Origin of the sequence: Paenibacillus herberti (assembly GCF_002233675.1) — a bacterium.
GTDB classification, from domain to species: domain Bacteria; phylum Bacillota; class Bacilli; order Paenibacillales; family Paenibacillaceae; genus Paenibacillus_O; species Paenibacillus_O herberti.
Genome location: NZ_NMUQ01000002.1, coordinates 905,404 through 1,001,359 on the forward strand (window position 1 = coordinate 905,404; position 95,956 = coordinate 1,001,359).

Annotated in this window: 91 protein-coding genes, 1 rRNA gene and 1 riboswitch; of the genes, 84 read left to right on the forward strand and 8 right to left on the reverse strand. The window is 52.3% G+C overall.

Annotated features, from left to right (window positions below):
• Positions 1-153: 153 nt before the first annotated feature.
• Positions 154-270, forward strand: a 5S ribosomal RNA gene (gene rrf, locus CGZ75_RS16425).
• A gap of 169 nt (positions 271-439) precedes the next feature.
• On the opposite strand, the gene CGZ75_RS16430 is transcribed toward rrf, so the two are convergent.
• Positions 440-982, reverse strand: coding sequence for a hypothetical protein (locus tag CGZ75_RS16430; protein WP_089525343.1), 543 nt, complete (start codon positions 980-982; stop codon positions 440-442).
• 206 nt (positions 983-1,188) lie between these two features.
• On the opposite strand from CGZ75_RS16430, the gene CGZ75_RS16435 reads away from it, so the two are divergent.
• From CGZ75_RS16435 to rsmI, 10 genes are all read left to right on the forward strand, one after another.
• The gene (locus tag CGZ75_RS16435) at positions 1,189-1,380 is read left to right on the forward strand and encodes a sigma factor G inhibitor Gin (RefSeq protein ID WP_089525344.1); all 192 of its coding nucleotides are present in this window, start codon (positions 1,189-1,191) and stop codon (positions 1,378-1,380) included.
• Positions 1,381-1,474: 94 nt separating this feature from the next.
• A complete protein-coding gene (locus tag CGZ75_RS16440; protein ID WP_089525345.1) occupies positions 1,475-3,046 on the forward strand; it encodes an aminotransferase class I/II-fold pyridoxal phosphate-dependent enzyme in 1,572 nt (523 codons plus the stop codon).
• 113 nt (positions 3,047-3,159) lie between these two features.
• Positions 3,160-3,810 (forward strand): dTMP kinase, encoded by a 651-nt coding sequence (tmk, locus tag CGZ75_RS16445; protein WP_089525925.1) that lies wholly within the window; start codon positions 3,160-3,162, stop codon positions 3,808-3,810.
• Positions 3,811-3,839: 29 nt separating this feature from the next.
• Positions 3,840-4,169: a cyclic-di-AMP receptor gene (locus tag CGZ75_RS16450; RefSeq protein WP_089525346.1), complete on the forward strand. Its 330-nt coding sequence runs from the start codon at positions 3,840-3,842 to the stop codon at positions 4,167-4,169.
• A gap of 16 nt (positions 4,170-4,185) precedes the next feature.
• Positions 4,186-4,629 carry a YaaR family protein gene (locus CGZ75_RS16455; RefSeq protein ID WP_089525347.1) on the forward strand — a complete coding sequence of 148 codons (444 nt, stop codon included), beginning with the start codon at positions 4,186-4,188 and terminating at the stop codon, positions 4,627-4,629.
• Positions 4,630-4,640: 11 nt separating this feature from the next.
• The gene (holB, locus tag CGZ75_RS16460; protein WP_089525348.1) at positions 4,641-5,621 is read left to right on the forward strand and encodes a DNA polymerase III subunit delta'; all 981 of its coding nucleotides are present in this window, start codon (positions 4,641-4,643) and stop codon (positions 5,619-5,621) included.
• 4 nt (positions 5,622-5,625) lie between these two features.
• Entirely contained in the window at positions 5,626-6,429 is an 804-nt protein-coding gene (locus CGZ75_RS16465) for a PSP1 domain-containing protein (RefSeq protein ID WP_089525349.1), read from the forward strand.
• 57 nt (positions 6,430-6,486) lie between these two features.
• Positions 6,487-6,885 carry an initiation-control protein YabA gene (locus CGZ75_RS16470; RefSeq protein WP_089525350.1) on the forward strand — a complete coding sequence of 133 codons (399 nt, stop codon included), beginning with the start codon at positions 6,487-6,489 and terminating at the stop codon, positions 6,883-6,885.
• Between the two features lie 95 nt (positions 6,886-6,980).
• Positions 6,981-7,769 carry a tRNA1(Val) (adenine(37)-N6)-methyltransferase gene (locus tag CGZ75_RS16475; RefSeq protein WP_425436501.1) on the forward strand — a complete coding sequence of 263 codons (789 nt, stop codon included), beginning with the start codon at positions 6,981-6,983 and terminating at the stop codon, positions 7,767-7,769.
• Positions 7,735-8,604, forward strand: coding sequence for a 16S rRNA (cytidine(1402)-2'-O)-methyltransferase (gene rsmI / locus CGZ75_RS16480; protein ID WP_089525352.1), 870 nt, complete (start codon positions 7,735-7,737; stop codon positions 8,602-8,604). The genes CGZ75_RS16475 and rsmI overlap by 35 nt, the downstream gene beginning before the upstream one ends.
• A gap of 170 nt (positions 8,605-8,774) precedes the next feature.
• Here the strand turns inward: rsmI and CGZ75_RS16485 are convergent, their stop codons facing one another.
• Positions 8,775-9,029 carry an AbrB/MazE/SpoVT family DNA-binding domain-containing protein gene (locus CGZ75_RS16485; protein WP_089525353.1) on the reverse strand — a complete coding sequence of 85 codons (255 nt, stop codon included), beginning with the start codon at positions 9,027-9,029 and terminating at the stop codon, positions 8,775-8,777.
• 268 nt (positions 9,030-9,297) lie between these two features.
• On the opposite strand from CGZ75_RS16485, the gene CGZ75_RS16490 reads away from it, so the two are divergent.
• From CGZ75_RS16490 to CGZ75_RS16555, 14 genes are all read left to right on the forward strand, one after another.
• The gene (locus CGZ75_RS16490; protein WP_089525354.1) at positions 9,298-10,602 is read left to right on the forward strand and encodes an HD domain-containing protein; all 1,305 of its coding nucleotides are present in this window, start codon (positions 9,298-9,300) and stop codon (positions 10,600-10,602) included.
• Between the two features lie 18 nt (positions 10,603-10,620).
• Positions 10,621-11,394, forward strand: coding sequence for a TatD family hydrolase (locus CGZ75_RS16495; RefSeq protein WP_089525355.1), 774 nt, complete (start codon positions 10,621-10,623; stop codon positions 11,392-11,394).
• 180 nt (positions 11,395-11,574) lie between these two features.
• Positions 11,575-11,796: riboswitch (cyclic di-AMP (ydaO/yuaA leader) on the forward strand.
• Positions 11,797-12,032: 236 nt separating this feature from the next.
• Positions 12,033-13,187, forward strand: coding sequence for a resuscitation-promoting factor (locus CGZ75_RS16500; protein ID WP_089525356.1), 1,155 nt, complete (start codon positions 12,033-12,035; stop codon positions 13,185-13,187).
• Positions 13,188-13,341: 154 nt separating this feature from the next.
• Positions 13,342-13,890: a ribonuclease M5 gene (rnmV, locus tag CGZ75_RS16505; protein ID WP_089525357.1), complete on the forward strand. Its 549-nt coding sequence runs from the start codon at positions 13,342-13,344 to the stop codon at positions 13,888-13,890.
• Entirely contained in the window at positions 13,887-14,762 is an 876-nt protein-coding gene (gene rsmA, locus CGZ75_RS16510) for a 16S rRNA (adenine(1518)-N(6)/adenine(1519)-N(6))-dimethyltransferase RsmA (RefSeq protein ID WP_089525358.1), read from the forward strand. Before rnmV ends, rsmA begins: the two co-directional genes overlap by 4 nt.
• A 189-nt stretch (positions 14,763-14,951) precedes the next feature.
• Positions 14,952-15,836 (forward strand): sporulation peptidase YabG, encoded by an 885-nt coding sequence (yabG, locus tag CGZ75_RS16515; RefSeq protein WP_089525926.1) that lies wholly within the window; start codon positions 14,952-14,954, stop codon positions 15,834-15,836.
• Positions 15,837-15,980: 144 nt separating this feature from the next.
• Complete coding sequence (veg, locus tag CGZ75_RS16520) at positions 15,981-16,253, forward strand: biofilm formation stimulator Veg (protein WP_028598266.1); 273 nt, start codon at positions 15,981-15,983, stop codon at positions 16,251-16,253.
• A gap of 208 nt (positions 16,254-16,461) precedes the next feature.
• Positions 16,462-16,644, forward strand: a complete 183-nt coding sequence (locus tag CGZ75_RS16525; RefSeq protein ID WP_089525359.1) for a small, acid-soluble spore protein, alpha/beta type — start codon at positions 16,462-16,464, stop codon at positions 16,642-16,644.
• A gap of 113 nt (positions 16,645-16,757) precedes the next feature.
• Entirely contained in the window at positions 16,758-17,612 is an 855-nt protein-coding gene (gene ispE / locus CGZ75_RS16530) for a 4-(cytidine 5'-diphospho)-2-C-methyl-D-erythritol kinase (RefSeq protein WP_089525360.1), read from the forward strand.
• Between the two features lie 82 nt (positions 17,613-17,694).
• Positions 17,695-18,522, forward strand: a complete 828-nt coding sequence (gene purR / locus CGZ75_RS16535; RefSeq protein ID WP_089525361.1) for a pur operon repressor — start codon at positions 17,695-17,697, stop codon at positions 18,520-18,522.
• Between the two features lie 17 nt (positions 18,523-18,539).
• Entirely contained in the window at positions 18,540-18,932 is a 393-nt protein-coding gene (locus tag CGZ75_RS16540; RefSeq protein WP_089525362.1) for a RidA family protein, read from the forward strand.
• Positions 18,933-19,058: 126 nt separating this feature from the next.
• Positions 19,059-19,346, forward strand: coding sequence for a septation regulator SpoVG (gene spoVG, locus CGZ75_RS16545; RefSeq protein WP_020620824.1), 288 nt, complete (start codon positions 19,059-19,061; stop codon positions 19,344-19,346).
• A gap of 223 nt (positions 19,347-19,569) precedes the next feature.
• Positions 19,570-20,967, forward strand: a complete 1,398-nt coding sequence (gene glmU, locus CGZ75_RS16550; protein WP_089525363.1) for a bifunctional UDP-N-acetylglucosamine diphosphorylase/glucosamine-1-phosphate N-acetyltransferase GlmU — start codon at positions 19,570-19,572, stop codon at positions 20,965-20,967.
• Between the two features lie 230 nt (positions 20,968-21,197).
• On the forward strand, positions 21,198-21,842 hold the full coding sequence (locus tag CGZ75_RS16555; RefSeq protein ID WP_089525364.1) for a 50S ribosomal protein L25/general stress protein Ctc: 645 nt from the start codon (positions 21,198-21,200) through the stop codon (positions 21,840-21,842).
• A 106-nt stretch (positions 21,843-21,948) separates the two neighbouring features.
• Here the strand turns inward: CGZ75_RS16555 and CGZ75_RS16560 are convergent, their stop codons facing one another.
• Positions 21,949-22,389 (reverse strand): hypothetical protein, encoded by a 441-nt coding sequence (locus CGZ75_RS16560; RefSeq protein WP_089525365.1) that lies wholly within the window; start codon positions 22,387-22,389, stop codon positions 21,949-21,951.
• A 221-nt stretch (positions 22,390-22,610) separates the two neighbouring features.
• On the opposite strand from CGZ75_RS16560, the gene pth reads away from it, so the two are divergent.
• The 4 genes from pth to CGZ75_RS16580 all read left to right on the forward strand — a co-directional run bounded on the left by pth (position 22,611) and on the right by CGZ75_RS16580 (position 28,584).
• Positions 22,611-23,171 (forward strand): aminoacyl-tRNA hydrolase, encoded by a 561-nt coding sequence (pth, locus tag CGZ75_RS16565; RefSeq protein WP_089525366.1) that lies wholly within the window; start codon positions 22,611-22,613, stop codon positions 23,169-23,171.
• 73 nt (positions 23,172-23,244) lie between these two features.
• Positions 23,245-23,478 (forward strand): anti-sigma-F factor Fin family protein, encoded by a 234-nt coding sequence (locus CGZ75_RS16570; protein ID WP_089525367.1) that lies wholly within the window; start codon positions 23,245-23,247, stop codon positions 23,476-23,478.
• A 293-nt stretch (positions 23,479-23,771) separates the two neighbouring features.
• Positions 23,772-27,311, forward strand: a complete 3,540-nt coding sequence (mfd, locus tag CGZ75_RS16575; protein WP_245850884.1) for a transcription-repair coupling factor — start codon at positions 23,772-23,774, stop codon at positions 27,309-27,311.
• Positions 27,312-27,528: 217 nt separating this feature from the next.
• Complete coding sequence (locus CGZ75_RS16580) at positions 27,529-28,584, forward strand: peptidylprolyl isomerase (protein WP_089525368.1); 1,056 nt, start codon at positions 27,529-27,531, stop codon at positions 28,582-28,584.
• 216 nt (positions 28,585-28,800) lie between these two features.
• On the opposite strand, the gene CGZ75_RS16585 is transcribed toward CGZ75_RS16580, so the two are convergent.
• Complete coding sequence (locus CGZ75_RS16585; RefSeq protein WP_089525369.1) at positions 28,801-29,277, reverse strand: hypothetical protein; 477 nt, start codon at positions 29,275-29,277, stop codon at positions 28,801-28,803.
• A 451-nt stretch (positions 29,278-29,728) separates the two neighbouring features.
• Here CGZ75_RS16585 and urtA point away from each other — a divergent pair, with 451 nt between their 5' ends.
• The 6 genes from urtA to spoVT all read left to right on the forward strand — a co-directional run bounded on the left by urtA (position 29,729) and on the right by spoVT (position 35,535).
• A complete protein-coding gene (gene urtA, locus CGZ75_RS16590; RefSeq protein WP_089525370.1) occupies positions 29,729-31,009 on the forward strand; it encodes an urea ABC transporter substrate-binding protein in 1,281 nt (426 codons plus the stop codon).
• A 104-nt stretch (positions 31,010-31,113) separates the two neighbouring features.
• Positions 31,114-32,019 (forward strand): urea ABC transporter permease subunit UrtB, encoded by a 906-nt coding sequence (gene urtB, locus CGZ75_RS16595; protein WP_089525371.1) that lies wholly within the window; start codon positions 31,114-31,116, stop codon positions 32,017-32,019.
• 14 nt (positions 32,020-32,033) lie between these two features.
• On the forward strand, positions 32,034-33,137 hold the full coding sequence (gene urtC / locus CGZ75_RS16600) for an urea ABC transporter permease subunit UrtC (RefSeq protein ID WP_089525372.1): 1,104 nt from the start codon (positions 32,034-32,036) through the stop codon (positions 33,135-33,137).
• Positions 33,109-33,870: an urea ABC transporter ATP-binding protein UrtD gene (gene urtD, locus CGZ75_RS16605; RefSeq protein ID WP_089525373.1), complete on the forward strand. Its 762-nt coding sequence runs from the start codon at positions 33,109-33,111 to the stop codon at positions 33,868-33,870. The genes urtC and urtD overlap by 29 nt, the downstream gene beginning before the upstream one ends.
• The gene (locus CGZ75_RS16610; RefSeq protein WP_089525374.1) at positions 33,864-34,700 is read left to right on the forward strand and encodes an ATP-binding cassette domain-containing protein; all 837 of its coding nucleotides are present in this window, start codon (positions 33,864-33,866) and stop codon (positions 34,698-34,700) included. Before urtD ends, CGZ75_RS16610 begins: the two co-directional genes overlap by 7 nt.
• A gap of 292 nt (positions 34,701-34,992) precedes the next feature.
• A complete protein-coding gene (gene spoVT, locus CGZ75_RS16615) occupies positions 34,993-35,535 on the forward strand; it encodes a stage V sporulation protein T (protein ID WP_089525928.1) in 543 nt (180 codons plus the stop codon).
• A 205-nt stretch (positions 35,536-35,740) separates the two neighbouring features.
• On the opposite strand, the gene CGZ75_RS16620 is transcribed toward spoVT, so the two are convergent.
• Complete coding sequence (locus tag CGZ75_RS16620; protein ID WP_089525375.1) at positions 35,741-36,793, reverse strand: DUF4397 domain-containing protein; 1,053 nt, start codon at positions 36,791-36,793, stop codon at positions 35,741-35,743.
• A gap of 219 nt (positions 36,794-37,012) precedes the next feature.
• Between CGZ75_RS16620 and CGZ75_RS16625 the strand changes: the two genes are divergently transcribed.
• From CGZ75_RS16625 to CGZ75_RS16640, 4 genes are all read left to right on the forward strand, one after another.
• Positions 37,013-38,881, forward strand: a complete 1,869-nt coding sequence (locus CGZ75_RS16625; RefSeq protein ID WP_176444887.1) for an oligosaccharide flippase family protein — start codon at positions 37,013-37,015, stop codon at positions 38,879-38,881.
• Positions 38,882-39,181: 300 nt separating this feature from the next.
• Complete coding sequence (yabN, locus tag CGZ75_RS16630; RefSeq protein WP_089525377.1) at positions 39,182-40,822, forward strand: bifunctional methyltransferase/pyrophosphohydrolase YabN; 1,641 nt, start codon at positions 39,182-39,184, stop codon at positions 40,820-40,822.
• Between the two features lie 452 nt (positions 40,823-41,274).
• Entirely contained in the window at positions 41,275-41,547 is a 273-nt protein-coding gene (locus CGZ75_RS16635) for an HU family DNA-binding protein (RefSeq protein WP_028598247.1), read from the forward strand.
• Entirely contained in the window at positions 41,548-41,829 is a 282-nt protein-coding gene (locus tag CGZ75_RS16640) for an RNA-binding S4 domain-containing protein (protein WP_089525378.1), read from the forward strand.
• Positions 41,830-42,254: 425 nt separating this feature from the next.
• Here the strand turns inward: CGZ75_RS16640 and CGZ75_RS16645 are convergent, their stop codons facing one another.
• A complete protein-coding gene (locus CGZ75_RS16645) occupies positions 42,255-43,280 on the reverse strand; it encodes a LacI family DNA-binding transcriptional regulator (protein ID WP_089525379.1) in 1,026 nt (341 codons plus the stop codon).
• Positions 43,281-43,542: 262 nt separating this feature from the next.
• Between CGZ75_RS16645 and CGZ75_RS16650 the strand changes: the two genes are divergently transcribed.
• The 13 genes from CGZ75_RS16650 to CGZ75_RS16710 all read left to right on the forward strand — a co-directional run bounded on the left by CGZ75_RS16650 (position 43,543) and on the right by CGZ75_RS16710 (position 57,263).
• Positions 43,543-44,844: an alpha-amylase family protein gene (locus CGZ75_RS16650; protein WP_089525380.1), complete on the forward strand. Its 1,302-nt coding sequence runs from the start codon at positions 43,543-43,545 to the stop codon at positions 44,842-44,844.
• A 94-nt stretch (positions 44,845-44,938) separates the two neighbouring features.
• Positions 44,939-46,258, forward strand: coding sequence for an ABC transporter substrate-binding protein (locus CGZ75_RS16655; RefSeq protein WP_176444888.1), 1,320 nt, complete (start codon positions 44,939-44,941; stop codon positions 46,256-46,258).
• 18 nt (positions 46,259-46,276) lie between these two features.
• On the forward strand, positions 46,277-47,167 hold the full coding sequence (locus CGZ75_RS16660) for a carbohydrate ABC transporter permease (RefSeq protein ID WP_245850885.1): 891 nt from the start codon (positions 46,277-46,279) through the stop codon (positions 47,165-47,167).
• The gene (locus tag CGZ75_RS16665; protein WP_425436518.1) at positions 47,167-48,006 is read left to right on the forward strand and encodes a carbohydrate ABC transporter permease; all 840 of its coding nucleotides are present in this window, start codon (positions 47,167-47,169) and stop codon (positions 48,004-48,006) included. Before CGZ75_RS16660 ends, CGZ75_RS16665 begins: the two co-directional genes overlap by 1 nt.
• Positions 48,007-48,039: 33 nt before the next feature.
• Positions 48,040-49,836 carry a hypothetical protein gene (locus tag CGZ75_RS16670; protein WP_089525382.1) on the forward strand — a complete coding sequence of 599 codons (1,797 nt, stop codon included), beginning with the start codon at positions 48,040-48,042 and terminating at the stop codon, positions 49,834-49,836.
• Between the two features lie 78 nt (positions 49,837-49,914).
• Positions 49,915-51,708: a hypothetical protein gene (locus CGZ75_RS16675; RefSeq protein ID WP_089525383.1), complete on the forward strand. Its 1,794-nt coding sequence runs from the start codon at positions 49,915-49,917 to the stop codon at positions 51,706-51,708.
• Positions 51,695-52,564 (forward strand): NAD(P)-dependent oxidoreductase, encoded by an 870-nt coding sequence (locus tag CGZ75_RS16680; protein WP_089525384.1) that lies wholly within the window; start codon positions 51,695-51,697, stop codon positions 52,562-52,564. Before CGZ75_RS16675 ends, CGZ75_RS16680 begins: the two co-directional genes overlap by 14 nt.
• 36 nt (positions 52,565-52,600) lie before the next feature.
• On the forward strand, positions 52,601-53,377 hold the full coding sequence (locus CGZ75_RS16685; RefSeq protein ID WP_089525385.1) for a fumarylacetoacetate hydrolase family protein: 777 nt from the start codon (positions 52,601-52,603) through the stop codon (positions 53,375-53,377).
• 22 nt (positions 53,378-53,399) lie between these two features.
• Complete coding sequence (gene aceB / locus CGZ75_RS16690) at positions 53,400-54,998, forward strand: malate synthase A (RefSeq protein ID WP_089525386.1); 1,599 nt, start codon at positions 53,400-53,402, stop codon at positions 54,996-54,998.
• 292 nt (positions 54,999-55,290) lie between these two features.
• The gene (gene yabP, locus CGZ75_RS16695; protein WP_089525387.1) at positions 55,291-55,575 is read left to right on the forward strand and encodes a sporulation protein YabP; all 285 of its coding nucleotides are present in this window, start codon (positions 55,291-55,293) and stop codon (positions 55,573-55,575) included.
• Positions 55,572-56,180: a spore cortex biosynthesis protein YabQ gene (yabQ, locus tag CGZ75_RS16700; protein WP_245850887.1), complete on the forward strand. Its 609-nt coding sequence runs from the start codon at positions 55,572-55,574 to the stop codon at positions 56,178-56,180. The genes yabP and yabQ overlap by 4 nt, the downstream gene beginning before the upstream one ends.
• 57 nt (positions 56,181-56,237) lie before the next feature.
• On the forward strand, positions 56,238-56,531 hold the full coding sequence (locus CGZ75_RS16705; RefSeq protein ID WP_089525388.1) for an FtsB family cell division protein: 294 nt from the start codon (positions 56,238-56,240) through the stop codon (positions 56,529-56,531).
• Positions 56,532-56,684: 153 nt separating this feature from the next.
• Entirely contained in the window at positions 56,685-57,263 is a 579-nt protein-coding gene (locus CGZ75_RS16710) for a S1 domain-containing RNA-binding protein (protein ID WP_089525389.1), read from the forward strand.
• Between the two features lie 546 nt (positions 57,264-57,809).
• Here CGZ75_RS16710 and CGZ75_RS24675 read toward each other — a convergent pair.
• Positions 57,810-58,589 carry a hypothetical protein gene (locus tag CGZ75_RS24675; protein WP_141136802.1) on the reverse strand — a complete coding sequence of 260 codons (780 nt, stop codon included), beginning with the start codon at positions 58,587-58,589 and terminating at the stop codon, positions 57,810-57,812.
• 594 nt (positions 58,590-59,183) lie between these two features.
• On the opposite strand from CGZ75_RS24675, the gene spoIIE reads away from it, so the two are divergent.
• Both spoIIE and CGZ75_RS16720 read left to right on the forward strand, forming a co-directional pair.
• Complete coding sequence (gene spoIIE, locus CGZ75_RS16715) at positions 59,184-61,679, forward strand: stage II sporulation protein E (protein ID WP_089525390.1); 2,496 nt, start codon at positions 59,184-59,186, stop codon at positions 61,677-61,679.
• Between the two features lie 801 nt (positions 61,680-62,480).
• Positions 62,481-63,254: a hypothetical protein gene (locus CGZ75_RS16720; RefSeq protein WP_089525391.1), complete on the forward strand. Its 774-nt coding sequence runs from the start codon at positions 62,481-62,483 to the stop codon at positions 63,252-63,254.
• Positions 63,255-63,524: 270 nt separating this feature from the next.
• Here the strand turns inward: CGZ75_RS16720 and CGZ75_RS16725 are convergent, their stop codons facing one another.
• On the reverse strand, positions 63,525-64,379 hold the full coding sequence (locus CGZ75_RS16725) for a manganese catalase family protein (protein WP_089525392.1): 855 nt from the start codon (positions 64,377-64,379) through the stop codon (positions 63,525-63,527).
• Between the two features lie 279 nt (positions 64,380-64,658).
• Here CGZ75_RS16725 and CGZ75_RS16730 point away from each other — a divergent pair, with 279 nt between their 5' ends.
• From CGZ75_RS16730 to lysS, 30 genes are all read left to right on the forward strand, one after another.
• A complete protein-coding gene (locus tag CGZ75_RS16730; RefSeq protein ID WP_089525393.1) occupies positions 64,659-65,027 on the forward strand; it encodes a GntR family transcriptional regulator in 369 nt (122 codons plus the stop codon).
• A gap of 44 nt (positions 65,028-65,071) precedes the next feature.
• A complete protein-coding gene (locus CGZ75_RS16735; RefSeq protein WP_089525932.1) occupies positions 65,072-65,980 on the forward strand; it encodes an ABC transporter ATP-binding protein in 909 nt (302 codons plus the stop codon).
• Complete coding sequence (locus CGZ75_RS16740) at positions 65,977-66,669, forward strand: hypothetical protein (RefSeq protein ID WP_089525394.1); 693 nt, start codon at positions 65,977-65,979, stop codon at positions 66,667-66,669. Before CGZ75_RS16735 ends, CGZ75_RS16740 begins: the two co-directional genes overlap by 4 nt.
• Positions 66,670-66,866: 197 nt before the next feature.
• Positions 66,867-67,901, forward strand: coding sequence for an NADH:flavin oxidoreductase/NADH oxidase (locus CGZ75_RS16745; RefSeq protein ID WP_089525395.1), 1,035 nt, complete (start codon positions 66,867-66,869; stop codon positions 67,899-67,901).
• A 147-nt stretch (positions 67,902-68,048) separates the two neighbouring features.
• Positions 68,049-68,777 (forward strand): vWA domain-containing protein, encoded by a 729-nt coding sequence (locus tag CGZ75_RS16750; RefSeq protein ID WP_089525396.1) that lies wholly within the window; start codon positions 68,049-68,051, stop codon positions 68,775-68,777.
• Positions 68,761-69,687, forward strand: coding sequence for a protein kinase domain-containing protein (locus CGZ75_RS16755; RefSeq protein ID WP_089525397.1), 927 nt, complete (start codon positions 68,761-68,763; stop codon positions 69,685-69,687). The genes CGZ75_RS16750 and CGZ75_RS16755 overlap by 17 nt, the downstream gene beginning before the upstream one ends.
• A gap of 80 nt (positions 69,688-69,767) precedes the next feature.
• Positions 69,768-71,255 (forward strand): tRNA lysidine(34) synthetase TilS, encoded by a 1,488-nt coding sequence (gene tilS / locus CGZ75_RS16760; protein ID WP_089525398.1) that lies wholly within the window; start codon positions 69,768-69,770, stop codon positions 71,253-71,255.
• Between the two features lie 69 nt (positions 71,256-71,324).
• Positions 71,325-71,864 carry a hypoxanthine phosphoribosyltransferase gene (hpt, locus tag CGZ75_RS16765; RefSeq protein ID WP_089525399.1) on the forward strand — a complete coding sequence of 180 codons (540 nt, stop codon included), beginning with the start codon at positions 71,325-71,327 and terminating at the stop codon, positions 71,862-71,864.
• Between the two features lie 202 nt (positions 71,865-72,066).
• A complete protein-coding gene (gene ftsH / locus CGZ75_RS16770; protein ID WP_089525400.1) occupies positions 72,067-74,127 on the forward strand; it encodes an ATP-dependent zinc metalloprotease FtsH in 2,061 nt (686 codons plus the stop codon).
• Between the two features lie 373 nt (positions 74,128-74,500).
• On the forward strand, positions 74,501-75,565 hold the full coding sequence (locus CGZ75_RS16775) for a BMP family lipoprotein (protein WP_089525401.1): 1,065 nt from the start codon (positions 74,501-74,503) through the stop codon (positions 75,563-75,565).
• Positions 75,566-75,642: 77 nt separating this feature from the next.
• Positions 75,643-77,184 carry an ABC transporter ATP-binding protein gene (locus tag CGZ75_RS16780; RefSeq protein WP_089525402.1) on the forward strand — a complete coding sequence of 514 codons (1,542 nt, stop codon included), beginning with the start codon at positions 75,643-75,645 and terminating at the stop codon, positions 77,182-77,184.
• Positions 77,185-77,200: 16 nt separating this feature from the next.
• Complete coding sequence (locus CGZ75_RS16785; RefSeq protein WP_089525403.1) at positions 77,201-78,283, forward strand: ABC transporter permease; 1,083 nt, start codon at positions 77,201-77,203, stop codon at positions 78,281-78,283.
• Positions 78,284-79,243 (forward strand): ABC transporter permease, encoded by a 960-nt coding sequence (locus CGZ75_RS16790; protein ID WP_089525404.1) that lies wholly within the window; start codon positions 78,284-78,286, stop codon positions 79,241-79,243.
• 404 nt (positions 79,244-79,647) lie between these two features.
• Positions 79,648-80,586: a quinolinate synthase NadA gene (gene nadA, locus CGZ75_RS16795; protein ID WP_089525405.1), complete on the forward strand. Its 939-nt coding sequence runs from the start codon at positions 79,648-79,650 to the stop codon at positions 80,584-80,586.
• Between the two features lie 36 nt (positions 80,587-80,622).
• Positions 80,623-82,248, forward strand: a complete 1,626-nt coding sequence (gene nadB / locus CGZ75_RS16800; RefSeq protein WP_089525406.1) for an L-aspartate oxidase — start codon at positions 80,623-80,625, stop codon at positions 82,246-82,248.
• On the forward strand, positions 82,232-83,125 hold the full coding sequence (gene nadC, locus CGZ75_RS16805) for a carboxylating nicotinate-nucleotide diphosphorylase (protein ID WP_089525407.1): 894 nt from the start codon (positions 82,232-82,234) through the stop codon (positions 83,123-83,125). Before nadB ends, nadC begins: the two co-directional genes overlap by 17 nt.
• 3 nt (positions 83,126-83,128) lie before the next feature.
• The gene (locus tag CGZ75_RS16810; RefSeq protein WP_089525408.1) at positions 83,129-83,899 is read left to right on the forward strand and encodes a type III pantothenate kinase; all 771 of its coding nucleotides are present in this window, start codon (positions 83,129-83,131) and stop codon (positions 83,897-83,899) included.
• Between the two features lie 50 nt (positions 83,900-83,949).
• The gene (gene hslO, locus CGZ75_RS16815; RefSeq protein WP_089525409.1) at positions 83,950-84,852 is read left to right on the forward strand and encodes an Hsp33 family molecular chaperone HslO; all 903 of its coding nucleotides are present in this window, start codon (positions 83,950-83,952) and stop codon (positions 84,850-84,852) included.
• 14 nt (positions 84,853-84,866) lie between these two features.
• Positions 84,867-85,844, forward strand: a complete 978-nt coding sequence (locus tag CGZ75_RS16820; RefSeq protein ID WP_089525410.1) for a peptidylprolyl isomerase — start codon at positions 84,867-84,869, stop codon at positions 85,842-85,844.
• Positions 85,845-85,983: 139 nt separating this feature from the next.
• Positions 85,984-86,925 (forward strand): cysteine synthase A, encoded by a 942-nt coding sequence (gene cysK, locus CGZ75_RS16825; protein ID WP_089525411.1) that lies wholly within the window; start codon positions 85,984-85,986, stop codon positions 86,923-86,925.
• A 149-nt stretch (positions 86,926-87,074) separates the two neighbouring features.
• On the forward strand, positions 87,075-88,841 hold the full coding sequence (locus CGZ75_RS16830) for an anthranilate synthase component I family protein (protein ID WP_089525412.1): 1,767 nt from the start codon (positions 87,075-87,077) through the stop codon (positions 88,839-88,841).
• Positions 88,816-89,397, forward strand: a complete 582-nt coding sequence (gene pabA, locus CGZ75_RS16835) for an aminodeoxychorismate/anthranilate synthase component II (protein WP_089525413.1) — start codon at positions 88,816-88,818, stop codon at positions 89,395-89,397. The genes CGZ75_RS16830 and pabA overlap by 26 nt, the downstream gene beginning before the upstream one ends.
• Positions 89,394-90,281, forward strand: a complete 888-nt coding sequence (locus CGZ75_RS16840) for an aminotransferase class IV (RefSeq protein ID WP_089525414.1) — start codon at positions 89,394-89,396, stop codon at positions 90,279-90,281. Before pabA ends, CGZ75_RS16840 begins: the two co-directional genes overlap by 4 nt.
• 74 nt (positions 90,282-90,355) lie before the next feature.
• Positions 90,356-91,228 carry a dihydropteroate synthase gene (gene folP / locus CGZ75_RS16845; protein ID WP_089525415.1) on the forward strand — a complete coding sequence of 291 codons (873 nt, stop codon included), beginning with the start codon at positions 90,356-90,358 and terminating at the stop codon, positions 91,226-91,228.
• Positions 91,228-91,614 (forward strand): dihydroneopterin aldolase, encoded by a 387-nt coding sequence (folB, locus tag CGZ75_RS16850; protein WP_089525416.1) that lies wholly within the window; start codon positions 91,228-91,230, stop codon positions 91,612-91,614. The genes folP and folB overlap by 1 nt, the downstream gene beginning before the upstream one ends.
• The gene (gene folK / locus CGZ75_RS16855) at positions 91,592-92,164 is read left to right on the forward strand and encodes a 2-amino-4-hydroxy-6-hydroxymethyldihydropteridine diphosphokinase (protein ID WP_089525417.1); all 573 of its coding nucleotides are present in this window, start codon (positions 91,592-91,594) and stop codon (positions 92,162-92,164) included. Before folB ends, folK begins: the two co-directional genes overlap by 23 nt.
• Positions 92,116-92,337 (forward strand): helix-turn-helix domain-containing protein, encoded by a 222-nt coding sequence (locus CGZ75_RS16860; RefSeq protein WP_089525418.1) that lies wholly within the window; start codon positions 92,116-92,118, stop codon positions 92,335-92,337. Before folK ends, CGZ75_RS16860 begins: the two co-directional genes overlap by 49 nt.
• Before the next feature lie 17 nt (positions 92,338-92,354).
• A complete protein-coding gene (dusB, locus tag CGZ75_RS16865; RefSeq protein WP_089525419.1) occupies positions 92,355-93,350 on the forward strand; it encodes a tRNA dihydrouridine synthase DusB in 996 nt (331 codons plus the stop codon).
• 281 nt (positions 93,351-93,631) lie between these two features.
• Positions 93,632-94,108, forward strand: coding sequence for a transcription elongation factor GreA (greA, locus tag CGZ75_RS16870; RefSeq protein ID WP_089525420.1), 477 nt, complete (start codon positions 93,632-93,634; stop codon positions 94,106-94,108).
• A 92-nt stretch (positions 94,109-94,200) separates the two neighbouring features.
• Positions 94,201-95,712: a lysine--tRNA ligase gene (gene lysS, locus CGZ75_RS16875; RefSeq protein ID WP_176444889.1), complete on the forward strand. Its 1,512-nt coding sequence runs from the start codon at positions 94,201-94,203 to the stop codon at positions 95,710-95,712.
• Positions 95,713-95,956: the final 244 nt, after the last annotated feature.

Genomic DNA, 95,956 nt, shown 5'->3' on the forward strand with positions numbered 1-95,956 from the left:
AGGTTCGAGGTGGAAGCGCAGCAATGCGTGCAGCTGACGAATACTAATCGGTCGAGGGCTTATCCAAATCAGTGAAGCAACAGCCGGTCAGCACGGCGTATCGTTCGATCCAGTTTTCAGGGCGCAAGCCTACGCCTTGAGTAATGCAGCACGTTTGGTGGCGATGGCGGAAGGGAACCACGCGTACCCATCCCGAACACGACCGTTAAGCCTTCCAGCGCCGATGGTACTTGGACCGCAGGGTCCTGGGAGAGTAGGACGTCGCCAAGCACAATGCAAACCGTACCGCCACATCTTCGGATGTGGCGGTTTTTTGTTGTAATGCTGTTCTAAATTGGATTACTTTTCTAATTGGAACCCAGTCTTACATTCACTTTATACAAATAAAGGCCGTTAAATTCCCTTGAAAGAAGGGTAATGAAGACTGGGGTAAGGCAGATTAGCGATGATAATAAGAAAAGAATGGTTCTTCAAATGGTAGCTTTAGAACACCGTCTCTTTTTTCGTTGTGCAAGCGGATAAGAGCATAAACAAGTGGAGCCTGAAGCCATAGGTGAATTATTAAGTATCCAATTAAAAATGTGATTTCAGTCCAAGGGTATAGAGCTGCAATGGAGCAGATTCCAATCCAAAGTGTATGCAGCTGTAATCTTTGGAATACGGAGAGCTCTATGGGTAGGACAGGCATGTAACCAGGAAAAGGCAAGTCCCTTCTCCACTGCCAGCGACTTGAGATAGACTCTAGTGAACGGCGGCGCAGCAGCGCCATGCGAATGACAACTGCATGCAGAAACGGAATTAGAAATACACCTGTTACTAGGCTGATCACTGCTGGCAAAGGATCTGCTATGAGCAAGGAAATAGCAAGCAGCACTCCTGAGCTATAATAATAGCGAATAAAGCCAGCCGTAAAAGGAATCTTGCGGACAAGACGGTATTGATAGATCGTAGCTTCCTTTTGTTCAGAAAGAGGCTGGAACATGGGCATCTCCTTGGTAACCACAATGGAATGAGGCGGAAAACCCACCATTTAGGGGGATAATCACCAGTCGGGAACTGGAGCATAAGATGTATCAGTCCAGCAAGCAAAACCGACTCTTGCTTATTATACTGAAGATAAGGTATAAATTGCTAGAATTGAGGACATGATGATAATATCATTTTACTTGAAAGAAAGGCGGATGACTGATGCATGATGAAACATTATGCAAATGCATCGTGTGCGGCGAACTAAAGCCCCATGATCAGGGACTTCGAATTGTAACTGAATTTATTTGTGGCAGCTGCGAGAATGAAATGGTTCAAACTGATGTGTTGGATGAAAAATATCCCTTCTACGTTCACCAGATGAAGCAGATCTGGATCCATAAAAACGCCTAAGTTTTCACCGCTAGCCGGTGAAAGCTTTTTTTTGTGGCTATGTCTCTTTACAATTAAGAATAGCAATAGCCAATGAGAGAATGTGAGGATATAGATGAAGATGAAAATAATTACGATGCCCATTGTGGAGATGCTGCAAAGGCATGCAGAGAAGGACCCGCTTTCCTTTCACGTTCCAGGACATAAAGGCAAAATTCCGCTGAGCAATGTTGGTGAGATGTCTGCCGAGGAGCAACTGTCCATAAGCCAGTCAGACTCCTGGTCTCTGTTTGAGGCCATTTTCCCAATCGATGTGACGGAGCTAAGTGATACCGATGATCTGCATGATGCTGGTGGTGCCATTGCGGAAGCTCAGCAGTTGGCGGCAAATTTTTTTGGCGCTGAGGAAACGTCTTTTCTGGTTGGGGGAAGTACGGCTGGCAATCTATCGCTTGTATTGGGCTGCTTTGAGCGGGGGGATGTGATTCTCGTACAGCGAAATGTACATAAATCGGTACTGAACGGGCTTAAGTTAGCTGGAGCATCCGTTGTGTTTCTGGACACAGAGCATGATTCCACAAGTGGGCTTCCAGATCTACCGATGATAGGAACCGTGGAAAAAGCTCTTAACCGTTGGCCGCATGCTAAAGCGGTATTCCTTAGTAATCCCAGCTATTATGGCTGGTCGCGCAATTTACATCCTTATGCCGAATTGGTCCATCAGTGGGATCGGCTGCTGCTTATTGATGAGGCTCACGGAGCTCATTACGGACTGCATCCGCGGTTCCCATCCAGCGCTCTTCAGGCAGGGGCCGATGCGGTTGTCCAATCTACTCATAAAACACTTCCAGCAATGACGATGGCAGCAATGCTGCATATGCAAGGGGACAGATTGAACCGCGATAGGGTCAAGCAAATGCTTGCGGCGTTACAAAGCTCTTCTCCTTCGTATCCCTTGATGGCTTCATTGGATATGGCTAGAGGAATGCTTTCACAGTATGGTGCAAAATGGTTTGAGCCTGGCCTGCATGCAGCTGATGCCATAAGGGGTTGGTTAAGAGAGCGGAGTAGCCGGTATGGATTGGCCGAGGATTTGCTGCATAACGAGGACATCCGTACGGATCCGTTGAGGATTGTTTTTTATGACCAAGAGGGAAGTGAAACGGGGATCGAGCTGCAGAAGCAGCTGGAGCGTAGAGGATGCTGGGCGGAAATGGCGGATGACCGCTATGTCGTACTTCTCGTTGGTGCGCAGAGTTCAAGCGAGGAGACAGAGCGGCTGCTGGAAGCGCTGATCGATATGGAGAAAGAAGATAACGGATCTGCAAGCTCGCCAAGTGTTAGGATAAAAATGGCTGATGAAGCTCATGGAATTCCGGCAATTGAGGGAGGCAGCTCGGTTATAAAGCCAATAACACGCGAGCTGGCAGAGCCGATCGTGTTGGAGCGATTTCCTCTGGAGCCGCATAGGCTAGAGCAGATACCCCTTTTACAAGCCGTTGGAAGGAAAAGTGGCGAGACGATCGTGCCGTATCCACCGGGAATCCCGATTTTAATGGAGGGGGAAACGATCCGGAAGGAAACGGTAGAGCTGATGAGTCGGCTTCAGGCAAGTGGTGTGCGTTTCCAGGGAATGAAGCTGTCTGAAAAAGGGCTTGTAAGGGTAATGTGTATTGAAAGTGTGTAATACTTTGCATGACCTGGCTTAGGGTCAGATTGTAATGCATCACAGGTTTCATTCTAGGTTCAAGCCCATTGTCATGGTATGATAGGAGAAACCATCACGCAGGGAGTATGAATGTGAGCAAAGGATTGTTTATTACGATAGAAGGCGGCGAGGGAGCCGGAAAAACGACCCTCATAAAGCTGCTGGAAGCTGAACTTCAAGCAAAAGGGTTGCCCGTGCTGATTACTCGTGAGCCAGGTGGGATTCCCATCGCAGAGAAAATTCGCGAGGTCATCCTTGATCGTTCGCATACGAGCATGGATGGACGTACTGAGGCGTTGTTATATGCGGCGGCGCGCAGGCAGCATCTCGTCGAGAAGGTTGTGCCTGCGCTGGAAGCCGGCCACTGGGTCATATGCGACCGCTTTATAGACAGCAGTTTGGCTTACCAAGGCTACGCCAGAGGGCTAGGCATGGAAACAGTGCGGGAAATCAATCGTTATGCGATTGAACAATGGATGCCGGATGTGACGCTTTATCTGGATCTGCCTCCCGAGCTTGGGTTAGCCCGCATCGCGGCAGCCAGTCAGCGTGAGGTGAATCGGCTTGATTTGGAAGCAGAATCGTTTCACCGCAAAGTTCGGGAAGGTTATTTGCTGCTACAGGAGCAAGAGCCAAAACGGATCGTTAAACTGGATGCAAGCGGAACACCGGAGGATATTTTCAAGGAAGCAAGTCGGATCATCTTAAGCCTACAAGCAGGAATTAAGGCGGAAAATGTCTAATTTTTACTTATAGAATAGGAGGGGTGAGGATGAAGCTAGTCATCGCCGTTGTTCAAGACAAAGACAGCAATCGGCTCTCGAATGCACTGGTTCGTGAAGGGTTTCGAGCTACTAAGCTTGCCAGCACGGGGGGCTTTCTTAAGGCGGGCAACACCACATTCATGATCGGGATTGAGGATGAGCGGGTTCATGAAGTGTTGCATTGCATCCGCTCCAACTGCAAGGTGCGTGACCAACTGGTGACGCCGGTGTCGCCAATGGGCGGAACGACAGACTCCTACATCCCATTCCCGGTAGAGGTTCAAGTAGGCGGCGCAGCTGTATTCGTGCTTCCAGTTGAACGTTTCGAACACTTCTAATAGGAGCCGATAACCGATGAAAATTGATCCCGGGTACCGGCCAGTTGGCCAGGACCGATTACGCGACAATACTGCCGGCCGCCCGGTGCAAGCTAAGTCTTTCGCCGATGCTATGCTCCAGCAGAACGGCAATCGCACCAGAGAAGAGCTAGCACAGAAGCTGCAAGACATCCAAGCGCAGGGAGAACGGCTAGCCCGTTCCATGACGGTGCGCGAGCTTAAGGCTTACAAGGCGATGGTCAAGCAGTTCCTGGAGCTGACGGTCCGCCGCGGCGTCGGCATTAAGGATGTGCGCAGCATGGATCGCAGAGGGCGGATCAAGCGGCACAAACTGCTCGATGAGGTTGATGAGAGCCTGCTGGCCATGGCCGAGGAGCTGCTGCAGAGCGAGCAGGGCAGGATGCAGTTGCTGCAGAGCGTCGGTGACATCCGCGGCATGCTGATTAATTTGCTATTCTGAAAGGAACACCGATGAAACTTGCAGCTATTCCCGGCCAAGAAAAGGCCAAACAAATTCTGCAGCATGCGCTTCGCAGCGGCAGGGTATCCCATGCTTACCTGTTTGCCGGGCCAAGCGGAACCGGCAAGCTTCAGGCGGCGCTTGCATTCGCGCAGGCGCTTTTTTGCCTATGCGGCGGCGATGATGCCTGCGGGGAGTGTCTGGAATGCCGCAAGTTCGAACACGGCAATCAGCCTGACTTGCATCGCATCGCGCCGGACGGGCAGTCCGTCAAGCTCGGCCAGATTCAAGAGCTGCAGCGAGAGATGTCCTATCGGACATCCGATAGCAGCAGCCGAAAGGTATATGTCATCGAGAAGGCAGATTCGATGACGCTGCAGGCGGGCAATAGCCTGCTAAAATTCCTCGAGGAGCCAGTTTCGCCGACGGTGGCGATTTTGCTTGCGACGCATACAGGTGCAGTACTGCCGACAATCGCCTCGAGGTCACAACCGGTTCCATTTCTTCCTTATTCCGCCGAACAAATGCTAGAGCAGCTAATTGCCGAGGAGCATCCTCCGGTGTTGGCTCGAGCGGCGGTGCATTTGGCCTCGGGATTAGACGGAAGCCGCGCTATTATTGAACAGATTGGGTTTGCAGAAATCCGAAATGTAGTGATACAATTAGGTAAGGAGAGCTTGTCTCGATTTACTGCGGCTTTGGTGACCATCCAGCAGCGTCTGTCGAAGACAGACCTGGGCGCCGATTCGCAGCTGCTTTTGTCCTTATTGGTATTGTGGTTTAGAGATATGATTCATTATCAGGCCGGACGGTCGGATAAGATGGTTTTTATAGATCAGTTGGAATGGATTAGTGCCCATGCCTTCACGAAGCCGGTATCTTACTGGGTGTCGTGCATGGAGCTTACGCTGCAGGCAGCGGGGATGATCAAGGCGAATGTCGCTCCCCAGCTGGCATTAGAGCAATTAATGGTACGTCTACAGGAGGGCTAAATCCTTGTATAATGTCGTCGGTGTCCGCTTCAAAAAAGCGGGCAAGATCTATTACTTTGATCCCGTCGAGCATCCCGTAGGCACGGACCATTACGTTATTGTGGAAACGGCTAGGGGTGTGGAATACGGCAAAGTCGTAGTCGGACAGAAACAGGTAGAAGAATCGGACGTAGTTCTCCCTCTCAAGAAAGTCATCCGCATCGCCAGCGACCAGGACGCCAAGGTAGTTGATGAGAACCGTGCCGCTGCCCAGGGAGCTTTTACAACCTGCTTGGACAAGATTCGGGCACATGGACTCAAAATGAAGCTGGTGGATGTAGAGTTTACGTTTGACCGCAACAAAATTATTTTTTATTTTACGGCAGAAGGTCGTATTGATTTCCGTGAACTGGTCAAGGATCTGGCCAGCGTGTTCCGTACCCGGATTGAGCTGAGACAAATCGGCGTACGGGATGAAGCCAAGATGCTGGGAGGTATCGGCCCTTGCGGGCGGGTTCTCTGCTGCTCCTCCTGGCTGGGTGATTTTGAACCTGTGTCGATCAAGATGGCGAAGGATCAGAGTCTTTCCCTCAACCCTACGAAAATCTCTGGATTATGCGGCAGACTTATGTGTTGCCTGAAATTTGAGCATGATAACTATGAGAGCGTGCGGGAAGAGATGCCTTCTGTCGGCAAGACGGTTGTCACCTCGCTCGGGGAAGGCCGCGTCACAGGTATCAATGCATCGTCCAAGACGGTATATGTCCAGCTCTATGATGTGAGTGGACGGCCGAAGGAACTGCCGATTGATGAAGTTGTAATCAAGTAAGGCCGGCTCTTAAGCCGGGCTTGGACGTCATGCAACAAAGCTCTGGGGTGTGAGTTCTTGGACAATAAAGATCTTTTCCTGCATTTGGATGAGCTTGAAACAAAGCTTGGGGGATTTCACAAAGAGCTGAGAGAGCTGAAACTTAGCGTCAAGCAATTGCTTGAGGCGAACAAACAGCTTTCTATAGAGAATCGGCAGCTCCGAAAGGTGCTCAAAAGAGAAACCAACCCTCATCTTGATCCGGCCCGGCAGCCGGCAAAGGCCGGAAGTGTTGCTTCCGCGTCGAACTCCCTGCCTGAGGATCCATCAAGAGAAGCTGATGTTTCAGCCGTTGGAGAAGGGCATGATAATTTGGCCCGTTTATATTATGAAGGTTTTCATATTTGCAATGTAAATTACGGTCATTTGAGAACAGAAGGGGATTGCTTGTTCTGTCTCTCGTTTTTGAACAAATAGTTCTTACAAGGACCCGCTTGCGGGTCCTCTTTGTCGTAATGGGGCGTTTCAGCTTATCCCACATGACTATTGTTCATGTCCGCAGGAAGGAGTTAATGATGGAGTTTGATTTACTGCCCAGCGAAAGGCTGGATGATCTGCTATCCCATAATCTGCGTATCATCCAAAGCCGGGAGGTATTCAGCTTTTCGATGGATGCGGTGCTGTTGGCACGATTCGCAGGCATCCCTAAACGCGGGAGGATTATTGATTTATGTACCGGCAACGGAGTTGTCCCTTTGTTATTGTCGACCCGGACTTCGGCCTCTATCGATGCGGTTGAAATTCAGCCGCGACTTGCCGACATGGCGCGCAGAAGCGTGGAGCTGAACGGACTGCAAAATCGCATCCAAGTGGTCGAGGGTGATCTTAGGGAACAAGCCAAGCTGCTTGGATACGGGAAGTATGACGCTGTGACGGTTAATCCACCGTATTTGCCGCCATCCAGTGGGGATCGCAACGAAAACGAGCATTATGCGGCAGCAAGGCATGAGATGAACGGTACGCTGGAAGAAATTGTGGAGCAGTGTGCCAGGCTTTTGCGGACGGGCGGGAAAGCTACGATGGTACATCGCCCAGCAAGGCTTGTTGAGATTATCGCGGCTATGACCCGTTGGAAGCTGGAGCCGAAACGGATTCGTTTTGTGCATCCTCATGCTGGCGCGGAAGCGAATATGGTGCTGATCGAGGCGATGCGCGATGCCAAGCCTTCGGTGAGGCTGTTGCCACCGCTTATCGTTTACAGGGATCAGCAGCAGTACAGCGAGGAAATTATGGAGATTTATTTTGGACAAGAAAGGGGGAAGATGGATGCAACTGCAGAAGAGCTTCGCGCAGACGGATAAAGGCACGCTGTATCTCGTAGCAACGCCGATCGGGAATCTCGAGGATATGACGATGCGCGCGATTCGAATTCTCAAGGAGGTCTCGCTTATCGCAGCGGAGGATACCCGTCAGACTCGCAAGCTGTTGAGCCGATTCGAGATCGAGAATCGATTGGTCAGCTATCATGAGCATAACAAGGCGGCGAGCGGCCCCGAGTTGTTGCGGTTGATGGATGAGGGCAGCAGTATTGCGCTCGTCAGCGATGCTGGAATGCCGGCTATCTCCGATCCGGGAGCGGATCTCGTGCGTGAAGCGGCACAGCGAGGAATTCCTGTCGTGCCTGTGCCGGGAGCCAATGCAGCGTTGTCTGCGCTTATTATGTCCGGTCTTCCGACAGAGCGATTCACTTTTGCTGGCTTCCCTCCACGGGATAAGAAACATTTGGATAAGTGGCTACAGGAGCTGAAGTTGCTCCCGGGAACGCTTTTGCTATATGAGTCGCCCCATCGGATCAGCAAAACGCTGCCTATCCTGCTGCAGGTTCTCGGTGATCGGGATGCGGCTATGATTCGTGAGCTGACAAAGCGTCATGAGGAGGCTGTGCGCGGCACAATCTCGGAGTGTATCACTCATTTGGAGGAGCATCCACCACTAGGAGAGTATTGTCTCGTTATTGCGGCGGGTGAGCCGGAGGAGGCTCTTCCTGGCTCTATCTGGTGGGAGCAGCTCGACTTGGAGCAACATGTGGAGCATTATGAACAGCAAGGTAGCGACCGTAAGGAAGCGGTCAAGCAGGCTGCTGCTGACCGGGGGCTCTCTAAGAGAGACGTATATAATGAGGTTATGCGCAAATAATTCATAGAGTCAGCTGTAGCTACATGGGCTGCTCAATGGATGGATTTCACGTAGAGGAGTAAAAAAAGACCTTCCTGGGCTACAAAGAGCTCAGGAAGGCAAGTAAGGAGTATAAAAAGGTTAGAAATACCTTGGGTTAAGTTGCTAAAAACAATTATAACTGATTTTTTCTATTTTGTCACAGGGGTAGGCATTTCAGAAAGACAAGCATTGCAGACAATTTTTCCTTTGAAGTACGAAACGTTTTCAGCGTTGCCGCAGAAGATACAAGCAGGCTCATATTTCTTGAGCATGATGCGCTCCCCATCAACATAAATTTCAAGCGCGTCCTTCTCACCAATACCCAGCGTACGGCGAAGTTCAATCGGAATAACGACACGTCCAAGCTCGTCCACTTTACGGACAATACCGGTAGATTTCATCATTAGCAAATTAACCCCTTTCATATATCGTCATTGTTCGACATAATACTACTTTTTATGATTTCAATAATACCAACGATTCCCAAAACAGTCAACCTGTCTTTTCTTGCGCGAATTGCATAAGAATGGAGCATTACAAGCCATGTAAGGGAATGGAATCTTAGATAATCTTACTACAAGCTGAATTCATTTGGAAATGAAAATGCGACAACATTCGACAAACAACCTATGATTTTGTCGAAAATATGAACAGAAAGCCGGGTGGGAGTAAATGACGAGACTAGAAGAGGAAAAAGTTTTCAAAGATCCTGTCCACAAATACATCTATGTTCAGGATCAATTAATCTGGGATTTAATCAATACGCCAGAGTTTCAGCGGCTGAGAAGAATTCGGCAACTCGGTACGACTTATTTAACTTTTCATGGTGCTGAGCACAGCCGATTTAGCCATTCCTTGGGCGTTTACGAAATAACTCGCCGCATCATATCGCAATTCGAAAGAAGCGAGTATCGGGACTGGCCGCGAGAGGAAAAGTTGGTCTGCCTTTGTGCGGCGTTGCTGCATGATCTGGGACATGGTCCCTTCTCCCATTCCATTGAGGAAGTCATGGAGTTCGACCATGAGGAGTGGAGCTGCCATATAATAGAAGGTAATACAGAAGTGAATCGCTTACTCAGCGCTGTAGAGCCTGATTTTCCAACTAAAGTTGCCTCGATTATCCGCAAGACTTATGAGCAGCCGATCGTTGTCAATTTGGTTTCCAGCCAGATGGATGCGGACCGGATGGACTATTTGCTCAGGGATGCATATTTCACTGGAGCTAACTACGGAACCTTCGATCTGGATCGAGTTCTACGGGTATTGAGACCTCATCAAGGGCGAATTGTGGTGAAGGAAAGTGGCATGCATGCGGTAGAGGATTATTTGATGAGCCGATACCAAATGTACTGGCAAGTTTATTTTCACCCTGTTACTCGCAGTTCCGAGATTATTTTGCGCAAAATTCTTCTCCGAGCCCAAGAGCTTTGCCACTCCGGCTACTCCTTCCGCTGGATTCCCGAGCCAATCATGCGGTTGTTCCGACAAGAGCTTGATGTCCCTACTTATTTGAAGTTAGATGAAGCACTTGTGCAAACGGCTTTTGCTGCGTGGACCGAGGAGGAGGACAAGTTGCTGGCAGGGTTATGCTCTAGATTTCTTCATCGCAAATTGTACAAGTATATAACCTTTGATCGGGAGCATGAATCAGAAGCACAGCTCTGTTTAGAGGAGTTGGTTGCTGCAGGAATGAATCCAAATTACGAGTTGGAAATTGATTTTCCGTACGATCTTCCCTATCATGTGTACCGTTCCCCTGTGGAGGGGCAGAGCGAGGGTGGACGAGGTAAACCTCCGATTCTGCTGCTTGAGCCACATGGCGGATTGACGGAAATTTCGCGGCGCTCCGATGTGGTGCAATCGATTACGGGTATGCATCGAGGGCAGTACCGTCTTTACTATGATGAGGAAGCGGCTAAGCTGATTTCACATCGCCTAAAACCCGGCGTTCTGACCAGACTTGGACTGGACGCGTAACGAGAAAGGAGTCGAACGATGACTGGATTAATCGACACACATACACATTTGGACTCAACTAAATTCGACAATGACCGCGATGAGGTTATTGCGCGCGCCAGGGAAGCTGGCGTGGAGCTGCTTTTTAATGTCGGCTTTAATCGGGAGACGATTCCGACAACGATGGAGCTTGTCGAAAAGTATCCTTTCATCTATGGCATCATCGGCTGGCATCCGACAGATAGCGTGGACCTCAAGGAAGGTGATCTCGATTGGATCGAGTCGTTGATGACTCATCCGAAGGTCATTGCTTTGGGCGAAATCGGCCTGGATTATTATTGGGATACCTCACCGAAGGATGTTCAGCAACGGGTGTTCCGCGAACAGATTGCGATTGCGAAGCGCACTCGCAAGCCGATTGTCATTCATAATCGCGATGCGCACGAAGATGTAGTTCGTATTTTGCGTGAGGAGAATGCGGCAGAGGTTGGAGGCGTCATGCACTGTTACTCGGGAAGCTGGGAAACAGCTAAAAAATGCCTGGATATGAATTTTTATATCTCGTTTGGTGGACCTGTAACGTTTAAAAATGCCAGGGTACCAAAAGAGGTGCTTGCGCAGGTTCCGCTCGACCGTCTGTTGCTCGAAACGGACTCTCCATATTTGGCTCCACACCCCCATCGTGGGAAGCGGAATGAGTCCTCATTTGTGACCCTTGTTGCCGAGACAGCAGCGGAAATAAAAGGTAGAACTGTCGATGAAATCGTTTCCATTACCTCGGCGAATGCAAGAAAATGTTTCCACATTTCTTGAAAATAAGCGATAAAGGGTGAAAAAAGGGCCTGTGGGCTAGATAAATTGACCTTTCCTTGGCTAAAAAGCGGGAAACCGTTGAAATAACCTTCATTTTGGCTAATAGAGCATTTTATCGCGTCTTTACAATCGCTTGACGGAAACGGTATGATTCAACACAGAGCTTTGAGTGATGCAGTTTTTCATCATTCGCTTAATCTCCTCATTTGGGGAGAGCGGGGGAACCAATACAGTCCATATTGGCAAGCTATACATATCCGTTTTCGGGTGTCACTTGTCAGGGCAAGCTGTACTTTTCCAGGGGTGAATTCGCCGGGACCACGAGCAGGGTCCGCAGGCCGATAGGGCAGCTCTCTTGTCCGAACCCGTCAGCTAACCTCGTCAGCGTAAATAAGAGAGATCAACCTCGTGTTTTACTTCCATTATTCGTGATCAACCCGGGAAGCCACGAAACAGATCCTCTGTCGACGGCTTCTTTTTGTTTGAATATTGCGATAAACGTCGACATAGGGTTAACCGTGGAGGTGAAGCGAGGTTGTCAGCGGCGTGCTGCTCAGCACGTACAAAATCTAAATAGTCGCGTCTTGAATTATCATGCGTAACACGAGGCGGCGGGGCTATGAAGGAGGACCGAAGAAGTGGGCGCTATCCCTTTAAAGGAAACCCATGTACAACGATCATCCAGCAAGTCTTTCCAATGGCGATGGAAGCATGACAACCTGCGTTTGATTTTACTTAGTGCAACAATCTCAATCGCTATGACTTTCATGTTTTTGGTGTTGCTGAACGGGACGTCAGAGAAGAATGTCTCCCTAGTGCTGAATGGACAGGAGAAAATCGTAAGCACGAATCACTCCTCCCTTGAGCAACTGCTGGATGAGCAAGCGATAGCTGTCGGACCGAATGATCAATTGTCCGTACCGCTTAGCTCGGCACTGCAGGAAGGTGACCGTATTGTGATTGAACAAGCGGTACCGGTTACGATTCTAGCTGATGGAAAAACCAAGAAGGTATACACGACCGAAAAGACCGTGAAAGCAGCAATTGGAGAATCCAATATTGCAGTGCGTGAGCAAGACAAAGTATTTCCGGCTTCCAACAGCAAGCTTAAAGCCGATATGACGATCCGCATCATGAGGATCGACAAACATCAGATGACCACGAAGCACAATATTCCTTTCACCATTGTCCGTAAACAGGATGCTACCTTGGAAAAGGGTAAGCTCAAAATGGTGAAGGCTGGCCAGGATGGTCAGCTCGTTAAAACCTTCGAAAAGGTGTACCAGGATGGCAAACTGGTATTGACCACGCTGCTCGCCAAATCTATGGAAAAACCCGCTGTCGACAAAGTGATAGCTGTAGGAACTAAGGAAAAACCAAAGCCTAAAGCGACTACTTTAAGTGCGGGAACCTCATCGCCAACTTCAGCAACTACAAAATCAGGCATGAATTTCAAAGCGAAAAAAATATTGACCAACGTAACTCTGACCGCGTATACGGCCGGATTTGCATCTACGGGCAAATCTAAAGGTGATGCCGGTTATGGAATTACGGCTTCCGGAGCAACAGTATCCGAGGGGCGCACAATTGCAGTTGACCCTGATGTCATCCCTATGGGATGGTGGGTGTATATAGAAGGAATCGGATTCCGTCGTGCTGAAGACACTGGTGGTGCGATCAATGGTAAGAAAATCGATGTGTTTTATGAAAGTGAATCCTACGTAAAAAAATTCGGTAAAAAGCGCGGTTACACGGTCTACGTTTTAGGACCGACGAAGCCGAAGCTTAGCTGATCCTTTTGCGAGCGGGCCCGCTGTTTCCAGCGGCCCGTTTTGGGCGTTTTTAGGGATATTCGAGGTTAGCCCCCCATGTTCGAGCGCAAGCTAGCGATATGGCTTACTTATTCATACCCGCTCTGCAGGGACTGGAATCAAAGGAGACAAACTGGTGATCAAGGAAATTATCGTGGTGGAAGGCAAGGACGATACGGCCGCCATCAAACGTGCGGTAGAGGCGGATACGATCGAGACAAACGGCTCTGCCATCGGTGAAGAGGTGCTGCGCCGCATCGAGCTCGCGATGGAGCGGCGTGGCGTCATTATTTTTACTGATCCCGACCACGCAGGTGAACGAATTCGTAAAATCGTCTCGCAGCGCGTGCCAGGCTGCAAACATGCCTTTCTCCCTCAGGAGGATGCACTCTATCGCGGCGATGTAGGCGTAGAGAACGCCTCTCCTGAGGCTGTTCGCCGGGCGCTGGCTTCTGTTCGTACAGAAGGCATGGAGGGACAAGCCGAGATTACGCACGGCGACCTGATGGAGGCTGGGCTGCTCGTGCATCCTGACGCAGCGCGTCGTAGGCTGATCATGGGCAATGGGCTCGGCATCGGCTATTGCAACGGCAAGCAGTTCATGAAGCGCTGCACCAGCTTTCAGATTACCCGCGAGGAGTTTCACCAGGCACTGGCACAGATGAAGGAGGAGATCGGCTCATGATGGATGTAGCGACACCGAGAAGAACGAAGGATATCATTGAAAAGTATGGCTTCTCCTTCAAGAAGAGTCTGGGACAGAACTTCCTGATCGATTCCAATATCCTAAACAAGATCGTCGCCGCGGCGGGTCTGGATAAAACGAAAGGTGCGCTCGAGATCGGTCCCGGCATCGGGGCGCTGACCGAGCAGCTCGCCAGAGAAGCGAAAACGGTTGCTGCTGTTGAGATTGACCAGCGGCTTATACCGATTCTGCAGGAAGTGCTGGGATCCCAGGAGCATGTGTCCATCGTCCATGGCGATGTGTTGGAGTTGGATCTGCAGGCGCTATTCCAGGACAAGTTCCAAGACGTTAGCTCAGTTAGCGTAGTTGCGAACCTGCCTTATTATGTGACGACTCCAATCCTTATGAAGTTGCTGGAACAGCGTCTGCCGCTGGAAAATATCGTTGTGATGATCCAGAAGGAAGTAGCGGAGCGGATGGCGGCGAAGCCGGGAACGAAGGCTTACGGCAGCCTCAGCGTAGCTGTGCAATATTATACGGTGCCAGAGCTAGTCTGCATCGTGCCGCATACCGTTTTCATCCCACAGCCGAATGTTGATTCGGCAGTTATCAAGCTGGCCATGAGAGATAAGCCTGCGGTAGAGGTAGCGGATGAGGACTTCTTTTTCCGCACGGTACAAGCATGCTTCGCGCAGAGGCGCAAAACGATCCATAACAATCTGTCGTCCTGGCTCGGCAAAAACCGTCGCGAGGAGCTGACTAACTTGCTCCAGGCAAACGGCATCGATCCGGTGCGGCGCGGCGAGACGCTGTCACTCCAGGAATACGCCAAGCTGACCGCTGCTCTGGAGGCCGAGGGCCTCAAAGCTTAATCCAATTAATTGCTGGCTTCCGTCCCGTTCAGGAGGTCATTTTAAAGCTTTTCATGAGATCATCCCTCGGGTGATTCATGAAAGGCTTTTTCATTTGCTGGATACCTGAAGCTGGGCGGCTATACGATAAAGCTGTTGTCACCATTCCTGCCGCTTGCCCATAGGCTAGAGCTAGAGGTGATGGGCACAGTGGTAACAGGGGACTTTGTCGTTCGACGTTCGTATGGCGGAGATGTTTTATTCCGCGTGGAAGCGGTTCTTGGTCAAACGGCCATTCTAAAAGGTGCGGATTATCGTCTGCTGGCCGATGCGCCGGTTGAAGACCTGACTAAGGTCAGCAATCCAGAGGAGCTTAGTGTGACCCAATCCTTGCGTAGCAAGGTGAAAGCATCCAATCAGCGGATGAGTGCAGAGCTGATGGATCATTCCTTTTTAAACGAGTTGGAATATCGTCCTGAGGAAACTCATTCTTATTTCGATCTGCCGGGTAAAGTGCTGCATCTCGACGGAGATGCCAACTATATGCGCAAAAGCATGCAGCTCTACAATCAGATGAAGGTTCCTGCTCAAGGACTTCATGTCACGGAAACACAGATGGCGGATCTGCTGTATCATCTGCTTCCTCAGGTAAAGCCGGATATCGTCGTCATTACCGGCCATGACGGCCTGCTCAAAACGCGTGAGCGGAGCGAGCTCTATAGTATCTCCAGCTATAAGAACTCCCAGAACTTCGTAAATGCGGTGCATATAGTCCGGGAGTACGATAAGAACCGCGATAATCTCGTCGTTGTCGCTGGCGCTTGCCAGTCGTATTACGAGGCGCTGCTGCAGGCTGGAGCGAACTTTGCCAGCTCTCCAGGGAGAATTCTCATTCATGCGTTGGATCCCGTCTACGTGGCGATTAAGGCGAGCTACACGTCGATCCGGGAATGTGTCAATCTACCCGACATTATCCATGGCACGATTTCCGGCATAGATGGCGTCGGAGGCATCGAGACGATGGGACGTTACCGGGTAGGACTTCCTAAGCCGATTGAGATTAAAAAGGTAAATCCAAACCCCTATTATGCGTAGCAAAATAAACATTATTCACCTTGCAAGGAAAGTCGAAAAATATTCATTGACACTAAACTTAGTGCAGTGATATAATTTTTTGTTTATTTGACATTACCTCTTTACTTGGGCTATAATGGACAAGGAAAGAGGTGGTAGTTACCAATGGCTAGAAATGCTTTGTCTGAGATCAAGCGCAGCATGGAAGCTCATATTGGAGCCAAAATTATGCTGCGGGCTAACGGAGGCCGCCGCAAGACGGTTGAACGTTCTGGTGTTTTGGAAGAAACCTACCCATCTGTTTTCATCGTTAAACTTGACCAGGACCAGCATGCTTTCAAGCGTGTCTCCTACAGCTATGCGGATATCCTGACGGATTCAGTGGAGGTCACCGTCTGCAATGACGAAGGCCAAGTCCGCATCAATCCGCTTCACTGAGACATTATGACTGGTTACAACGGGGAACCTTTGCGCGCGCGGCCGCTGGCCAGCGTGCTTTTTTTTATGTATATGGAAAATAAGGGGCAGATATGGCTCCGCACGGCTCATGGTTCGAATATCTAAAGCTCATGACCCTCATACTACAGGGGTACGGTTGCCCGAGCGGCTTCTGTACCGGTAATGAAGAGTAGAGGAGGCGATCCCAATGAGTCGCAGAAGACGCAGCATGATGTCGGAGCAGTTGAAGGTTGAGCTGGCCAAGGATTTGGGCTTCTACGATACTGTCCAGCAAGAGGGCTGGGGCGGCATCAAAGCGAAGGACGCCGGGAATATGGTAAAACGGGCGATCCAGATAGCTGAAGAGACGGCCTCACGCCAGCAACGTTAGACAATAAAAGCAGCCCTGTGCGCAGTTGATGCGCACAGGGCTGCTTTTCGCTTTTCTCCCGGACCGATGCTATAATGGATGCAGTTTATCTACGAACGGGTGAATAGGGATCGATGAAAATCTACGAGAAAGCACCGGCCAAAATCAATTTGCTGCTGGATGTACTGCGTAAGCGCGAAGACGGTTTCCATGAGGTCGAGATGATCATGACGATGGTCGATCTATCCGATCGCCTGGAGATGGAAGAGCTGCAGCGTGATGCCATCATTATTTCCAGCCAAGCCGGCTACATACCGCTTGATGAGAAAAACCTTGCCTTCCAGGCAGCACGCCTGATCAAGGAGCGTTACGACGTCAAAAAGGGCGTTTATATCCATCTCGACAAAAAGATTCCGGTTGCTGCCGGTTTGGCCGGTGGCAGCAGCGACGCCGCTGCGGCGCTTCGCGGATTGAATCGGTTATGGAAGCTCGGCATTCCAGAGGAGGAGTTATGCCTACTCGGAGCCGAGCTTGGATCAGATGTGCCTTTCTGCGTAACTGGCGGTACAGCGCTCGCTACTGGACGCGGCGAGAAGCTGGAACCAATCGAAAACCCGCCTTCCTGTTGGGTCGTACTGGCTAAACCGCCAATCAATGTGTCCACGGCTGATGTGTATGGCCGATTCCGCGTTGATGCCGTCAAGCAGCATCCTTCGCTGGATGGGATGATGAGCGCGATCCGCAGCGGCTCGTTCAATGGAGTATGCGATGAGCTTGGCAATGTGCTGGAGGATGTGACGCTGCAACTCTACCCGGAGGTTAGTATGCTCAAAGAGAGCATGCTGAAGCTTGGTGCGGATGGAGTGCTCATGTCCGGCAGTGGACCGACTGTATTCGGCCTTGTCTCCAAGGAAGCCAAGCTGGCTCGGATATACAATGGGCTGCGCGGTTTTTGCAAAGAAGTGTATGTGGTAAGAATGCTTACATGACAAGGTCACCAAACTTGATTAAATCCGTATAAAGATGATATATTGTCTATACAATATTCGGATTTAGCCAGGGGGATTCAGGGTGAAAAAGCTCAAACGCAGTGCTCGATTGGTCGAGATGACCCAATATTTACTTAATCGTCCCCATACGTTAATTTCTTTGACCGCATTCGCGGATCGATATCAATCAGCCAAATCCTCCATCAGCGAGGATCTGGCGATTATCAAGGAAGTATTCGAGGAGGAAGGCATCGGCCAGCTCCAGACGCTCGCAGGAGCAGCCGGTGGAGTCAGGTTCATCCCGAGACTACCTAACGATAAAGCCCTAGAGATCATTCTAAAGGTATGTCGGGAGCTGGAGCAGCCGGAGCGGGTACTTCCAGGTGGTTACTTGTATATGACGGACATGCTTGGCATGCCGAGTCTGCTGGGCGATGTTGGCCGGATTTTTGCGACCGCTTTCGCTGATCGACAGATCGATGTCATTATGACGGTGGAGACCAAAGGAATCCCGCTTGCCTATGCGGCAGCAGCTTGCCTCAACCTGCCGGTTGTCATTGTGCGTCGCGACAACAAGGTGACGGAGGGTTCGGCCGTAAGCATCAATTACGTGTCCGGGTCTAACAAGCGCATTCAGACGATGTCGCTGGCCCGCCGTGCGCTCAAGGAACAATCCCGCGTGCTCATCATTGACGACTTCATGAAGGCGGGCGGTACGGTGCAAGGCATGATGGACCTGCTGCATGAATTCAATGCAACTGTCGCAGGTGTAGGTGTGTTCGTTGAGTCCGGTGAGATCGGCACCGAGGATCGCTTGCTGGAGGACTATGTGTCGCTGGCTAAGCTGACCGCGGTTGATCTTAAGACGAAGCAGACTACGATCGTCCCGGGCAACTATTTTCAATCCTGATGAGGAGGCTACATGCCATGTCTAAGCTTGAAACGATTACAGCCAGCGGAGCACCAGCCGCGATCGGTCCTTATTCCCACGCAGTGAAGCTAGGAGATCTGTTGTTTACCTCGGGTCAGATTCCACTGCTGCCTGATGGCACGCTTGTTGAAGGTGATATCCAGGAGCAAACGGCTCAAGTATTCCGTAATCTTGAGGCTGTGTTGGCAGCAGGAGGTTCTTCGTTGTCCCAGGTCGTCAAGGCGACGGTATTCCTGAAGGATATGAACCAGTTCGTCGCGGTTAATGAGGTGTACGCTTCCTTCTTCGGAGACCATAAACCGGCTCGTTCAGCTGTTGAAGTGGCAAGGCTTCCAAAGGATGTGCTTGTCGAAATTGAGGTTATTGCATCGACTACTGTCGAACCGTAAGGAATAATCTTATTTTCCAAAATTTATTTTATAAAATGCCAGTCAAGTGGCGAATTTAAGAAGGAATCTGTACGAAAATGTGGAATTAAACACCAAGTCTTCGAGAGGCAAAGGTGGTGAACACAAGTGCAGATTACTGATGTCAGACTCCGCCGCGTTAATTCCGAGGGGCGTATGAAAGCAATAGCTTCCATCACCATTGATAATGAATTTGTCGTTCATGATATTCGCGTCATTGACGGGAACAATGGGATGTTTGTCGCTATGCCAAGCAAGCGTACGCCTGATGGGGAATTCCGGGATATTGCCCACCCGATCTCTTCCACCACCCGGGAGAAAATTCAAGCAGCTGTGCTCGCCGAATACGAGCGCGCGGCAACGGAAGAGGAAGTTGCAATCGAAGAAGGCGCCTGATTCAACAGGGCCGGAACAATCCAGCTTTACTTAGGAGGGAGCCTCAGGGCTCCCTTTCTTTTTATGCCGATATGGATACCCATCCTCATCATTTCTCGTTTTTTCATCGCATCCCTATGCCGTCTTTGGACGGGTAGGCTGTGTTGCTTGTTTGGCAGGAATGGGATATATATAGGATTACGGGTTAATCGATGATATTGAAATACAGGGAGGAATGTCAGCGGTGAAACGGATGGCAGTAGTGCTTGCGGCAGGACAGGGCAAGCGGATGAAATCGAAGTTATACAAAGTGCTTCACCCGGTATGCGGCAAGCCGATGGTTGGGCATGTGATGGATACAGCGGAAAAGGCGGCCTGTGAGGAAATCGTCGTTGTGACGGGACATGGAGCTGCGCAGGTTCAAAGCTACTTGGATGGACGCGCTCAGTTCGTGCTGCAAGAGCAGCAGCTCGGTACGGGCCATGCTGTGCTCCAGGCGGAAGCAATGCTTGGCGGCAAGGAAGGCGTAACGATCGTCATCTGCGGCGACACGCCGCTCGTTACAGCGGAGACAATCGAGGCGATGCTGGAACTGCATGAGAGCAGCGATTCAGCTGCGACCGTGCTGACGGCCGAATTCGCTGATCCGACTGGCTATGGGCGCGTTATCAGAGACCCTGAGGGAGCAGTAGAGCGCATTGTAGAGCAGAAGGACTGCTCTCCGGCGGAAGCGGCTGTGCAGGAGATTAACACCGGCACGTATTGCTTTGACAACCGCAAGCTGTTCGAGGCGCTTGCTCGCGTGACCAACGATAACACACAGGGCGAATATTATCTGACGGATGTTATCGGCATCTTCGTCTCCGAGGGCCAGATGGTGCAGGCTTACTGCACCTCCGATCTTGGCGAGGCGATTGGCGTCAACGACCGCATTGCGCTCGGTGAAGCAGAGCGCCTCATGCGCGAGCGCATCGTGCGCCGCCATCAGGTGAACGGTGTGACCTTCATCGACACAGCTGCCGCTTATATTGAGGCAGAAGTCGAGATTGGAGCCGACACGATTATTTATCCGGGTACGGTGCTGCGCGGTCGTACGGTCATCGGCGAGGACTGCGTCATCGGACCGCAGGCGGACATCACGGATTCCGTCATCAGCAGCGGCGTAACGGTGCGTTACAGCACGATCGACAAGTCCGAAGCGGGCGAGGGCAGCTCCATTGGGCCTTTTGCCAACCTGCGTCCGGGTTCCAAGCTCGGCAAGGATTGCAAAATCGGTGATTTCGTAGAGCTCAAAAATGCCGTGCTCGGAGATGAGAGTAAGGTATCCCATCTGAGCTATGTCGGCGATGCCGAGGTCGGCAGCGGCGTCAACATTGGCTGCGGCGCCATCACGGTCAACTATGACGGCTTCAATAAAGCGAAAACGATCATCGGCAACGATGCTTTCATCGGCAGCAATGTCAACCTGATCGCTCCGGTGCATATCGGAGACGGCGCTTATGTCGTGGCGGGTTCCACCGTCACGCATGATGTGCCGGGCGGTGATCTGGCTATCGCTCGCGAGCGCCAGGTCAATAAGCCGGGTTACGCGGATAAGATCCGCGCTCGCGCTAAGGCGAAGAAGGAGCGGGGCCAGAACTAAGGCGCGCTGTATTCGGAAACAACCTGAACCGGACCCCCCACACTATGTGGGGGGTTCGGTTTTTTGCCCCCTATGTAGCGGATTCTGCTGCTCTGTGCATGGAGGTTAACGGGATAATTGGAGCGGCTGGGAGATGGCCTTGTGTTTAAGCGAAAGCTAGGATGGGTATAGTTAGGGGAAGCTGGACAACCGTCCACAGGTGCAAGGACCTATAGAGGAGGAAGAAAATCATGGCTATTACCATGCAAGCAGAAGCCCGTAGCAACGCATCCAAAGGAAGCCTGCGCAAGCTCCGCGAAGGAGGCAAGGTGCCTGCCGTGGTTTACGGCAAGAAGCTGGAATCTTCATCGGTTATTTCCCTGGACGAGAAGGAAGTGCTCCATCTGCTTCGTTCCCATCCCAACGCAATTATTGAGCTGAGTATCCCGAAAGCCGGCAAGCAGCCGGTCATGATTACGGATGTACAGCGCGATGCCTTGTCCCGCAAGCTGGTGCATATCGATATGCATCAGATCAATATGAATGAAGAAATTAAAGCATCGGTGCGCATCGATCTTACCGGCGATTCCACAGGCGTCCGCGAAGGCGGCGTACTGTCGGTGACGCTGCATGAAGTCGAGGTTCAATGTTTGCCGAATGACATACCGGAGTCAATCGAATTGGACATCTCCGCTCTCGGCGTAGGTGAGAACATATCGGTCGGCGATCTGAAGCTGCCGAAAAAGGTGCAGCTAACGACGGATGCCGAGCAGATCGTTGTAGCCGTACTGGCGCCGCAAAAAGAGGTTTCCGAGGAGGAAGCCGACGAAGCGGCCAAAGAGGACGAGAAGGCGGCTGCCCGTTCCGAGGATGCCAACGCGGTCGACGAGCAGTAACTCGCCGCAATGCGGCGTAGCAGCAAAGACGAAAAAGGCTGTTTCCTTCCGATACGGAGGGAGCAGCCTTTTTTAATGCAGTTGCAATTGATTTTGCAGAAAAAAACTAGGCAAAGTTATATACCCGTAACGTATAGGCATAAAAGTTGTTATTATCAATATAGGCTGAAAAGTTTCTTGTTGCGCTAGCTCCTGTTATTCCGGTGTTTCCGTTCATTGTAAAACTAAAGGTCCCGAATTTAACGCCGGAATTACGGATATCATATTCTGCTGTTTCAGTCCCTTGAATTGTAAATAGTTCTGATGATCGTGCATAACTAACACTAGTAGGCAAGGTTGGAATATTTTTAGGAGAGACTAAATTAAATGTATAAACGCTTGTTGTGTTTACAATTTGAAACCGTTTTACTGCTGCTTCCACTGGTGGGTCATCCTCCCAAACGTTGCCTTTGAACATACTCGTTACGATAACGAGCAGAATAAACAAGACCAAAACCATTCCAATGCGACTCCCGCTATAACGGCTAAATGTCGCCTCTTCGCTCATAATAAATTCCTCCATTTAAGATCGATCGAGCTAATACTCTATGACTCTATTCTATGCCTGGCAGTGATTTCAGGACCGAGGCATCTATCCGATAGAGAGAAAAATAGGTTCGGATTCAGGCAAGCTGGGCCGTTTGTGCAGGATCGGACAGTGGGCGGAGCCGCTGTCTTTGTGGTACAGTGTTTCGTATCAGACTGTTACAGAGGGGTGCGGCAGCAAGCATGAAATGGATCGTTGGGCTCGGCAATCCCGGGCCGCAATACACGGAGACCCGCCATAATATCGGCTTCAAAGTTGTGGATGCGCTGGCGGAGCGCTGGAACATCAAAGTGACGCAGACCAAATGCCGCGCGCTAATCGGCGAAGGCCGGATGGGCAGCGAGAAAGTATATTTGATCAAACCGATGACATTCATGAACTTATCCGGTGAATCAATGCGGGCTTTCATGAATTATTTTAATGCGAGGCTGGAAGATGTCATCGTTGTATACGACGATATGGATACGGAGACCGGCAAAATCCGCTTGCGTTATCAGGGCGGACCGGGCGGTCATAACGGCATCAAATCGATCATTCAAAATATGGGCACACAAAATTTCAATCGCATCCGTATGGGCGTCTCGCGGCCGACAAACGGTATGGTCATTGCCGACTATGTCTTGTCTAATTTTCCGAAGAGTGACCGCGAGGCGGTGCAGGCGATGATTGATAAGGCCTGCGACGCGGCCGAGCATGCGCTGCAGAATCCATTTGATGATACGATGGGCAAGTTTAACGGCTGAACGTACGGAGATCATTAAAAAGCCATAAAGTGGGCATACTGTAGACAACGAAAAGTTGGACAGGAGGCCCACCATGGCGATTCATTATGAGTGCCGTCATTGCCGGACACCGCTAGGTTCGATTTCCAGTCTACAGGGAATTACGGAAAATCGGCTCGGCTTACATTTCTTGACCCTTGAGGAACGCAGCGATATAATAGCCTATAATCCGGATGGCGATATGGTCCTGAAGCTTATCTGCGAGTACTGCAGTGAGGCTGTCGCTCGTAATCCGGAACTGTTGCTGGTATCGAACCCGCTGCAGTAAATTCATATTAAATAACAAGCAACTACGCCAACTACCTACGCCGTCCTATGGATGGCGTACGTTTGCGGTGTGGATTCCGAGAATTTAGCCAATTAGTTCTAAATTCTAGTAGGGTAACATAGGCAAGAGCCTTGGCGGGTAGCTGAGGCTTCTTTGCGTGTTAGGATCCGCTGTCTGTCCAAGGCCCCTTGCATCGGGAGGCCTTTGTTGCCGTCTTCACGAGTAGATGCAGAGCAGAGTGAAACGACTTTGGGCAGGCAGATGCCAGGCTTCAACTGAAAAGGGGTGCCCCATTGAAAGCGTTACTAGAGGCTTTTGCCGCTGACCAGGATTTCCAATCGGTTGTAGCTGGCTTCCGCAAGGGCATGAAGGAACAGATGGTCTCGGGTCTCGCGGGCTCTTCCCGTCAGGTGCTGATGGCCAATTTGCGTCGGGAATTCGACCAGCCGTTACTTGTCGTTACTCACAATATGTTCGCCGCCCAGAAAATCGCGGAAGATCTGCAGGAGCTGAGCGACGGCGAAGAGGTGCTGCTCTATCCGGCCAATGAGCTGGTAGCGGCCGAATCGGCCATCTCCAGCCCCGAAATGCTCGCTCAGCGAATGAATGTGTTAATCCGTCTGTCCCGCGGTTTCCGCGGGATTGTTGTTGTTCCCTTTTCCGGAGTACGGCGCTACTTGCCGCTCAAGGATGTGGTCGCGGAGGCGAAGATTGAGGTAAGCGTCGGCGGTGAGCTGCCGATGGAGTCTTTCCTGCAGCGCATGAATGCACTCGGTTATGTGCGGGCTGATCGCGTTGAGAACCGCGGCGAGATGAGCGTGCGCGGCGGCATCGTTGACTTTTTCCCTCTGACAGCGGATTCAGCGGTGCGTATCGAATGGTTCGACGACGAAGTTGATTCCATCCGTACCTTCGATCCTGAGGGCCAGCGATCGATCAAGAAGCTGGAGTCGTACATTGTGCCGCCTTGCCAGGAGCTGATCGCTGACGATCGGCGCTTCGCGGCAGCCGCTCAGCATGCGTCCGAGCTGCTGGATCAGCAACTGGAGAAAATGACCGACCGCAACGCCAAGGACCGACTGCGCTCCGAGATGAATGCAGAGCTGGAACGGCTGCGGCAGCATATTTATTTTCCCGAACTTTATAAATACATTGCCCTACTCTATCCCGAGCGCCAGACGCTCTACGATTACATGCCTAAGGACACGCTGCTCGTGTTCGACGAGCCGACACGCCTGATCGAGACGGCTCGCCAGCTCGAACGCGACGAGGCGGAATGGCAGGCCCATCTGCTTGGCAGCGGCAAGTCGCTGCCAAGCTTCAAGCTCGCCCGTGAGAGCGACGATGTGCTGTACCACCGACCGTTTCCAACACTGTTCCTGTCGTTGTTCCTGCGCCAGGTGCCTCATACGCAGCCGCAGAATATTCTAAACTTCATGTGCCGGGGAATGCAGAACTTCCATGGTCAGATGAATGTACTCAAGTCCGAGATGGAGCGGTGGAAAAAGGCTGGCGCCAAAGTCATGATGCTAGCCGGTACCGGCGAGCGGATGGAGCGCCTGCGGCGTGTGCTTGGCGATTATGATATCGAACCTCCACAGCTGCTGGAAGGCGGTTTGGGCAGCGGCTTTGAGCTGCCGGGATCACATCTGGTCATCATCACCGAGGGTGAGCTGTTCTCGCAGAAGCAGCGCAAAACGCGCCGCGTCGACAAGAATATGGACAATGCCGAGCGCATCAAGAGTTATACAGAGCTGAAGGTCGGTGACTATGTCGTCCATCAAAATCATGGCATAGGCAAGTATATGGGCATCGGTACGCTGGAAATCGGCGGCATTCACAAGGACTACATGCATATCCTTTATGCCGGTGGCGATAAGCTGTCCGTGCCAATCGACCAGATCGATCTGATCCAGAAGTATGTCGGCTCCGAGGAGAAGGAACCGAAGGTTTATAAGCTGGGCGGCAGCGAGTGGACACGCGTCAAGAACAAGGTGCGCAGCTCCGTCAAAGATATTGCCGACGACCTCATCAAGCTGTATGCTCAGCGCCAGGAGGCGAAGGGCTTCGGCTTCGCTCTCGATACCAACTATCAGAACGAGTTCGAGGCGATGTTCCCGTACGATGAGACGCCGGACCAACTGCGCGCCATCCGCGAGATCAAGAAGGATATGGAGACGCAGCGCCCGATGGACCGGTTGCTTTGCGGTGACGTAGGCTACGGCAAGACCGAGGTCGCTGTGCGTGCGGCGTTCAAGGCGGCTATCGAGGGCAAGCAGGTAGCGATTCTCGTACCAACAACGATTTTGGCGCAGCAGCATTATGAAACGTTCCGCGAGCGTTTTTCCGAGTTCCCGTTCAAGGTGCAGGTGCTGAGCCGCTTCCGCTCCCGCAAGGAGCAAACCGAGACGATGAAAGGGCTGAAAAGCGGCACCGTCGACGTTGTCATTGGCACGCATCGCTTGTTGTCGCAGGATATCGTGTTCAAGGATCTTGGTTTGCTCATCGTTGATGAGGAGCAACGTTTCGGCGTCTCCCATAAGGAGAAGCTGAAGCGGCTGAAGACGAATGTCGACGTATTGACGCTGACAGCGACGCCGATTCCGCGGACGCTGCATATGTCGATGCTCGGCGTGCGTGACTTGTCGGTTATCGAAACGCCGCCAGAGAACCGTTTCCCGGTGCAAACCTACGTGGTGGAATACAATATGGGGCTGGTGCGCGAGGCAATCGAGCGTGAGCTGGCGCGCGGCGGTCAGGTGTACTATTTGTACAACCGTGTGCAAGGTATCTATCAGATGGCGGAGCTGCTGAGCTCGCTCGTGCCTGAGGCGAAGGTGGCGGTTGGCCACGGCCAGATGTCGGAGCAGGAGCTGGAGAAGACGATTCTCGACTTCCTTGACGGTGAATCCGACGTGCTGGTCAGTACGAGCATCATCGAGACAGGCGTGGACATTCCGAATGTGAACACATTGATCGTGCACGACGCGGACAAAATGGGCCTGTCCCAGCTGTACCAGCTGCGCGGACGGGTAGGCAGGTCGAACCGTATCGCCTATGCGTATTTCACGTATCAGCGGGACAAGGTGCTGACCGAGGTCGCCGAGAAGCGGCTCCAGTCGATCAAGGAATTTACGGAGCTTGGCTCCGGCTTCAAAATCGCTATGCGTGACCTGGCGATTCGCGGTGCAGGCAATTTGCTAGGGGGAGAGCAGCATGGTTTCATCGCCTCGGTCGGCTTCGACCTGTACTCACAGATGCTGGCCGACGAGATCGCCAGCCGCAAGAAGGAAATGTACGGCGAGGAGCAAGTGACGGAGAAGAAGGTCAATACCGTCATCGACCTCAGCTTGGACGCATACTTGCCTTCGGATTATATTTACGACAGCATCCAAAAAATCGAGATCTACAAAAAGGTGGCCGTGCTCTCTTCGCTTGAGGATACGGATGATCTGTTCGACGAGCTGACCGACCGGTTTGGCGATCTGCCGCAAGCGGTTAGCACATTGCTGGATGTCGGCCGTCTCAAAGTATACGGAGCGCGTTACGGCATCGAGTCGATCAGCGCTGGCAAAAATGACGAATGGACGCTGAAATTCAGCGCGTCTGCGTCACAGCAAGCTGACACACGAGCCATCGACGGGTTATGCCTGGCGTTCGAGAATCGCTTCCGCCGCATCGGTGGAAGTGGCAAAGGCGATGCGATGGAGCTAACTTTGCGCGGTAAGGGACTTGGCAGTGAGGAGCGGCTGGAGCTGACGCTTAAGCTGCTGAAGCGATTTGCTGAGGCAATCCAGCAAGGCAGCGAACTGGAAAATGCCGCTGGTAAGTGAGTGTTTTAGAATGATGTTGGTTAGCAATGGGGGACGAGAGGGGCTCTTCTGTGGGGCTTAGCGCTGTGTGGTTCCGGCAGTCTGTGGCCTTGCCTTAAAGGCAGTCTCGCGGAAATGAAGAACCCTCGCTCCCTTTGCACCAATACTGCTTTGATGCGTTGCCTTGCAACTTCTGGTACACTGATAACATGCCTTAACAGACCGAGAGGAGACGATTATGGTAATTTCCAACAAGCGTCCGGCTCTGCGCCGCACGCTGCTGATCGTGATCGCAGCAGTGTTGGCTTTGGCCCTCGCCGCATGCGGCAAAAAAGAAGAAAATAACATCGCTGAATTTAAAGGTGGAACGGTAACCGAGAAGGAGTTCACTACCTTTACGAACGTGCTGCGTGTCGTGAATCCGCAGGTAGGTGCTTACCTGGACATGGCCGCTTACAAAAACATGATCCTGGACCAGTACATCGGGTACCAGCTGGTGAATAAGGAAGCAACCAAGGAAATGAAGGATAAAGCCGTTAAAGAAGCGGACAAGCAGTATCTGGATATCGAGAATGCTTATACCAAGAAAGTGCTTGATAAAAACATGAAGGATAACTCCATTGAGGCGTCCGATGTGAAGGACTTCATTGCACTGTCGCTGAGCGTGTCGGAAGTGATGGCCGCTAAAGTGACCGACGCGGAAGCCCAGAAGTACTATGATGAGAACAAAGAGGGGCTGACGAAAGTCACGCTGCGCCATGTGCTTGTTGGCTTCAAAGATCCAGCGGGCAAGGAGCGCAAAAAGGAAGATGCGCTTGCACGCGCCAAGGAAGCCAAGGCGAAGATTGAAGCGTCAGGAGCGGATTGGAACGCGATCGCTAAGGAATATTCCGAAGACCCAGGTTCGGCACAAAGTGGTGGTCAGTATGCTGAGCAGCCGGCTGGCGGTTGGGTAGAGAACTTTAAGAAAGCGGCGCTTGAGCAGAAGATCGGTGTTGTAGGCGAGCCTGTCGAGACCGAATATGGCTATCATGTCATTCAGGTGGAGAAACGGGACCTACCTACCTTCGATGCTGCTAAAGAAGAGGTCAAGATGACCATTTCCCAGACGAAGCTTAATGACTACATGCAGAATGAAGTTCCTAAGCTGATCACCAAAAAAGAAGAGTTCAAAGATCCAGAACAGAGCCCGGCAGCTAATGCGGGCGGCAATGAAAACGGTGGCGGCGCCGCTAACAACGGCGGAGCGGCAAATGAAGGCGGAGCAGCGAATAACGGCGGTTCCGGTAAATAATTGATTTAACCCCTGGGACGTACCAAGAGCAGCAGCTGCTCTTGGTACGTATTTTGTCGTTTGGGTGCTTAGAAGGATGCATTATCTATGACGACTTATCTCATAGCCATTCTCCCTTATTCTATGTAGGTGATTTAATTTCCTTAAATACAACCAACAAAAAAATCTCTCATCAGAGAGATTTTTTTTCATTTTTATGAGTTTTTTAAACAACCCTTAAAGTTCTTCTTTCGTGTTTGCCAGTTTAACAGAAAGTAACCCTGACATATTTCCACCGTTTTTAGTACTAATACTTATCCAATGAGTACCCGTTGCCCATGGTTTTGTTCCATATTCAGTCCAACTTGAACCAGGTGCCACAGTGTATACCATTTTTTGAGTTCCTGAAAGAGTACTTTGAGTAACTCGGACAGTCAGGGTTTCAGTAGATTTATTTTGAACCCAAACTTTGACCCATCCGAAATTGGCTTGTATGTTAAAATTTTTTGTGTAGCTGCTTCCCGCAATCGGTGCATTCACAATCTCGTTATCGACTGCCATAACTCCCCTAGGAGTAATTTCATTTCCTTGGCTAGATGTTGTATTTTCTGATGGAACCATTGCATTATTTGCTGGTGATGCAGATGCAACCGTCAGAGCTGCTGTCAGTGATAGTACAGACAGGCCTACTAACAAAGCACTTTTTTTCTTCATAACTGGAATTTCCCCTTTTTTATTTACCATTTTCTTTAGTTTGGTTACTCTATCACATTTAGTGAGAGACGAGATACGTTCAATAATTACCAATCCCATGCGTTAGATTTTTTGTAATGGTACATATGTTCTTTCTTTCTAAATCTTGCACTGGCGTTCACGTGCTAATCAGTTCTAGTTATATAGCGTGGATCTTTTGATTTACGGAGACAAGCTAACATTATATGTAACTATTTTAAGGGAAACGAATTGACATCTAGGGATAATGTACTATAACCTCCCATTTAAATAAGTCATTTAAATTTTAATGAGGTATTTAGTCCTTTTTTTCATAATTTCATGTAAGATATGTTGACATTGATTTCGTCCTGCCACTATAATACGAATCACGAACGATGGATTGGTCCGAAATTATAACGTTCGGATATTCAATAGGGGAGTGGAGAGAGAAATGAGAGAGATAAAGAGCAAGGGCAAGCGACATGTCATCGTAACGGGCCTGTTGGCAGCGGTATCGCTAGCGCTCGTGTTAGGGGGCTGCGCTCAGAACAGCCCGGCTGCATCTCCGTCTGCTTCTCCAGCGTCAGGCGCTTCATCCAGTGAAAGCGGCAGCGAGATCAAGGTCGGCATTCTCCACTCGCTCAGCGGTACGATGGCGATCAGCGAGGTGTCGGTGAAAGATGCGGAAATGATGGCTATCGAAGAGATCAACGCTAAGGGAGGCGTGCTTGGTAAAAAGCTCGTTCCCGTCACCGAGGATGGAGCTTCCGATTGGCCTACTTTTGCCGAGAAAGCTCGTAAGCTATTGTCCGAGGACAAAGTAGCGACCGTATTCGGAGGATGGACCTCCTCTAGCCGCAAGGCAATGCTGCCCGTATTCGAGGAACTGAACGGCCTGTTATGGTATCCGGTGCAGTATGAGGGCTTGGAATCATCACCAAATATCTTTTATACAGGAGCGACGACGAACCAGCAGATCGTGCCGGCGGTTGATTGGTTGCTCGAAAATCGCGGCAAAAAGGTGTACCTGCTTGGCTCCGACTACGTTTTCCCAAGAACGGCTAACAAGATCATCAAGGCGCAGCTTGAAGCCAAGGGCGGCGAGCTGGCCGGGGAGGAATACACGCCGCTTGGACACACGGACTACACAACGATTATCAGCAAAATCATGGCAGCTAAGCCGGACATCGTGTTCAACACGCTGAACGGCGACAGTAATGTGGCCTTCTTCAAGCAATTGAAAGACGCTGGCATCAGCTCGGCTGACCTGACGACGCTATCGGTATCGGTGGCGGAGGAAGAAATACGCGGCATCGGCGCGGATGTTCTGGCGGGCCATCTGGCCGCTTGGAACTATTACCAGACGACGGACACTCCGGAGAACAAAGCTTTTGTGGAGGCTTACAAGGGTAAGTACGGCGCTGACCGGGTAACGGCCGATCCGATCGAGGCGGGTTACGCTGCTGTTTATCTGTGGGCGGCTGCAGTTGAGAAGGCTGGTTCCACTGATGTCGACAAAGTTAAGGAAGCGGCCAAAGAGCTGGAGTGGGCTGCTCCGGAGGGCAAGGTGAAGATCGACGGTGAGACGCAGCATCTGTACAAAACGGTGCGGATCGCTGAGGTGCAGGCGGACGGTCAGTTCAAAGAGCTATGGAACTCAGGAGAGCCAGTCAAGCCAGATCCGTATTTGAAATCCTACACATGGGCAGCGGGACTAAGCTCCGGCAGCTAAATGTATGGCGTTCAGGATCAAAATCGGGGTGATCCCGAAATGAATCAAGCCCGATATGCTGTAAGGCAGACCGGGCAAGTCGAAAAGAGCCGGGAGGGAAAGAGATGGATGTAGTTTGGCTGCAACTGTTCAACGGCATCAGCGTCAGCTCCATCCTGCTGCTGATTGCGCTCGGCCTGGCAGTAACCTTTGGGCAGATGAACGTCATCAACATGGCTCACGGTGAGCTGATTATGGTGGGAGCGTATGCAACCTACCTGACCCAAAGGCTGTTCCAGATGTATTTACCCGCGTCCTGGTTCGATCAGTACTTCCTGTTGTCGATCTTAGCGAGCTTCGTAGCGGCGTTTCTCATCGGGCTGCTACTGGAAAAGGTGCTGATCCGCTTCTTGTACGGCAGGCCGCTCGACAGCTTGCTCGCTACGTGGGGAGTTGGGCTTGTGCTGCAGCAGTTGGCCCGGACTTTGTTCGGCGCACCGAACGTCGGCGTGAAGAGCCCCTCCTGGCTGGAGGGAGGGCTTACCGTAACGAGCGGATTGAGTTTACCTTACAAAAGGTTATTCATCCTCGGCCTCGTAGCGGTCTGCCTGCTGGCGATGTTCCTCTACATCTATCGAACCGCAGCTGGACGGCGGATGCGGGCAGTTATGCAAAATCGCGATATGGCCGCTTGCCTTGGTATTTCAACCCGGCGGGTGGATAGCATGACGTTCGCCATCGGCTCCGGTCTGGCTGGCGTCGCCGGCTGTGCGCTGACACTGATTGGCCCTATCGGGCCGACCATCGGTACGTACTACATTGTGGACGCGTTCATGGTCGTTGTGCTGGGAGGCGTTGGCAAGCTGGTTGGGACCGTATTTGGAGCGCTGGGCATCGGCCTGACAAACTCGCTATTTGAATATTGGACGGACGCATCGCTAGGCAAGGTGCTCGTATTCCTGTGTATCGTAGCTTTCCTTCAATGGAAGCCAAAAGGATTCGTCGCCATGCGCACCCGGTCGCTAGACTGAAGGGGGAGGAACAAATGAAGGTGTTACAGAGGGCAAGCGCCTCCCGATACGGGCTGGCTACGGCGTATTTGCTGGCAGCTGCGCTGCTTGCGGCAGCGCCTTTATTCACAAGCGATTTCCGGTTAAATCTACTGGCAAAGTTTCTGGCATTCGCCATCGCTGCGGTTGGACTGGATCTGTTATGGGGTTATACCGGCATTCTTAGCCTTGGGCATGGCGTATTTTTTGGACTTGGGGGCTATGCGATGGCCATGCATCTCAAGCTGCAGGCAAGCGGCGGCAAACTGCCGGACTTTATGGAATGGAGCGGATTATCAAAGCTTCCGTGGTTTTGGACTCTATTTCAGAGCTTTGGAATGTCGGTAATACTCGGTATTGCTATACCCTCACTAGTAGCGCTCTTCTTGGGTTATTTCACATTCCGCAACCGAATTCGCGGGGTTTACTTTACGATTTTGACGCAAGCGCTCGTCGTGATTAGCGTGACGCTCATTACGGGGCAGCAGGCTTTTACGGGCGGAACGAACGGTATTACCGGGTATGGCGAACTATTCGGATACTCTCTTGCCGCGCCAGAGATGAAGATTGCTCTCTACTACGTCACGGCGGCGGTGCTTGTGGTAGTGCTTCTGCTCTCGCGTTTTCTTGTTAAAAGCCGGTTCGGAAAAGTGCTGCGCGCAGTTCGCGACGGCGAGAATCGGGTACGCTTCCTTGGCTATAATCCAGCGAAGTTCCAGATGGCGGTATTCGTTCTCTCGGCAGCTTTCTCCGGCATCGCCGGTATGCTGTTCGTGCTGCATGTTGGCATCATTTCACCATCGATGATGGGCATTGTGCCATCGATTGAAATGGTGCTCTGGGTAGCCATAGGTGGCAGAGGAACGCTGATTGGAGCCGCGCTTGGAGCGCTGCTGATGAACGGGGCGAAAAGTGTCTTTAGCGAAACTTACCCGGAGATTTGGCTGTTTTTCATGGGTGCGTTGTTCATTGTGACAACGGTATTCCTGCCGCGCGGAATCGTTGGGCTGGTGGCGGACGGATGGCATAGACTTAGGCTGCTTGGGCGCAGGAGGAAGGGGGTTCCAGAGCATGAACGATCACGTTATTCTGCGGTGTGAGGATGTCACGGTATCTTTCGACGGCTTTAAAGCGGTTCAAGGCATGAATCTGGAGCTGAAAAAAAGGGGGCTGCGCTTCCTGATCGGGCCTAATGGTGCGGGCAAAACGACACTGCTCGATGCAGTTTGCGGCAAAGTTAAACCTTCCGGCGGACGAATTGTATTCCAGGATGGAATCGATCTCGCCCGGCGCAAGGAACATCAGATTGCCGAGCTTGGTATCGGCCGCAAGTTTCAGGCACCTTCGATTTTTCCAACGCTGACGGTGGAGGAGAATTTGGAGCTGGCCATGCGGCAAAAGCGCGGCGTGCTCGCGACGCTGCGGACTCGGATACTCTCATCAGAGAGGAAGCTCATCCGCACGCGACTGGAAGGGATTGGCCTGGGTGGCAAGGGGACGCTGCGTGCAGGGGGCCTTTCGCACGGGGAGAAGCAGTGGCTGGAGATCGGCATGATGCTCATGCAAGAGCCTTCGCTGCTGCTGCTTGATGAGCCGGCGGCTGGCATGACCGATCGCGAGACCGACAAAACGGGCGAATTACTGCAGGAGATTGCCCAGGAACGGGCGGTTGTTGTTGTGGAGCATGATATGGAGTTTGTGCGCAATTTTGCCAGTATCGTAACGGTCATGCATGAAGGCCGATTGCTCATGGAGGGGACGATGGATCAGGTGCAGGCCGATGAGCGCGTCGCCGAGGTGTATTTGGGCAAAAGGAGGGAAGCCACATGCTGACCGTGGAGAAGCTGGAATCCGGCTATGGCGAGAGTCCCGTGCTGCGCGGTGTGACGCTGGAGGTGCGGCCGGGGCAGGTTGTGTGCCTGCTTGGCCGTAATGGCACCGGTAAGTCCACGCTCGTTAAGAGCATTATGGGTGTGCTGAAGGCGTGGGGCGGTAAAGTCGGTTATGCGGGCCGCGACCTGACGCGAAAAGCGCCGGGAGAGCGGGCGCGCAGCGGGCTTGGCTATGTGCCCCAGGGCCGGGAAATTTTCGGGCAGCTGACGGTGCGCGAAAATATATTGATTGGGCTGGAGGCTTCGCGTGGACGCGATGGCAGACGGGCGACGAGTGAACTGCAGCCGACGGGCAGGCGAGACGAGGATGCGTCGAAGGCAGTCAGTAAGCGGGGCGTTGGGAGCGAGGGCGAGGAAGCGCCGAAGGCAGCTGATAGACGAGGCGGAGGGCGCGGTAGCGACGAAATTCCACAGGCGGCCATTGAGCGTTTTCCTGTATTGCCGACAATGTACGATCGGCGGGGTGGTGATCTGAGCGGCGGCCAGCAGCAACAGCTGGCCTTTGCCCGTGTGCTCGCGGCTGAGCCGGAGCTGCTTATCCTGGATGAGCCATGCGAGGGCATTCAGCCGTCGATTGTCGACGACATTCGTGACGTTATTCGATCCATCAAGTCAGATGGGCGGACCGCTATTTTGCTCGTAGAGCAGAGTCTGGAGTTCGTGCGCAGCACAGGGGATTACGTCTATATTCTTGAAAAAGGCGCAGTCGCTTGGCAAGGCGACATGGAAGCACTTGGCGATGATGTCGTACGTCGGTATTTGACGGTATGAGATTGGAATTGTTCTCCAATGGCTCCTCTCCAAGCCGGGAATCGAGGTTTAAAAATAAAAGCCCACAGGGAATTTTCAGCATTCCTGCGGGCTTTTTGTATGGTCGAATAAGTGCTTTCCAAAGAGAGGGAGCGACAGCTGGGACTGTGCATAAGAAAATGGGAGCGGATGAATACTATGGTCAGATTCGAAGGTCACAACCTGACAGATCAACTCCTATCTCCGCATACATCAGTGTCAGCGAGCATCCAGTCGACTTACAACTCTTCGAGGAAAGTGGGGCAACATGACTATGAAAGCAACTGGAATTGTGCGTCGAATCGATGATCTCGGCCGCGTCGTCATCCCAAAGGAAATCCGCCGTACGCTTCGCATCCGCGAAGGAGACCCGCTTGAAATTTTTGTGGACCGTGATGGTGAAGTAATCCTCAAAAAGTATTCCCCAATCGGCGAGCTTGGTGACTTCGCTAAGGAATACGCGGAATCACTTAGTGAAGGCACCGGTCATATTACGCTAATCACTGACCGTGACACCGTAATCGCCATTGCCGGTGCTTCCAAGAAGGACTATATTGACAAGCCAGTCGGCGCGTTGTTGGAGCAAGCGATGGAAAGTCGCAAAACAGCAACGGAAAACGGTGGCGGTGAGCATGAGATCATCAAAAACATGTCGGAAACATACTCGTCCTTTGTAGCGGCTCCGATTATTTCCGGCGGCGATCCCATTGGCACGGTCGTCCTGGCAAGCAAGGAAGATTCAACGAAGATGGCTCAGATGGAAGTGAAAATGGCCGAAACAGCCGCAGGCTTCTTGGCTAAGCAAATGGAACAGTAATAAGCATAAGCACTGCCCCGGCAAGCTTCCTTTTTCGGTTGGATAATCGAGAGCGGAAGCTTGTTTGCCGTTGGCGGGGAGGGGTAAGGGGCAGCAGAGCCGGCTGGCAGGAAACAGGGAAAAGGGACAGCCTAGCCTGGAGGCGCGATTTTATTGCTGCTTGCAGTGAAGCAGGGGAAGGTCAAAGCCGTGGGGCCAGTGGGACTCAGCTGTCTAGAATCAGATGAAGCTTAGGTGGCGTTCCGCCGTACAGCAGCGTACCAGCGCTTGCGGCGGGAAGCCGCAGCGGTTCACAGGCATGCAGCAGCCGCAATGAGCCGGCTTCTGTCAGATCCAGCGAAAGCTGCGCCGGGGAAAGCGTAATGTATGGCGAAGCGGAGCCACTGGCCACATTTCGGAACAGAGTTCCTCCATTGCGGACCATCACATCGACAGGACCGCCCGTAGCCAAATGGAGCAGCCGTACCTTGGTGCGGTCCTCCTGACTTTCCGACTCATCGGCAAAAAGCAGCAATTGCAGTCCTCCGTCCTGCGGATCTGCGGTAACAGCCACTGTATAGCGAATCCCGGCTTCTAGATTGAGTTCAAAGGCAGTTTCTGCATCGGTCTTCGCAGCTTCGGCAAGAACGGAATCCTCCGGGAACAACTGGACCCGGTGCACGCCTTGATGCGCCTGAACGTAGGGCGAAGCTTTCAGGAAAGCGGCTGTTAGTGAGTCATACGCACCTTCCAATCGAAGTTCCAGCTCAGGCTGCCCGGGAGCGGCGTGCAACAGCCTGATAAAAGCGCTGGCTGCTTCAGAGTTGTTTGCTTCAGCTTTATCCTTGTCGCGTCCGAGCAAAGGTTGGAAGGAGGCCCCAGAACCAGTAGAAGCGACAGGGAAAAAGTCATAGCTTTGAATCGGCTGCCAGGACGATGGTGTCAGCGGGCCAGTGGAAACAGGCCAGCTAGCGCCAGCAGAAGGTCCATATTGTACCCACTGTGAATCTGGCTCTAACCCTGGCAAGGGGAAGGAGTCTGCCGTGGGAAAGAAAGAACTACCAAGGAAGGCAGACTCATTATAGGCCGCCGGCACTGAAGAGGGATATTCCGGCGGATAGCCGTACATGTGTACCAATACAGCGAGCCGTTGCATAGCTTCTTGATGCAAAGTTGCATACGACAAGCTGATGACCGGGTCTAACTCGCGATAATATCCGGCCAGCATGCTGTACTGGCTGGCTTTTTGCCATTCGGTCCAAACGGGATGTCGGTCCATACCCTACCTCCTTGCTGATTCCTGCCGGAAACAGCTGAAAAAAGTCGTTACTCCAGCATATGCGCGACGGGCATGGCCCATACGAACGGAAGCGAGACTAGATGCTCGCCAGGTATGGCTCATTTCAATGGAAACGAAAGAGGAGCTGGAATATGGATAGGGCAAGATCGCTACCGAATCCGCTATAATGGGGAAAGGATAGGCGAGAGGAAAGGGAATATGGGACAACAAGCGAGGAACGGGAAGGATAACGGTGGAAAAGGAGTGCTGGGCGGGGCGGTTGTACTTGCTGGAGCGGCGCTTTTGTCCAAGCTGATTGGAACGCTGCAGAAGATTCCGCTGCAAAATGTAGCAGGCGATCGCGTATTCGGGATATACAACGCGGTTTATCCGTTCTACCAGCTCATTCTCGTGCTGGCGACAGCGGGACTGCCGCTAGCGGTGTCCATCCGCACCGCATCCTTGTTGGAAAAGGGAGACCGAACCGGCGCCCGCCGAGCAGCGGCAGCTGGCATCGTACTGCTGTCGCTGCTGGGCGTAGCAGGCTTCGCTCTGTTATGGGCTGGAGCAGAGCACTTTGCCGCCTTGATTGGCGATCCGGCTGCGGCCCATTCGATCCGCGCTGTCGCCGCTGCTCTGTGGTTCGCTCCGGCGTTGGCGGCGCTTCGTGGTTACACCCAGGGATACGGCGACATGCGCCCTACGGCCTGGTCACAGCTCGCGGAGCAGGTCATTAGAGTGGCCGCCATGCTCATGTTGCTGCGAATCGGCTGGTCTGCCGGTTGGAACGAGGAAAAGCTTGCGGCTGGAGCGATGTCGGGATCGTTTTTTGGCGGCGCGGCGGGACTTCTGCTCTTGATAATCCTGATGCGGAAAGGCGACAAGGACGGGCCGCTGCGGGACACATCGGTACCTGTCTTGGAAAAGAAGCAGAGAAGTCGGATACATATGGAACGGGAACAGGAACAGGAACGGGAACAGGAACGGGAACAGGAACAGGAACGGGAACGGGAACAGGAAAGTCGCTGGAGCTGGCTGCTGCGCATTGCTCGGAGGCGGGCTCGCAGGGGCCAAAAGCCGGACGGGCAGTCCGTGCCGGAGACTCTTGCCGGTGGAGGGTTTAGGCCATTTACTCAAGAGATGCGTCGGCTCGGCGTACTGGCGCTGCCAGTAGCGCTCGGCGCGATTGTCGCGCCTGTGCTTGGTGCGATTGATGCTTTTACAGTGCCGAGGCTGCTGCGGCAAGCTGGATTAGGCGAAGTTGAGGCGATGACGGCCTTTGGCCTGTACAGTCGCGGTCAGCCGCTCATCCAGCTTGTAGCAATGGTGGCAGGCGCTGCGGCGGGGGCAATTGTGCCGCAGCTGGTGCGGTTGAGGCGTGCCGCGCCTGCGGATGCGGCTGACGCTGCACGCCTCGCGCTGCGCGTGAGTGCGCTCGCCGGGGCTGCCGCGGCGGCGGGACTCATTCTGCTGGCGAAGCCGCTGAATGTGATGTTTTATACGGATGCGCAGGCGACCGGCACGTTAGCGCTCGTCGGCAGCACGGCGCTCGCAGCGGCGCTCAGCGCGGTATGTGCGCCGCTGCTGCAAGGCCTCGGCGCGCTGCGCATCCCGGCGGCGCTGCTGCTGCTCGCGGCGCTCGCCAAGGCGGCGCTTAACGCGGCGCTCGTGCCGCCGCTTGGCATCGCCGGCGCCGCCTGGGCGGGCATCGCCGCCACGGCGCTAGCCGCGCTGCTCGGCGCGCTCGCGGCCGCGCGCTTCGCTGGCGCGCTAGCCGCCGCCGCGCCGCGCTCCGCCGGCGCTCGGCTGCGCCAGCTCGCCGCGACAGCGCTGGCGCTCGCGGCGATGAGCGCCGCCGTGCTCGCGGCCATGCGCGTCGTCGCCGTGCTGGCTGCGCCGGCGCTGCCGCCGCGCCTGGCCGCCGCCGCGCAGGTGCTCGCCGGCGTCGCGCTCGGCGCCGCCGTGTACGGCGCCGCGCTGCTGCGGCTCGGAGCCGTCGCCGCGGCGGAGCTGCGCCGCTTGCCCGGCGGCGAAGCGCTCGCGGCGCGCCTTGCTCGCTGGCGGCTGTTGCCGCGCCGCCAGGATTGAATCTTCGGGTCGAATTTCGGCCTAATGGCCTTATTTTTTGCTCAGAATAGCGACAGTCTGCATGAAATAGGAATACTATGACTTATTATTCCATTAATCCGTGGCCCAGCTTGATTCCTGGGCTCAAGCCAAGTAAAGTCTAGGGGAGGCTATCGGCATAGCTTCCCATGATTTCTTGTTTTCCAGCCGTTTCAGGCTTGTCGTCAGCAAGAAACATGCAACTCCGTCCAGCTGCCGGGCATCGGCTCCAGTGGGACGGGAAGGCCGCATCCGCTACAAGAAGGAGGCGCAGTCAGCGTCATGACAGCCGCATCGAGTACCAACCGTCAACCGGAGGGCGGAGCAGGCGTTTCGGCGCCATCCATTACGATAGCCGGACTCGGCACAGGAGATCCGGACCAGCTTACGTTGGGCATTTGGCGTAGATTGCAAGAAGCTGACACGATCTACGTCCGCACGGAGAAACATCCCATGATGGACATGCTTCGCGGAATTGGAGTGCCGATCCATTCCTTTGACCGCTTCTACGAGGAAGCGGACTCGTTCCCGCAGGTGTATGAGGCGATTGTTGAGGAGTTGCTTACGCTGGCAAAAGCTGCCGGAGCAGCGTCTACCGCTGGTATTCCCACAACGGCTGAAGCGGCATCCACCGCTGGCAGTCCCTCTGGTGTTGTGTCAGCATCCACCAGTAGTCCCGCGGCGTCCGCCGTCAGCATCCTGTATGCTGTCCCCGGACACCCAATGGTGGCAGAGCGCACCGTACAGCTGCTACGCGAGCGTTGTCCGGCTGAGGGCGTTCAGCTGCAGGTGCTGGGGGGCGAAAGCTTCCTGGATATCGCCTTCACGCGGCTTGGCTTTGATCCAATCGAAGGTTTCCAACTGCTAGATGCCTCTAGCCTGCAGCCGCATTTGCTGCAACCGCAGTTGCATACGCTCATCGGACAGGTTTACGACGATTTTACCGCTTCCGATGTGAAGTTGACGCTGATGGAGCGCTACCCGGAGGAACACCCTGTGACGATCGGTCACGCGCTTGGCGTCCCGGGAGAGGAGTGCATCATCACGGTGCCGCTCTACGAACTGGACCGCGGTCAGAACTATGGCAATCTCAGTCTCGTTTATGTTCCGGCGAGCAGCGACGAGAGCTTGAGGGTCCGCAGCTTCGACCGTCTGCATGAGATCGTCTCCATTCTGCGTAGTCCGGATGGCTGCCCGTGGGATCGCGAGCAGACTCATCAATCGATCCGCAAAAACTTCATCGAGGAGCTTTACGAGGCGCTCGAGGCGATTGATGAGGATGACCCGGACGGAATGAAGGAAGAATTCGGCGACATCATCCTGCAGGTGATGCTGCACAGCCAGATGGAAGAAGAGACGGGAGCATTCACCGTTTATGACGTCATTCAGGAGCTGAACGAAAAGCTTATCTTCCGTCATCCGCATGTGTTTGGTACAGTTGGAGCAGCGGATTCCGAAGAAGCGCTAGTGAACTGGGAGCGGATGAAGGCCGAGGAAAAGCTTCTCAAAGGCCGAAATGCGAACCGCAGCTCACAGTTGGACGGCATTCCGAAGGATCTGCCAGCGCTGATGACTGCCTTCAAGCTGCAGAAAAAAGCGTCCAAGGTCGGCTTTGACTGGGATGAGCTTGAGCCGGTACTGGGTAAGGTTGAGGAGGAGCTTCGCGAGGTGCGCGAGGCGGTTGCCGAAGGCGATGCCGAGGCGAGCGCCGGGGAGCTTGGCGATCTGCTGTTCGCCGTCGTCAATGCGGCGCGCTTCCTGGACGCTGATCCGGAGGAGGCGCTTGCCCGTACCAATGCCAAGTTCAGAAGACGGTTTCTCTATGTCGAGGAGCAGCTTCGTATAAACGGCAAATCTTTTGACCAGACTGATTTACCAGAGATGGATCGTTGGTGGGAAGAGGCTAAGAAGCAAGGTTTGTAGAGTGGTGAGAGCCTTCTGTAACGGGGTGAAAAGCCAATTCGGACAAGCTTGGAGTAATGACCGTAAAGCATCGCTTCCAGCTAAATCTCAATCTCGTTCGCGTCTAGCAATCTTCCAAACCGGCCGCCAATGAGAGTCTATCTGTGACCTTTCGCCGATTCTCGACGATTTTCTACAAAAAAATTTCTAGATGTAGCAGGAATTTTTCACTCAGGGGACGAATACCTAAACCTCGAAAAATTTCTCCCGGAGATCCCGGCAGCTCCGCCGCTTGCCGCACCAGTTCGGAGAACCGGGAGGAAAAGAACGGCGTCACAATGTCTAGCGGCGGCAAACGCACCGCGGCTTTTACCGGACATTAGGCAAGCCGCTCTAGTTTCGTCCGTACCTGCTGCGATGGCAGCAACGATCGCACTTCAATTGAGAACTTTATATTTCGGGAGGAAACAACCATGAACAAGAACGACCTTATCAACAGCATTGCAACGAAAAGCGGACTGACTAAGCGCGACGTAGAATCCGTCCTGAACGGCTTCCTCGGCGAAGTAACGGAAGCACTGGCTTCCGGCGACAAAGTTCAACTGATCGGCTTCGGCACGTTCGAAACCCGTACTCGCTCCGGCCGCACTGGCCGCAACCCGCAAACGGGCCAAGAAATCACGATTCCGGAATCCAAAGTTCCTGCATTCAAAGCCGGCAACAAGCTGAAAGAAGCCATCAAGTAATTGAGGCTCGACAAGTTCCTTAAAGTCTCCAGGCTCATCAAGCGGCGCACTGTCGCCAAGGATGTGTCGGAGCAGGGCCGCGTATGGATCAATGGCCGCGAGGCCAAGCCGAGCAGCTCCGTCAAAGCCGGTGACGAGCTGCGTATCCAATACGGGTTGAAGTACGTCACCGTGCGTATCGAGCGCACGGCAGAGACCACTCGCAAGGATGAAGCGGCAACGCTTTATACGCTGGTCAAGGAAGAATCACGGGAACGCGAGGACAATGGGCTCGGCTTTTAGCCGACAATCAAAGTTCTGCTGTATCCTACAAAACAAGCAAGGTCCCTCTGTGGATCTTGCTTTTTTGTCTTTTATATTCTGGTTGCATCCACAGTACGGCTGAATTTCGAGCGAAGGAGGGAACGGAGATACCCTAACGGAACTCAGAAGCGCTATTTGGTCGGAATGGATGTAATTGAGATTGTAACGGAACTGAGACGTGATATTCCCCATTAATATCGACTTTTTTCGGCGAACGGGCTGTTCCCCTAATTCTGGGAGTTGAGGGCGAAATAGTTCGTCATCTACATCGAGCCTGTGCATGCGGCTACCGTCCAACGACTAAATCCACCTAGCGTCGTGTGGTTGGCTGCCAATATGTGTGGCCCAACCGCGCCGGAATTTACTGTCTGCACTTACTCTAAAACGTACCTCTACTCCCTGTCCTACCTACTCCGCGTACTATCTCGAACAACGAGTTTAGGCGTCAGCTGGATATTTGCTATTTTTCTCTCTTCGCTATTAATAATTTGAACCAATTGCTCCATGGCAATTTCGCCAATTCGATCAAGCTCTTCTTCTACTGTCGTAAGTTTGGGGCGGATGAAATCGGAAAAGAAATGATTGCCAAAGCCGATGATGGAAAGGTCATTCGGGATAGAGATACCTAAGTCGGATGCCGCAGAAGTTACAGCCAGAGCTGTCGTATCACTAAAACAAAAGATAGCGTCGGGGAGATTCCGGCCTTGGCGGATTAGTCCAGTGAACGTATCGTATCCCTTCTGAGGCGTTGTTTGATTCATGAGGATATTGTCATCGGGAAATTCCAGTCCAATCTCTTCAAACGCAGCCCTAACGCCGTTCACTCTGAGCGTGTTATGGAACCACTGCTCATTACCAGCGAAAATCAACAGATCCCGATGGCCCTGCTCTAATAAATGTTTAGCCGCTATATAACCGCCGATTCGCTCATTGGTGGAAACAGAGTTCTCAATTTTGGGATCAGGAAATTTACCAATGATGATGTACGGGATATTTTCTTTTTCAAATAGATAGGGGAAGCTGTCGTTCAATCCAACACCCATAATAATAAATCCATCTGCTTGATGATTATTTATGATTTTCAGGTATTCATTATCGTCCAGTTTGGCCGTCGTAACGATGGTGACGTTGTAATCATGCTTGGCCGCCACGTTTCCGATCCCATACACGACCTGCGGAAAAACAGGGCTGATCAAAGCGCGGCTAATATTCCGATCAGGAACGATAATAGCAATGTTTTTAATTGGCCCTTTAGCTAACGCTTTGGCCGCCACATTCGGACGGAAATTGTACTGCTCAACGATCTTTTGTATTTTAAGCTTGGTTTCAGGCTTAACCTTGTCCGAGCCGTTTATAGCGCGGGAAACCGTAGACTTATCAACCTCCGCCAAGCGAGCAATATCCGCAATGGTAATCGTCTTTTTCTTCATCGATATTCCTGCCTTCCAAATGATTAACCGGAGTATATATATAAAATAAACGGTTCGTTCCGCTTCCTGTTTGTTTCTCTAGTTCAACATATATAGTTTGCTTTTAAAACTAAGCAAGTGTCAAGGCACCGTTAAATGATCCAACCGGCATGGAGCCCCCTTACCCCTACCACATGAAAATTGTATTGCCACAGATAACATTACCATGCATAATAGCAGTAATACAACCGATTGTATTACATTGCTTCAAGGAGGGATTTCTTTGTACATCAAGGAGATTGCTGCGAGTTTTTATCCGTGGGATCTTGCAGACGAAGGCGTGGAGACCTGTATTGATAATGTGGTTCGGCTCTGCGATGTGAACAGTGTGTATTTAGTAGGCCTCATGCATAAGGAAAAGCGCCCCTTGGATCAGCTTTATTATCCTCATAATCCAAAAAGAAAATTTTATATTCCGGAAGACAGCCGGGTTTATTACCAAATGGATGAGGCTAACTTTGCCAATACCCCACTGAAGCCGCTTTACAGCAACGAGGAATTTCTTAAGCAGAAAAACTGGCTGAATGAACTGGTGACTTACGCGCGTAAAAAAGAGCTGAAAGTCGGAGTCGAAATTTCGCACACGATCTATGACGCTGATATTGCTGAACGTGATTATCCGGAGATCCTGCAGAGGAACGTTTATGGCGAACCCGTCGGCGGCGAAAAGATTATCGATCAACGCGTCCTATGTCCGAATCATGACTATGTAAGAGAGTATATTAAGGCGCTGTTTTATGACACCGCTTTAAATAACGATATCGATTATATCCAGAGCTGCCTGGTCATGTTTTATGAAGGAAGACCGCTCCAGAACGATTACGACCGCGAAATAGCGAATGTACTCGGCGTTCTTCATGGAGGCTGCTTTTGCCAAAGCTGCGCCCATAAAGCTAAAGCAATGGGTTATAACTGGGACCAGATTAAACATGACATGACTGAATTGTATGATATCGCTACGGAACGCGAACTTATGGACATGATGACTTTGAGCCTGTTGGATCAGGGCAATTTACTGGCAACCGGTCTGTTGTTGGAATATCCATCGTTCTATCAGTGGCTGGAGTTCAGAACAAAGTCCATCACGGAGCTATTTAAGGACATCTATGGATCAATCAAGAGGGCTAATCCTAAAGTCGAGTTCCGTTACAACACGTATATCAGGTATCCCGAATTAGGCGGAATGAACTTTGCAAGCATTCGTGATTATGTCGATTCGGTACGGGAATCCGATTACTCGGAGCAATCCGGCGACCTGAAACGGTTGGAATTAAAACGCCAAAAGATATTAAAAATACGCAGAGCAATCGGATATGAAAAGGATCTCCTTGCAGGTGTCGGAATTCGCATGAATGCTAACGAGGAAATTGTGCGGGAAAGCTTAAAAATGCTAGGAAAACTAGGGATTGACGGTATCTCGTTAGGGCATTACGACGGGGCTACTTTTGCACGGCTGCAAGCTGTAAAAGAGGGGATGATCGAAGGGGAAATCCTCATGCAGCAAGGGAAACATGCGGAAACCTAGAGAAATAAAAAGGTATTGCTAATAAAAAACAGCTTAGGTATAATCGCAATACAACCGGTTGTATTTAAAGGAAAATAATGAGGGGGTCATTGTATTGAAGAGTTTAAATCGTTTTGCAAGCGTTTTCTCATCCGTAATTCTGCTGTCTACTCTTATTGCATGCAGCAGTTCTGAAGAGCCTAGTGCTGGAACGGGTAACAGCGACAAACAGAAAAAAGCGGTTACCATTCAATACACCTTCTGGGGTGACGCGGCTACAAAAGCAACCCACGAACGGCTTGTCGACAACTTTAATAAAAAGAACACAGGCGTAACGGTGAAAGCTATCCATGTTCCAGCATTTGATCAATATTTGCAAAAGGTACAAACGACAATGGCTTCGGGAACAGCTCCTGACGTCATCAACTTTGTCCATAATGACGTTTATGCCTTTGCCTCCAGGGATGTATTGGTTGATTTGACGGAGTGGATCAAGCGGGATTGGGATGGAGCCAAGCTGGGAGAAAACTTGGGCGATCTAATGGAAGGCATGAAATATGAAGGTAAACAATATGCGCTTCCGCGTAATGCCGGCGGTTGGTATACGTACTACAACAAAACGCTATTTGATAAAGCCGGTGTTAAATATCCCGATGAAAGCTGGACGTGGGAGACGTTAGTGGCAGAAGGCAAAAAACTATCGAATAATTCAGCCAATGTTAACGAACGGACATGGGCTATCGCCTTCGATGCCAAAGCAACTGCACAGCATATTAACTACATGTGGCAAGCGGGCGGCGACTATTTCAATGAAGATAAATCTGCCCTACTATTCGACTCTCCAAAGACGAAGCAGGGTCTGCAATTCATGTACGACTTGATGTACAAGGATAAAATTGCGCCAGATCCAAGTATTACTTCCATCCAAAAGCCGGTTGATCTGTTCTCCTCCGGGCAGCTAGCGATGTATCAGGATTCGATGGGGAATATCGTTCGATTTACCGGTGCCAAAGATTTGAACTGGGGAATTGCTTACCTGCCTAAAGGTCCGGAAAATCGGTTTGGCCGAATTGGCGCTACCGGCTTAGCTATTCCAGAAGGAAGCAAAAATAAAGAGGCCGCTTGGGAATTTATCAAATATGTAAACGGCAATGAAGGCCAAGAGATTTTGGCTAAAGACGGCTTCTCAGCCCCTGTCAGAGAGCAGCTGTTGCAGGATGAGTCGAAGTTTTTACCCGCAGATAAATTCCCGATTGACCGCAACGTCGCTATAAAAGGTTACCAAGAATACGGCAAGCTGCTTCCTAGCCATAAAAATTGGACTCAAATCGAAGCCGTAGCCAAGAAATACCTCGATTTGTACTTTATTAATTCCATGAGCCTTGATGAAGCAACCAAAAAAATCATGGATGAAGCAACCCCTTTATTGAAATAAGCAGATGAGGATAGACAGGTGGTGGTTCTTCTGAAAGGTTCAAATAAGGACTTGCCCGTAGCAGTGTGGTTTATACTGCCGAGTTTCATCGGATTTGCCATTTTCACGGGAATTCCAATCCTTGTAGCTTTGGTATTATCCTTTTACGATTGGAACCTATTAAATACGCCTAAGTTTGTCGGTTTTGAAAATTACGATACGTTATTCCGCAGCGATCCCATTTTCATGAAAGTGTTATGGAACACCTTGTACTTCGTGCTCGGGTCCGTACCGCTTAGCATTATAATCGCCCTATTTATCGCAGTTCTCTTGAATCAGAAATTGAAAGCGATCGCATTTTTGAGGGCAGGATATTTCCTGCCCGTTATTTCCTCAATTGTCGCTGCGTCGCTCGTCTGGAAATGGATTTTCAATCCTGACTTTGGGATCATAAACGACTTTCTGAGAATGATCGGCATCAGCAATCCGCCGAAATGGATTACAAGTACGGCGTGGGCAATGCCGTCCATTATCATTGTCGCCATATGGAAAAATCTCGGGTACAACATGGTTATTTTCTTGGCTGGGCTACAGGACATTCCTAAGGATTTATACGAAGCCGGGGAAATTGACGGAGCAAACAAGCGGCAACTGTTCTGGCATATTACGCTGCCTCTCCTACGGCCAACCACCTTTTTCATCACCATTATTTCGATCATTGGCTCCTTCCAGGTGTTTGGACAGGCGCTGGTTATGACCGAGGGCGGGCCAGGAATATCAACGAATACAATCGTCTTTTATATTTACCAGAATGCGTTTGTTTTCTTTAAGATGGGTTACGCATCCGCTTCAGCGTGGGTTCTGTTCTTCATCGTTTTATTCTTTACAGCTATTCAGTCCAAGATCGGCAAAAGGAGGGGAGCTCTATGATTCAAATGGGTAAATCGGTTAGTTCCAACTGGATCAAAGGGCTGTCTTACCTCATTTTGTTCTCCGGTTTATGGATCATGATACTCCCGTTTCTATGGATGATTTCCAGCTCCTTCAAAACGTTGGAGCAAGTGAACGAGATTCCGATTCGCTGGATTCCCACCGAGTTTCACTTTGAGAACTATCTGGAAGTGTTTCGTGTCATCCCGATGGCCAAATTCATGGGCAATACGGTGTTTGTTTCCTTTATCGTAACGGTCGTGACGTTGATGATTTGCGCCATGGCCGCCTATGCCTTTGCTCGTTTGGAGTTTAGAGGCCGTGACGCCTTATTTTTCTGTTACCTAGCCACGATGATGGTCCCGGACCAGGTTACGATGATACCGAACTTTATTATGATGAAATATTTCGGATGGATCGACTCCTACTATGCGTTAACCATCCCTAAATTTTTCTCGGCTTTTGGAGTATTCATGCTCCGTCAGTTTTTCCTGACGATTCCGAGGGAGCTTGAGGAGGCGGCAACCATTGATGGATGCAGCCGCGCAAGAACCTTCTGGTCTGTCGTACTTCCACTCGCGAAGCCTGCTCTCGTTACGCTGGGGATCTTTACTTTCCTCGGAGAATGGAATTCCTTCCTCTGGCCTTTAATCGTTACGAACAATGTTGATTTGCAAACGATTCAAGTGGGATTACGGACCTTCCAAGGGGAGTTTGGGACCCAGTGGAATCTGCTTATGGCAGGTACCGTAATTGCCGAGCTTCCGATCATCGCGTTATACATTTTCGCCCAAAAATATATTATTGCCGGCATCGCTACCTCAGGCATTAAAGGCTAGGCAATAACAAGTACAGAGGAGAGAAACCGCTTAATGAAACAATTGCCTTATGAAACGATCATCTGTGTGGATTTACGTCCGTTTAATCCTTCGAAGCTGGATTTCGGTGTTGGAGATTACATGGATAAGTTAGCATTCAAACCTGACATCTTAGTGTTTCTGAATTTCTTTGTCGACTTTGTTCATCGACATGAAGAGGTTGATGAGACTGCTTTTAGCCGGATGACGATTGGTCAAAGGGGAACTCCAGCTCCACATGCCTGGACCAAAAGAGATCTGGCCGGATTGATTGCTTGCTTGAAGGATGCCGGTGTACGCTCGTTTCTGGGGCTGTTGTCGAGCACGAGCAGCGATATATGGAAGGGCGTCAATATCGACTGGGAGTTCAACGAGATTCTGCAAACAAAACGCGGCAACCAGCGTGTTTGGGGAAGTGCGATTAATCCTCTGAAACGTTTTACAGACGGATCGTATTACGAAGATATTTTTGCAAGAGATTTGCTGAAAGTACTTCAGGATTTCCAATTTGATGGTTATGTGGCCGGGGACGGCATGCTTGGTCTCAGAGGTCCTCATGAAACGCTGTTGGATACAGACTTTAGTGAAGATATGACCGATCAATTTGCCAGCTTCCATGAAATGAAACTTCCTGAATTCGAGGATTACGATGCTCGGGCCGATTATATTGTGGAAAATTATTTTGCCGAATGGGTGCAATTTTACGTCCATCGTTGGGGACAGCATGTAGAGAAATTGACTGGCCTGCTGAAGCCGAATGGCAAGTCTCTTATGGCAATTGATGCTTGGAGCAGAAACCCGGAAGAACTGATCACGGCGTTCGGCATTGATTACCGCGTTCTGCATCAAAGGGGATTAGAAGCTGTTTTTGTACAAGCTCGTGAAACGAATAAGTGGCGTAAACATCGTGAAGGCGAGTATGTGAAGGAAGAAAACTCCGTATACGGCTTCCTGACACATAAAGCTTACGAGCCGGGAATTCGTTATTATTGGGCCGAAGCGACGATTAATTTGCCTGAGTTCTGGAACTCCGTATTGGATCTTCCCCATGTATTGGAGAGGGAGACATACGGATACCTATGGAGCATGAACTGGCGGAATGGGGAATTCTCCAGGGCAATTGACGGCATTTGCGTCATTTGGGGCAATGATCTGACCGAGGAGCAGTGGAGATGGCTTGTGCAGCGCTGGTCGATGGCCTATTCCCAAATCGCTGAGTTCCAGTCTCCTGCTGGGTTGACCTTGCTGTGGAGTGAGCTTGGCATCAAGGAGTTGAACGCGGAAAACAAACGATACGGACAACGTTTTGCCAAGCTATTGAATCTCGGTTTGTGCATTCAGTCCAGCGTTCATGCGGATGAGCTGCATGGTGAAGGTGAACAGGGCTGGGGGAGTGCTTATCCAGAGCAACACTTGCTGACCTTTGATCAAACACTGCTGCAGCGTCTTCCATCCCTTGCCCATCGTGTATTTCTTATCCTCGAGGACTATATCCAATTCAAGGGTGTCCGCTATAGCTGGCAGGAGGGGATTGAGCTTATGAAGCATACAAGCGGCATAAGAACCTCCCGCGGACGGGTGCTCGGATTCCAAAATAGGGCAGGGGCATTAGTGCTTAGCCTGGAAAATCAGGAGAACTTATTTTATGAACAAGTTAAGTTATCGGTGCCGTTCCATATTGATGATGTGAAGGTGCTCCCGCCAAGGGAATGGTTCGCCATTCCGGAATCGACGGAAGGCAATGTGACGCAAATATCGGTTGCTCCAGATGCCTCAACTCAAGTTATCGTCCACCGCTCCAAGCTGATCTAATCAATTCTTGAGAGTAGAAGGAATGAAGGCTCCGATGAGGCGGCATTCGTTCTTTTCTTCCATAAGGGGATGAATCGTTTGGACTCGTTAGCATTTCCAACTTTAATTTCCATTGATCTTCGTCCATTCCATCCCGGCGCCCCGGATAGCGGCGTGCAGGCTTATATGAACAAGCTCGGATTTAAGCCCGACACCTTAATTTTCCTGAACTTTTTTGTTGATTTTTTGCATACTCACACTGAAATTGACGATACCCCAATCAATAAAATGAATGCCGGCCAGCGTGGGACGCCTACGCCTTTTCCATGGACCCGCAAGGATTTGTTTAACCTCGTCAATGCGGTGAAAAATGCAGGCATTCGGCCGCTTCTCGGCATTTTATCGTTCACCAGCAGCGATGTATGGCAAAGTGCCAGAGTTGATGAAATAGATACCGAGATCTATCAGACCAAACGAGGGAATCAAAAAATGTGGGGAAACTGCATTAATCCGTTGAAACACGGCTCGGATGGATCGTTGTATGAGGATCGATTTATTGCTGATTTAATGACGGTCATCGAGGATTACGGCTTCGAGGGCTACGTTGCAGGTGACGGCATGATGGGATTAAGAGGCCCTCGTGAAACCTTAGAGGATTCCGATTTTAGCTTGGATATGGTGAGGCAGTTCCAACAGTATAGCGAAGTGGTTCTCCCTCATTTGGACGACTACGATGAGCGGGCAAATTATATAACCGAGCATTATTTTGCCGAATGGGTTCAATTCTATGTCTACCGATGGGGGGAGCATTTCGGCAAGCTTTCCTCCAAGCTGAAGCCCCTAGGTAAGGCGCTCATCGGCATAGATGCATGGAGCCGGAACCCGGAGGAATCCATTACTGCGTTCGGCATCGACTACCGGGTTTTATATGAGAAGGGTCTGGAAGGAGTACTCGTCCGTGCGGGCGAGGCCAACAAAATACGTAAACATCGGGAAGGCGATTATGTATGGGAAGAGAATTCAATCTATACGTTTCTATCGCATAAAGCCTACGAACCCCGGCTCCAATACTATTGGGCAGTTTCAACCGTTAATCAGCCTGAGTTCTGGAATGCCGTATTAGATCTGCCACATGTGATGGAGAGGGAGGCCTTCGCTTATTTATGGACGATGTACGGAAGTGGAGAGACGGGTCGCTTTGAGCGAGCCATCGATGGTTTAGCGGTCATTTGGGGCAATGATATTAGTACCGCTCAGTGGGACTGGTTAACGAGCATATGGAACAGAGCGTTCCACCTTGTGAAACAATTCGAGCGGCCGGTCGGCTTAACCCTCCTATGGAATGATAAGGGAACTGGGCAGCATACCTCGGAGAACAAGCAATATGGCCACAGCTTTTCAAAGCTGCTTAACGAGGGTATTTGTGTCCATTCCGCAGTTGAGGAAAGGAATATACGTCCTTTCCTGGGTGCTACCGGATATCTGGTAGCATTAGACCCCGATATTTTGCTGCGAGAGCCACAGTTGGAGGATCGTACTTTTGTTATTTTGAGCAATCGTATACGGTTTAAGGGAGAGATTTATCCATGGGCGGTTGGCGTTCGCCTGATCAAGGGGCTTTGCGGCGTTCATATTTCCAAGGGACGAATGGTCGGTTTTGAAGCGAAAGAGGGGACCTTCGTGTTCAGCCTAGAAAATGCAGCGAATCTATACTACGAAACGGCTCAGGTTCATCTTCCAGTAGATGTGGAAGAGATCTTCACTCTGGAATCCGATCCGCAAACGCAGCTTCGAATTGTAGATAACAGCTCACGGATATTTTCGTTGCCGCCAGATGGCGCTGTTCAGATCGCTTTTAAAATGAAAGGAGCAACGGGTGATGAATTTAATTGAGAATATTGGTTTTATCGGTACGGGTGTCATGGGTAAAAGCATGGTTAAAAACTTGATTAAAGCGGGATATAAGCTGCATGTATACAGCCGCACCAAATCCAAGGCGGATGAACTGCTCGAGGCCGGAGCCGTGTGGCATGACACACCGGCGCAGTTGGCAAGCGAGGTTGACGCCGTCATTACGATGGTAGGCTACCCAGCCGATGTGGAAGAGATTTATTTAGGGGAACATGGAGTTATTGGGAGTGCCAAAGCGGGCACGTATTTTATCGATATGACCACATCTAGCCCCAGCCTGGCTAAACGATTGGAACAGGAAGCGAAAGTTAAGCAATGCCACTGTCTGGATGCCCCGGTATCCGGCGGCGATGTTGGGGCTCGCGAAGCAAAGCTGTCCATTATGGTTGGCGGCGAGCAGGAAGTTTTTGCAGCTGTGATGCCGATTTTCGAAGCGCTTGGCACGAACATCGTGTATCAAGGAGCGGCGGGAGCGGGACAGCATACGAAGATGTGCAATCAAATCGCGATCGCTTCCAACATGATCGGGGTTTGTGAAGCACTGATTTATGCGAAGAAGGCCGGACTTGATCCCACGACCGTATTAAAAAGTATCGAATCCGGTGCTGCTGGCAGCTGGTCGCTCAGCAATTTAGGACCAAGAATTATCGCGGGTAACTTTGACCCTGGCTTTTTTGTGAAACATTTCATTAAGGATATGGGAATCGCCCTACAGTCTGCTGCCGAAATGGGAATGGAAACGCATGGTCTGAAGCTGGCTAAATCCCTCTACGACCAACTTGTAGAGCTCGGTGAAGGGGACAGCGGAACGCAGGTATTATACAAAATTTACTCTTAATTGCGCATCCAGCTGGGGCAGCTAGGGAGGTTACCAATGAAATATGCACGATTTCGCATAGCGGAAGAGCAGCCCATGAAACTAGGCGTTGTGGAAGGCGAGTGGCTGTACGAGGTAGAAGGTGACTTGTTCTCAAGCCATAAAAAAATCATTAAAGAGAACAAATATCCGCTAAACAGCGTGAAGCTGGAAGCACCCTTAATGCCACGACATATCATTGGAGTCGGCAAAAATTATGTTGGACCCGGGGAAGCAAAACCTTCCAAATACCCTGACGTTCCGATCTTTTTCTTTAAACCTGTTTCAGCTGTAATCGGGCCGGGCGAAGACATCGTCATTCCGGCTGCTCTCCAGGAAGTTAAATTTGAAGCGGAGTTAGCCGTGATCATGGGGAAAACAGCCAGCAAAATCAAAGAGACCGAGGCCAAGGACTATATTTTTGGCTACACGGTAGCCAACGATGTAACCGCACCGCAGTTATTTCATCCCGAAGGGCATTGGATGGTCGGCAAGTCGCAAAATACATTTTCGCCGCTTGGTCCCTATATAGAAACGGATCTAGATCTTTCGGCGGTACGTGTTGGGGCTCTCCACAACGGGATTGGGAAGCAAAACAGTGGTCTGGATCTCATGATTTTGCCTATCGAATATATGATCTCTTATCTTTCTCATTCCATGACGCTTGAACCGGGAGATGTTATTTTGTCAGGCTCTCCTGCAGGGGCTGAATTCATGAAAGATGGAGACGAAATTGAATGCTCCGTCACCGGTATCGGCGTTCTACGCAACCGAGTTGTCCAATCGAAAAATTAAGAGCTGAAAGGTGTGTTAATCGATGAGTTCCGTACAATCCTATCCGGCAGGTGTTGAACTGAGGGGTACTGTTCAAGGGTATGAAACGATTTTAACAACGGATGCTTTGAATTTTGTTGTAAAGCTTCACCGTACATTCAATCCAAGACGTCTGGAGCTTCTCCAGAAAAGGGTGGAGCGGCAAGCTGGAATTGATGCGGGAGAACTGCCACATTTTTTGGGCGAAACCGAGCATATACGTAATGGAGACTGGCGAGTTGCTCCGGTGCCGGAGGATCTGCAGGACCGTAGAGTGGAGATTACAGGACCGGCCGGTGATCGGAAAATGGTCATCAATGCGCTTAATTCAGGCGCTCATGCCTTTATGACGGATTTTGAGGATGCAAACTCCCCGACATGGGACAATTCCGTTATGGGTCAGGTCAACTTGAGAGATGCTATTGATCGGAACATTTCTTTCGAAGCGCCGAACGGTAAAAGCTATACGTTAAACGAGCGGGTAGCCGTCCTTATCGCGCGGCCGCGCGGTTGGCATTTGGTAGAGAAACATTTGCTCGTGGATGGAGAGCCAATTTCGGGCAGTCTGTTTGATTTTGGACTTTATTTTTTCCATAATGCCAAGAAGCTGTTGTCCATGGGAAGCGGACCTTACTTTTACCTGCCGAAGCTGGAAAGTCATCTCGAAGCCCGCCTCTGGAATGATGTCTTCGTTCTAGCACAAGATGAACTTGGGGTTCCTCAAGGCTCCATTAAGGCGACCGTTCTTATTGAAACGATTATGGCCGCTTTCGAAATGGATGAAATTCTGTATGAACTGCGCGAACATATTTCCGCTCTGAACTGCGGCCGTTGGGATTATATTTTCAGCTATATTAAAAAGCTTCGCAATCAGCCGCATGTCATTCTCCCGGACCGCAGCGTAGTAACGATGACAGCTCCTTTCATGAAATCCTATTCTATTCTCGCGATCAAAACCTGCCACCATCGTGGAGCACATTGTATCGGTGGAATGGCCGCTCAAATTCCGGTTAAAGACGATGTTGCTGCGAATGAAGAGGCCATGGGTAAAGTACGGGCTGATAAAGAGCGGGAAGCATCCAACGGCCATGATGGCACCTGGGTGGCGCATCCCGGTCTGGTTCCGATTGCGATGGAAGTATTTGACCGCTTAATGCCGTCCCCGAATCAGATCGATAAACAGATAGATGCTGAAATTACGGCGGAGAATTTACTTGAAGTGCCCCGTGGTGAGATCACTGAAGCCGGGCTTCGCATCAACGTCAGCGTTGGGATTCAGTACCTGGAAGCTTGGCTTAGAGGATTCGGAGCGGTGCCAATTAACAACCTGATGGAGGATGCCGCAACGGCCGAAATTTCAAGAGCGCAGGTATGGCAATGGATTCGTCATCCCAAAGGCATCCTGGACGATGGTCGGAAAATAACGGTCGAGATGTTCGAAGGAATCGTCACAGAAGAACTCCAGAAATTGAAAGCGTCGATTGGCGAAAATGCTTTCAACAGGGGGAAATTCGAACAGGCTTCCGAACTATTTTCCAAGCTGACCCTTAGTGAATCCTTTGAAGACTTCCTTACTGTTCCTGGATATTCATTATTAAAATAGTTAATAATGCGAGTTCAAAAAGGTCGCCATTCAGCACCGAGAAGGTTGTGAGAACGGGAAGAAGGAGGTTGGCAAACCTACATGAGCACCGGACTTCGAAGGTGAACACAAGATTCGATGTCGAGTTGGCTTCCTGTTTTACTTCGTGATCAATGGGGGGCTTTTTGAACTACCTCTAATAGGGGAGTTTCATCTGTCGATATAGAGGTTAATGATGCTTACCCCCCACTCCTATAGGTTCTAAACCTCGTCCCCTTCTAATAAGCATAGGCTTATAAGGAGGGGACGAGGTATGAGTGAACCTGTAAAAGGGCAGAAGCGGCAGGAAGTCAAAATGCTGAACCGCAAGTTGCTGGAGATAACGGGTGTGCTGAATGTTGAAAGCTTTGACAATGAAGAGTTCCTGCTCGAAACCGAGCTTGGGTTCCTGGCGATCCGGGGCCAGAACCTGCATATGAAACATCTGAGTCTGGAACAAGGTCTTGTGGCAATTGAAGGGCTTGTCCATTCCCTCGCCTATCTGGACGGCTCCCAGGGGGGCAAGTCTAAAGGCCTGTTCGGGAAGTTATTCAAGTGACGCTGGAAACCCAAGGCTGGACGATGGCGATGATGTTGCTGTCGGGTCTGCTGATGGGCACTTCGTTTGATGGCTACCGCGTTGTATCCCATGAGCTGCGGTTCCCCCGGTGGATCATGCCGGTGTTGGATATCGCGTTCTGGGTGATCACGTCGCTCGCGGTATTCCGGGTGCTGTACGCCAGCAATGAGGGCGAGGTACGGGCGTTTGTTTTCCTGGGGCTGCTGATCGGCATATGCCTGTATTATTTGCTGTTCAGCCGTGCCGTCATTAAGCTCAGCAAGTGGTTGATTGTTGCCATGCGGGCGATCGTTCATTTCCTTGTTCGCTTGACGGACATACTTCTTATTCGTCCTGTGATAGGAATCTACCGTGTGATTCGCGTTTTGACAGGGTTTGCCGTGGTGTTTTCTATTTTCCTATTTCGGATTGTGCTACAATTAATTCGTCCATTAGGAATTTTATTTCTCTGGATATTGGGCCCGCTGCTGCGTCCATTGGACAGGCAGCTGGGACAGCTTCTCGTTCGCTGGAAGGTGCAGGAGAAAGCGGCGAGAGTGTCGAATGGGTTTATCCAGGCTTGGAAGCGGATTTGCCGCAAGTGATTGGATTCGCTCCGGTCCTTCAAGCCATACCTTGGAAGTGACGGGAGGATTCACGTGATGATAAGTCCGAACACGACGGGCGCGCGCAGAAGATTTAAGCTGTGGCTATTGGCGATGACGGTTATTTTAGCGTGGGCAGGGTATACCCTGTTCTCTCAGATGCAGCGCCAAACGGAGACCGAAGGGCGACTGACGGTGGCCAAGGATCGGCTGGAACAGATGCAAAAGCAGGGTGAAGAGCTGCAGGCTAAGGTTAAGCAGCTCAATGATCCGGAATATATTTCGCAGCTCGCGACGAAGCAGCAGGGGCTGGTTAAGCCCGGCGAAGAGCTAATTACTCCATCGGAATAAGGGCGGAGCCAGGATTGACCAGGCATCCGTCTGTTGACCTTGCTTTTGGCCTTACGGTATAATTGAGATTAAGCATGCCATCCATGCCAGTATTGGCATAGTGACGGCATTTAACTTGCTTCGCACAACTTTTAGGGAGGAACATTTTATTTTATGGCAATAGAAGTGGGCGCCAAATTACAGGGCAAAGTGACAGGCATTACACATTTTGGGGCATTCGTCGATTTGTCGGGGGGTGTCACAGGCCTCGTACACATTTCCGAGATTGCCGACAATTATGTGAAGGACGTCAAGGATCATCTGAAGCTGGAAGATGTCGTGACGGTTAAGGTCATCAACATCGATCAAGGCGGTAAGATTGGTCTGTCCATCAAGCAAGCGATCGACCGTCCTGAAGGCAGCGCGCCTCCAGCGCGCGAGCGCTTCAATCGCGAAGGCGGTCCAGGCGGCGGTGCTCCGCGCGGTCCTGGTAGCGGTCCTCCGCGTGGCCCAGGCGGCTTCGGCGGCGGCGGTGGCGGCGGACGCGGTCCAGGCGGCGGTGGCGGTGGTGGCGGTGGTGGCCGTCCGTTCAATAAGGGCGGCGCCGGCGGTGGCGGCGGTCGTCCTGCATTCGGCAAGCCCTCTTTCGAGGATAGAATGTCCCGCTTCCTAAAAGATAGCGAAGAACGGATCTCGACTCTGAAGAAGAACACAGAAGGTAAACGCGGCGGCCGTGGAGCCAAGCGCGTGTAGTTCTTTTCAGCGGCAATAAGTAGGGGCCATCCCTAGTCATCTAACGATGACTAGGGATGGCCCCTTTTTTTGAGTTCCAATCGCATCGCTTTTAGTACTGGCTAGAACGCAGAACGCAGAACGCAGAACGCAGAACGCAGAACGCAGAACGCAGAACGCAGAAAGCAGAAAGCAGAAAGCAGAAAGTCTCAGCTTGTGCATTCATGTGAAACTCATCGCGGCCGAGCTTGTTCATACACATACTAATGGAACTGAGAGAGCTTATTTCCTCTCAAAACAGGCTATGAATCATCTAACGGACCTGAGAAGCTTTATTCTGATCCCAATGATGATATTACCGCGAAATTCCCTAAATAGGGCTTCTCAAATCCGTTACGCTGCGAAAACCCTCCATTTTGCTGAAATAAGGCTTCTCAGGTCCGTTACGTATGAGAGACTCCATTCATGCACAAGCAAAATCGTCATGGCTTCCCAATCAGCCATAACCCCCGGATGAACGCTTCAAGGTTAGAAAAAAATTCAAAATTCAACGCCATCAACCAACCTCTATTTTATTGGTCGCCTGAATAGTACGATTCGTTGAGCGGCTTCGCCGGGAGGGTTACACGCTAATTGCCACGCTCTACAAAAATGCAGGTAGTGGTGATGATGCTTTAATCGTTGGCGCTCTGATTTGCCGGTAGCGTCAACGGCGACGGTCGCCGTATTGCTGCTGCTCCAGCTGATTTGGGTTGCGATCTTCTTCGTCAGATTTAGAAGACAGAATTTGCAGCCCGTTTTTTGAGCGAGCGATTCGCCCTGTCTCAGTGTAATCGCTGCCGGAAGCGTGAAATCGATGATCGTCACATTTTTGGTCGCTGAGGCGGTGTAGGCCCGACAACTTGATTTCTGCGGACACGGCGGAAAAGCCAGAAGTAAGTAGTCGAAGTTACTTGAGAGCCATCTGTGCAGCGGAAAAGTGAGAATCAAGTAGTCGAAGTTACTTGAGAGCCATCTGTGCAGCGGAAAAGCCAGAATCAAGTAGTCGAAGTTACTTGAGAGCCATCTGTGCAGCGGAAAAGCCAGAATCAAGTAGTCGAAGCTACTTGAGAGCGGTCTGTGCAGCGGAAAAGTGAGAAGTAAGTAGTCGAAGTTACTTGAGAGCCATCTGTGCAGCGGAAAAGTGAGATGCAAGTAGTCGAAGCTACTTGAAAGCGATCTGAGCAGCGGAAAAGCCAGAATCAAGTAGTCGAAGTTACTTGAGAGCCATCTGTGCAGCGGAAAAGTGAGAATCAAGTAGTCGAAGTTACTTGAGAGCCATCTGTGCAGCGGAAAAATGAGAATCAAGTAGTCGAAGTTACTTGAGAGCCGTCTGAGCGGCGGAAAAGCCAGAAGTAAGTAGTCGAAGCTACTTGAAAACGAACCACGCAGCGGCAGAGGCCGCGGCGCATAAGAAGGCAGCTTCAGAGCAGGGTTTTAGCTCGTTGCAGCCGGCCATCCCAGCTCTTTTCCAGCCCGCTGCCCGCTCATTCCAGCTCCAACACTCTGCACATGGGACAGCATCCGCCCCCGAAGCTTCGACGCTGAGGCCCCTTGATTCGCCTTATACTCGAGTATGCCAAAAACTTTCCCCCCATTATCCTTAAGTCCCGACAGAAACTACCCCCCATTCGACGCGTTCAAACGGAAACTAAACCTGGCTAAAGACCGCATCATCCGCGCTATGGCCTCCTTCATGTGAGCTTTTCAGGAGTGTATCCGGCAGCCGCAATCGCATACCCGATAAGGGCTCGCGGCTCCGCCGACAAACTGCCGCGCGCCGCGCGCGAAGAGCGAGAGGGATGTCGGAAAAAACTTTCCGGCACAAGCCTTGTTCTGACAAACTTTATAAAATTCGGCCCCTATAATTGGACTCACTAAGGCGGAAATGGTGGTGCCGTAATGAAGGAAAAAGCCAACGTTGTTCTGTTCCCTGGTCAGCCACGGACAAGCCGTGCAGTAGAGGCGCTGCGTAAAGGGAAAGAAAAAGCGACGCAGTGGAGAGCCTTTCAGCTGATCGCGGCGAAGCGCTGGACCATACTGATTGCCGTCGTCGGATTCCTGCTCGGACGAGCGGTCATCCTGGAGAACCTGATGCCATTTGCGCCCGCTTACTTTGCGGTCATCTATTTTTTGAGAAAGGACGTGTACAAACTAACGGCCATCTCGCTCGTAGCGGGCAGCCTGCTGGCGGTGACGCCTAGCGCAATCCCGATTGCGATGGAGATCGCAGTACTGTTCTTGCTCATTAAAGGGCTGGAGGTGTACGAAAAAGCGGAGCTGTCCCAAGCACCAATCCTGGTGTTCCTGGCAACGCTCATCGTGAAGCTCTTCGGAGCTTTTGTGCACGGGACGGTCGGCTGGTACGACTTGATGATGGTCGGCGTGGAATCGGCGCTGGCGTTTGTGCTGACGCTGGTGTTTGTACAGGCCATTCCGGTGCTGACGATGACGCGTAAAAGCAATTCGCTCAAAAACGAGGAGATCATCTGTCTGATGATTCTCATGGCATCGGTCATGACTGGCGTGGTCGGTTGGACGATCCAGGGGCTGTCGCTGGAGCATATTTTGTCCCGTTATATGCTGCTGCTGTTCGCACTGGCGGGTGGAGCTCCGCTTGGAGCTTCTGTCGGCGTCGTAGCCGGACTTATTCTTAGCCTTGCCAATCTGAACGCGGTTGTACAGATGAGTTTGCTTGCTTTTTCCGGCTTGCTGGCTGGACTGTTGCGAGATGGAGGGAAGATGGCGGTTGCGTTCGGCATGCTGCTTGGCACTTCGATTCTTTCCTTATATGTAGGCGGCGGGATGGATGTAATGACGAGCACTTGGGAGTCGGTGGCGGCCGCGGCGCTGTTCCTACTCACTCCAAAATTGGTCGTCAAAACAATCTCTCGCTACGTACCGGGAACGAGCGAACATGTGAAGTCGCAGCATGAGTATGCCAAGCGAGTGCGCGAGGTAACCGCGCAGCGCGTGACGCAATTCTCCGAAGTGTTTCGCCAACTGGCGACCAGCTTCGGTCAGCTCAATACGGTGGCTCCGCAGAAGCCGGCTGAGGAAGAGCTTCAACATTTTATGAACACCGCTTCCAGCAAGGTGTGCTCCAATTGCCACCGCAAAGATATGTGCTGGAACGGAAAATTTTATGAAACTTACAAGATGATGACCGATATGATGACCGTGGTGGACGAGGAGGAGTATACAGGGCGCAAGGATATGCCGAGAGCTTGGACGAGCCATTGCAGCAAGACGCATCAGGTGATGGGGGCGCTGCAGCAGCAGCATGAGCGGTACAAACATGATCTTCATTGGAAAAGACAGATTTTCGAGTCGCGGCAACTCGTAGCGGATCAGTTGACAGGCGTGTCGCAGATCATGGAGGATCTCGCTCGAGAAATTCAGAGGGAAGGTCAGCAGCTGCACCTGCAGGAGGAGCAAATCCGCGATGCACTGGAGTCGCTGGGGCTGTCTATTCACGGCATCGATATTATCAGCTTGGAGGAAGGGAATGTCGAGATTGAGGTATATCATACTTTCCCGCAAGGACACGACGAGGGCCGCAAAATTATTGCGCCGCTACTCAGTGACATTTTGGGCGAACATGTGGCGGTGAAAGCTGAGCGAGAGCCCGGTAAAAATGGCGAGCCAAGGCTCATTCGCTTTGGATCAGCCAAGGAGTACGAGGTCGTGACCGGTATCGCCGGTGCAGCCAAGGGCGGCGACTTGCTGTCGGGAGACAGCTTTAGCACGGTAGAGCTAGGCAACGGAAAGTTCGCGGTCGCCATCAGCGACGGCATGGGCAATGGAGAGCGAGCTCGGCTGGAGAGCAGCACGGCTCTAAGTATTTTGCAGCAGCTACTGCAGTCCGGTATGGATGAGCAGCTCGCGATTAAGTCGGTTAACTCGGTGCTAATGCTCCGTTCACCCGACGAGATGTTCGCTACGGTGGATGTGGCTCTAATTGATTTATATACGGCTCATACGACGTTTATGAAAATCGGCTCGACTCCGAGCTTCATTAAGCGGGGCAACGAGGTCATTCCTGTGGCGGCTAACAACTTGCCGATCGGTATTTTGCAGGAAATCGATGTAGATCTAATCCGCATGCAGCTGCAGCCTGGCGACACGCTCATTATGATGACGGACGGCATTTATGACGCTCCGGGCCATGCGGTCAACAAGGAGCTTTGGATGAAACGGGTCATTCAGGAAATGAACACGAACGATCCTCAGGAAATCGCCGACATCCTGCTGGAACGCGTCGTACGACATTACAAAGGCGAGATAGTAGACGACATGACCGTCGTCGTGGCACAGGTAGAGAAGCATCATCCGGAATGGGCGACATTCCGCTGGCCGGGATTGAACAAGCTCGAGCGACCGAGGACGGTTAGTTAGGGAGGAAGTAGCAGCGGGGGAGTAGAGAAGGAGGAAGTGGGGGCTGGGTAAGCGGAAGGTGAGAGCAGAAGCTGGGTGAGCAGCGGCTGAGAAAGCAGAAGCTTGGAAGGCAGAAGCTGAGGAAGCAGAACCTGAGAAAGCAGAACCTGAGAAAGTAGAGGTTGAGAAAGTAGAGGAAGCGGAAGCTGAGACTGCAGGGGTTGGGTAAGCAGCGGCTGAGGAAGTTATGGCTGGAAGAGCTTTGATGCAAGTAATAGAGTCCTTACGCTGTCCGTGAAGAGGCCGGATACGCTTGAGCATAAATAACAGATAAAGAAGGGAGTGCCTCCCGCAAGCGGGAGAGATTACTGGAAGTGCAGATGAATCAGAGGCTGAGACATATTGAAAGGCGCGCGGACAATTTGTAGGTGAGAGTGGTGAAATTAGCGGAGGATGAACCGGGAAGCCGGTGCAGAGCGCGAGATTGTAGGAGCAAGGAAATGAAAAAAGCGAGGGAGTGGGCGAGTAAGAGAGTGTAAGAGCGAGAACACGAGTAAGAGAATGGACGAGCAAGAGAGCGTAATACGAGGACGCGAATAAAAGTGAGGCGAGGGCGAGGGAGTGTAAGAGCAGGAGAGTAAAGGACAAGGGAAAGAGGAGAAGCGCAAAGAGCAAGAGCAAGATAGTAAGAACGTAAGAACGTAAGAACGTAAGAGCGTAAGAACAAGAAAGTGCGGGATCTTAAGCGAACTTTGCAGCTTATTGAAATCATTCAACGTCATACAGGCCAAGATTCAACCCATTCTAAGGAGGAAATTTCAAATGACTATATCAACTCGTAAAAATCCTGGAAGTATCCGTTCCCGCAAAAAACGCGAAAGCTTGCTTGCAAAACAGCAACAAAAGCTAGAACAGCAAATGCTGCTTCAAGAGCAGCGGAAGTTGGAGGAGGCTCGCGAGCGGCGCGAGGCGGAGCGGGTTAGAAGGGCTGAAGCAGAATCACGTCTAGAGGAGCTGCGGCTGCAAGAACTGCTAATGCGCGAAATGGAGCGCATGCGGCTGGTGGCGGATCGGAAGCGCGGCAAGCGCTTATGGACCGCAGAGGAGCGTATGGCGCAGCGCGCCTTTGCCGCAGCGCTCATGGAAACAGCGGCGGCCACGGCGGCCGAGCGCGTGGCCGAGCGCACTGGCTATGCCGAGGGCTGGATGCCCGCGGCAGTAGCAGCTGGCGGCGGACGCCGCACCGGCGGAGCTGGCGGCGCACGCCCTGCCGCAGCGGCGGCTGAGCGCTCCAGGGCGCAGCTGGAGCTAGTGCCGCCGCAAGGCGTGGGCCCGCCGGCGGATCGCGGCGGGCCGGCAGGGCCGGGCGGCGGGCATGGCCGCGCCGCCAAAGGCGTTGCGCCGCCAGGTGAGGGCGGCGCAAGGGAGCCGGCGCGCGAGCATGCCGCGCCGGGAGCTTTGCCGCTGGGCCGGGCGACTGCCGGCCAGCTTGAGCGACTCGCCGCCGCTGTAATTGCGGCGGCGCCAGGCGGGCGGCGAAGATCGCCCGCCGCGGAGGAGCGCCGAAGGCGGCGCGGACCGGTACGCAGTCCATGAGGTGTAAAGTCCATATGAGGCATTAGCCCGAATCATTCCAGAGACGAAAGGAGGCCAGGCAGCAGCGTCATCTGGTAAGTCAGGCACTTATTACAACTGAATAAATAACTCCATTTCTCGTCATTCCCGTCACCGGGACAGGAGCTGTCAGCAGGCAGCCCGCCGGTCGCGGCCAGGCGACTTATACCCGCCCTTCCTCATATGGAAGCCAAGCGGAATAAATAAAAAATCCGGCAGCCCTCATTCGGGCTGCCGGATCTATTTTTTTGGTCAGCGAGACATATCCGTTAGCCCGGGGCTATGCTCATTCGGCAATTCTGGATTGAACGGCACCGGAAATCCGTTAGGCGGTGGCGTTACCTGGAGCTCCCCACCATTGCGACTCGGCGTCTGGCCACTAAAAATCTCTCCCATACGGTGCTCGTCCAGCCTGAAGTTGAATTGCGCGTTATGATAGCCCATATCGACGAATTTTTTGCATTCCGGGTACTTGTTAATGTCGTAATTCGGTATTGGAAACAGCTTGCCCCAATCTACGCCGAGCGTTTCCAGAGCTTTGGCAAAGGCATTCTGATGCGCATTGTCGCGGACGATCAGAAACCCGAGCGTCTCCCGAAACGTTTTGTTGGAGCTCATCTCGTAAATACGCGTTTTCTGAAGCACTCCGGTGGATTCCAGAACGACATTGTTCAGCATATCGGCGATTAAATTGCCATGATTGTACACATAGCTGCCCAGCCACGGGTTGCCTCCCGCGTCCACTGGAAGCGATCCCTGGGCCCCCATAATATAGTGATGCGGATTGGCATGTTTAACCGCTTCGTCGAGCGGCGCTCCGTCGACTCCTGAATTTCCCGGTGACTCCTCGCCGGCTCCCGTCAAAAGCTGGTTGATCGTATTTTGCACCAACTCCACATGAGCAATTTCTTCCAGGAAAACGCCTCGCAGCAGGTCTCGATACTGGGTTTCTTTTCCGCGGAAATTGCTGCTTTGGAAAAAGTATTGCATCATCGTCCGCATTTCGCCGAACTGTCCGCCCAATGCTTCCTGCAGTACCTTTGCAGCCGCCGGGTCAGGCTTGTCCGGTACGATTGCGTTAATAAGATCTTCTTTGTAGAAATACATGATCTTTTCCTCCTTGTTTATGTGTAAAATGGCCAACCCACCGCTGGCTCAGCAATCGGTCCAATAGTTAATGCACATTCTCCTTTGTACTTCAATAAAAACTCGTTTCTATCGTCCCCTTAGTTTCCAGGGCTATGCAGATTTCATAGCGGTACTCGGCAGTCCTCCAAGGACCGCCGATTTTTTTTGTGTTTTTCCCCCTGGAACCTGTTGACAATTTCGCGCATAGGTTATATGGTTAGTTACATGAGTAATTAACCAACTTGGTGGTGAGATAAAATGAGCTTTCCAATGGATGACGGAAGGCCGATCTTCCAACAGATCGCGGAGAAGATCGAGGATGACATCGTGGATGGGACGCTTTCAGAGGAAGGGCAGGCGCCGTCGACGACGCATTTCGCTCAGTTTTACGGCATTAACCCGGCAACCGCGGCCAAAGGTGTGAATGTATTGGTGGACCAAGGCATTTTATACAAGAAGAGGGGGATTGGCATGTTCGTCGCGGAAGGGGCAAGAGAGCGTCTCGTTCTCAGACGCCAGGAGCAATTTTACGAGATTTACATCGTACCGCTGCTGCGCGAGGCGGAGAAGCTGGGCATAGACAACAAGCAACTGGCGGTGCTAATCCAGGAGAAGGGGCGGGGTTGAGGGTGAACGTGAACAAGTATTCTAACAATAATGGGGCCGGTACGATGAGTCGGGATCAACGTTCAACCATTGCGCTGGAAACGGTCCGTCTGACCAAAACCTATGCGGATCAGCAAGCGCTGGACGGCGTGTCGCTGCGGCTGGAGGCGAATCGGATTCACGGCCTACTCGGCCGTAACGGCGCAGGCAAAACGACGCTGATGAGCATCGCGACGGCCCAGCTGTTTGCTACATCTGGAGAAGTCCGAATTTTCGGACAAAACCCCTACGAAAACCGTGAAGCGTTAAGCCGCGTTTGTTTCATCAAAGAAAGCCAGCGCTACCCGGAGGCATTCAATGTAAATGACATGCTGGCGGTGGCTTCAACGCTCTATCCCAACTGGGACGCGGCGTTCGCCGACCGTCTCACAGAGGAGTTCCGGCTTCCCCGCTGCAAGAAAATCAAAGGTTTCTCGCGCGGCATGCTCTCCTCGGTCGGCATCATCATCGGACTGGCGAGCCGCGCGGAGCTGACGCTGTTCGACGAGCCGTATTTGGGGCTGGACGCGGTCGCTCGCGGCCTGTTTTACGATCGACTCATTGAGGAATATGCTGAAAATCCCCGGACGATTGTGCTGTCCACACATTTGATCGATGAAGTGAGCCGGCTATTGGAGGAAGTCCATGTCATCGACGGGGGCCGCCTGCTGCTGCACGAGGATACGGAATCGCTGCGGATGCGTGCCTACACCGTAACGGGGCCTGCTGCCAAAGTAGATGCCTTCACAGCCGGCCGCCGCTCGCTGCGGCGCGAAGCACTGGGCGGTTCCGCCCATGCCGCGCTGCTGGCTTCATCCCCGTCGGAGCAGGCCGAGGCTAGAGCCGCTGGTCTGGAAACGGCGCCGCTTCCGCTGCAGCAGCTAATCGTGCATCTAACGGGACATAACGGGACAATCAGGGAGGGATTGGCGTGAATCGCGGATTAAAAAGTGTCATTATGATGTACCGTAGAGATTTGTTCAGCTGGGTCTATCTTCCGTGGCTGATTCTCCTCTCCAGTTTTGTAGTCAACACTATTATTGCAGCCAGCATGCAGGATCGTTTTACGACCGGCGGTCTGATGTCGATTTTCGTTTATGTGTATATCGCGGGTATGATTGCGGTTAACCAGACGTTTTCCTTTGCGCTGAGCCTGTGTATTAGCAGGCGGGATTATTTTATGGGAAGCAGCCTTGTGATTGTGACGCTCTCTTTATTCCATTCCGCGCTGTTGACAGTCGTTACGGAGATAGAAAAAGCGGTAGGCAGTTGGATGGGAATGAATTTTTTTGTCATCCCAAATCTGAGTGACGGCCCGATCTGGCAAACGTTCTACGTCTTCTTTACTGCGCTTTTGCTGCTGTTTTTCATTGGGTTCGTTTCTGGCAGCCTGTCCCGCCGCTTCGGCAAAAAGGGCAATTTCATTCTGTATGGCGGCTCCTTCATCTTCGGCGGAGCGCTGATTACAATCGCTTCGCTGCGCGGCTGGTGGCAGCCGATATTTCAATGGTTTGTCGATCTGCAGCCTACGCTGGCCGGAATTATGGCGGGGGTGTTTGTACTCGCGGCCGTCCTTGCTCTCCTGTCTTGGCTGATGCTGCGCCGTTCTGCCGTTCGCTCTTAGTCCTTCCTTATCTGCTGCGCGCATGACGTAATCTATTTGCCAACCGGCACGAAACTCCAAAAGAACTCCAAATCATTTCAACCGCATTCCCGTTTAAGGGAGGGCGGTTTTTTCATTTGCGCGCGGGATGACTTATAATAGAGGAAAAGAAACGAAGCGCGGATCGGCCGCGTTCGCTGAATAGAGGAGTGTGGAGCATGACTAAGCTGTCGGAGCCTTTTCGCCTAAAGGGGCTGGAATTGAACAACCGGATCGTCATGGCGCCGATGTGCCAGTATTCCGTAGATGCGGAGGACGGGACGCCGAACGAGTGGCATTACGTCCACTATGTATCTCGAGCGGTTGGTGGTACAGGCCTCATTATTATGGAAATGACCAATGTGGAACCGGACGGCCGAATTACGAACCGCTGTCTCGGCTTATGGGACGACGAGCAGATTCCGGCCTATGCTCGAATCGTGCGGGATTCCCAGCGCTATGGAGCTCGGATGGGCATCCAGATCGCCCATGCCGGCCGCAAGGCTACAGACGCCGTGGAGCCAGTCAGCTCCTCAGCGATTCCGGTTGAGCCAACAGGCTGGAAGACGCCTCGCGAGCTGACGCCGGCCGAGGTACAGGATAAAGTCGCTCTGTTCCGCGAAGCGGCCCGCCGCGCCGTCGAAGCTGGCTTTGATACGATCGAGCTACACGGTGCGCATGGCTACCTTATTCACCAGTTTCACTCCCCATCGCTCAACCATCGGACTGACGAATATGGTGAAGATCGGATGCGTTTCGGCTGCGAGGTCATTCGTGCCGTGCGCGAGGTTATGCCAAAAGATATGCCGCTTATTATGCGTTTCTCGGCAACAGAATACATTGACGGCGGCTACGAGCTGGACTATGGGCTGGAGATTGCCCGTCGTTATAAAGAAGCCGGCGTCGACATCTTCCATGTGTCCAGCGGAGGGGAAGCTCCGCCGAACGGCAGCCGCCAGCCGGGCAACTATCCCGGCTACCAAGTACCAATGGCCCGCGCAGTGCGCGAAGCGACAGGTGTTCCAGTCATTGCCGTCGGCATGTTGGACGAGCCGGAGCTGGCTCAGTCCGTTGTGGCACGTGGTGACGCCGAGCTAGCGGCAATCGGCCGCGCGATGCTGCGCAACCCTTACTGGGCTGTAGATGCGCTGCGCAAAATGGACGGCGTGCGAGCCGAGCAACCGGCTTACAAACGCGGCTATCCGGCCGAGTAGGCCCCTTGTCCGTTTCTCGGAATGAAATGTACTACGCCGCCTCAGGCGGCTATAGCCGTTTCACCTTGCGGCCCAGGGTTATGAATCCCTTCCAATACGGCAACACTGGTAGATAGATTGGGAATCTATCTGCTGGAGGGATATGGAATGAAGCAAATTTTGCTCATTACGGACGGCTGCTCAAATGTCGGCCTTAGCCCGGTTGTAGCGGCGGCTCAGGCGTTTTCGGATGGAGTTACGGTTAACGTAGTAGGTGTACTAGACGGCGGCGACATCGGAGAATACGGAGCCAAAGAGATTCAAGAGATTGCCCATGCCGGAGGCGGTATGAGCCGGATGGTCAATACCCGGCAGCTATCGCAGACGGTGCAGATGATGACCCGCAAGACAGTGGTGCAGACCATTCAGCAGGCTGTGCAAAAAGAGCTCAAGTCCGTGCTCGGCGGTTCAGGAGCGCTCGAAGAGCTGCCGCCCGAGAAGCGCAGCGAGGTTGTGCGCGTCATCGATGAGCTAGGCGAGACGAGCAAGCTGCGTGTAGCGCTGCTCATTGATGCCAGCGCGAGCATGAAGCCAAAGATGGCTGCCGTCGAGGAAGCCATCCGCGACCTGATGCTCAGCCTGCAATCACGGCAAGGCGTCAGCGAGCTGTCGGTGTTCCATTTTCCGGGGGACAAACACGGGGATGATGCAACGCTAGATCTGGACTGGACAACGAATCTGAGCGGCGTACAGTCGCTATTTCCCAAGCTGCAGATGCGGGGGACGACACCAACAGGGCCGGCGCTCCAACAGGTCGCCCAGTATTACCGCGAGAGCATGGAAGAGCGGCGCCGGGGCGGCGAGGAGGACGAGATGAGGAGTGGCTACGTCGGCTAAGTTTGACCTTGACCGGGGCATGGTCATTACCGGCAAGTGGAGGCATCGCCGCTACCGCGTGGAGCGGATGCTTGGCGAGGGAGCCAACGGCAAGGTGTATCTGGTGCAGCAGGACAGCCGTCTAATGGCGCTTAAAGTTGGGCTGGACACGGCGGACCTGCAGTCGGAGATCAATGTGCTGCAAGCGCTCGAAAAACAGCAGAAAAAGGGGAACGGGGGCAGCCCGTTCCTTTATGACGTTGATGATCTGAAGCTGAGATCAGGCAAAGAATATCCCTTTTATGTCATGCGTTATGTGCGTGGTACGAAGCTGCCCGCCTTTCTGGCAGCCAGCGGAGCGGAGTGGTTCCCGCTTGCGGGTTACAATTTGCTGCTGCGGCTCGCGGATTTGCATGGCTCAGGCTGGGCGTTCGGCGACCTCAAGGTGGACAATGTGCTCGTCGCGGACTACGGCCGCGTGGAGTTGGTCGACTATGGGGGCGTCACCGCGTTTGGTAAGAGCATCCGCCAGTTTACCGAGATTTATGATCGAGGTTATTGGAATGCCGGTATCCGCACCTCGGACGCGCCGTATGACCTGTTTTCGTTTGCGGTGCTCTGTGTACAGCTCTTCGAGGAAAAAGAGCTTTACCGGCTCACCGCCGGTACGCTGCCCCAAAATAGGGGCACAGCCGAGTTGCTGCGACTTGCACAGCAGTCTCAGCAGCTGAAGCCGTTCTCCGGCTGGCTGGCGCGCGCCTTCGCTGGCGGCTTCAGAGACGCAGCCGAAGCTGCGGACGCCTGGAACGTCGTTATTCACCGCATCGGCAGGCCCTCGAAGCCAGTGCCGTGGTGGACCAAGGCACTGTTTCTGCTGTCCGCCGCGGGACTCGCGGCATCGGCATTTTGGCTGGCCGGCGGCTTCGGGTAGACGAACCGACGAATCAACGAACCGACTGACAGCTCGAAGTCCACTATGTTTTACATCTTTAGTTAGGAGAGATCGTCACCATGGACCAACAGGCAAGCGATCGAGAAGCGGCAGGAGGTCGGCAGGAGCGGGTGCTGCAGGAGCTGCTGCGGATGGGAGCGGAGGAGCGGCTCTGGGAGCGCGGCGATACCGTGCTGGTCGCCGTCAGCGGCGGGCCGGATTCCATGGCGCTGCTGCATGCTTTGTATACATATGCTGAGCGCCTGGGCGTACGCGTAACGGCTGCCCATGCCAACCATGGCTTCCGGCCGGAAGAATCGCTGCTGGAGGCACAAGGCGTGCGGCGCTTCTGCGAAGAGCTCGGCATCCCTTGCGACATTGCCGAGCTTCACGTGCCGGACTATTTGCGAGAGCATGGCGGCAATAAACAGGCGGCGGCTCGTGAACTGCGCTACCGTTTTCTCCATGAAGCGGCCTCCCGTGCAGGAGCGGCGAGGATCGCGTTCGCTCATCATGCGGACGATCAGGCTGAGACGGTGTTAATGCGCGTACTGCGCGGTACGGCTCCGAGCGGACTGGGGGGCATTCCGCTGCGACGAAGGGAAGAAAAAGTGGAACTGATCCGCCCACTGTTGCGTATAACGAAACCGGACCTTGCCGCTTACTGCAAGCATTGGACAATTCCTTACTATACGGACAGCAGCAATTATTCAACGGATTATTTCCGCAATGCGGTCAGGCTCGAAGCTTTGCCTTATCTGGAGTCCTTCAATGGCAGGCTCTCCTCCTCCTTGTGTCGGCTGGCCGAAGCGGCCTCCGCAGAATCGGACTTTCTGGCAGCGCGGACCGAGGAGCTGTTCACCTCTCTTGTGAGCTCAGAAAAGGCCGGTTTGACGATGTACGGCGCGGATTTGGCAGGTCTGCACGTCGCTTTACAAAGGAGATTGATTAAACTAATATTAGATTATCTTGCTTTGGAAAAGGAACCCACCGGCTTTGATGAGGTGGAGCATATACGCCTCGGCGCATTAGCCGAGGCGCCGGTCAACTGGCGGATCGACTTGTCGCGCGGGCTGCGGTTTCACCGAGAGTACGGTCAGTTGAAGTGGACCAGGCGCAACGAGGAACCGCAGGACGGCTATGAGATTCTCATCGCCGAGCCGCATGGAGCGCATGAGCTAGTCGAAGCAGGACTACGGCTGGAGTTCAGCGTGGTAGCTATCCTACGGGAGGGCGATGTCGGCCCTGCGGTTGCGGGGGCGGGCCCGCTGACCGCCTTTTTTGATTTGGATGAGCTGTTGCTCCCGCTCCGGGTGCGGAGTCGCAGAGATGGCGATCGGATGAACCCGCTTGGACTAAACGGTACCAAAAAGGTGCAAGATATGTTCGTTGATGCCAAGGTACCGCCTTCCTTGCGGCCTTCCGTTCCGCTGATATGCGACGCCAAGGACCGAATTCTCTGGATTCCAGGCATTCGCAGATCCACTCATGCGACCGCAGGAGAGGGGACGAGGCGTCTGCTGCGCATCGATGCGCAGAGAATTGCCCCGCCGAATCCTTTAAGTTGAAGAGTCTATGAATAACAGGCCTTATTAAGCTCATAAGAATAGGATCAGATGATTCGGGAGGAACTACACTTGCATAACGACATTCAGGAAATTCTACACAGCGAACAAGAAATCCGGGACAAGGTCAAGGAGTTAGGCGAAATTTTGACCCGCGATTTCGAGGGGCGCAATCCACTCGTTATTTGCGTTCTTAAGGGAGCGTTTATTTTCATGGCCGATTTGGTTAAGGAAATACGCGTGCCTTTGGAGATGGACTTTATGGCCGTGTCCAGCTATGGGGCTGCAACGAAGTCCTCCGGTGTCGTCAAAATCAATAAGGATCTAGACGTATCTGTCGAGGGTCGCGAGGTACTCATCGTGGAAGACATCATTGACAGCGGCTTAACGCTCAGCTATCTCATCGATGTGCTGGAGCGTCGTAATGCCAAGTCGGTGACGGTTGTCACGTTGTTCGACAAGCCGTCAGGTCGGTCGGTCGATCTCGATGCCGATTATACCGGTTTTACTCTTCCGCATGCTTTTGTCGTAGGTTATGGTCTTGATTACGCCGAATATTACCGCAACCTTCCTTATATCGGCATTCTCAAGCCTGAAGTCTACAGCAAATAAAAGCTTTCCCCGGCAGTGTTCTCTGCTCCATGGAGCTCTGCATTTTACAGGATTGGATAGACACATGCTTCATTTACGGTATTCCTTAACGCACATCGTTTTGTGGGATGGTGAGGCTGTATCGGGTGTAGGCTGGGGTTCTGTTGAGATAGCCAGACCGGCTATGGTAAAATATTTTAAGCGTCTAGAGAGGAGGTAGGGGATGAATCGAATCATCCGGAACACTGGATTTTACCTGCTTATATTCCTGGTAACCGTCGGTATAGTGCAATTTATCAGCGGTCAGGACGAAAAAACCCAGAAAATTCTTTACAGCGAGTTCCGTCAAGAGCTTGAAGCCAACAATATCAGCAAGCTGACCGTACAATTCGACAAGTACACGTATCTGGTGGCCGGTGAATACAGAAAAGCGCCAGCGGGGGCCAAGGACGAATCACTCAAATTCTACACCTACACTAATACCGATGAATTCCTTATAAAGGAACTCGATGTGGCAAGTGTAACCAACAAGTTTAAATTAGATTACAAACCGATGAAAGGTCAGAGCATCTGGCTCACATTCCTGACCTCCATCATTCCGTTCGTGATTATCTTCATCCTGTTCTTCTTCCTGATTAATCAGGCTCAGGGTGGCGGCGGCAAAGTGATGAACTTCGGCAAGAGCCGTGCCCGTTTGTATAATGAAGAGAAAAAGCGGGTGACGTTCGAGGATGTTGCTGGTGCTGACGAAGAGAAGCAAGAGCTTATTGAGGTCGTGGAATTCCTCAAGGACCCTCGCAAGTTTGCAGCAGTCGGTGCTCGTATTCCAAAAGGCGTACTGCTCGTTGGACCTCCGGGTACGGGTAAAACCTTGCTTGCCCGCGCAGTTGCAGGTGAAGCGGGAGTGCCATTCTTCAGCATCTCCGGTTCTGACTTCGTGGAAATGTTCGTCGGCGTAGGCGCATCCCGCGTCCGCGACCTGTTCGAGAATGCCAAGAAGAATGCACCATGTATCATCTTCATCGATGAGATCGACGCGGTCGGTCGCCAGCGTGGCGCAGGCCTCGGCGGCGGTCATGATGAGCGCGAGCAAACGCTCAACCAATTGCTCGTAGAGATGGACGGCTTCGGCGCCAACGAAGGTATCATTATCGTCGCTGCCACGAACCGTCCTGACATTCTCGATCCAGCTCTGCTTCGTCCGGGACGTTTTGACCGTCAAATTACGGTTGACCGCCCGGATGTTAAAGGTCGCGAAGCGGTGCTTAAAGTTCATGCCCGCAACAAGCCGCTCAACAAGGACGTTAAGCTTGACGTTATTGCTAAGCGCACGACTGGTTTCACCGGCGCCGATCTTGAGAACCTGCTTAATGAAGCAGCCCTTCTCGCAGCGCGTCGTAATAGAAAAGACATCAGCATGCTCGAGGTTGATGAGGCTATCGATCGTGTCATCGTCGGCACGGAGAAGAAAAGCCGCGTCATCAGTGATCGCGAGAAGCGCATCGTCGCTTACCATGAGGCAGGCCATACGATTATCGGCTACTTCTTGGAAAATGCTGACATGGTGCACAAGGTTACGATTATCCCTCGTGGCAAGGCAGGCGGATATGTCATTATGCTTCCTAAGGAAGACCGCATGCTCGTTACCAAGCAAGAGATGCTCGACAAGGTTACCGGGTTGCTCGGCGGCCGCGTCGCCGAAGAATTGTTCATCGGCGAAATCGGCACTGGCGCTTATAGCGACTTCAAGCATGCGACCAGCATTGTTCGTGGCATGATTATGGAGTACGGCATGAGTGACAAGCTTGGACCGATGCAGTTCGGCAGCTCCCAAGGTCAAGTATTCCTGGGCCGTGATATTGGGCATGAGCAGAACTACTCCGACAAGATCGCCTATGAGATTGATCAGGAGATGCAATCCTTCATCTTCGATTCGTATGAGCGCGCCAAAAACCTCCTTACCGAGAAGAGCAAGGAAGTTCACCTTATCGCTCAGACATTGCTTCGTATCGAGACGCTGGATCTGGAACAGATCCGTAACCTGATCGAGACGGGTTCTGTCGACGGCAAAGGTGGCGATGGCGAAGTGGTCAGCGACTCCGAATCGAGTGGTGAGCCAATCATTGATGAAATCGGCGGCGTCAAAGTCCGTATTCAAGGTCGCGACCCCGAAGAGACCACGACTACGGCTGGTGAAGGAATTAATGATGGTCCCAATGAAGGTCCTGAAAACAAGGATCCAATTGGTTCCGATAATGATCCTGACCCGAAAAACAAAGCTTAAATAAGTCATTTTAGAGGCTAGGGCTCTAGGCCTAGCAGTCTATTAAAAACAGTGAACAGCCCCTCTGCACATTTGTGCAGAGGGGCTGTTGCTTATGTTCAGGACCATCAGGTATAATATGCGAGAGCAAGGGAAATCTAAAAGGGATAGGGTGATGAACTGGCGTAAGATTTATAATTAATAATTATGCCACAGAATGCATGTTAATCCGATTAATTCCCAAAATCATCCTTTAATTCTCGATTTATCTCTAATGTAAATGTTTTCATCATGTAATATTTATTCATTCTTTCTGATTGACTCTTCAAGATTATAGGCTATAATAACTATATTCAAACCAATTTAAGGTGAAGAACAGGGGAGAAATACAAAGATGAAATGGACAAGCAAACCGACTCATGTACTCAGCGTTTCCGCTCTTGCACTTATGCTCGTAGTAACAGGTTGCGGATCCAAAAGTAATAACGCTGAAGGCAACACCGGAGGAGCAGCGAATACAGAGAATGCTGTCACTAGCGACAACAGCGGCAAAGACTTCAAAATCGGTATGGTTACAGACGGTGGCGGCGTTAACGACAAATCTTTCAACCAAAGCGCTTGGGAAGGTCTTCAGAAACTGCAAAAAGAGACCGGAGCTGAAGTTAAACCTCTTGAAAGCAAAGGCGAAAGCGATTTCGAGCCGAACCTGAACCAAATGGTGAAAGCGGGCTACAATCTGACTTGGGGCATGGGTTTCATGATGAACAAAGCTCTGACGACGGTAGCCAAGCAAAATCCTGATGCGAAGCTTGCCAGCATCGATAGCGAAGTTGACGCACCGAATGTTGCATCGGTTATGTTTGCTGAAAATGAAGGTTCCTTCTTGGTTGGTGTTGTTGCAGCACTGACGACTAAAACAAATAAAGTCGGCTTCATCGGCGGTGTAGAAGGCGATCTTATCAAGCGCTTTGAAACTGGCTTTGTAGAAGGCGTAAAAGCGGCTAACCCGGATGTAAAAGTTGAAATCAGCTATGTTGGCGATTTCACTAAGCCTGATCTTGGCAAAGCAGCTGCAGCTACGCTTTACAATAACGGTGTGGATATTATTTATCACGCTGCAGGCGGTAGCGGTAACGGCTTGTTCACCGAAGCTAAGGACCGTGTGTCCAAAGGCGAAAAAGTATGGGTTATCGGCGTAGATAAAGACCAATCGATCGAATTCGGCAACGACATTACGCTGACTTCCATGGTTAAACGTGTTGACGAAGCGGTTATTATCGTGTCGAAAGAACTCATCGACGGCAAATTCGAAGGTGGAAAAACTCGTCTGCTGACACTTAAAGACGGCGCTGTAGGTCTTCCAGAGAACAACCCGAACGTTTCCGAAGAGATTATGGCGAAAGTAAAAGAATACGAAGCCAAAATTACTAACGGTGACATCAAGGTTCCTTTTAAATAATTGAGTTACCTCATAGCCAATATGACAAGGCCAGCCGACGCCGGCCTTGTTCTTTTTTGACAGGGAGGAGAGATTTCATGGAGCATCAGCCAATCGTCGCTGAATTGAAAGGGATTACAAAACGTTTCCCTGGCATCGTGGCAAATGATAACATCAGCTTTCAGCTGCGCAAAGGAGAAATCCACGCTCTTTTAGGCGAAAACGGCGCAGGCAAGTCGACGCTGATGAATATCCTATTCGGCTTGTACCAACCCGATGAAGGTCATATTGAAATTAATGGTGAACCAGTCGTCATCGATGGTGCAGGCAAAGCAATCGAGCTTCGTATCGGTATGGTGCATCAGCATTTCAAGCTGGTCAAGCCATTTACGGTGGCCGAAAATATCATTCTCGGCAACGAGCCAACCAAAGGTATTGAGGTAGACATCAAGAGCGCTAATGTACGGGTGCGCGAACTGTCCGACCAATATGGATTGAAGGTTGACCCACGCTTCCGGATCGAGGATATTACAGTTGGTATGCAGCAACGCGTCGAGATTTTGAAGACGCTTTACCGCGGAGCAGATATTTTGATCTTTGACGAGCCTTCCGCTGTTCTCACCGTTCAAGAGATTGATGAATTGATGGAAATTTTGCGAGCTCTCGCACGCGAAGGCAAATCAATCATTATTATTACGCACAAGCTGAAAGAAATTATGGCTCTTGCCGATACCTGCACCGTTATTCGTCGCGGCAAGGTCGTTGGCTCGGTTAACGTCAAAGAATCTAGTGAACGCCAACTGGCAGAACTGATGGTTGGACGTTCGGTCAACTTCCAAGTTAATAAAGAAAAGTCCAAGCCTGGCAAAGCAATATTGGAATTATCCGGTTTAACTGTACAGGGTGAGCATGGCAAAGCTGTTGTGGAAGATGTTACGTTCCAGATCCGTGCTGGAGAGATATTCGGGATTGCCGGTGTGGATGGTAACGGACAAACGCAATTAGTGGAAGCGATTACCGGAATGCGTAAAGCAAATTCCGGATCGATCAAAGTTAATGGTAAAGAGCTGTTTGGAGCTTCTGTGCGCAACGTGACCGAAGCTGGCGTATCGCATATTCCTGAAGACCGTCACAAACATGGCCTTGTACTTGATTTTACAGTCAGCGAGAACATGGTGCTGAACAATTACTATAAAGAGCCTTATAGCCGCACTGGAATTTTGAACTATAAAGCGATTGATGATAATGCATCCAAGCTAGCTCAGCAATTTGATGTGCGGATGTCTAGCATTCACACAGAAGCACGCCAACTGTCGGGTGGTAACCAGCAAAAGGCAATTATCGCTCGGGAATTGACGCGTGATCCTGAGCTGATTATCGCCGTACAACCGACTCGTGGTCTGGATGTAGGGGCAATCGAGTTCGTTCACAAGCAACTGGTTGAGGCTCGTAATGCAGGGAAAGCCGTTCTACTCGTATCGTTTGAGCTGGAAGAGCTTTACGGCCTATCCGATAGACTTGCGGTTATTTATGAAGGACGTATCATGGGCCAGATGGAAGCCGATGAGAAGAACGAAGAGCAAATTGGTCTCATGATGGCAGGCAACGTCATGGGAGACGCCCAGCGCCATACCGTCTGAGACAGGAGGAACTCCAATGCAAGTCTTGAGTAAGATTTTCACAAAACAAAGCACCTATGTGCCTCTGGTTGCCATTGTCCTTGGCCTCCTTGTTGGCGCTATCGTCATGTGGTTAGGCGGATACGATCCAATTGTCGCTTATGGAGCGATGCTAGATAAGATTTTCGGCTCTACCTATGACTTCGGCGAAGCAATTCGCCAGGTAACGCCATTGATATTCACGGGTCTTGCGGTCGCCTTTGCATTCCGCGCCGGCCTTTTCAACATCGGTGTTGAAGGCCAATTCATTACCGGCATGACTGCTGCGACATGGATCGGCATCAATCTCAATCTGCCTTGGTTCATTCATATGCCGCTTGCAGTAATTGTCGGCGGTATAGCTGGTGCCCTGTGGGCTGGCATCGCCGGATGGCTTAAGGCCTCCCGTGGCGTGAATGAGGTTATTTCCACCATCATGCTCAACTGGATTGCCTATTACTTCGCAAATTTCATGGTTCGCGTCGTCATGGTCGAGCCAGGTCAAAACCGGACCAAAGACATCCAGGGCACGGCATCGGCTTCGATCGATTGGCTCGTTACTCTGATGGACAACGCGCGTGTTCACTGGGGCACAGTTGTTGCGATCCTTTGTTCCTTTGTTTTCTACTATGTGCTGTGGAAAACGCGCCAAGGCTACGAGCTTCGTGCCAGCGGATTCAACCCGGACGCTGCTCATTACGCGGGTATGAACGTTAAGGGAAGCATCGTTAAAGCGATGATGTTCTCGGGCGGTCTGGCCGGTCTTGGCGGCGCCTTCGAATCGCTTGGCGTCTTCAAGTCGATGGCTGTTATGAACGCTCTGCCGGGTTACGGCTTTGACGGTATCGCCGTCTCGCTGCTCGGCGGTAACAATCCATTCGGCATTATTTTCGGCGGAATTCTGTTCGGGTTCCTCAGTTATGGTTCAACCGGTATGAGCTTTGAAGCGGATGTGCCGAACGAGATTATCCGTATCGTTATCGGCGCGGTCATCTTCTTTGTTGCCATCCACGGAATCGTAAAATGGTTCCTTAAGCCATTCTTCCGCAAGCGCCGGGAAGATAAGAAGGAGGCGGCTTAGATGGAAGCGATTGGATTATTGCTGAATACAACGCTGGTTTTCTCGACCGCGCTCATTCTCGTCGCATTGGGCGGCATCTTCTCGGAGCGTTCCGGCGTCGTCAACATCGGACTGGAAGGTCTGATGATTATCGGTGCTTTCAGCGCCGCCGTATTCACTTATTTCTCCTCTGAATGGGGATTCGGGGGCAGCTCGGCCGCTTGGTTTGGTGTATTGATGTCGATTGTGCTTGGTGCAGCTTTCTCGCTATTGCATGCCGTTGCTACGATCACCTTCAAGGCCAATCAGGTTATTATCGGGGTTGTCATCAACATTTTGGCTTTCGGTCTGACGATCTACCTGGTTAAGAGCTTGTTCGATGGCTCCGGCCAAACAGAGAACCTTTCCGGCATCGCCTTTACGAAGTACAATGTACCGTACCTTTCGGAAATACCGCTTCTCGGTGATGCATTGTTCAAAACTTATCCGACGACTTACCTTTGCTATCTGCTCGTGTTTGTCAGCTGGTACGCGCTGTATCGGACACGCTTCGGCCTGCGTCTACGCTCGGTTGGCGAACATCCTGGTGCGGCAGATACGGTTGGTATTAGTGTAATCAAGTACCGCTACATCGGCGTTATTCTTAGCGGCGCGTTCGCTGGGCTCGGAGGCGCGACGATTGCACTGACGACGACCTATGACTTCTCGCACACGACAATTAGTGGACAAGGTTTCATTGCGATTGCTGCGATCATCTTCGGTCGCTGGCACCCAATCGGTGCCGCTGGCGCTGCGCTGTTCTTCGGTTTCGCACAGGCGCTCCGCTTCCAGGCGGATCTGTTCGAATGGTCCCAGTCGATTCCAAATGAATTCCTCTACATGCTGCCTTACTTGCTTACGCTTCTGCTGCTGGCCTTTGCTGCCGGCAAGAGCCGTGCACCGTCTGCTCTTGGTGATCCGTACGATCCCGGGAAGCGTTAAGCTTCTACTCCAGCCCGGCATATAGCGGGTTGGACTTTCCAATTTGCCTCCTGCGTCATGCAGGAGGCTTTTTTCTTTCACAAGAGATGTTTCCATAGGTGCAGAAGTGGCAGATATATACCTTTATTTAATCTAATATCGCTCTTTTTGCGCTAGTCCGCCTATTCCTTTGATTTCCTGGGAAATGCCTCCAAAATAGCGGGAATCCCTTGGTTGACAGTACTGTTGCAGGGGTGTAAATTAGGTGTTACTGAATCGTCACTTCTTTGTAACAATGTGAATCATTTCACTTGCTCAATACGGCGCGTGAGCATGATTCCATGCTCAATTGCCACATACTATATGGGTCCTTGGTCATCTAAGCGAATGTGACCAACCTAAGGACTCCAAAGGAGAGGAAAGCCGTGGAAGCTCTGGCTCTGGAGCGCAAGGCGGAACAAAACCGGGAACTGCGTGAGCGGCTGTTGCAGCTCAAAAAAGAACGCAATGCCATTATTCTTGCCCACTACTATCAAAGAGACGAGATCCAGGAAGTGGCTGATTTCCGGGGGGATTCATTTCTGCTTGCCCAGAAAGCCGCTGAGACCGACGCGGACACGATCGTGTTCTGCGGAGTCCACTTCATGGGAGAGAGTGCCAAAATTCTCGCTCCGAACAAAACCGTCATTATTCCTGACGAACGCGCAGGCTGCCCGATGGCCGACATGGTCAATGTTGACGGTCTTCGCAAGCTGAAGGCGCAGCACCCGAACGCAACTGTAGTTACCTATATTAACTCTTCAGCAGAAATTAAGGCAGAAACCGACATTTGCTGCACCTCGGCCAATGCGGTGAAAGTAGTTAATTCGGTCGAAGGCGATGAAGTCATCTGGGTACCGGACAAAAACCTGGGCCACTATGTCCAGCAAATGACCGACAAAAAGATGATTATTTGGGAAGGTTATTGCAATACGCATGACATGCTCACCGTTAAAGACGTGGAGGAGATGAAAGCCAAATATCCGAACGCGGAATTTGTCGTCCATCCCGAATGCCGTCCAGAAGTCGTGGCACTTGGCGATTTTGTCGGCAGCACGACTGCGATCCTGAAGTATTGCAAGGAATCGTCGAATAAAGAATTCATCGTTGGTACCGAGGATGGCACGGGTTATCAGCTCCGTTTGGACAGCCCGGACAAAACATTCCATTTTGCAACCAAGTACTTGGTCTGCCCTAATATGAAAGTAAACAACCTGAAGAAACTGGTGCGCTGCCTGGAGAATATGTCTCCACAGATTTACGTACCGCCGCAGGTAGCTGACCAAGCCCGCCTGTCCCTGGAGCGCATGCTGCTGGTGAAGTAGCCTGCGCTACTCCCATGTCTTGAGGAGTTAGCCGTGATGATACCTAGATATTTGGTAGATATGAATCTCGACGATGTTCCTGTCGTGGAGAAAGACGTAATCGTCATCGGGGCCGGCATTGCCGGTCTTTTTACCGCTATAAGGGCAAGCGAGCGTGGCTCCGTGCTGATGGTCACCAAAAAATCCCTCATGGACAGTAACACTCGTTATGCCCAAGGAGGCATCGCGGCGGTCATCTCCGATGAGGACAAGCCTGAGTTCCACTTGCAGGACACACTTATTGCAGGAGCTGGTCTAAGCGATGAAGACGCCGTTGGCGTGCTCGTGCATGAAGGACCCAAAGGTGTTCGCAGTCTGATCGGGATGGGTACGCAATTCGATTTAGAAAATGGCGAGTTCGCCCTGACCAAAGAAGGCGCACACAGCCAGAGACGGATTTTGCACGCCAATGGCGATGCTACTGGCTTCGAGATCGTAAGAGCATTATCGGAAAAAGCGATAGCAACCGAGGGAATTGAGGTTTGGGACGATCATTTTGCAATCGATCTCATTACCAGAGACGGTGAGTGCTGTGGCGCACTTGTCCAGAAACCGGATGGCTCTCGCGTATTCGTGCGTGGCAAAGCAACCATTCTGTGTACAGGCGGTACAGGGCAAATGTTTCGTTATACGACCAATCCCGAAGTAGCAACCGGAGACGGTGTAGCGATGGCTTACCGGGCAGGTGCTTACATAAGGGATATGGAGTTCATCCAGTTCCATCCGACAACACTTTGTTATCCTGGCGCGCCACGTTTCCTCATCTCCGAAGCCGTGCGCGGCGAAGGGGCTGTGTTGCGTAATATTCATGGGGAGCGTTTCATGGAGCGTTACCATCCACAGCTTGAGCTGGCGCCGCGTGACGTCGTCGCAAATGCTATTGTCAGTGAGCTAGAGAAGACGGGCTCCACGTTTGTCTACTTGGATGTGACTCATGAGTCCGAGGAGATGGTGCGCCATCGCTTCCCGACGATTTACGAAACCTGCCTGCAATATGGGCTGGATCTGACGACCGATTGGGTTCCAGTTGCACCGGCTGCGCATTATACGATGGGTGGTGTACGCACCGATCTGAACGGCGAGACGAATATTAGCCGGCTGTTCGCCTGTGGAGAGGTATCGTCAACTGGCGTTCATGGTGCGAATCGGCTGGCCAGCAATTCGTTGTCCGAGGCGATCGTGTTTGGACGCCGGATTATTCATCGGATCAGCGAGCTGCCCCCACTGGAGGGCGAGGTGCATGTTCACGAGGAACTGGGTAGTCACAGCGCTATTTCCCAGCAGGCCGTCGTGGAGAAAAGGCTTAAGCTGCAGCGGGTGATGGTCCGTTATATCGGCCTGCGCCGCAGCGCTGACAGCCTGACCAAAGGTATTGCCGAGCTGAAGCGGCAACTGCCGTTCTTCTCCAGCTTAATGACCAAGAGAGAAGATTTTGAATTCGCCAATCTACTTACGAACGCTCTGCTGACGGCGGAATCCGCCGCAGCTCGCGAGGAAAGCCGCGGTGCTCATTATCGTGTCGACTTCCCGCAGCGAGATGATGCCAATTGGCGCAAGCATACGGTACTGCACAGATTGCAGGGCCAGACAGAGGAGGCGATCCATGATGCAACCGTTCGCTAATCACGGGCTAGGCATTGGCGGGTACGATACAGGATTAAGGGAAAGCATCCGGGGCTGGCTGGCTGAAGATATCGGCACTGGCGATATTACCACGCGCACAACGATTCCGGCAGGAAGCGCCATGAAGGCGGTCATTCACGCCAAGGAGGAAGGCATCATCGCCGGCCTGCCGGTAGCGGAAACGGTATTCGCTGTTGTGGATCCGAGCTTGGTGTTCACAGCGCTTGTGCAGGACGGCGACATGGTGAGCATTGGTACCATTATTGCCGAGATTGAAGGCAGCACGCATAGCATTTTGACTGGCGAGCGGCTGGCGCTCAACCTGATGCAGCGGCTGTCGGGTATTGCGACCAAGACGAGGCAGTTCGTGGACGCTCTGGAAGGTTTGCCGGTTCGACTGGTCGATACCCGCAAAACGACGCCGGGACATCGGTTGCTGGAAAAGTACGCTGTGCGCGTCGGAGGCGGTGCTAACCACCGTTTCGGCCTTTATGACGCTGTCATGATCAAGGACAATCACATCAAGGGAGCGGGAGGCATTACCGCTGCAGTAAGTGCAGCACGCTCGGCCATTCCGCATACGATGAAGATTGAGGTAGAGACGGAGTCTCTGGAGCAGGTGGGAGAGGCGCTCAATAGCGGTGCAGACATCATCATGCTAGATAATATGAAGCCGGAGCTTATGCGAGAGGCAGTTGCGATTATCCGCAGCCGCGCGCCGCATGTTGTGACGGAAGCTTCCGGAGGAGTCACGCTGGAAACCGTGCGAAGCATGGCGGAATCCGGTGTGGACATTATCTCGGTCGGTGGTCTCACCTACTCTTTCCGCTCTCTGGACATCAGTCTTGATCTGGGCGGTAAAAAAGGGAGGGCTTAACCGGTGATTGTCGTTATCGACGTAGGCAACACGAATATCGTGCTCGGCATTTACCGGGGCAAAGAGCTGCTTCATCATTGGCGCATGAGCACGAACCGCTCCGCGACGAGCGATGAGTATGGCATGATGGTGTATAATTTTTTCCATTATGCAGGCATTTCTCTGGATGAGATTCGAGGAGTTGTCATCTCTTCCGTAGTACCGCCGCTTATGCGCACGCTTGAGCAGCTGTCGGCTACTTATCTACAACATGCGCCGCTAATCATCGGTCCTGGCATCAAAACGGGACTGAATATCCGCTACGAAAATCCGCGCGAGGTTGGGGCGGACCGGATCGTCAATTCGGTAGCCGGTATCGAGAAATACGGCACGCCGCTGATCGTCGTCGACTTCGGTACAGCGACGACATTTGATTATATCGACGAGACCGGAGCCTATCTCGGCGGAGCCATCGTGCCGGGCATCGGCATTTCGACCGAAGCGCTCTATCAGAAGGCGGCGAAGCTGCCGCGTATTGAGTTGGTCAGGCCGCGCAGCGTTATCGGCCGCAATCCGGTAACGTCGATGCAGGCTGGCATTATTTTCGGCTATGCAGGACAGGTGGACGGAATCGTAAGACGCATTCGCAAGGAATTCGGTGTCGAACCCCGTGTTATCGCGACAGGTGGACTGGCAGATCTGATCGCGGCAGAGTCGGAGACGATTGAAGAAGTGGATCATCTGCTGACGCTGGAAGGGCTTCGCCTGATCTACGAACGCAATCAGGAACATTAATGGATACAATAGAAGATACGAAGGACCGATAGAAGGAGAGAACCATTGAAATGAGCGAGACGCAAAACGATTATTTAGTGCGTGGAACCGCGTGGGGCGGCAAAATTCGTGTGTTTGCAGCCCGCACTACGGAGCTCGTACGTGAGCTGCAGCGTCGTCATGGCACTTATCCGACTGCATCGGCAGCGCTCGGACGCACGGCGACAATCGGCGCGATGATGGGCATTATGCTGAAGGGCGAAGAGAAGCTGACGCTGCAAGTTAAGGGCGATGGCCCAGTCGGTGCCGTCGTTGTCGACTCGAACGCTAAGGGTGAAGTGCGCGGTTATGTTGACAATCCGGAGGCTCATCTACCGCCTAATGCTCAAGGTAAGCTGGATGTGGCAGGCATCGTGGGCACGACCGGTTATGTTCATGTAACCAAGGATTTGGGGATGAAAGAACCTTACCGCGGCAGCGTGCCGATTATTTCGGGTGAGCTTGGCGAGGACTTCACGTACTACTTTGCTTCCTCGGAACAGACGCCATCGGCAGTTGGTGTAGGTGTGCTCGTCGATGTAGACGGTAGCATCCTGCAAGCAGGAGGCTTCATTATTCAGCTGCTGCCTGGACTTAACGACGATGATATTACTCGGCTGGAGCGCGCGCTCGGTGGCCTGCCGCATGTGACGGCGTTGCTTGACCAAGGCGAGACGCCGGAAGAGATTCTGCGCTGGATCGTCGGCGACGAATTGACCGTGCATGAGACGATGCCGGTCGGGTTCGCTTGCTCATGCAGCGAAGAACGGGTGGAGCAGACGCTCATCAGCATGGGTGAAGCGGAGCTGCGCAGCCTGATTGATGAGGATGGTCGCGCGGAAGTATTATGTCATTTTTGTAATGAGGCGTACGTGTTCGACAGGCCAAGGCTGGAGAAGCTTCTTCAAGAAGCAAAGTCGGACCGGACCGAGTAGAGGGAAGCTTACGCATGGGCAGAGACAAGGCTTTAAAGACGATTATCGGCATTCAGGCGGCATGCATGATCGTGCTGGCCGTACTGATTATTATAAATCAACTGCCGGACGAGCCGGCAATCCTGCCCGCTAACGCGCAAAGTGAAGAGGCGGAGATGGAGGACGGACTCGCGGCTGCTGTCGGCAATGAACGCATCAGTAAAGACGAGCTCACGGAGCGGTTGCGGGAGCTGTACGGTGAAAGTGTGCTACAGACGATGATGATCCGCTCGGCGCTGGATCAAGAGAGCGCCAAGGGAGATCTTCAGGCGACTGAAGCTGAGGTGGAAGCAGAACTGTTGTCCCAGATGGCGGGTTACGGGGACGAGGAGAGCTTTTATCGGGAGATGAAAGCTCAATTCGGACTTAGCCGGGACGAGGTTTATGAAGAAGCGATGTACCGCCTCCTAATGGAAAAATGGATGACGAAGGGCATAGCCGTATCCGAAGGGCAAATCGACGCTTACCTGGAGGAGCATGCCGCTGAGCTGCGTCCTGCTCCACAGATGCATCTGCGCTGGATTGTCAGCTCCAGCCAAGCAGAGTCGCAGCAATTGCTGGATCAGCTAGAGGCAGGAAAGGACTTCGCTGAGCTAGCTCGTGACAATTCGACGCATACGGAGACAGCTGAACTTGGCGGTGATCTGGGAGTTGTGGAAGAGGGAGATCCATTCCTTGATCCTAGCGCGGCTGAGGCTGCAGCTACTCTGAGTCCGGGAGAGGTTTCGGAACCGGTTGAAGTGGAGGGAGGCTTTGCACTCGTGCAGGTGCTTACACGAGTGCAGCCTCGTTGGCTTGATGAAGAGTTGCTGCGCGCCGAAGTTAAGCGCATTATCGCACTGGATGAGGCAGGCTCGCTCAAGGAAGGCGAACAGCGGCTGCTGCAGCAGTACGGAGCTTCTGTTAAGACTTCCAAAACGCCTGGAATGCCGTCCCCCTCAGGTAGTGGTTAGTGATATGGCATTAGCGGGCTCTGGGCCGTTGTTGCTTCCCGTATGCAGCTATTGACAAGGGCTGAAAGCCCTTGATAAGATAGAACCAGTTGATAACCTACTATTTCAGTCGGAATATAGATGAGGAGGCAGTTGGACTATGGCCAGAATTGTGCAGAATGTGACGGAACTGATCGGAGATACGCCGCTTGTCCGCTTGAACCGCTTGGTGCCGGAGGGTAGTGCCGAGGTTTATGTTAAGCTGGAGTACCAAAATCCAGGCTCAAGCGTAAAGGATCGCATTGCGATCAGCATGATTAATGTGGCGGAAGAGCAAGGTTTGATCAAACCGGGCGTTTCCACGATCGTTGAGCCTACGAGTGGCAACACGGGCATCGGTCTGGCCATGGTCGCTGCAGCCAAGGGATACCGCTCCGTGCTCGTTATGCCGGAGACGATGAGCTTGGAGCGTCGCAACCTGTTGCGCGCCTATGGCGCAGAGCTGGTGCTTACCCCTGGAGCAGAGGGTATGAACGGCGCCGTCAAGAAAGCGGAAGAGCTTGCTGCTGAGAACGAGGACTACTTCCTGCCGCAGCAGTTCAAGAACCAAGCTAACGTGAAGGTTCACCGCGAAACGACGGGTCCCGAGATTGTTGAAGCGATCAACTCCCTGGACGGCAAGCTGGATGCTTTCGTAGCCGGTATCGGTACGGGCGGCACAATTAGCGGCACAGGCGAAGTACTTCGCGCTAGCTTCCCGGACATCAAGATTGTCGCGGTTGAACCTGCTGCTTCCCCGTTGTTGTCTGGCGGTAAGCCAGGCGGCCACAAAATTCAAGGTATCGGTGCAAACTTCATTCCAGAAATACTGAATCGCGATATATACGATGAAGTTATCACGATTGAGAATGAAGAAGCTTTCGACTTTGCCCGCCGCGCTGCGAAAGAAGAAGGCCTGCTGGTCGGCATTAGCTCCGGCGCTGCAATCTCCGCAGCTCTGCAGGTTGCTAAGAAGCTGGGACCTGGCAAGCGCGTCATCGCAATTGTGCCAAGTAACGGTGAGCGGTACCTGAGCACGGCTCTGTTCAACTTCGAAAACTAATCATTAGGCAAGGCTTCTTGAGCCGGCCGGTCCCTTTTAACGAGGGTCCGGCCGGCTTTGCCTTTTTAAGGCTTCGGGCTTGATTTTGAAACAGGGACAGGATACGATCAGGCGATAGAGATGAGCACGGAAGGCGGGTACGGCAACGTATGAAGGGATCGGTCTGCACCTCGTGGGAGCAGTGGCAGGAATGGCTTGAGCAGCATGAGACAACATACACGACGTTACCTGTGCTGGCCCGGGTAGATCTGGCTGATGGGCATGGGCTGCCGTCTTCATGGGAGGAGGCATGGCGAGCGGAGGAGCCTTACTCCATTCTGCTGGAGAGCGGCAAGTCCGGCCGTTATACGTATCTCGGGCGTCGCCCGTCCGCTGTGTTACGCGGCAAGGGAGATTCGGCAGAGCTGCTGGAGCGCGGAGTTGCAGGCGGTTATGAGCCGGTTCGTCGGATTGAGGCCGATCCGCTGGAGGCGGTGCGGCATTGGATGGAAGGTTGGCGTGGACCGCGAATTGCCGGAGGTCCCAAGTGGACCGGGGGCAGCGCCGGGTTCTGGAGTTATGATGTCGCCCGCTCGATTGAGCGTCTGCCGGAGCTGGCGGAAGATGATTTGCGTCTGCCGGACTATTTGTTTCTGAGGTTGGATGAGGTATGGATCTATGATCGGCAGGAAGCTTGCCTGTATGCGGCTGTCCATCGCGCGGTTGACTCGCAGCACATGTCATCCCACCGCTCGCTGGGAGCGGTGCGTGGTGCAGAAGCGCTAGATCCAACTGAAGCTGGCGAACAACAGAGCAGCCTACCGCTTGAAGCGAGCTCTAAGCTGTCCGCAGCCAAAGAACTCTATGACGCAGCCGCTGAGCGTGCGCAAGAGATGCTTCGTGAGTGGGCGGACTGGGCCGAGGCGGCAGAGGCGAACGGGCTTACAGCTTCCCGCCGTGGGCTATTGGAGCGCAGCGAAGCAACTGGTGTGCTGCCTTTTCCCGATGTGCCTGAGAACGTGTCCAGCCCATTTCAGCAGGAGCAGTACCAGGCGGCGGTTAGTGCGATTCGGGAGTATATCGCCGCTGGCGATGTCTTCCAGGTGAATTTATCCCTGCGGCAGCAAAAGGATACGGACAGCTCTCCGGAGGAGCTGTACGAATGGCTGCGGCTGATCAATCCGTCCCCTTATATGGGCTTGCTGCGGGCGCCCGACTTTCAGCTCGTATCGGCGTCGCCTGAGCTGCTCGTAGAGATGTCGGACGGCAAGCTGTATACCCGACCTATCGCTGGTACCCGCCGCCGTGGGCGCACAACAGAGGAGGATGCAAGCTTGGAGCGGGAGCTGCGCGAGAATGAAAAAGAGACCGCCGAGCATATTATGCTGGTCGATCTCGAGCGCAACGATCTGGGCAGAGTATCCCGCTATGGTAGTGTGCGTGTGGAAGAGCTGATGGTCGTCGAGCGTTATTCCCATGTGATGCATCTGGTGTCGCAAGTGAACGGCGAGCTGGCGGACGGGCTTGATGCGTACGATGTGATCCGCGCCGTTTTTCCAGGCGGGACGATAACGGGTGCACCTAAAGTCCGCACGATGGAGATCATCGAAGAGCTGGAACCGACGCGGCGCGGACCTTATACCGGCTCGATGGGTTGGATTGACTACAGCGGAGATATGGAATTTAATATTATTATTCGTACGATGGCGATAAGGGATCACACGGTCCATATCCAGGCCGGTGCGGGCATCGTCATCGATTCAGATCCAGAGCGGGAATACCGCGAATCGCAGAGCAAGGCAAGAGCGCTCTGGCGCGCCTTCCATTATGCGGAGCTTCACCGCTCGCGCTCGAACCATATAGAAGCTGCAGGCGACGAGGAGATCATTCACACGGACAGGGGGCTCTCACATGATTTTAGTCATCGACAATTATGATTCTTTTACGTACAACCTGGTGCAATATCTAGGTGAGCTGAAGGAAGAGATTATCGTGAAGCGCAATGACGAAATTACGCTCGACGAAATCGCGGAGCTGGCACCGGATCATATTCTGATCTCACCAGGACCATGTTCACCCAATGAGGCTGGAATCAGTCTGGCGCTGATTGAGCGCTTCAAGGGTCAGATTCCGATTCTCGGCGTCTGTCTGGGCCACCAGTCGATCGGACAAGCATTTGGCGGCGAGGTTGTGCGGGCCGAACGTTTAATGCATGGCAAAACATCGCCTATCCACCATACGGGCAAAGGCGTGTTCCAAGGTTTACCGTCGCCTTTCACAGCTACGCGCTATCATTCGCTGATTGTTCGCCGCGAGACGCTGCCGGATGAGCTGGAAATTACGGCCGAAACGGCCGAAGGTGAGATCATGGGGCTGCGCCACAAACATTATCCGATTGAGGGCGTGCAGTTCCATCCAGAATCGATCATTACAGAGAACGGGCTCTCCATGCTTCGCAGCTTCCTGGCGGAGAAGGCCCCGGCGGCAAAATGAAGATTGGCTATAACGGAGCCGTGGCCAGTGCCGGAGATGTTCACATCTCCGTGTTTGACCACGGTTTTTTGTATGGAATGGGATTGTTCGAGACGCTGCGCACCTACGGGGGCCGTCCCTTTTTATTGGAAAAGCATCTGGCTCGGTTGGCAGAGAGCTGCCAGAGGCTGCATATTCGCTATACGCCGGATACCGAGCGGATTGCGGAGCTGATTCGTGGGACGGCGGAGGCCAATGGCCTGTCGGAAAATGTCTACGTGCGGCTGACCGTCTCTGCCGGGGAAGGCGGGCTTGGCTTGCCGACCAGCGACTATGAGGAGCCGCACGAGATTTTGATGGTCAAAGCGCTTCCTGAACCAGCGCCCGGACTGTACACGAGCGGCCGTGAGCTGCGCCTGCTGCGCACGCCTCGCAATACACCGGAGCTTGGGCTGCGCATGAAGTCGCTCCATTATATGAACAGCATCGCTGCCAAGCGGGAGCTGGTGGAGAGCGGAGCAAGCATAGGCTCCGAAGGACTGATGTTGACCGCGGAAGGATGGCTGGCGGAAGGCATTGTCAGCAATCTGTTTTTTGCCATGGATGGAGCTGTACACACGCCCTCGCTCGACACTGGCATTTTACCCGGCATTACGCGGGAACATGTGTTGCAATTGGCGCGCGAGGCGGGCTACCCGGTGCATGAAGGACGTTACCGCTGGGAGCAACTTCTGGACGCAGATGAGGTATGGACGACTAACTCCATTCAGGAGCTTGTGCCAGCGACTCGGCTAACGGATGCAGAAGGACGATCCTTCCAACCCAAAGCCGGTTCTTCAGCTGGTCCGATCTTTCGAGATTTGCATGAACAGTACCTTAGCGGTACTGGGGGCAGCGGCAGCTGAGTTCTTTTATTTCATTACAGACGTACGCTGTTCCATGGACGGCGAAATCGTATTGCTCAAGCAGGAGGTTACAAATGTACACAAAAAAGCGGGGCCATGGAGTGCCGGTCCGACACTATAATCTGCCCGGTGGTTTGACGCTTGAGCTTGGCAAAAAAACGCTGATCATGGGCATTCTCAACGCGACTCCGGATTCTTTCTCTGACGGAGGAAGGCATAACGAGGGAGAAGCCGCGATAGCATTTGCTCTACAAATGGCAGCTCAGGGCGCCGACCTGATCGACGTCGGTGGGGAGTCTACCTTTCCTGGCATTACGCCGGTATCGCTAGAAGAAGAAATCCGCCGCGTCGTGCCTCTCATCGCCAAACTTCGCGCCGAGTTGCCCGACATGCCCCTGTCGATCGACACGTACAAGCCTGCCACGGCGCGTGCCGCCCTTGAAGCAGGAGCCCATATCATTAATGATATTTGGGGCTTGAAGCAGGATCCAGAGATGGCCCGTGTGGCCGCCGAGTTCGGCTGCCCGGTCATCATCAGCCACAACCGGGAGCAGCGCGATTACCGCGACCTGGTGCCGGATGTTCTCGCAGATCTGGAGCACAGCATCGAGATTGCGCTTGCCGCAGGTGTGCAGCGGGACAACATCTGGCTCGACCCTGGAATCGGCTTCGCCAAAACCTACGCCGACAACCTAGAGCTGATGGTCCGGCTGTCCGAGCTGTCCGAGCTTGGCTATCCAGTGTTGCTGGGCACCTCGCGCAAAAAGTTCATCCGCGAGACGCTCGGCCTGCCGGTCGATCAACTCGTTGAAGGTACCGCGGCAACGGTAGCGCTCGGCATTGCGCAGGGCTGTCAGATCATGCGGGTGCATGATGTTGAAGAGATGAAGCGCACGGCGCTTATGATGGACACCATGATTTATGGAAAGGATGGAACGGACTCCTAATGGACAAAATGACACTTACTGGCATGCGCTTTTTCGGATTTCATGGTGTTTTTCCAGAGGAGAACAGGCTGGGCCAGCAATTTCGCGTTGACCTCATCCTCAAGCTGGACCTGGAACAGGCCGCCCGGACCGATGAGCTGGAGCACTCCATCAACTATGCCGAGCTGCATGCGCTCACCAAGCAAATCGTGGAAGGACCGCCGATTAAGCTGATCGAGGCGCTAGCAGGGCGTATTGCAACCATCCTGCTTGAGACTTATACTGGCATTAATGAATTGACCGTTCGCGTGACAAAGCCGAATCCTCCTTTCGAGGTTTTTTTCGAAGGCGTTACCGTCGAATTGGTGCGAAAGCGGGATGAACATGGACAGATCATTCCCGCCTAGCAGGTCGGGAGAGCCGACTCTGCAGGCTGTTACCGCCTATATCGCTCTAGGCTCCAACATCGGTGACCGGAGCGGCATGCTTGCCGCCGCGCTGCAACGGCTCGAAGCCAGCTCTGATGTAGAGGTTCTCCGCGTATCTACCGTATACGAAACCGACCCGGTCGGTTATGCCGACCAGCCCCCTTTTCTCAATATGGCTGCTGCACTGTCCACCACGCTGGAGCCAGTCGCGCTGTTGCGGCTTATGCTTGGGCTTGAGCAAGAGCTAGGCAGAATCAGAGAGTTTCGCAACGGCCCCCGGGTCATTGATCTGGATCTGTTGTTGTATGATCAAGTTGTGCTTAGCGGGCCTGAGCTCGAGCTTCCTCATCCGAGGATGCTGGAGCGGGCATTTGTTATGGTGCCTCTATCCGAGGTGCTGGAGAAGGGCCATCCCCTTCTGGAACAAGCTGAGGCTATGGCCAAGGCGGCATTACGGGATGGAAAGGAAGGCATTGCCTCATGGAATACGATCAATTGGCACAGCGGGTTCGCGCCTTCCGGAAGCTGAAGGGTTACACTCAGCAGGAACTCGCGGATAAGTTGGATGTCTCTGTTGCGGTGCTCGGTTCATTGGAGCGGGGTACCCGCAAGCCCGAGCCCAAGCTGCTTAGCCGGATAGCCGAGACGCTCGGTATCGATTACGAAGAATTGACGGCCGCGACCAGCGGCGGTCTGCGATAGAAGAGAGGTAAGACTTTATGCTCAAAATTGGCGATATCCAAATGAAAAATAATGTCGTTCTCGCTCCAATGGCCGGTGTCTGCAACCCCGCTTTCCGCCTGATCGCTAAGGAATTCGGCACAGGACTTGTCTGTGCCGAGATGGTCAGCGACAAAGCGATCGTACATGGCAATAAGCGCACGCGCGAAATGCTTTTTGTCGACGAGCGCGAGAAGCCGCTCAGCCTGCAGATTTTCGGCGGTGATCGCGAATCACTGGTGCAGGCTGCGAAGGTTGTCGACAAAGAAACCAATGCTGACATCATCGACATCAACATGGGCTGTCCAGTGCCCAAGGTCACCAAATGCGACGCCGGCGCCCGTTGGCTGCTCGATCCGAAGAAGATCTATGAGATGGTCAGCTCGGTCGTTGATGCCGTACAGAAGCCCGTCACCGTCAAAATGCGGATCGGCTGGGATAGCGAACATATCTTTGTCGTAGAGAACGCGCTCGCTGTAGAACGGGCTGGCGGCAAGGCAGTCAGTGTTCATGGACGTACACGCGAGCAGCTTTATACGGGACATGCGGACTGGAGCTACATCCGGCAGGTGAAGGAAGCCGTCGGCATTCCGGTCATCGGCAATGGTGATATATCTTCCCCAGAAGATGCCAAGCGGATGTTGGCGGAGACAGGCTGTGACGGGGTCATGATCGGTCGCGCCGCGCTGGGTAATCCGTGGATGTTGTATCGCACCATCCATTACCTGACGCATGATGAGTTGCTGCCTGATCCAACGGCACAGGAGAAAATGGAGATTGCCATTCTGCACATGGACCGCTTGATTGCTCTCAAGGGCGAATCAGTGGCTGTGCGCGAGATGCGCAAACATCTGGCCTGGTATCTTAAGGGACTGCCGGGAACCGCGCGCATCAAGGACAACATCATGGAGGAAACGAGCCGCGATGTAATGGTTCGAATTCTGGATGATTATCTCTTGTCTTTGAAACGAGACGAAGAGACAGCTGCTGTCTGAGGCCACCACTGGTTAACAGCAGGAATACCGGGCACCTGCTCATGCTTCTCTCCGTTTCGGAGAGGGCGGCGGGTGCTTTTTATATCTCATCCCTAGCATGGCAGCAAACGCTCTCGCATTGACACACCGGTTTCAATTGCATATAATCTTGCAATATAATCCTGTACCGACTGTTCTTGGGGCCGTCTGGTCTGATCCTAACTGCCGGCTAACCCCTTCATTTTCCGGGTTATCCTTATAACAGGGTACAAGCAAATAAGCCATGACAGGAGAAATCGGCAATGAGCGACAAAGAAGTGATTCTGACTCAGGACGGACTCAAGAAGCTTGAAGAGGAACTGGAGAATCTCAAATCGATCAAACGCCGTGAAGTGGCTGAGCGAATCAAAGTAGCCATTGGCTATGGTGATATCAGCGAAAACTCCGAGTATGAAGATGCCAAGAATGAGCAAGCTTTCATTGAGGGACGTATTCTTACCCTCGAAAAAATGCTGCGCAATGCCCGCATCATCAATAATGACGACATCGTCATCGATTCGGTAAGCATCGGATCCATCGTCACCGTCATAGATCTTGAGCTTAAAGATACGATGGAGTACACGATTGTCGGTACGGCAGAAGCCGATCCGCTGCAGAACAAGATTTCCAACGAGAGCCCGCTCGGTCGAGCTATCCTCGGCAAGAAGAAGGGAACCACCGTTGAAGTCAGCGTGCCTGCAGGAGCAATTCAGTACCAGATCGTCGACATCAAGAAGTAAGAGCAACGCTACAATCTAGCAGCGAGTTTAAGCTTCCTTATATAGGGAGCTTTTTTAACGGATAAGGGCAATGACAAGGAGATGAACTGAAATTGAATCAGGACAACGGCACTTTGGAAGCACAGGAACAAGACTTAAGCGAGCTGCTGCAAATTAGACGGGCCAAGCTGGATGAACTCCGCGGTCTCGGTGTGGATCCGTTCGGCTCCAAGTTTGAGCGCAGCTCCAACGCAGGAGCAATCGCCTCGGAGTTTGGAGAGCTGAGCAAGGAGGAGCTGGAAGAGAAGGGCGCAGAAGTACGCATTGCCGGCCGCATCATGCAGAAGCGCGGTATGGGCAAGGCCGCTTTTGCTCACATCCAGGATCTGACTGGCCGCATCCAAATCTATGTTCGTCAAGATACGGTCGAAGCGACTCAGTATCAGGCATTCGATCTGCTTGATATCGGCGACATTGTCGGCGTGTTCGGCACCGTGTTCAAGACGAAGACGGGCGAGATCTCCATTAAGGCAAAAGAAGTCACCGTGCTCAGCAAGTCCCTGCTTCCATTGCCGGACAAATTCCACGGCCTGAAGGACGTGGAGCAGCGCTATCGTCAGCGTTATGTCGACCTGATTACTAATCCGGATGTGCAGCAGACGTTTATACTCCGTTCCCGTATCATCCAATCGATGCGCCGTTACCTGGATTCACTCGGCTACTTGGAAGTGGAGACACCAACTCTCCATTCCATTGCCGGTGGCGCGGCGGCTCGCCCGTTCATCACGCATCACAATGCGCTGGACATGCAACTGTATATGCGGATCGCTATTGAACTGCATCTGAAGCGGTTGATTGTAGGTGGACTGGAGAAAGTCTACGAAATCGGACGCGTTTATCGCAACGAGGGTATGAGCACGCGTCACAACCCAGAGTTTACGATGATTGAACTGTACGAGGCCTATGCTGACTACAAGGACATCATGTCCTTAACCGAGAACCTCATCGCGCATATCACACAAGAGGTACATGGCAGCACCGTCATTCAATATCAAGACCAGCAAGTGGATTTAACCGTGCCTTGGCGCCGCGTATCCATGATGGAGTTGATTAAGGATGCTACGGGAGTAGACTTTACCGAACAGTTATCTCTGGAAGATGCTCAGCGTCTCGCCAAGGAGCATAAGGTGGCGGTAGAGCCGCATATGACTTACGGACATATTGTCAATGCCTTCTTTGAGCAGTTTGTCGAGCATACGCTCGTTCAGCCTACATTTGTAACGGGACATCCAGTGGACATCTCTCCGCTCGCGAAGAAAAATGACCAGGACCCACGGTTCACCGATCGTTTTGAACTGTTCATCGTATCTCGTGAGCATGCCAATGCATTCACGGAGCTAAATGATCCAATCGATCAGCGCCAGCGTTTCGAGGCTCAGCTCGTTGAGAAAGAAGCAGGCAATGACGAAGCGCAAGATATGGATGAGGACTTCATCCGTGCGCTGGAGTATGGTATGCCGCCAACCGGTGGACTCGGCATTGGCATCGACCGTCTGGTCATGCTGCTGACGAACTCCCCATCAATCCGCGATGTACTTCTCTTCCCTCATATGAGGAACGAATAGATTAACTAGCAGCCGCGCCATTCCTAGGAATGGCGCGGCTTTTACGTTCTTATACACGGGTTGAAAAGAAATCTTGAATTAATTTAAAAAAACACTTGCATCCGTTTAGGCGCCTGTGATATATTATCTAAGTCGCCGCTGAGAGGCACGACGGAAACAAGCGAAAAACAAGTGAATTTGTTCTTTGAAAACTGAACAACGAGTGAAGCAAGTCAACGTTATAAATGAGCAAGTCAAACACCTT

What these genes read in the sequence shown, in the direction of transcription:
- CGZ75_RS16485 (WP_089525353.1), bottom strand. Translation starts at nt 9,029, where the DNA reads ATGATGAAATCTACCGGTATTGTCCGTAAAGTGGACGAGCTTGGACGT.
- tilS (WP_089525398.1), top strand. Translation starts at nt 69,768, where the DNA reads ATGGACCAACAGGCAAGCGATCGAGAAGCGGCAGGAGGTCGGCAGGAG.
- CGZ75_RS16820 (WP_089525410.1), top strand. Translation starts at nt 84,867, where the DNA reads ATGGGCAGAGACAAGGCTTTAAAGACGATTATCGGCATTCAGGCGGCA.
- nadB (WP_089525406.1), top strand. Translation starts at nt 80,623, where the DNA reads ATGATACCTAGATATTTGGTAGATATGAATCTCGACGATGTTCCTGTC.
- CGZ75_RS16735 (WP_089525932.1), top strand. Translation starts at nt 65,072, where the DNA reads ATGAGTCGGGATCAACGTTCAACCATTGCGCTGGAAACGGTCCGTCTG.
- CGZ75_RS16585 (WP_089525369.1), bottom strand. Translation starts at nt 29,277, where the DNA reads ATGAAGAAAAAAAGTGCTTTGTTAGTAGGCCTGTCTGTACTATCACTG.
- CGZ75_RS16670 (WP_089525382.1), top strand. Translation starts at nt 48,040, where the DNA reads ATGAAACAATTGCCTTATGAAACGATCATCTGTGTGGATTTACGTCCG.
- CGZ75_RS16685 (WP_089525385.1), top strand. Translation starts at nt 52,601, where the DNA reads ATGAAATATGCACGATTTCGCATAGCGGAAGAGCAGCCCATGAAACTA.
- CGZ75_RS16495 (WP_089525355.1), top strand. Translation starts at nt 10,621, where the DNA reads ATGACTGGATTAATCGACACACATACACATTTGGACTCAACTAAATTC.
- CGZ75_RS16785 (WP_089525403.1), top strand. Translation starts at nt 77,201, where the DNA reads ATGCAAGTCTTGAGTAAGATTTTCACAAAACAAAGCACCTATGTGCCT.
- CGZ75_RS16830 (WP_089525412.1), top strand. Translation starts at nt 87,075, where the DNA reads ATGAAGGGATCGGTCTGCACCTCGTGGGAGCAGTGGCAGGAATGGCTT.
- CGZ75_RS16540 (WP_089525362.1), top strand. Translation starts at nt 18,540, where the DNA reads ATGTCTAAGCTTGAAACGATTACAGCCAGCGGAGCACCAGCCGCGATC.
- CGZ75_RS16750 (WP_089525396.1), top strand. Translation starts at nt 68,049, where the DNA reads ATGAAGCAAATTTTGCTCATTACGGACGGCTGCTCAAATGTCGGCCTT.
- CGZ75_RS16490 (WP_089525354.1), top strand. Translation starts at nt 9,298, where the DNA reads ATGACGAGACTAGAAGAGGAAAAAGTTTTCAAAGATCCTGTCCACAAA.
- CGZ75_RS16625 (WP_176444887.1), top strand. Translation starts at nt 37,013, where the DNA reads ATGGGACAACAAGCGAGGAACGGGAAGGATAACGGTGGAAAAGGAGTG.
- hslO (WP_089525409.1), top strand. Translation starts at nt 83,950, where the DNA reads ATGAGCGAGACGCAAAACGATTATTTAGTGCGTGGAACCGCGTGGGGC.
- CGZ75_RS16780 (WP_089525402.1), top strand. Translation starts at nt 75,643, where the DNA reads ATGGAGCATCAGCCAATCGTCGCTGAATTGAAAGGGATTACAAAACGT.
- CGZ75_RS16560 (WP_089525365.1), bottom strand. Translation starts at nt 22,389, where the DNA reads ATGAGCGAAGAGGCGACATTTAGCCGTTATAGCGGGAGTCGCATTGGA.
- pabA (WP_089525413.1), top strand. Translation starts at nt 88,816, where the DNA reads ATGATTTTAGTCATCGACAATTATGATTCTTTTACGTACAACCTGGTG.
- folP (WP_089525415.1), top strand. Translation starts at nt 90,356, where the DNA reads ATGTACACAAAAAAGCGGGGCCATGGAGTGCCGGTCCGACACTATAAT.
- urtD (WP_089525373.1), top strand. Translation starts at nt 33,109, where the DNA reads ATGAACGATCACGTTATTCTGCGGTGTGAGGATGTCACGGTATCTTTC.
- CGZ75_RS16840 (WP_089525414.1), top strand. Translation starts at nt 89,394, where the DNA reads ATGAAGATTGGCTATAACGGAGCCGTGGCCAGTGCCGGAGATGTTCAC.
- urtC (WP_089525372.1), top strand. Translation starts at nt 32,034, where the DNA reads ATGAAGGTGTTACAGAGGGCAAGCGCCTCCCGATACGGGCTGGCTACG.
- CGZ75_RS16860 (WP_089525418.1), top strand. Translation starts at nt 92,116, where the DNA reads ATGGAATACGATCAATTGGCACAGCGGGTTCGCGCCTTCCGGAAGCTG.
- rsmA (WP_089525358.1), top strand. Translation starts at nt 13,887, where the DNA reads ATGATGGATGTAGCGACACCGAGAAGAACGAAGGATATCATTGAAAAG.
- CGZ75_RS16725 (WP_089525392.1), bottom strand. Translation starts at nt 64,379, where the DNA reads ATGTATTTCTACAAAGAAGATCTTATTAACGCAATCGTACCGGACAAG.
- CGZ75_RS16475 (WP_425436501.1), top strand. Translation starts at nt 6,981, where the DNA reads ATGATGGAGTTTGATTTACTGCCCAGCGAAAGGCTGGATGATCTGCTA.
- ftsH (WP_089525400.1), top strand. Translation starts at nt 72,067, where the DNA reads ATGAATCGAATCATCCGGAACACTGGATTTTACCTGCTTATATTCCTG.
- CGZ75_RS16440 (WP_089525345.1), top strand. Translation starts at nt 1,475, where the DNA reads ATGAAGATGAAAATAATTACGATGCCCATTGTGGAGATGCTGCAAAGG.
- dusB (WP_089525419.1), top strand. Translation starts at nt 92,355, where the DNA reads ATGCTCAAAATTGGCGATATCCAAATGAAAAATAATGTCGTTCTCGCT.
- CGZ75_RS16570 (WP_089525367.1), top strand. Translation starts at nt 23,245, where the DNA reads ATGGCGATTCATTATGAGTGCCGTCATTGCCGGACACCGCTAGGTTCG.
- CGZ75_RS16430 (WP_089525343.1), bottom strand. Translation starts at nt 982, where the DNA reads ATGTTCCAGCCTCTTTCTGAACAAAAGGAAGCTACGATCTATCAATAC.
- urtB (WP_089525371.1), top strand. Translation starts at nt 31,114, where the DNA reads ATGGATGTAGTTTGGCTGCAACTGTTCAACGGCATCAGCGTCAGCTCC.
- CGZ75_RS16705 (WP_089525388.1), top strand. Translation starts at nt 56,238, where the DNA reads ATGATAAGTCCGAACACGACGGGCGCGCGCAGAAGATTTAAGCTGTGG.
- CGZ75_RS16450 (WP_089525346.1), top strand. Translation starts at nt 3,840, where the DNA reads ATGAAGCTAGTCATCGCCGTTGTTCAAGACAAAGACAGCAATCGGCTC.
- CGZ75_RS16720 (WP_089525391.1), top strand. Translation starts at nt 62,481, where the DNA reads ATGACTATATCAACTCGTAAAAATCCTGGAAGTATCCGTTCCCGCAAA.
- CGZ75_RS16435 (WP_089525344.1), top strand. Translation starts at nt 1,189, where the DNA reads ATGCATGATGAAACATTATGCAAATGCATCGTGTGCGGCGAACTAAAG.
- aceB (WP_089525386.1), top strand. Translation starts at nt 53,400, where the DNA reads ATGAGTTCCGTACAATCCTATCCGGCAGGTGTTGAACTGAGGGGTACT.
- urtA (WP_089525370.1), top strand. Translation starts at nt 29,729, where the DNA reads ATGAGAGAGATAAAGAGCAAGGGCAAGCGACATGTCATCGTAACGGGC.
- CGZ75_RS16455 (WP_089525347.1), top strand. Translation starts at nt 4,186, where the DNA reads ATGAAAATTGATCCCGGGTACCGGCCAGTTGGCCAGGACCGATTACGC.
- CGZ75_RS16610 (WP_089525374.1), top strand. Translation starts at nt 33,864, where the DNA reads ATGCTGACCGTGGAGAAGCTGGAATCCGGCTATGGCGAGAGTCCCGTG.
- spoVT (WP_089525928.1), top strand. Translation starts at nt 34,993, where the DNA reads ATGAAAGCAACTGGAATTGTGCGTCGAATCGATGATCTCGGCCGCGTC.
- CGZ75_RS16775 (WP_089525401.1), top strand. Translation starts at nt 74,501, where the DNA reads ATGAAATGGACAAGCAAACCGACTCATGTACTCAGCGTTTCCGCTCTT.
- CGZ75_RS16680 (WP_089525384.1), top strand. Translation starts at nt 51,695, where the DNA reads ATGAATTTAATTGAGAATATTGGTTTTATCGGTACGGGTGTCATGGGT.
- CGZ75_RS16580 (WP_089525368.1), top strand. Translation starts at nt 27,529, where the DNA reads ATGGTAATTTCCAACAAGCGTCCGGCTCTGCGCCGCACGCTGCTGATC.
- ispE (WP_089525360.1), top strand. Translation starts at nt 16,758, where the DNA reads ATGAAAATCTACGAGAAAGCACCGGCCAAAATCAATTTGCTGCTGGAT.
- CGZ75_RS16620 (WP_089525375.1), bottom strand. Translation starts at nt 36,793, where the DNA reads ATGGACCGACATCCCGTTTGGACCGAATGGCAAAAAGCCAGCCAGTAC.
- yabP (WP_089525387.1), top strand. Translation starts at nt 55,291, where the DNA reads ATGAGTGAACCTGTAAAAGGGCAGAAGCGGCAGGAAGTCAAAATGCTG.
- folB (WP_089525416.1), top strand. Translation starts at nt 91,228, where the DNA reads ATGGACAAAATGACACTTACTGGCATGCGCTTTTTCGGATTTCATGGT.
- CGZ75_RS16645 (WP_089525379.1), bottom strand. Translation starts at nt 43,280, where the DNA reads ATGAAGAAAAAGACGATTACCATTGCGGATATTGCTCGCTTGGCGGAG.
- cysK (WP_089525411.1), top strand. Translation starts at nt 85,984, where the DNA reads ATGGCCAGAATTGTGCAGAATGTGACGGAACTGATCGGAGATACGCCG.
- spoIIE (WP_089525390.1), top strand. Translation starts at nt 59,184, where the DNA reads ATGAAGGAAAAAGCCAACGTTGTTCTGTTCCCTGGTCAGCCACGGACA.
- CGZ75_RS16710 (WP_089525389.1), top strand. Translation starts at nt 56,685, where the DNA reads ATGGCAATAGAAGTGGGCGCCAAATTACAGGGCAAAGTGACAGGCATT.
- CGZ75_RS16745 (WP_089525395.1), top strand. Translation starts at nt 66,867, where the DNA reads ATGACTAAGCTGTCGGAGCCTTTTCGCCTAAAGGGGCTGGAATTGAAC.
- folK (WP_089525417.1), top strand. Translation starts at nt 91,592, where the DNA reads ATGGACAGATCATTCCCGCCTAGCAGGTCGGGAGAGCCGACTCTGCAG.
- rsmI (WP_089525352.1), top strand. Translation starts at nt 7,735, where the DNA reads ATGCAACTGCAGAAGAGCTTCGCGCAGACGGATAAAGGCACGCTGTAT.
- yabN (WP_089525377.1), top strand. Translation starts at nt 39,182, where the DNA reads ATGACAGCCGCATCGAGTACCAACCGTCAACCGGAGGGCGGAGCAGGC.
- CGZ75_RS16635 (WP_028598247.1), top strand. Translation starts at nt 41,275, where the DNA reads ATGAACAAGAACGACCTTATCAACAGCATTGCAACGAAAAGCGGACTG.
- holB (WP_089525348.1), top strand. Translation starts at nt 4,641, where the DNA reads ATGAAACTTGCAGCTATTCCCGGCCAAGAAAAGGCCAAACAAATTCTG.
- CGZ75_RS16730 (WP_089525393.1), top strand. Translation starts at nt 64,659, where the DNA reads ATGAGCTTTCCAATGGATGACGGAAGGCCGATCTTCCAACAGATCGCG.
- CGZ75_RS16525 (WP_089525359.1), top strand. Translation starts at nt 16,462, where the DNA reads ATGAGTCGCAGAAGACGCAGCATGATGTCGGAGCAGTTGAAGGTTGAG.
- greA (WP_089525420.1), top strand. Translation starts at nt 93,632, where the DNA reads ATGAGCGACAAAGAAGTGATTCTGACTCAGGACGGACTCAAGAAGCTT.
- CGZ75_RS16555 (WP_089525364.1), top strand. Translation starts at nt 21,198, where the DNA reads ATGGCTATTACCATGCAAGCAGAAGCCCGTAGCAACGCATCCAAAGGA.
- veg (WP_028598266.1), top strand. Translation starts at nt 15,981, where the DNA reads ATGGCTAGAAATGCTTTGTCTGAGATCAAGCGCAGCATGGAAGCTCAT.
- CGZ75_RS16790 (WP_089525404.1), top strand. Translation starts at nt 78,284, where the DNA reads ATGGAAGCGATTGGATTATTGCTGAATACAACGCTGGTTTTCTCGACC.
- nadC (WP_089525407.1), top strand. Translation starts at nt 82,232, where the DNA reads ATGCAACCGTTCGCTAATCACGGGCTAGGCATTGGCGGGTACGATACA.
- pth (WP_089525366.1), top strand. Translation starts at nt 22,611, where the DNA reads ATGAAATGGATCGTTGGGCTCGGCAATCCCGGGCCGCAATACACGGAG.